Annotated in this window: 116 protein-coding genes (2 of these 116 cut by a window edge); 69 read left to right on the top strand and 47 right to left on the bottom strand. The window is 33.9% G+C overall.

Annotated features, from left to right (window positions below; genetic code table 11):
• A protein-coding gene (locus Q0893_RS13480; protein ID WP_299276486.1) for a hypothetical protein crosses the window boundary here: on the bottom strand, positions 1-516 show its 5' portion. 369 nt of this gene lie to the left of the window's left edge; only the first 516 of its 885 coding nucleotides appear in the window; it begins with the start codon at positions 514-516; the stop codon falls past the left edge of the window.
• Between the two features lie 132 nt (positions 517-648).
• Between Q0893_RS13480 and Q0893_RS13475 the strand changes: the two genes are divergently transcribed.
• Entirely contained in the window at positions 649-1,518 is an 870-nt protein-coding gene (locus Q0893_RS13475) for a DUF4349 domain-containing protein (protein ID WP_299276483.1), read from the top strand.
• Positions 1,519-1,529: 11 nt separating this feature from the next.
• On the opposite strand, the gene Q0893_RS13470 is transcribed toward Q0893_RS13475, so the two are convergent.
• Positions 1,530-1,928 (bottom strand): hypothetical protein, encoded by a 399-nt coding sequence (locus tag Q0893_RS13470; RefSeq protein WP_299276480.1) that lies wholly within the window; start codon positions 1,926-1,928, stop codon positions 1,530-1,532.
• Positions 1,929-2,102: 174 nt separating this feature from the next.
• On the opposite strand from Q0893_RS13470, the gene Q0893_RS13465 reads away from it, so the two are divergent.
• The 10 genes from Q0893_RS13465 (at position 2,103) to Q0893_RS13420 (ending at position 14,127) form a co-directional block, all read left to right on the top strand.
• Complete coding sequence (locus Q0893_RS13465) at positions 2,103-3,743, top strand: CTP synthase (protein ID WP_298903133.1); 1,641 nt, start codon at positions 2,103-2,105, stop codon at positions 3,741-3,743.
• A 69-nt stretch (positions 3,744-3,812) separates the two neighbouring features.
• A complete protein-coding gene (yidC, locus tag Q0893_RS13460) occupies positions 3,813-5,723 on the top strand; it encodes a membrane protein insertase YidC (protein ID WP_298903134.1) in 1,911 nt (636 codons plus the stop codon).
• 134 nt (positions 5,724-5,857) lie between these two features.
• The gene (locus Q0893_RS13455) at positions 5,858-6,556 is read left to right on the top strand and encodes a toxin-antitoxin system YwqK family antitoxin (RefSeq protein WP_298903135.1); all 699 of its coding nucleotides are present in this window, start codon (positions 5,858-5,860) and stop codon (positions 6,554-6,556) included.
• A 78-nt stretch (positions 6,557-6,634) separates the two neighbouring features.
• Entirely contained in the window at positions 6,635-7,822 is a 1,188-nt protein-coding gene (mnmA, locus tag Q0893_RS13450) for a tRNA 2-thiouridine(34) synthase MnmA (RefSeq protein ID WP_299276474.1), read from the top strand.
• A 71-nt stretch (positions 7,823-7,893) separates the two neighbouring features.
• The gene (locus Q0893_RS13445) at positions 7,894-9,510 is read left to right on the top strand and encodes a S8/S53 family peptidase (protein WP_298903139.1); all 1,617 of its coding nucleotides are present in this window, start codon (positions 7,894-7,896) and stop codon (positions 9,508-9,510) included.
• Positions 9,511-10,458 (top strand): nitronate monooxygenase, encoded by a 948-nt coding sequence (locus Q0893_RS13440; RefSeq protein WP_298903140.1) that lies wholly within the window; start codon positions 9,511-9,513, stop codon positions 10,456-10,458.
• 47 nt (positions 10,459-10,505) lie between these two features.
• A complete protein-coding gene (locus Q0893_RS13435) occupies positions 10,506-11,609 on the top strand; it encodes an ATP-grasp domain-containing protein (protein WP_299276469.1) in 1,104 nt (367 codons plus the stop codon).
• A gap of 324 nt (positions 11,610-11,933) precedes the next feature.
• The gene (locus Q0893_RS13430; protein WP_298903144.1) at positions 11,934-13,316 is read left to right on the top strand and encodes an MATE family efflux transporter; all 1,383 of its coding nucleotides are present in this window, start codon (positions 11,934-11,936) and stop codon (positions 13,314-13,316) included.
• A gap of 8 nt (positions 13,317-13,324) precedes the next feature.
• A complete protein-coding gene (locus tag Q0893_RS13425) occupies positions 13,325-13,552 on the top strand; it encodes a hypothetical protein (RefSeq protein ID WP_298903145.1) in 228 nt (75 codons plus the stop codon).
• Complete coding sequence (locus Q0893_RS13420) at positions 13,552-14,127, top strand: phosphatase PAP2 family protein (RefSeq protein ID WP_298903147.1); 576 nt, start codon at positions 13,552-13,554, stop codon at positions 14,125-14,127. Before Q0893_RS13425 ends, Q0893_RS13420 begins: the two co-directional genes overlap by 1 nt.
• Here the strand turns inward: Q0893_RS13420 and Q0893_RS13415 are convergent.
• Positions 14,124-14,840, bottom strand: a complete 717-nt coding sequence (locus Q0893_RS13415) for a glycosyltransferase (protein WP_299276463.1) — start codon at positions 14,838-14,840, stop codon at positions 14,124-14,126. The genes Q0893_RS13420 and Q0893_RS13415 overlap by 4 nt on opposite strands.
• Before the next feature lie 99 nt (positions 14,841-14,939).
• Between Q0893_RS13415 and Q0893_RS13410 the strand changes: the two genes are divergently transcribed.
• Positions 14,940-15,881 (top strand): NAD(P)-dependent oxidoreductase, encoded by a 942-nt coding sequence (locus Q0893_RS13410; RefSeq protein ID WP_299276460.1) that lies wholly within the window; start codon positions 14,940-14,942, stop codon positions 15,879-15,881.
• 176 nt (positions 15,882-16,057) lie between these two features.
• Positions 16,058-18,253 carry a S8 family serine peptidase gene (locus Q0893_RS13405; RefSeq protein WP_299276457.1) on the top strand — a complete coding sequence of 732 codons (2,196 nt, stop codon included), beginning with the start codon at positions 16,058-16,060 and terminating at the stop codon, positions 18,251-18,253.
• Between the two features lie 76 nt (positions 18,254-18,329).
• Here the strand turns inward: Q0893_RS13405 and meaB are convergent, their stop codons facing one another.
• Positions 18,330-19,412 (bottom strand): methylmalonyl Co-A mutase-associated GTPase MeaB, encoded by a 1,083-nt coding sequence (gene meaB / locus Q0893_RS13400; protein WP_299276453.1) that lies wholly within the window; start codon positions 19,410-19,412, stop codon positions 18,330-18,332.
• Between the two features lie 4 nt (positions 19,413-19,416).
• The gene (locus Q0893_RS13395; protein ID WP_298903153.1) at positions 19,417-19,989 is read right to left on the bottom strand and encodes a DUF2911 domain-containing protein; all 573 of its coding nucleotides are present in this window, start codon (positions 19,987-19,989) and stop codon (positions 19,417-19,419) included.
• A 175-nt stretch (positions 19,990-20,164) separates the two neighbouring features.
• Here Q0893_RS13395 and Q0893_RS13390 point away from each other — a divergent pair, with 175 nt between their 5' ends.
• The 4 genes from Q0893_RS13390 to Q0893_RS13375 all read left to right on the top strand — a co-directional run bounded on the left by Q0893_RS13390 (position 20,165) and on the right by Q0893_RS13375 (position 23,742).
• Positions 20,165-20,722, top strand: a complete 558-nt coding sequence (locus Q0893_RS13390) for an RNA polymerase sigma factor (protein ID WP_298903155.1) — start codon at positions 20,165-20,167, stop codon at positions 20,720-20,722.
• Positions 20,706-21,290, top strand: a complete 585-nt coding sequence (locus tag Q0893_RS13385) for a hypothetical protein (RefSeq protein ID WP_299276447.1) — start codon at positions 20,706-20,708, stop codon at positions 21,288-21,290. The genes Q0893_RS13390 and Q0893_RS13385 overlap by 17 nt, the downstream gene beginning before the upstream one ends.
• 68 nt (positions 21,291-21,358) lie before the next feature.
• Complete coding sequence (locus Q0893_RS13380; protein ID WP_298903157.1) at positions 21,359-22,960, top strand: hypothetical protein; 1,602 nt, start codon at positions 21,359-21,361, stop codon at positions 22,958-22,960.
• A gap of 92 nt (positions 22,961-23,052) precedes the next feature.
• On the top strand, positions 23,053-23,742 hold the full coding sequence (locus tag Q0893_RS13375) for a peptidoglycan DD-metalloendopeptidase family protein (protein ID WP_299276444.1): 690 nt from the start codon (positions 23,053-23,055) through the stop codon (positions 23,740-23,742).
• Positions 23,743-23,824: 82 nt separating this feature from the next.
• On the opposite strand, the gene Q0893_RS13370 is transcribed toward Q0893_RS13375, so the two are convergent.
• Positions 23,825-24,970: a phosphatidylserine decarboxylase gene (locus Q0893_RS13370; RefSeq protein WP_299276441.1), complete on the bottom strand. Its 1,146-nt coding sequence runs from the start codon at positions 24,968-24,970 to the stop codon at positions 23,825-23,827.
• A gap of 165 nt (positions 24,971-25,135) precedes the next feature.
• Here Q0893_RS13370 and Q0893_RS13365 point away from each other — a divergent pair, with 165 nt between their 5' ends.
• Complete coding sequence (locus Q0893_RS13365) at positions 25,136-25,693, top strand: TetR/AcrR family transcriptional regulator (RefSeq protein WP_298903162.1); 558 nt, start codon at positions 25,136-25,138, stop codon at positions 25,691-25,693.
• A 75-nt stretch (positions 25,694-25,768) separates the two neighbouring features.
• Positions 25,769-26,734 carry an alpha/beta hydrolase gene (locus Q0893_RS13360; protein ID WP_299276435.1) on the top strand — a complete coding sequence of 322 codons (966 nt, stop codon included), beginning with the start codon at positions 25,769-25,771 and terminating at the stop codon, positions 26,732-26,734.
• Positions 26,735-26,966: 232 nt separating this feature from the next.
• On the opposite strand, the gene Q0893_RS13355 is transcribed toward Q0893_RS13360, so the two are convergent.
• The 11 genes from Q0893_RS13355 to Q0893_RS13305 all read right to left on the bottom strand — a co-directional run bounded on the left by Q0893_RS13355 (position 26,967) and on the right by Q0893_RS13305 (position 34,282).
• A complete protein-coding gene (locus tag Q0893_RS13355) occupies positions 26,967-27,419 on the bottom strand; it encodes a DUF1761 domain-containing protein (RefSeq protein ID WP_299276431.1) in 453 nt (150 codons plus the stop codon).
• 217 nt (positions 27,420-27,636) lie between these two features.
• The gene (locus Q0893_RS13350; protein WP_299276426.1) at positions 27,637-28,077 is read right to left on the bottom strand and encodes an SRPBCC domain-containing protein; all 441 of its coding nucleotides are present in this window, start codon (positions 28,075-28,077) and stop codon (positions 27,637-27,639) included.
• A gap of 12 nt (positions 28,078-28,089) precedes the next feature.
• On the bottom strand, positions 28,090-28,419 hold the full coding sequence (locus tag Q0893_RS13345; RefSeq protein ID WP_298903168.1) for a helix-turn-helix transcriptional regulator: 330 nt from the start codon (positions 28,417-28,419) through the stop codon (positions 28,090-28,092).
• Positions 28,420-28,533: 114 nt separating this feature from the next.
• The gene (locus Q0893_RS13340; RefSeq protein WP_299276421.1) at positions 28,534-29,013 is read right to left on the bottom strand and encodes a hypothetical protein; all 480 of its coding nucleotides are present in this window, start codon (positions 29,011-29,013) and stop codon (positions 28,534-28,536) included.
• A 107-nt stretch (positions 29,014-29,120) separates the two neighbouring features.
• Positions 29,121-29,576, bottom strand: a complete 456-nt coding sequence (locus Q0893_RS13335; protein WP_298903170.1) for a DUF2750 domain-containing protein — start codon at positions 29,574-29,576, stop codon at positions 29,121-29,123.
• Positions 29,577-29,711: 135 nt separating this feature from the next.
• Positions 29,712-31,439, bottom strand: a complete 1,728-nt coding sequence (locus tag Q0893_RS13330; protein ID WP_299276416.1) for a serine hydrolase — start codon at positions 31,437-31,439, stop codon at positions 29,712-29,714.
• A 59-nt stretch (positions 31,440-31,498) separates the two neighbouring features.
• Positions 31,499-32,317: an AraC family transcriptional regulator gene (locus Q0893_RS13325; protein ID WP_298903174.1), complete on the bottom strand. Its 819-nt coding sequence runs from the start codon at positions 32,315-32,317 to the stop codon at positions 31,499-31,501.
• A gap of 72 nt (positions 32,318-32,389) precedes the next feature.
• Entirely contained in the window at positions 32,390-32,833 is a 444-nt protein-coding gene (locus tag Q0893_RS13320) for a hypothetical protein (RefSeq protein WP_298903175.1), read from the bottom strand.
• Positions 32,834-32,876: 43 nt separating this feature from the next.
• Entirely contained in the window at positions 32,877-33,374 is a 498-nt protein-coding gene (locus Q0893_RS13315; RefSeq protein ID WP_299276411.1) for a hypothetical protein, read from the bottom strand.
• Positions 33,375-33,537: 163 nt separating this feature from the next.
• Positions 33,538-34,053: a GNAT family N-acetyltransferase gene (locus tag Q0893_RS13310; protein ID WP_299276408.1), complete on the bottom strand. Its 516-nt coding sequence runs from the start codon at positions 34,051-34,053 to the stop codon at positions 33,538-33,540.
• Positions 34,046-34,282, bottom strand: a complete 237-nt coding sequence (locus Q0893_RS13305; RefSeq protein ID WP_299276405.1) for a hypothetical protein — start codon at positions 34,280-34,282, stop codon at positions 34,046-34,048. Before Q0893_RS13305 ends, Q0893_RS13310 begins: the two co-directional genes overlap by 8 nt.
• A 166-nt stretch (positions 34,283-34,448) precedes the next feature.
• Here Q0893_RS13305 and Q0893_RS13300 point away from each other — a divergent pair, with 166 nt between their 5' ends.
• Complete coding sequence (locus tag Q0893_RS13300; protein ID WP_298903179.1) at positions 34,449-34,859, top strand: Lrp/AsnC family transcriptional regulator; 411 nt, start codon at positions 34,449-34,451, stop codon at positions 34,857-34,859.
• Positions 34,860-34,877: 18 nt separating this feature from the next.
• Here the strand turns inward: Q0893_RS13300 and Q0893_RS13295 are convergent, their stop codons facing one another.
• Positions 34,878-35,120: a helix-turn-helix transcriptional regulator gene (locus tag Q0893_RS13295; protein ID WP_299276400.1), complete on the bottom strand. Its 243-nt coding sequence runs from the start codon at positions 35,118-35,120 to the stop codon at positions 34,878-34,880.
• Between the two features lie 151 nt (positions 35,121-35,271).
• Between Q0893_RS13295 and Q0893_RS13290 the strand changes: the two genes are divergently transcribed.
• Together Q0893_RS13290 and Q0893_RS13285 are read left to right on the top strand one after the other, a co-directional pair.
• A complete protein-coding gene (locus Q0893_RS13290) occupies positions 35,272-36,528 on the top strand; it encodes a hypothetical protein (protein ID WP_299276395.1) in 1,257 nt (418 codons plus the stop codon).
• A gap of 8 nt (positions 36,529-36,536) precedes the next feature.
• A complete protein-coding gene (locus Q0893_RS13285) occupies positions 36,537-37,055 on the top strand; it encodes a hypothetical protein (protein ID WP_299276388.1) in 519 nt (172 codons plus the stop codon).
• 71 nt (positions 37,056-37,126) lie between these two features.
• On the opposite strand, the gene Q0893_RS13280 is transcribed toward Q0893_RS13285, so the two are convergent.
• From Q0893_RS13280 to Q0893_RS13220, 13 genes are all read right to left on the bottom strand, one after another.
• The gene (locus Q0893_RS13280) at positions 37,127-37,636 is read right to left on the bottom strand and encodes a lecithin retinol acyltransferase family protein (protein ID WP_299276383.1); all 510 of its coding nucleotides are present in this window, start codon (positions 37,634-37,636) and stop codon (positions 37,127-37,129) included.
• Between the two features lie 85 nt (positions 37,637-37,721).
• A complete protein-coding gene (locus Q0893_RS13275) occupies positions 37,722-38,537 on the bottom strand; it encodes a hypothetical protein (RefSeq protein WP_299276380.1) in 816 nt (271 codons plus the stop codon).
• A gap of 180 nt (positions 38,538-38,717) precedes the next feature.
• Positions 38,718-40,937, bottom strand: a complete 2,220-nt coding sequence (locus tag Q0893_RS13270) for an AAA family ATPase (RefSeq protein ID WP_299276377.1) — start codon at positions 40,935-40,937, stop codon at positions 38,718-38,720.
• Positions 40,938-41,115: 178 nt separating this feature from the next.
• Positions 41,116-41,910: a hypothetical protein gene (locus Q0893_RS13265; protein ID WP_299276374.1), complete on the bottom strand. Its 795-nt coding sequence runs from the start codon at positions 41,908-41,910 to the stop codon at positions 41,116-41,118.
• 330 nt (positions 41,911-42,240) lie between these two features.
• A complete protein-coding gene (locus tag Q0893_RS13260; RefSeq protein WP_299276371.1) occupies positions 42,241-43,044 on the bottom strand; it encodes a M23 family metallopeptidase in 804 nt (267 codons plus the stop codon).
• A gap of 426 nt (positions 43,045-43,470) precedes the next feature.
• Positions 43,471-46,824, bottom strand: a complete 3,354-nt coding sequence (gene secA / locus Q0893_RS13255) for a preprotein translocase subunit SecA (RefSeq protein WP_299276368.1) — start codon at positions 46,822-46,824, stop codon at positions 43,471-43,473.
• A gap of 176 nt (positions 46,825-47,000) precedes the next feature.
• Positions 47,001-47,222 (bottom strand): DUF2795 domain-containing protein, encoded by a 222-nt coding sequence (locus Q0893_RS13250; RefSeq protein WP_010177336.1) that lies wholly within the window; start codon positions 47,220-47,222, stop codon positions 47,001-47,003.
• A gap of 150 nt (positions 47,223-47,372) precedes the next feature.
• On the bottom strand, positions 47,373-47,948 hold the full coding sequence (locus Q0893_RS13245) for a cob(I)yrinic acid a,c-diamide adenosyltransferase (protein ID WP_298903197.1): 576 nt from the start codon (positions 47,946-47,948) through the stop codon (positions 47,373-47,375).
• Between the two features lie 58 nt (positions 47,949-48,006).
• Positions 48,007-48,684: a type II CAAX endopeptidase family protein gene (locus Q0893_RS13240; RefSeq protein ID WP_299276365.1), complete on the bottom strand. Its 678-nt coding sequence runs from the start codon at positions 48,682-48,684 to the stop codon at positions 48,007-48,009.
• Positions 48,685-48,871: 187 nt separating this feature from the next.
• Complete coding sequence (locus Q0893_RS13235) at positions 48,872-49,297, bottom strand: hypothetical protein (protein WP_299276362.1); 426 nt, start codon at positions 49,295-49,297, stop codon at positions 48,872-48,874.
• A gap of 2 nt (positions 49,298-49,299) precedes the next feature.
• On the bottom strand, positions 49,300-49,983 hold the full coding sequence (locus Q0893_RS13230) for an ABC transporter ATP-binding protein (protein ID WP_298903200.1): 684 nt from the start codon (positions 49,981-49,983) through the stop codon (positions 49,300-49,302).
• 75 nt (positions 49,984-50,058) lie between these two features.
• Positions 50,059-50,829, bottom strand: coding sequence for an O-methyltransferase (locus tag Q0893_RS13225; protein WP_298903201.1), 771 nt, complete (start codon positions 50,827-50,829; stop codon positions 50,059-50,061).
• A gap of 3 nt (positions 50,830-50,832) precedes the next feature.
• Positions 50,833-52,701 carry an ABC-F family ATP-binding cassette domain-containing protein gene (locus Q0893_RS13220; RefSeq protein WP_299276357.1) on the bottom strand — a complete coding sequence of 623 codons (1,869 nt, stop codon included), beginning with the start codon at positions 52,699-52,701 and terminating at the stop codon, positions 50,833-50,835.
• Positions 52,702-52,804: 103 nt separating this feature from the next.
• On the opposite strand from Q0893_RS13220, the gene Q0893_RS13215 reads away from it, so the two are divergent.
• The 30 genes from Q0893_RS13215 (at position 52,805) to Q0893_RS13070 (ending at position 87,520) form a co-directional block, all read left to right on the top strand.
• Complete coding sequence (locus Q0893_RS13215) at positions 52,805-53,596, top strand: polysaccharide biosynthesis/export family protein (protein WP_298903205.1); 792 nt, start codon at positions 52,805-52,807, stop codon at positions 53,594-53,596.
• A gap of 4 nt (positions 53,597-53,600) precedes the next feature.
• Positions 53,601-56,075, top strand: a complete 2,475-nt coding sequence (locus Q0893_RS13210; protein WP_298903206.1) for a tyrosine-protein kinase family protein — start codon at positions 53,601-53,603, stop codon at positions 56,073-56,075.
• A gap of 1 nt (position 56,076) precedes the next feature.
• Positions 56,077-56,664 carry a sugar transferase gene (locus Q0893_RS13205; protein WP_298903207.1) on the top strand — a complete coding sequence of 196 codons (588 nt, stop codon included), beginning with the start codon at positions 56,077-56,079 and terminating at the stop codon, positions 56,662-56,664.
• 2 nt (positions 56,665-56,666) lie between these two features.
• Positions 56,667-57,959 (top strand): nucleotide sugar dehydrogenase, encoded by a 1,293-nt coding sequence (locus tag Q0893_RS13200; RefSeq protein WP_298903208.1) that lies wholly within the window; start codon positions 56,667-56,669, stop codon positions 57,957-57,959.
• Positions 57,959-58,939, top strand: a complete 981-nt coding sequence (locus Q0893_RS13195; protein WP_298903209.1) for an SDR family oxidoreductase — start codon at positions 57,959-57,961, stop codon at positions 58,937-58,939. Before Q0893_RS13200 ends, Q0893_RS13195 begins: the two co-directional genes overlap by 1 nt.
• A 34-nt stretch (positions 58,940-58,973) precedes the next feature.
• The gene (locus Q0893_RS13190; protein ID WP_298903210.1) at positions 58,974-59,819 is read left to right on the top strand and encodes an ABC transporter permease; all 846 of its coding nucleotides are present in this window, start codon (positions 58,974-58,976) and stop codon (positions 59,817-59,819) included.
• A gap of 7 nt (positions 59,820-59,826) precedes the next feature.
• Positions 59,827-61,035 carry an ABC transporter ATP-binding protein gene (locus tag Q0893_RS13185; protein WP_299276344.1) on the top strand — a complete coding sequence of 403 codons (1,209 nt, stop codon included), beginning with the start codon at positions 59,827-59,829 and terminating at the stop codon, positions 61,033-61,035.
• A 16-nt stretch (positions 61,036-61,051) separates the two neighbouring features.
• Positions 61,052-62,188, top strand: a complete 1,137-nt coding sequence (locus Q0893_RS13180; protein ID WP_299276341.1) for an FkbM family methyltransferase — start codon at positions 61,052-61,054, stop codon at positions 62,186-62,188.
• 3 nt (positions 62,189-62,191) lie between these two features.
• The gene (locus Q0893_RS13175) at positions 62,192-63,064 is read left to right on the top strand and encodes a glycosyltransferase (RefSeq protein WP_298903216.1); all 873 of its coding nucleotides are present in this window, start codon (positions 62,192-62,194) and stop codon (positions 63,062-63,064) included.
• A gap of 266 nt (positions 63,065-63,330) precedes the next feature.
• Positions 63,331-64,158, top strand: a complete 828-nt coding sequence (locus Q0893_RS13170; RefSeq protein WP_298903217.1) for a glycosyltransferase family A protein — start codon at positions 63,331-63,333, stop codon at positions 64,156-64,158.
• Between the two features lies 1 nt (position 64,159).
• Positions 64,160-64,849, top strand: coding sequence for an NAD-dependent epimerase (locus Q0893_RS13165; RefSeq protein ID WP_299276334.1), 690 nt, complete (start codon positions 64,160-64,162; stop codon positions 64,847-64,849).
• A complete protein-coding gene (locus Q0893_RS13160; protein WP_298903219.1) occupies positions 64,846-65,943 on the top strand; it encodes a glycosyltransferase in 1,098 nt (365 codons plus the stop codon). The genes Q0893_RS13165 and Q0893_RS13160 overlap by 4 nt, the downstream gene beginning before the upstream one ends.
• 53 nt (positions 65,944-65,996) lie before the next feature.
• Entirely contained in the window at positions 65,997-66,965 is a 969-nt protein-coding gene (locus tag Q0893_RS13155; RefSeq protein ID WP_298903220.1) for a glycosyltransferase family 2 protein, read from the top strand.
• Between the two features lie 6 nt (positions 66,966-66,971).
• Positions 66,972-67,793: a glycosyltransferase family 2 protein gene (locus Q0893_RS13150; protein ID WP_298903221.1), complete on the top strand. Its 822-nt coding sequence runs from the start codon at positions 66,972-66,974 to the stop codon at positions 67,791-67,793.
• Positions 67,786-68,661, top strand: a complete 876-nt coding sequence (locus Q0893_RS13145) for a glycosyltransferase family 2 protein (RefSeq protein ID WP_299276328.1) — start codon at positions 67,786-67,788, stop codon at positions 68,659-68,661. Before Q0893_RS13150 ends, Q0893_RS13145 begins: the two co-directional genes overlap by 8 nt.
• Complete coding sequence (locus Q0893_RS13140; RefSeq protein WP_299276325.1) at positions 68,651-69,565, top strand: glycosyltransferase; 915 nt, start codon at positions 68,651-68,653, stop codon at positions 69,563-69,565. Before Q0893_RS13145 ends, Q0893_RS13140 begins: the two co-directional genes overlap by 11 nt.
• On the top strand, positions 69,565-70,506 hold the full coding sequence (locus tag Q0893_RS13135) for a class I SAM-dependent methyltransferase (RefSeq protein ID WP_299276322.1): 942 nt from the start codon (positions 69,565-69,567) through the stop codon (positions 70,504-70,506). Before Q0893_RS13140 ends, Q0893_RS13135 begins: the two co-directional genes overlap by 1 nt.
• A 129-nt stretch (positions 70,507-70,635) precedes the next feature.
• On the top strand, positions 70,636-72,483 hold the full coding sequence (asnB, locus tag Q0893_RS13130) for an asparagine synthase (glutamine-hydrolyzing) (protein ID WP_299276319.1): 1,848 nt from the start codon (positions 70,636-70,638) through the stop codon (positions 72,481-72,483).
• Between the two features lie 4 nt (positions 72,484-72,487).
• Positions 72,488-73,675: a glycosyltransferase family 4 protein gene (locus tag Q0893_RS13125; protein WP_299276314.1), complete on the top strand. Its 1,188-nt coding sequence runs from the start codon at positions 72,488-72,490 to the stop codon at positions 73,673-73,675.
• Position 73,676: 1 nt separating this feature from the next.
• Entirely contained in the window at positions 73,677-75,077 is a 1,401-nt protein-coding gene (locus tag Q0893_RS13120) for an asparagine synthase-related protein (RefSeq protein ID WP_299276311.1), read from the top strand.
• Positions 75,061-76,164, top strand: coding sequence for a glycosyltransferase family 4 protein (locus Q0893_RS13115; RefSeq protein ID WP_299276308.1), 1,104 nt, complete (start codon positions 75,061-75,063; stop codon positions 76,162-76,164). The genes Q0893_RS13120 and Q0893_RS13115 overlap by 17 nt, the downstream gene beginning before the upstream one ends.
• Positions 76,165-76,166: 2 nt before the next feature.
• Complete coding sequence (locus tag Q0893_RS13110; protein ID WP_299276305.1) at positions 76,167-77,336, top strand: glycosyltransferase family 4 protein; 1,170 nt, start codon at positions 76,167-76,169, stop codon at positions 77,334-77,336.
• Positions 77,329-78,192 carry a sulfotransferase gene (locus Q0893_RS13105; RefSeq protein ID WP_299276302.1) on the top strand — a complete coding sequence of 288 codons (864 nt, stop codon included), beginning with the start codon at positions 77,329-77,331 and terminating at the stop codon, positions 78,190-78,192. The genes Q0893_RS13110 and Q0893_RS13105 overlap by 8 nt, the downstream gene beginning before the upstream one ends.
• 15 nt (positions 78,193-78,207) lie before the next feature.
• The gene (locus Q0893_RS13100) at positions 78,208-80,082 is read left to right on the top strand and encodes a hypothetical protein (RefSeq protein ID WP_299276298.1); all 1,875 of its coding nucleotides are present in this window, start codon (positions 78,208-78,210) and stop codon (positions 80,080-80,082) included.
• Between the two features lie 74 nt (positions 80,083-80,156).
• Positions 80,157-81,488, top strand: coding sequence for a glycosyltransferase family 2 protein (locus Q0893_RS13095; protein ID WP_299276291.1), 1,332 nt, complete (start codon positions 80,157-80,159; stop codon positions 81,486-81,488).
• The gene (locus Q0893_RS13090) at positions 81,485-82,594 is read left to right on the top strand and encodes a glycosyltransferase family 4 protein (RefSeq protein ID WP_298903240.1); all 1,110 of its coding nucleotides are present in this window, start codon (positions 81,485-81,487) and stop codon (positions 82,592-82,594) included. The genes Q0893_RS13095 and Q0893_RS13090 overlap by 4 nt, the downstream gene beginning before the upstream one ends.
• Positions 82,591-83,727 carry a glycosyltransferase gene (locus Q0893_RS13085; protein WP_299276286.1) on the top strand — a complete coding sequence of 379 codons (1,137 nt, stop codon included), beginning with the start codon at positions 82,591-82,593 and terminating at the stop codon, positions 83,725-83,727. The genes Q0893_RS13090 and Q0893_RS13085 overlap by 4 nt, the downstream gene beginning before the upstream one ends.
• The gene (locus Q0893_RS13080) at positions 83,727-85,106 is read left to right on the top strand and encodes an O-antigen ligase family protein (RefSeq protein WP_298903243.1); all 1,380 of its coding nucleotides are present in this window, start codon (positions 83,727-83,729) and stop codon (positions 85,104-85,106) included. Before Q0893_RS13085 ends, Q0893_RS13080 begins: the two co-directional genes overlap by 1 nt.
• The gene (locus tag Q0893_RS13075; protein ID WP_298903244.1) at positions 85,057-86,079 is read left to right on the top strand and encodes a glycosyltransferase family 4 protein; all 1,023 of its coding nucleotides are present in this window, start codon (positions 85,057-85,059) and stop codon (positions 86,077-86,079) included. The genes Q0893_RS13080 and Q0893_RS13075 overlap by 50 nt, the downstream gene beginning before the upstream one ends.
• A gap of 46 nt (positions 86,080-86,125) precedes the next feature.
• The gene (locus Q0893_RS13070; protein WP_299276281.1) at positions 86,126-87,520 is read left to right on the top strand and encodes a sugar transferase; all 1,395 of its coding nucleotides are present in this window, start codon (positions 86,126-86,128) and stop codon (positions 87,518-87,520) included.
• Between the two features lie 10 nt (positions 87,521-87,530).
• Here the strand turns inward: Q0893_RS13070 and lnt are convergent, their stop codons facing one another.
• The gene (gene lnt, locus Q0893_RS13065; protein ID WP_299276278.1) at positions 87,531-89,123 is read right to left on the bottom strand and encodes an apolipoprotein N-acyltransferase; all 1,593 of its coding nucleotides are present in this window, start codon (positions 89,121-89,123) and stop codon (positions 87,531-87,533) included.
• Positions 89,123-90,187: a PorV/PorQ family protein gene (locus Q0893_RS13060; RefSeq protein ID WP_298903248.1), complete on the bottom strand. Its 1,065-nt coding sequence runs from the start codon at positions 90,185-90,187 to the stop codon at positions 89,123-89,125. Before Q0893_RS13060 ends, lnt begins: the two co-directional genes overlap by 1 nt.
• 123 nt (positions 90,188-90,310) lie before the next feature.
• On the opposite strand from Q0893_RS13060, the gene Q0893_RS13055 reads away from it, so the two are divergent.
• From Q0893_RS13055 to Q0893_RS13045, 3 genes are read left to right on the top strand one after another with little or no spacing between them, the layout of a single operon-like run.
• Positions 90,311-91,057 carry a CDP-alcohol phosphatidyltransferase family protein gene (locus Q0893_RS13055; RefSeq protein WP_298903249.1) on the top strand — a complete coding sequence of 249 codons (747 nt, stop codon included), beginning with the start codon at positions 90,311-90,313 and terminating at the stop codon, positions 91,055-91,057.
• Between the two features lie 6 nt (positions 91,058-91,063).
• Complete coding sequence (locus Q0893_RS13050; protein ID WP_298903250.1) at positions 91,064-91,897, top strand: tellurium resistance protein TerC; 834 nt, start codon at positions 91,064-91,066, stop codon at positions 91,895-91,897.
• A gap of 9 nt (positions 91,898-91,906) precedes the next feature.
• On the top strand, positions 91,907-92,503 hold the full coding sequence (locus Q0893_RS13045; protein WP_299276270.1) for a hypothetical protein: 597 nt from the start codon (positions 91,907-91,909) through the stop codon (positions 92,501-92,503).
• Between the two features lie 155 nt (positions 92,504-92,658).
• Here Q0893_RS13045 and lptB read toward each other — a convergent pair whose 3' ends face one another.
• The 4 genes from lptB to Q0893_RS13025 are packed head-to-tail and all read right to left on the bottom strand — an operon-like array spanning position 92,659 to position 95,593.
• Positions 92,659-93,402 carry an LPS export ABC transporter ATP-binding protein gene (lptB, locus tag Q0893_RS13040; RefSeq protein ID WP_298903252.1) on the bottom strand — a complete coding sequence of 248 codons (744 nt, stop codon included), beginning with the start codon at positions 93,400-93,402 and terminating at the stop codon, positions 92,659-92,661.
• A 52-nt stretch (positions 93,403-93,454) separates the two neighbouring features.
• Positions 93,455-93,802: a carboxymuconolactone decarboxylase family protein gene (locus tag Q0893_RS13035; protein WP_298903253.1), complete on the bottom strand. Its 348-nt coding sequence runs from the start codon at positions 93,800-93,802 to the stop codon at positions 93,455-93,457.
• Positions 93,795-94,628, bottom strand: coding sequence for a twin-arginine translocase subunit TatC (gene tatC / locus Q0893_RS13030; protein WP_299276266.1), 834 nt, complete (start codon positions 94,626-94,628; stop codon positions 93,795-93,797). The genes Q0893_RS13035 and tatC overlap by 8 nt, the downstream gene beginning before the upstream one ends.
• Positions 94,628-95,593 (bottom strand): KpsF/GutQ family sugar-phosphate isomerase, encoded by a 966-nt coding sequence (locus Q0893_RS13025; RefSeq protein WP_298903255.1) that lies wholly within the window; start codon positions 95,591-95,593, stop codon positions 94,628-94,630. The genes tatC and Q0893_RS13025 overlap by 1 nt, the downstream gene beginning before the upstream one ends.
• Positions 95,594-95,679: 86 nt before the next feature.
• Here Q0893_RS13025 and Q0893_RS13020 point away from each other — a divergent pair, with 86 nt between their 5' ends.
• From Q0893_RS13020 to Q0893_RS13000, 5 genes are all read left to right on the top strand, one after another.
• The gene (locus Q0893_RS13020) at positions 95,680-97,881 is read left to right on the top strand and encodes an ATP-dependent DNA helicase RecQ (RefSeq protein WP_298903256.1); all 2,202 of its coding nucleotides are present in this window, start codon (positions 95,680-95,682) and stop codon (positions 97,879-97,881) included.
• 122 nt (positions 97,882-98,003) lie between these two features.
• Complete coding sequence (locus Q0893_RS13015) at positions 98,004-98,237, top strand: thioredoxin family protein (protein ID WP_299276261.1); 234 nt, start codon at positions 98,004-98,006, stop codon at positions 98,235-98,237.
• 68 nt (positions 98,238-98,305) lie between these two features.
• Entirely contained in the window at positions 98,306-99,028 is a 723-nt protein-coding gene (locus tag Q0893_RS13010; protein ID WP_299276258.1) for a hypothetical protein, read from the top strand.
• Complete coding sequence (locus Q0893_RS13005; RefSeq protein WP_299276255.1) at positions 99,028-99,291, top strand: DUF2024 family protein; 264 nt, start codon at positions 99,028-99,030, stop codon at positions 99,289-99,291. The genes Q0893_RS13010 and Q0893_RS13005 overlap by 1 nt, the downstream gene beginning before the upstream one ends.
• A gap of 50 nt (positions 99,292-99,341) precedes the next feature.
• Positions 99,342-99,947 (top strand): MarR family winged helix-turn-helix transcriptional regulator, encoded by a 606-nt coding sequence (locus Q0893_RS13000; RefSeq protein WP_298903260.1) that lies wholly within the window; start codon positions 99,342-99,344, stop codon positions 99,945-99,947.
• A 4-nt stretch (positions 99,948-99,951) separates the two neighbouring features.
• On the opposite strand, the gene Q0893_RS12995 is transcribed toward Q0893_RS13000, so the two are convergent.
• A complete protein-coding gene (locus tag Q0893_RS12995; RefSeq protein WP_299276252.1) occupies positions 99,952-100,404 on the bottom strand; it encodes a hypothetical protein in 453 nt (150 codons plus the stop codon).
• Between the two features lie 109 nt (positions 100,405-100,513).
• Between Q0893_RS12995 and Q0893_RS12990 the strand changes: the two genes are divergently transcribed.
• Complete coding sequence (locus Q0893_RS12990) at positions 100,514-101,446, top strand: peptidylprolyl isomerase (protein ID WP_299276249.1); 933 nt, start codon at positions 100,514-100,516, stop codon at positions 101,444-101,446.
• Between the two features lie 65 nt (positions 101,447-101,511).
• Here Q0893_RS12990 and Q0893_RS12985 read toward each other — a convergent pair whose 3' ends face one another.
• Complete coding sequence (locus Q0893_RS12985; protein WP_298903263.1) at positions 101,512-101,892, bottom strand: hypothetical protein; 381 nt, start codon at positions 101,890-101,892, stop codon at positions 101,512-101,514.
• 124 nt (positions 101,893-102,016) lie between these two features.
• Between Q0893_RS12985 and Q0893_RS12980 the strand changes: the two genes are divergently transcribed.
• Positions 102,017-102,445, top strand: a complete 429-nt coding sequence (locus Q0893_RS12980) for a hypothetical protein (RefSeq protein ID WP_298903264.1) — start codon at positions 102,017-102,019, stop codon at positions 102,443-102,445.
• Between the two features lie 55 nt (positions 102,446-102,500).
• Here Q0893_RS12980 and Q0893_RS12975 read toward each other — a convergent pair whose 3' ends face one another.
• Positions 102,501-104,297, bottom strand: coding sequence for a serine hydrolase (locus Q0893_RS12975; RefSeq protein ID WP_299276244.1), 1,797 nt, complete (start codon positions 104,295-104,297; stop codon positions 102,501-102,503).
• Positions 104,298-104,492: 195 nt separating this feature from the next.
• On the opposite strand from Q0893_RS12975, the gene Q0893_RS12970 reads away from it, so the two are divergent.
• Genes Q0893_RS12970 through Q0893_RS12950 form a run of 5 tightly spaced genes read left to right on the top strand, consistent with a single transcriptional unit; the run spans position 104,493 to position 107,957 of the window.
• Positions 104,493-105,119: a hypothetical protein gene (locus Q0893_RS12970; RefSeq protein WP_298903266.1), complete on the top strand. Its 627-nt coding sequence runs from the start codon at positions 104,493-104,495 to the stop codon at positions 105,117-105,119.
• A 5-nt stretch (positions 105,120-105,124) separates the two neighbouring features.
• On the top strand, positions 105,125-106,468 hold the full coding sequence (locus tag Q0893_RS12965; protein WP_298903268.1) for a 2TM domain-containing protein: 1,344 nt from the start codon (positions 105,125-105,127) through the stop codon (positions 106,466-106,468).
• 12 nt (positions 106,469-106,480) lie between these two features.
• The gene (locus Q0893_RS12960; RefSeq protein WP_298903269.1) at positions 106,481-106,813 is read left to right on the top strand and encodes a 2TM domain-containing protein; all 333 of its coding nucleotides are present in this window, start codon (positions 106,481-106,483) and stop codon (positions 106,811-106,813) included.
• A 4-nt stretch (positions 106,814-106,817) separates the two neighbouring features.
• Entirely contained in the window at positions 106,818-107,171 is a 354-nt protein-coding gene (locus Q0893_RS12955) for a 2TM domain-containing protein (RefSeq protein ID WP_298903271.1), read from the top strand.
• 27 nt (positions 107,172-107,198) lie between these two features.
• Positions 107,199-107,957, top strand: a complete 759-nt coding sequence (locus Q0893_RS12950) for a LytTR family DNA-binding domain-containing protein (RefSeq protein WP_298903272.1) — start codon at positions 107,199-107,201, stop codon at positions 107,955-107,957.
• On the opposite strand, the gene Q0893_RS12945 is transcribed toward Q0893_RS12950, so the two are convergent.
• Both Q0893_RS12945 and Q0893_RS12940 read right to left on the bottom strand, forming a co-directional pair.
• Entirely contained in the window at positions 107,954-108,394 is a 441-nt protein-coding gene (locus Q0893_RS12945) for a J domain-containing protein (protein WP_298903275.1), read from the bottom strand. The two genes, Q0893_RS12950 and Q0893_RS12945, sit on opposite strands and share 4 nt — an antisense overlap.
• Positions 108,395-108,401: 7 nt before the next feature.
• On the bottom strand, positions 108,402-109,421 hold the full coding sequence (locus tag Q0893_RS12940; RefSeq protein ID WP_298903276.1) for a hypothetical protein: 1,020 nt from the start codon (positions 109,419-109,421) through the stop codon (positions 108,402-108,404).
• 150 nt (positions 109,422-109,571) lie between these two features.
• Between Q0893_RS12940 and Q0893_RS12935 the strand changes: the two genes are divergently transcribed.
• Positions 109,572-111,176 carry a lipocalin-like domain-containing protein gene (locus tag Q0893_RS12935; RefSeq protein ID WP_298903277.1) on the top strand — a complete coding sequence of 535 codons (1,605 nt, stop codon included), beginning with the start codon at positions 109,572-109,574 and terminating at the stop codon, positions 111,174-111,176.
• On the opposite strand, the gene Q0893_RS12930 is transcribed toward Q0893_RS12935, so the two are convergent.
• From Q0893_RS12930 to Q0893_RS12910, 5 genes are all read right to left on the bottom strand, one after another.
• Entirely contained in the window at positions 111,177-112,364 is a 1,188-nt protein-coding gene (locus tag Q0893_RS12930) for an LETM1-related biofilm-associated protein (protein ID WP_298903279.1), read from the bottom strand. It lies immediately after the preceding gene.
• Positions 112,365-112,421: 57 nt separating this feature from the next.
• On the bottom strand, positions 112,422-112,862 hold the full coding sequence (locus Q0893_RS12925) for a nucleoside deaminase (protein WP_298903280.1): 441 nt from the start codon (positions 112,860-112,862) through the stop codon (positions 112,422-112,424).
• A gap of 273 nt (positions 112,863-113,135) precedes the next feature.
• Positions 113,136-113,483 carry a hypothetical protein gene (locus Q0893_RS12920; RefSeq protein WP_298903282.1) on the bottom strand — a complete coding sequence of 116 codons (348 nt, stop codon included), beginning with the start codon at positions 113,481-113,483 and terminating at the stop codon, positions 113,136-113,138.
• 10 nt (positions 113,484-113,493) lie between these two features.
• Entirely contained in the window at positions 113,494-114,345 is an 852-nt protein-coding gene (locus Q0893_RS12915) for a hypothetical protein (RefSeq protein WP_298903284.1), read from the bottom strand.
• Between the two features lie 197 nt (positions 114,346-114,542).
• Positions 114,543-115,166: a superoxide dismutase family protein gene (locus Q0893_RS12910; protein ID WP_298903286.1), complete on the bottom strand. Its 624-nt coding sequence runs from the start codon at positions 115,164-115,166 to the stop codon at positions 114,543-114,545.
• A 147-nt stretch (positions 115,167-115,313) separates the two neighbouring features.
• Here Q0893_RS12910 and hemN point away from each other — a divergent pair, with 147 nt between their 5' ends.
• On the top strand, positions 115,314-115,343 hold the 5' portion of the coding sequence (gene hemN / locus Q0893_RS12905) for an oxygen-independent coproporphyrinogen III oxidase (RefSeq protein ID WP_299276230.1). 1,335 nt of this gene lie beyond the right edge of the window; the window shows 30 of its 1,365 coding nt (coding positions 1-30); the start codon lies at positions 115,314-115,316; its stop codon lies beyond the right edge, outside the window.

The following is a 115,343-nucleotide window of genomic DNA, read 5'->3' as shown; positions in this document are numbered from 1 at the left end:
CGTTTTATATGTAAAACAGCCAAGACTATCCGTTTTAAAGTATAAAGGTGATTCGTTGTCTTGTAGTACTTTAATATCTATAGGTACGTCTTTAAGTATTTTACTTGTCATATTATCAAGAAAACAAAAAGTAAAGGTGTTCTTAGAGTTCATTGTTACCAAAAACACTATAGCTATTGGAATAAAAATTATAAGCCATAGGAATGATTTTTTTTTAATTGGTTCTTCTGAAATAGGAGCAGATTTAAAAGCATTCCAATGTTCAAAACCAATATAACCGCTTAATAGATTAAGCATGTCAATTCTTGGAAGCTTTTGCGCGTCGTGTTTGAAATAGGAGTAAAACCATTTTTCACTGACTTTCGCATTGACTTCAGAAAACAGATCCTCTTGAAACAATGCAATGTCATCACCATTCCAATCTTTAACATTAGACGAAGCACTATGGTTTTCTAAAAATTTAGAAATCACAGCCTTCTTTAGAGCATCAAAATGATATGTGTCATTAGAATTCAAATTATTGTAATTATCTGTTTTTAAGGTAATTGTAAATTAATTTTTAATTTACAATAGGTTTACAAGGGCTTTACAAAAGTTAGATATTTTGGTAACCTAGATTTGTTTCATAATCATTAAAAATATAAAATTATGAATGCAATCTTAGAGAAAACGACAATTAAATTTTTGGTTATTATGGTATTACTGATATCACTAATGGCCTGTTCTGAAAATAGGACTTATAAAGAAAGTTTAGCCATTCCATCAGCAGACATTGATGAGAGTTATGAAGGTGTAAGACAAACTGATGACTACGCTTTGAAATCTGAAGTAGGCATGAATCAGGTACCTGAAGATCTAAAAATTATTAAATCCGCAAGCGCACGATATAAAGTTAAAAGTGTCAAAACTACAACGCGAAAAATTAAGCGTATTGCTCAAAAATATGGTGCTTATATTTCCGATTTACGTTTTGAAAATAACCTATATCAAAAAGAAAATAGATTTACAATTAAAATCCCACAGCAACATTTCGATGTTATGATGGATTCTATTGGTCTTATGGTTGATTTTGTTGAATATGAAAATATTACCACAAAAGATGTTACTGAAGAGTACATAGACATTCAAACCCGACTCAAAACTAAAATGGAAGTTAAAACACGATATGAATCAATACTTCGCGAAAATGCCATAACAATTGAAGATATTCTTGCTACAGAGGATAAACTTCGTATTATCCAAGAAGAAATAGAATCGGCACAAGGACGCTTAAAGTACCTAACTAATAAAGTGTCTTATAGTACAATCCAAATTGATTTGTATGAAACTGTAGCATACAAAGAGGAACCTGAGAGTTATTCAAAAACGTTTTTGGCAAAAGGAAAAGAAGGTTTAAGTAGCGGTTGGAATATTATAGAGACCCTTATTTTAGGTTTAATCTATATATGGCCATTAACCCTTATTGGTATGGTGCTAGTTGTTGTGTTTAGAAAGAAATTTAGAAAAAGAGAGGTTTAATAATCTAAATATTAATCACAAATTTTAGTGTGTTCAATCCAAGGGTCGACAATGAGGTATTCTTTAGTATTCATTTTTGCCTTTTTCGGCTCTGGAAACACCAAGTAAAAGGAACCTTGCTTTTTGATATATCTAAATTTTATTTGTGTGCAGTACGTGCCTTTACCGTGGTTTAGAAGCATAGAAATGACATCATCTTTTACGGCGATGTCTTTTACAGATTCAACAAGAAATGCGTTTGTTTTAACATCTGAAGGAAAGTTCTTTAGACTGTACTTGTCTAGGTCGTTAAAGGCAATCATATCGTCGACAATGCTTTGAATCCAAGTATCGAGATTAGGATCTTGTTTAATTTGAAAACTTGAAGTAATAATCAAAAGGATAGTGATAAATGATTTCATTGGTTGCATAGACTCAAGTTTAGTTATGGCTTAAGATCGTTTAATTTTTTTAGAAATGCAACTTCCTAAATGACGCATATGTGATTCATAATCAGTGATTTTCGCTGTTAATAATTAAACCCAATAACTATGCGGCAATAACTATTTAAATTTCGTAAATTTGCCTGCGTTTAACAGCGCAACATGACAACTACTACAAAATACATCTTTGTAACGGGAGGCGTAACCTCTTCTTTAGGGAAAGGTATTATCGCCGCATCCTTGGCAAAGCTTCTACAAGCCCAAGGGTATAGAACCACGATACAAAAACTAGATCCTTACATTAACGTAGATCCAGGAACATTGAATCCTTACGAGCATGGTGAATGCTATGTTACTGATGATGGTGCCGAAACCGATTTGGATCTTGGGCACTATGAACGTTTTTTAAACGTACCAACGAGTCAGTCTAATAATGTCACCACAGGTCGTATTTATCAAAGTGTTATTGAAAAGGAACGTCGTGGTGAATTTTTAGGAAAAACAGTACAGGTTATTCCACATATTACAGATGAGATTAAACACCGTGTCCAAATTCTTGGAAAGTCAGGTGATTACGACATTGTGATTACAGAAATAGGAGGAACCGTTGGTGATATTGAGTCTTTGCCTTATGTTGAAGCTGTACGTCAGTTGAAATGGGAACTTGGAGAAAACAACGCAATTGTAATTCATTTAACTCTAATACCTTATTTATCTGCCGCAGGAGAATTAAAAACAAAGCCAACGCAACACAGTGTCAAAACGTTAATGGAAAGTGGTGTCATGGCAGATGTACTTGTATGTCGTACAGAGCATGAATTACCTGAAGATTTACGTCAGAAATTAGCAAAATTTTGTAATGTACGCCCTGAAGCTGTCATTCAATCTATTGATGCATCAACTATTTATGATGTGCCAAATTTGATGTTGGATGAAGGTTTGGATAAAGTTGTGCTTAAGAAATTAGCACTCGATAACTCGCACGCAGATTTGACGCAATGGAACCAATTTTTAACGCGTCACAAAAACCCCAAAGGAGAAGTTACCATTGGGCTCATAGGTAAGTATGTAGAGCTCCAAGATTCATATAAGTCTATATTAGAAGCCTTTATTCATGCTGGAGCCGAAAATGAAGTAAAAGTCAAGATCGAATCTATACATTCAGAATATTTAACTTCAGACAATGCTGCTCAACAACTCAAACATTTACACGGAGTTCTCGTTGCCCCAGGTTTTGGAGAACGAGGTATTGAGGGAAAGATAGATGCCGTACGCTATGTACGTGAAAATAATATTCCATTTTTGGGAATTTGTCTAGGAATGCAAATGGCAGTAATTGAATACTCAAGAAATGTACTTGGGTTAAAAGACGCCAATTCTACGGAGATGAATGCATCTACAGCAAATCCTGTAATTGATTTGATGGAATCACAAAAAACAATTACAGATAAAGGTGGGACAATGCGTTTAGGTGCTTGGGATTGTGAATTACTTGATGGAAGTATTTCAAAAGAAGTATATCAAACGAATGCCATTAAGGAGCGACATAGACATCGTTATGAATTTAACAATGATTATAAACAGCAAATTGAGACAGCAGGAATGAAAGCCACAGGTTTAAACCCAGAAACAGGTTTGGTGGAAATTATAGAAATCCCTGACCATAACTGGTTTGTTGGAGTACAATACCACCCAGAATATAAAAGTACAGTTGCCAATCCTCACCCACTGTTTGTGGCTTTTGTAAAAGCAGCTTTAAATTTCAAAACAAACAATAATAGTGTCAGTATGGCACAAAACTAATATTGGATAGCTTTTTGATATTGAAAAAGCGTCCTCTCCTTAACCAATCGGAGAAACTAAATTATACTCATGGAAGAAAAAAAATTTGATCTCAATTCAATTGTAGGATTTGTTCTTATCTTCGGAATATTACTCTACATGATGTGGCAACAAAAACCCACACCAGAAGAAATAGCAGAGCAAGAAAAGCAAGCACAAATTGAAGCTGATAAAAAGGCCGAAACGGAAAAAGTAGATGACACTACTAAGGTTACTAAAGCTGAAGATTTTTCGGCAATAACACCAGGTGATTCTACTAGATTGGCAGATTTAAAAAATAAGTTAGGCGCTTTCGCTTATGCATCAACCTTACCAACGGCAAAAGACTCTTACACTACTGTAAATACAGATGTACTCGATTTAAAGTTTAGTAATAAAGGAGGTTTCCTTTCTGAAGTCGTTCTAAAGAAATTTGTCGATTATGATTCTGTCCCAATTGCGTTGATTCAAGACGGAAATTCTGCATTTAATATCACATTCCCTACATCAGATAACAGAATTTTAAATACTAAAGAACAATATTTCGAACCTACTGTGACCAAAAATGGTGAAAACACGGTAGTCTCAATGAAATTTAAGGCATCTCCAACACAGTATTTAGAGTATCGTTATGAAATGAAACCAGATAACTATATGATTGATTTTTCAATTCTATCTGAAGGATTGAGTACAGTTATTAATAGTTCTGAAGAAATCGATTTAGACTGGTCGTTGAAAGCATTTCGCCATGACCAGAGTATCACTTATGAAAATCGTTACACGCGTCTTACATACATGTATGATGGTGACAAAATTGATAAGTTAGGACAAGTAGGTGATGACGAGGAGTTGGTAAACGATGTTAGATGGTTGTCGTACAGACAACACTTCTTTAGTTCAATTCTTGTTGCCGATAAGCCTTTCAAAAGCGCTACCCTCGAAACCAAAGATTTGGTACAAGAAGAAGAGGTAGACACTGTGTTTACAAAAGCGTTTTCTTCTAAATTACCGTTGACATTTACTAATGGTGATGCCGATAATAACTTTCAATTATACTTTGGACCAACAGATAGCAAGGTGCTTAAGCAATATGATTATGATCTAGATGAGAGTATCCCGTTTGGATGGGGGATTTTTGGATGGATTAATAAAGGGATTTTTATACCATTATTTGCATTCTTAAGTGGCTTCTTGCCTTATGGTATTGCTATCATTGTAATGACTGTATTAATTAAATTGATGATGTCATTTGTACAATACAAGCAGTTCTTATCTCAAGCAAAAATGAAGGTTTTAAAACCAGAGTTAGATGCTATTAGAGCGAAGTATAAGGATAATAAAATGAAAGCTCAGCAAGAAACAATGGCACTTCAAAATAAAGCAGGAGCGAGCCCATTAGCAGGATGTTTGCCTGGTTTAATACAGTTGCCTGTGTTCTATGCCTTGTTTATGTTTTTTCCTACAGCTTTTGATTTACGTCAGAAGAGTTTCCTTTGGGCAGATGATTTATCATCTTATGATGTCATTGCTAAATTACCTTTCAATATTCCATTTTATGGAGATCACGTGAGTTTGTTTCCTATTTTAGCGGCCATTGCTATTTTCTTTTATATGAAGATGACAACTGGTCAACAAATGGCATCTCAACCAACGCAAGAAGGTATGCCAGATATGAGTAAAATGATGAAGTATATGATATATTTCTCGCCAATATTAATGTTGGTATTCTTTAATCAGTATGCCTCTGGTTTAAGTTTGTATTATTTCATTTCTAATTTAATTAGTATCGGAATTATGTTAGTGATTAAAAACTACATCCTTGATGAAAATAAAATTCATGCTCAAATCCAGGTCAACAAGTCAAAACCTAAAAAACAAAATAAATTTCAGAAAAAAATGGCTGAAATGATGGAGCAGGCTGAGCAGCAAAAACAAGTTCAACAAAAAAGAAAAAAGAAATAATTTCTTTGGAGTTTTAATATAAAAAAGGCTGTCATCATATTTTGGCAGCTTTTTTGTAAGATAACATTTAGAAATTATAGACGTTATAATTTTGTTTAATAGCTGTTGAAGCATTATTTAAATTAAATATTCAAATGAAGACATATATTTCTGTACTTTTTTTAGTTTTTACGACCTCACTTTTTGCTCAAATTATAAATCAATACGATAATAACGGAAAGAGGCATGGGGTTTGGAAAAAGTACTTTGATAAGACCAAAGAGCTGCGTTATGAAGGACAGTTTAATCATGGCAAAGAGGTAGGCCTTTTTAAATTTTATACACTAAACAAAGGAAAAAGTGTGTTGAGTGCTACTAAAGAATTTAATGATGCCAATAATACATCTGTTGTTAAATTTATGTCCTCCAAGGGCAAACTCATTAGCGAAGGTCAAATGGATGGAAAACTTTATATCGGTCAATGGACTTTTTACCATAATAAATCCAATGGAGTTATGTCAACAGAACTTTACAATGATAAAGGTGAACTTCATGGTGAAAAACTTGTTTATTACCCTAACGGAAAGGTCGCCGAACGCTCTAACTATGCTGATGGTAAACTTAACGGGAAATCAACATGGTATACAGAAAAAGGAAATGTGCTCAAAGTATTTGAATACAAAAATGATGAACTTAATGGTTTGTCTAAATATTACGATAATGACGGTAATATCAAAGCAGAAGGTGTTTATAAAGATGGATTGAAACATGGAGTTTGGAAGTATTACGAAGCTGGAAAACTTGTAAAAAGTAAAGACCATACCAAACGCAGTAAGAACCCTAATAGACAATAGCTAAACCCAATACATAACATAGTTAATTATAATAGCAACAGATAACATGTTGCTATTTTTATTTCTTAATTTTGCAAAATGAAAAGAGTAATAGTAGGACTTTCTGGTGGTGTAGATTCTAGCGTTGCGGCGTATTTGTTAAAGGAGCAAGGTTATGAGGTTATTGGTCTGTTTATGAAAAATTGGCACGATGATTCCGTGACTATTTCAGATGAATGCCCTTGGTTAGATGATAGTAATGACGCTATGTTGGTGGCTGATAAACTTGGTATACCCTTTCAAACGATAGATTTGAGCGAGCAATATAAAGAACGCATCGTTGATTATATGTTTGATGAATATCAAAAAGGTAGAACCCCAAACCCTGATGTACTTTGTAATCGAGAGATTAAGTTTGACGTCTTCATGAAAATTGCACTAGAACTTGGAGCAGATTATGTAGCAACTGGCCACTATTGTCGTAAGGGAACTATAAAAAAGGATGGTGAAGACATCTATCAGTTATTAGCAGGTGTTGACAACAATAAAGACCAGTCTTATTTTTTGTGTCAGTTATCACAAGAACAACTGTCAAAAGCCTTATTTCCTATTGGTGAATTAACAAAACCTCAGGTTAGAGATATTGCTACAAAACTTGATTTAGTAACAGCAAATAAGAAGGATTCACAAGGGTTGTGTTTCATAGGAAAAGTGAGATTGCCAGAGTTTCTTCAGCAAAAATTAAAGCCTAAAGAAGGTGTTATTGTTGAAATTCCGAAGGAAAAAGAAATCTATACATCTGTAAACCCTGTTTTTGATTCGAAAGAAAAAGAACTTCTTTATCTGACAAAAAAGATAGATTATGCCATAACAGACGGAACAGTTGTTGGCAAGCATCAAGGCGCGCATTATTTTACAAAAGGTCAGCGTAAAGGCTTAGCTGTTGGTGGTACTGTAGAACCTTTGTTTGTTATAGAAACAGATGTTGAGGAAAATGTGATCTATACTGGTCAAGGGAAACATCATCCTGGGTTATATAAAAGAGCCTTGTTTGTAAGTAATGATGAACTGCATTGGGTTAGAGAGGATTTAGCCTTAGGTGTAGATCAAAGCATGGAAGTCAGGGCGCGAATTAGATATCGCCAAGCCTTAGAGAAAGCAACGCTACATAAAGTGGATAACGGACTTTTTGTAGAGTTTGAAAATGCACAATCTGCAATCACAGAAGGGCAATTCGTTGCATGGTATCTTGAGGACGAATTAGTAGGTTCGGGAGTAATTTCTTAAATTGCAATAAAGAAATCTTAATAATTACTGTTTAAAAACGACTATGTTTTTAAATCGAAATATCTAGTGCTATGAAAAGAATCCTACTTATTTGCATACTCCTATTTCAATATAACGCAATTGCACAAGATGATATTCAGGATGCATGGGTGTTTTTTAATGCTAAACAGAACGTTCAGGCGTCAATAGACAACCCTATCTCCATATTGTCTCAACAGGCCATAAATCGAAAAAGTGCACATGGTATTGCTATTGACGAACGCGACGTTCCTGTTAATGAATCTTATATTACCATGCTAAAGGCGCCAGAAACAGGTGTTACAGTTTTTGCAAAGTCAAAATGGTTTAATGCTGTCTATGTTCGCGGTACAGAAAATGATATTAATGCTTTAGTTGCTAATTTTGATTTTGTATCGTCTGTTGATTTTGCAGATGAAAGTTTAAATAGCTTGTCTAGAGTTGGTGCAACGTCGAATAAATTTTTAATTGAGAACGAAACAGTGGTTTTTAATTATGGAGATACTCAAAATCAGGTGGAAATGATTCATGCGAATGAACTTCATCTTGATGATTATACAGGAGAAGGTATAATTGTAGCGGTGTTAGATTCTGGTTTTCCTAATGTAAATACGATGAGCGCTTTTCAACGCATGAGAGATAATGGTGATTTACTGGGAGGTTATGATTTTGTAGATCGAAATGATGATGTTTTTGCATTTGCAGGTAATGACCATGGCGTAAGGGTTTTAAGCGTGATGACTGGTTTTGTTGAAGATCAGTTTGTTGGAACAGGACCAGATGCGTCATACTATTTATTTAGAACTGAAGATGTAGCAAGCGAAACTCCTGTTGAAGAAGCATACTGGATTGAGGCTGCAGAACGTTCTGATAGTTTAGGTGTTCATATTATAAATAGTTCTTTAGGTTATAAAACCTATCAAAATGCTAACTATTCGCATGCCAATGAAGATTTAGATGGCAATACAACTTATGTAACAAGAGGTGCTAATATTGCCAATGAAAAAGGAATATTAGTGGTAACATCTTCAGGGAATTCTGGTGCGAGCGGTGTTGGAGCTCCGGCAGATGCCATAGGAGCTTTAAGTATTGGAGCTGTCGATGCCGATGGAAACTATGCCGCTTTTAGCTCGCAAGGCAGTGCTATTCAACCAACACAAAAACCAGATGTTGCAGCTCAAGGAGCAGGAACTTTTGTGATTAATGATGCCAATACAATTATAAATAATAATGGTACTTCATTTAGTTCGCCATTAACAGCGGGAGGCATTGCATCATTATGGCAAGCTTTACCAGATGCTTCTCATGAAGATATTAAACAGTATGTACGAATGTCTGCATCTCAATTTGATATGCCAGATTATTTATTAGGTTTCGGAATCCCAGACCTTCAGTTAGCATTAGATATAGGCTTGTCGTTGCAAGAAGAAGATTTTTTTGAATTTAAGGTATTTCCAAATCCGGCGTCAGATGTTTTAACAATTCAAATTCCTTCTGGAAATGAAAATACAATACTTCGGATATATGATATCCTTGGAAAACAGGTACTAGAGAAACAAATGTCAGAATCATCAAGCCCATTGGATGTATCATCAATGTCCTCTGGCGTATATATGATGTTGTTCGAGTCTGGAAACGCATCGAAAACTGTAAAACTTATAAAATCTTAAATGGCAAATAAAATTACTGAACTCTTCAATATTAAATACCCAATTATTCAAGCAGGAATGATTTGGAATAGTGGTTGGAGATTGGCTTCTGCTGCAAGCAATGCTGGTGCTTTAGGTTTAATTGGAGCTGGCTCTATGTATCCAGATGTGTTACGTGAACATATTAAAAAGTGCCAAGATGCTACTAATAAACCTTTTGGCGTAAATGTTCCAATGTTATATCCTAACATTGAGGAAATTATGAATATTATAGTTGAAGAAGGCGTAAAGATTGTATTTACATCTGCTGGAAACCCCAAAACATGGACCAGTTGGCTTAAAGAAAAAGGCATCACTGTAGTTCATGTGGTGAGTAGTGTAAAATTTGCATTAAAGGCACAAGAGGCTGGTGTAGATGCTGTGGTAGCAGAAGGATTTGAAGCTGGTGGACATAATGGGCGAGAAGAAACGACGACCTTAACTTTAATTCCTATGGTGAAAGAACAATTAAAAATTCCTTTAATTGCTGCTGGCGGTATTGCTAATGGAGAAACTATGTTGGCCGTTATGATACTTGGGGCAGATGCTGTTCAAGTTGGAAGTCGATTTGTGGCTAGTACTGAATCATCTGCACACCAGGCGTTTAAGGATGTCGTTGTTAATGCCAAAGAAGGCGATACTCAATTAACTTTAAAAGAATTGGCTCCTGTTAGACTCATAAAAAATAAATTTTTCAATGAAGTACAGGAACTGTACAAAAAAGGCCCAAGCATTGAAGAATTAAAATCTCTTTTAGGTCGGGCACGAGCGAAACGTGGTATGTTTGAAGGTGATTTAGAAGATGGCGAATTGGAAATTGGCCAAATTGCTGGATTGATACATGATGTAAAGCCAACGGCTCAGATTGTTGCCGATATGGTGGCCGAATTTGAAAAGGCGAGAAGTGCCGTGTCTAACTTAGCACTATAAAAAAATAGTATCTTTGACATACTATTAATAATGACCCTTATTAATTAATGAGTTCCAGATTAAACGTTTTAATACCAGATGGAGACAGTACATGGGCTCTATCTGTATTGCAGTGCTTATCTCATATTGAGGACTATAAATTGTTCGTGTTGTCTAATGAAAAACGAACGGCTACAAAATACTCGAAATACACAGCTTATTATAAATTTTATGAGAGATCTAATGAAGCGTCGTGGTTAGATATTATTAATTCGGAGGTTGAAACCAATTCAATTTCCGTAATACTACCGATTGCTGAGGCAGAAGTTCTATTTTTTATATCTAATAGAAGTAAGATATCTAGGACGGCAAAGGTAATACCCTTGCCAAAACTCAGAGATTTTGAGACAGCTATTAATAAGTACAAATTAAGCGAATTTTGCAAAGCGCATAACATTTCGCATCCTAGGTCGTTTTTAATTGCTTCTGAAAAAGAAAAGCAAGATGTATTATCTAAGATCCATTTTCCAATTTTAATAAAGCCCTTGAGCCAGAAAGGAGGTGATGGTATCGAGAAAGTGCAAACGATTTCTGAAATTCCAGAACGATTAGAACACATTAAATCACCAGCTTTTGTGCAAGAGTACATTGAGGGATACGATATAGATTGCAGTGTGTTATGTCAAGATGGGGAGGTTTTAACCTATACTGTTCAAAAAGGAAATTTGCCAGGACATAATGAGTTTGCTCCTCAGTTGGGCTTTGATTTTTTACAAAATGAGGAAGTGATTAATATTGCTAAGGAGGTAATGTCATTACTTAATTGGTTTGGAGTTGCACATCTAGATATGAGATTCGATAAGGCGACCAATAGTTATTGTCTTATTGAAATTAACGCACGTTTTTGGGGAAGTATAGACGGCTCTCGACATGCAGGCGTAAACTTTCCTCATCTCGCAATTCAATGTGCCTTAAAGCAACCTGTGATGGTTCATGCCTTTAATAATTTGCCCTATATGCGCCTAAAAGGTGTACTGAAATATTTAAAGCGTAACCCTTTGTTTCTGTTTAAGAGAAAATTTCTTCTAGAACAAACAGAGACAAAATCATTTTTAAAAGATCCGTTACCTACAATGTACAAATTTAGAGAATGGTTGGGAAGACAATTCTAGATAAGTCTTTAAATAACAAAAAGAGGACGAATCCTCTTTTTGCATGAAACGTTTTTTAACAAATAAATTTTTAAATCCCTCTAAAATAATAGCTAAAAAAGTTTCTACCCCAAATACCTAACCTACTACAATAAGATATTTGTCAGGAATAAAAATAGGTGTTTATGCTAATTATCAATGCTATTTTCTAGTCAACTTATTAACAATTTAAGTTTATAACTTTTTAAAAATCAAACAATTGAATTTTTGTGGACCTAAAAACATTGTTGCTTAGAGTTTACACAATGCAAATACATTAACTTTGGCGTTTCAAAACATATTTACTTGGTTTTATCTCAATACACAAAAGAATTTAATTACAACTTCAAGTTAGCTGCACCTGTTATTTTAGGGATGTTGGGACATACATTTGTTAGTTTTATTGACAACATAATGGTCGGGCAACTGGGAACCGCTGAATTAGCGGCTGTTTCGCTTGGAAACAGTTTTATGTTCATTGCAATGTCTATTGGAATTGGTTTTTCAACAGCTATAACGCCATTAGTGGCAGAAGCCGATGCTGCCAATAACTTTTCAGAAGGAAAATCTTCATTTAAGCATGGTCTGTTTCTGTGTACTGTTCTTGGTATAGCCCTTTTTTTATCAGTATTTGTTGCCAAACCATTGTTGTATTTTATGAAACAACCCGTTGAGGTTGTAGAATTGGCACTTCCTTATTTGAATTTAGTGGCGTTTTCGTTAATTCCTTTAATCATTTTTCAAGCGTTTAAGCAATTTAGCGATGGATTGTCAATGACTAGATATCCCATGTATGCCACTATCATAGCTAACATTGTAAACGTTATTCTAAATTACCTACTCATTTTTGGAAAATTTGGTTTCCCAGAATTAGGAATAGTTGGAGCGGCATACGGTACTTTGGCGTCTAGATTTATTATGGTGGTTTATCTTTGGTGGCTACTAACTAAAAAAGAAAAATCTAAAGCCTTTGTCACTCAAATTAAGTTTTTTGTTCTCGATAAATTAATGCTTCGGAAATTAATAAATTTAGGGTTGCCAAGTGCCATGCAGATGTTTTTTGAAGTGGCAATTTTTACCGCTGCAATTTGGTTAAGCGGACTTTTAGGTAAAAACCCGCAAGCGGCTAATCAAATTGCACTTAACTTATCTTCTATGACCTTTATGGTTGCAATGGGATTGAGTGTAGCTTCAATGATTAGAGTTGGAAATCAGAAAGGACTACATAAGTATTTTGAATTACGACGAATAGCCTTCTCTATTTTCTTACTCGCTATCTTATTAGCAGTGTGTTTTGGGGCAATATTCTTTTTATTCCATGACCAACTACCAAAATTATATGTTGATTTTGATGATGGTAAGAATTTAGTGGATAATACAGAGGTGGTATCAATTGCAGCCAAATTAATGATTGCGGCAGCAATATTTCAGATAAGCGATAGTATTCAAGTGGTTGTTTTAGGAGCTTTAAGAGGATTACAAGATGTGAAAATACCAACAATTATTACGTTCATTTCATATTGGATGGTAGGTTTCCCAATTAGCTATTTTCTAGGGAAAGAAGAAGCCTATGGCAGCTTTGGAATTTGGTTAGGTTTACTGGCTGGTTTAACAACGGCTGCAATATTATTATTTATTAGATTTAATTATCTTACGAAAACCTTAATTTTGTCAAATACAAACGATTAAAGTACAGCATGGAATTACCAAAATTCATATTAGGCGATAATACAGACTACCCAAATGCCATATACGTGATTCATACAGAGTTTCCTCGATTTATTATCAATCTAGAAGATGATGATGTGGAATGGTTTGAAGAGTTTGATGAACAAGACCAACGAGAAATTGAAAGTGAAGCTGAAAATTTAATCCAAGCTGCAACAGATTTTTATGATAGGGAAGTAGCACGATACGACGAGTAATGATTGAAGAGTTATTAGAATTAGATAGAGAACTCTTAATATACCTAAACAACCTTGGGTCTCAAACTTGGGATGGGCTATGGTTGGTGATTACTAATAAACTTACATTTATTCCTTTATATGCCTTACTATTATTTTTAATTTATAAGAAATTTGGCTTAAAGTACGTATTGCCGATGCTATTTATTATAGCAGCTATGATTACGTTTACAGATCAAATAACAAATGTTTTTAAAGATGGTTTTATGAGAGCCCGACCATGTAGAGCTGAAGGTGTTATGGAATATATTCGTTTTATAGCAGAACGTTGCGGGAAATATGGATTCTTTTCAGGTCATTCATCTAATTCAATGGCTGCGGCAGTATTTGGAGGTCTAGTATTAAGACCTTACTATAAAAACCTTATTTTTATTCTTGTTTTTTGGAGTTTTATTGTAGCCTATAGCCGCATTTACGTTGGTGTACACTATCCTTTAGATATAGTTTGCGGAATGCTATTTGGCGCTATTTCAGGATTCTTGTTTTATAAACTAAATCATTTTATTCAAGCACGATTTAATTCTAAACCATCTTAAAAGTTTTTCTTTTCAATAGTGTAATGTATTGCTCTTCTTTTCATCCATAGATAGGCAAAACAATCTATTAAAGGAGATACTAGTCGTTGTCGTAAGCCAAACTTTGAGTATCCAGCTGTCCTTGGGAAATGATTAACGGGGACTTGTTTTATAGTGCCATTTTGAAGTAAAATAAGGGCAGGAAGAAAACGATGTAATCCTTTAAACATAGGAATATTCTTAGCGTAGGAAGTTTTAATAATTTTTAGGGGACAACCTGTGTCTAGCATGCCGTCATTGGTAAACAATCGTCTAATTCTATTAGCTATTTTGGACGACCATCTTTTAATGATACCATCTTTTCTATTTACTCTAATACCCGTAACCAATTCATGATTTTTAACATGCTCTAGAAGCAAATTAAAGTCCTTAGGCGAGGTTTGAAGATCGGCATCAATATATCCAACCAGAGAACTGTTTACGTTATCAAATCCTGCTTTTAAAGCAGCACTTAAACCTTTGTTCTCCGAGAAAAGTATATAATTAAATGCCGTATGTTTTTGACATATGCTTTCAATCAGTTCTTGACTAGTATCTGTAGAGCAATCGTTTATAAAAAGAACCTTTGCGTCTACAATGCTCTGTTTTAAAAACTCTAAGAGTTCAATTTCTAGACGGACAATATTGTCTTCTTCATTATAAACAGGGACTAATATGGTAAGAGTATCTTCCATGCGTGAAAAGTTAGTCCTACAAAAATATTCTTTTTAATCTGCTTATGGTTGATTTGGTTTGATTTAAAAATTGTTATTTTGTGACTTCAAAGCGTATACATGAAAATACTCGTTACAGGAGCTGTTGGTTTTATTGGTTCGCATGCGGCGGAACGTTTACAAAGTCTTGGACATGATGTCATTGGCCTAGATAATTTTAGTGATTACTATAGTTTGGAGTTAAAGCATTTAAATGCTAAAGCCCTAACTGCAAAAGGTGTTACTATTTTAAAAAAGGATTTACGTGATGATAATTTACAAGATGTTTTGCCAAAAGATATCGACTACATTTTTCATTTTGCTGCACAACCAGGGATTTCACAATCATCGAGCTTTCAAGATTATTTTAGTAATAATATTTTGGCAACAAAACAATTGATTGATTTTGCCGAAACCTGCTCTAATTTAAAGTTATTTGTAAATATTGGTACTTCATCCATTTATGGTTTAGAAGCGATATGTAGCGAAGATCATGCTCCTAAACCAGCTTCGCATTACGGTGTTACAAAGCTTGCGTCCGAACAATTAGTACTTCAAAAAAGTAGAGAACAAAAACTACCAGCGTGTTCATTACGTTTATATTCTGTTATTGGACCTCGTGAACGCCCAGAAAAGATGTATGCCAAATTGATAGCCTCAGGATTACAGAACGAAGCATTTCCATTATTTGAAGGAAGTGATAAGCACTTAAGAAGTTTTACCTACGTCGATGATATTGTCGATGGCGTTATAAGTGTTATAGGCAACGAGGCTAAAGTAGAAGGGGAAGTTATTAATCTTGGAACCGAGATTGAACATACAACCCAAGAAGGTATAGAAGCAGTAGAGTCTGTTCTGGGAAAACCTATAAAGCTCGATATAAAACCTAAACGACCGGGTGACCAATCGAGAACAAAAGCTAATATAGACAAGGCTAAACGTCTTTTAAATTATAATCCTCAAACAACTTTATTAGAGTCTGTACAACAACAAGTGCAGTGGTATAAAGAAAATTTTTACTAATTCATTAGAACTGAATAAGTGGTTTTTCTATTCGTAACAGGAAAAACCCCTTTGAATTTCAGATTAATACTTTTTAAATTTTAGTGTAGTAACTGTATGTAAATCAGTATTTTGCATTGATGATAACTCGTGCTCTTATATGATATTTGTGACGTAATTTTAAACATCCAAATATTATGAAAAAACGAGTAAAAAATGAGTCAGAGTTTGAGTTTTACGATAAACTGACTAAGAAAAAAAGAAGTTTTAAGGCCAACAGAGACCAAATGGTCGTTAGTCTTAATGCAAGTGAAATGGATAGCCTTGATGTTCTGGACGACAAAACAGAAAACTTATTAAGGTCTAGTAAATCAGTTAATATGGAAATGGGTTTCGCTATCGTTGAAGCCGGAGATTCTGATGCTGATAGTGATGCAATGGACAGAGATAGTTTGTTAGAAAGTGATTATGCTGCGAACTCTCTACCTTCAATGATTGATGAAGAAGGTAATCTGCACTATTTTATGCCAGATGAATTTACAGTTCAGTTTGATGAAGACGTTTCTGAAATTAAAGCAAAAAGTATCATTAAAAGCTTTAAATGCGAGATTATTAAGAAACAAAGAACTAAAGGGTATTATACCTTAAGTGTTCCAAAGGATAAGGGCTTATTTGAAACCATTTCGGCCTTTAACAAACATAAAGATGTTTTGTTTTCTGAAGCCTCTGAAATAGGACTCAATGATGAGCTGTATGTTCCAAATGACACCGATTTCTCAAAACTATGGGGACTTAGAAATATTGGTCAGACCGTTGACGGGGTTACAGGAACAAATGATGCAGATATTGACGCAACATTGGCATGGAATTACGAACGAGGAAGACGAAATGTTATTGTAGCAGTTATTGATACAGGTGTAGACTACAATCACCCAGATTTAAAGAATAATATATTAGCTCAAGGCTCAGAAGATTGGAATTTTGCCTCATCTACATCTAAAGACCCTTTTGATGGAGGAACACATGGAACACATGTTGCAGGAACTGCTGCAGGAGTAGACAATCAAATTGGTATTATTGGTGTAGCTCCAAAATGTTCTATAATGCCACTAAGGGTTAATCTTACATCTGGTATGAACAGTAATAGAGCCGATGCTATCAATTATGTTACAGATCAAGCCAGAGCAAATAGCAAGAATAGATACGTTATTAATTGTAGTTGGAGAATGAGTGGACACCACTCTGGTGTATATATGGCGATTAGAAGGGCCGTAAGAAATAATGTTGTTGTTGTATTTGCTGCTGGAAACGCAGGAAATGATATCAATGTAACACCACAATATCCTGCAGTATATACAGAAGTTATTGCTGTAGCAGCAACAGATCAAAAAGACAGAAAAGCTAGTTTTTCAAACTATGGGAAGAAAGTAGATGTTAGTGCACCAGGTGTAAATATTTATTCAACAGTTCCTGGAAGCAACTATTCATTTAAAAATGGAACATCTATGGCTGCGCCTCATGTAGCGGGATTAGCAGCGCTTATCTGGTCTAAAAATATGACTCTTACAGATAATCAGGTGCGTAAAATTATTGAAAAAACAACCGATAATATCGATGCTAAAAACCCTGGATTTGTTGGGAAATTAGGTACAGGTAGAATAAACGCATTCAAAGCCTTAAGAGCAACACCGTATAATGTAACGAGAAAGCTAATAAAGACATTTAGTTTTCCTCAAAACAATAGAGGTTCAAGCACAGGATTAACTTATGCAAGAAGAATCCAAACACATCCAATTCCTTGGTTTCCAAAGCGATCGGCATTATTGTTCGTAACACAAAAAGCGGGTAGTGAAAAAATTTACTATTTAAACCCAATAACTGGAAGTGTTATGAAAGCTGTTGATCCTCCTGCTAATGACACCTTAGGATCATTAACTTGGGATGGGTCATTTATTTATGGAGCCAATGTAACAACGGGTGCAGGAAAAATAAATAAGTTCACATCATTTAGTGGTAGCGCTGCTGGAAGTATAAATGTACCAGCAGGTAGAGGAGAAGGTCTTGTTGCCGTTGGATCATATTTTTACTATTCTACGATTAGCAGAATATATAAAATTAGAAAGTCTAATGGGCAAGTTGTACATTCATTTCCTGCTCCTGGAGGCGCATGTCACTCTATAGCTTATGGTGATGGGTTTTTATTCTTCGGAAATACAAACAACGGAAAAGTAACTATACTTAAATTAAGTAATCTATCATTTGTAGATTCCTTTATTGTACCAGGAACAGCTCCAAGACGTGTAGATGGGTTAGCCTATAATCCGTATGCGAACTTATTATATGTTGCTAATCAGAAAAAGAATAAAATTAGCGTATTAAAGATTAGTTTTTAATATCTGGAATAGTTTTAAATGCTATTAATCGGGAAAACGGCGAGAGAAATCTTGCTGTTTTCTTTGTTATAAACTCTTAGTCTTTTTTTAGTTGTAATAAAAAATCGGCAGCTACAAATGGTGTTGTTTTTCCATCTTCGATAAGTTGCAACTGAGACTGAAGGGCTTCTTTAATTTTTGGCTGGTTGAAAAAATCAGATTTAAGCCGTTCTTCTATGGTTTGCAATAACCAAAACTTATTCTGCTCTGTTCTATTATTTTCAAAAAAGTGATTCGATTTTGTATGTGCAATATAGCGCGATATTAAGGACCATAAGTCTGCAATCCCTTCACGTTTTAAAGCGCTACAAAGTGTCACTTTGGGTTGCCATTCTGAAGATTTTTGTGGGTACAAATGTAGAGCTCTTGCAAACTCTACCTTGGCTAATTTGGCTGCTTTTAAATTTTCTCCATCTGCTTTGTTTATCGCAATCGCATCTGCCATTTCTATGATACCACGTTTAATACCTTGCAACTCATCTCCAGCTCCAGCAATTTTCAATAATAAAAAAAAGTCTACCATACTATGAACGGCAGTTTCACTTTGACCAACTCCAACCGTTTCAATAATGACACTATCAAATCCAGCAGCTTCACATAATATTATAGTTTCACGTGTTTTACGGGCTACACCTCCCAATGATGTTCCAGAAGGTGAAGGTCTAATAAAAGCATTATCATTCTTTACCAAATCTTCCATACGAGTTTTGTCCCCTAAAATGCTCCCTTTACTTAAACTGCTACTTGGATCTACGGCAAGAACTGCTACTTTTTTTCCAACAGAGGTAAGGTGCATACCTAGGGCTTCAATAAAGGTGCTTTTTCCAACACCTGGAACTCCTGTAATTCCAACACGAACAGAGTTATTTGCATGAGGTAAGCATAGTTTTATAATGGCATTTGCCTTTTCTAAATGTTTAGGATTAGAACTTTCTATTAAGGTAATAGCTCTGCTTAAGGCTGTAATATTTCCGTTTAATATTTCAGAAACTAAGTCTTTAGCACTGGGTTGGGAACGTCTTTTCTTTTGAATGGTTTTAATAGAAGATGTATTAGTGATGTCAGATTGAGAAACACCTTCTTTTTCATGTAACGCAGACGATTTAGATTTTTTTGACAACGCTTTATTTTTTGTCGTTTAATACTCTTAAAGGTACTGCTATTTTTGTATTATCCCAAGCCATTGTGAGTTTGAGGTTGTCTGTTGAATTGTCAAATGCAATCGTAAATTGCTCAACAGTTGTATTTATTTTTTCAACAGGAACGTCAATTTCGAGGCGATCGTAATTAGGATCCCACATAGGTTGCATTTCTTCGTCAACACCCCAAGGATATTGTTTGGTATTAAAAATCACATTCCATGCAGAATCTTTTGGAACCGTCCAAAGTGTATATTTTCCTTTTGGTAAATAAATACCTTTTATCATTAGATCCTTATTTGTTTCAAAGGTAGTGGCTTCGTTAGCCCCTGTTCGCCATACGCGATTATAAGGAACTAGAGCTCCAAAAACATCTCGACCTTTTTTAGAAGGTCTATTGTAGAACACTTCTAGTTTTAAGTCATTTAGTCTAAATTCGACTGTATCCTTTGGGCTCAAACGCTTTGAAAAAATATCTCCTACAAAATAAGAGTATAAAAAAAGAGCAACTGCAATAATAGACAGTATAACAAGGAGGCGTTTTAAAAACGTATTCATAGCAAAACTGGATTGAAACTTTTCGGTTTTAAAGATAATTGAAATTGAAGTGTTATATAACTAGTTAACGTAAAATTGTATAAATTTCTTATTAATTTTAAAAAAAGCTATAAATTTTGCAACACTCACTTTTTTGTATCGTCTTTAAAGTGAACTCAACCAAACCAAAAGAGATTTGAATACATTTCAAGTTGACATCATTGAGCAATGCAAGCAGAACAATAGAGCTGCGCAATTAAAACTATACAATCAGTATTGTGATGGCATGTATACTGTTGCCATGCGATTTGTAAAGGATTCTATGGAAGCTGAAGATATCGTACAAGAAGCCTTTATTAAAGCATTTGCAAAATTGAATCAGTATAAAGCTGAAGTGACTTTTGGAGCTTGGTTAAAACGTATCGTTGTTAACAAGAGTATTGACTGTTTGAAATCCAAGAAGCAACATTTGCAAGAATTGGATGAGGTGCACCTAAAAGTAGTAGACTCGAGTTATGAAAACGAATGGTTAGTAGATGATACAATGACTTTAGATGAGATCAAAGGAGCCATCCAAAAGTTACCAGATAAATATCGCTATGTTGTGATGTTGTATTTGGTGGAAGGCTATGATCATCAGGAGATTTCTGAAATATTAAACATCTCAGAAATAGCCTCAAGAACACAACTATCTAGGGGAAAATCGAAATTAAAAGAACTTTTAACACCTATTAAAAATGGCACAAGATCTTAGAAACTTATTTGAAGAAGAGCAAAAACAATCGCAATTAAAAATGAGCGAAGGTCACGAAGCACGTTTTCTTAAAAAATTAGATGAAGCATTACCAGTAGAAGCATCGATCAAAAAACGTTTCAGTATGCTGCAAATTGCAGCGAGTATTGTAGTTCTAATTGGATTAGCCTTTGCTGCTTATAAGTTTGTCGAACAGCCAAAATCGGTAAATAATGAAGTCGTACAAAACAATGACGATTCATCCGATGAACAACTTAAATCTTTAGGTGATATTTCACCAGATTTAAAAAAGGTTGAAGATTATTATTTGGCTAACATTAGTTTAGAATTATCTAAAGTAAAGCAAACGCCAGAAAACAAGGAACTGTTTGATGGTTATGTAGTGAGACTTGCCGAGTTAAATCAGGAATATAAACGTTTGTCGGTAGAGCTTACCGAAAACGGTCCAAACGAATTAACGGTAAGTGCTTTAATAGATAATTTAAAGTTACGTCTTAATTTATTGTATCGATTAAAAGAACAATTAAATGATTTAAATACTTCAGAAGAAGTGGTAAATCACGGATAAATCAAATACGCTGAAATACCAATCACAGATGTACATGGACGTCGTATTTCAGAATAAAAAACAAAACGATGAAAACAAAATTTAAAATACTAGGACTCCTGCTTTTCTGTTTCACAATAAGTGTTTCAGCGCAGCAAAAGTTATCAAAAGTGTCAAAGAAAATTGATGTTGCTAAGGACGTAACAATCGATTTAAACACTAGCTATGTACAAATAGAAATTGATACATGGAATAAAAACACCTTAGAAGTAGAAGCCTATATTGAAGGTGAAAAACTGTCTAAAGAAGAATTACAAGAAGCATTAAAAGATTGGAATCTTAAAGTAGAAGGCTCTGGAGACCGAGTAAAAATTTCATCAGATGGGTCTCATGGTTCATGGGAAGGGCTTGGCGATTTAGAAATTGGGCTAGAGTCTTTAAAAGCACTTGAGGTTCTGGAAGTTTTGGGAGATTTAAACTTAGGTGATTTACCAGAAATGCCAGTTATGCCAGATTTACCAGAGATGCCAGAGATTGCGCGTGTAGAAATCCTTGAAATGCCAGAGATGCCAGAATTACCAGAGTTACCAGAAGGCATCAGTAATATAAGTTTTGATTCTGAGGCTTATAAAAAAGATGGTGAAGCGTATTTAGAAAAATGGAGCAAAGATTATCCTGCAAAAGATCGTGAGAAAATGAAGGCTTGGGGAAGAGAAATGGCTAAAGTTGACTTTTCTAAGTTTGAAATGCGTATGGAAGAATGGGGAGAGAAATTTGGAAAAAAGTTTGGAGAGGATTACGCTAAAAAGATGGAAAAATGGGGAGAAGAATTTGAAAAGAAATTTGACGAAAAATGGGCTAAAGAAATGGAAGTTTGGGGAGAGAAGTATGGCAAGGAAATGGAGAAGCGCGGTAAAGAATTAGAAAAGCGTATGGCGAAGAGAGAAAAGGAAATGGATAAGCGCAGAGAGCAACTTGAAGAACGTTTAGAAAAGCGTATGGAAGTGCGTGAAGAAGCTCGAGAAAAACGTGAAGAGGCTCATGAAAAGCGAAGAGAAGCTCATGAAAAACGTCGCGAAAATTTAGAAAGACGTTTGGAGTTAAGAAGCCATAAGGTAAAAAGAACGATTAAAATTAAAATGCCTAAAGGTGCTAAGTTGAATATGAATGTAAGACATGGTGAATTAAAAATGTCTTCAGTAATTTACAACCTAAAAGCAGATATATCACACGCTACATTAGTAGCAAATCACATTGATGGAAGCGAGACTTCCATCAGTGTGTCTTATTCTCCTGTACAAGTGTCGACTTGGAGCAATGGTGAACTTAACTTAAATTATGTTGAAGATGCACACTTAAATACCGTTGGGATTTTAAGACTTAATAGTAATTCGTCTGATATGTATATTAATGACTTAACTGGAAATGCTATTATTGATGGAAGTTTTGGAGATTTGTCTATATCAAATATTACCGATACATTTACGAATCTTAATGTTGTTTTAGAAAATAGTGATGCTACTATCAAATTACCAAAATCAGACTATAGCGTCTATTTTAAAGGTAATCGCTCGCGATTAAATAATGAAATGACGACTCAAAAAACCATAGAGAATTATCCAAGTGGGAATCGTGGCGGAAAGCAGATTGTGTTAAATGCAAAATTTAGCGATATTGTTTTGAAGCAGTAATTATAACAAATGGTTCCGGGACAGTGGGAACAGTAAAAATTAACTGTCGGAAATCGTCTTCATTTATGTATTTTTGAGAAAAAATCATGCGCATGTCTTCCAAAGCGTTTTCTCAAATTCTAGCACATTTAAATCAGCAATCTCTTTACGTTTTAGACCCATCGCTATCGAAATCGGACTACGTAAAATTAGACTTGTCAATTCATAACAAGGCTTTAGAACAGGTTGATGTATCCACTTCGGAAACCCTAGAGACTTATGTAAATAATCATATTAAAACTCATAATGCCAAAGTGGCTTATGGTGGCTATCTAGAAACTCGAAACATTTATAAACGCAGTACTTATTTTAATGACACAAACCCTGAAGCCGAACGCAATATTCATTTAGGGCTTGATCTTTGGATAGCTGCCGAGACACCAATTTATGCGCCTTTAGATGGTGAAGTACATAGCTTTAAGAATAACACCAATTTTGGAGATTATGGCCCTACAATACTTTTAAAGCATTATGTAGATGATATAGTGTTTTATACACTGTATGGGCATTTAAGCATAGCATCTATTCAAAATTTGAGGGTAGGACAAAGCATTGAACAAGGCCAACAAATTGCTACTTTAGGAGACGCTAGTGTTAATGGTGATTATCCGCCGCATTTACATTTTCAAATCATTAATGACCTTCAAGATTATAAAGGCGATTATCCTGGTGTATGCGCTATGTTGGATTTGGAATTTTATAGTGAGAATTGTTGGGATCCTAATTTGTTGTTGGGGCTATAGTAATCCATATAATTAGTTCAAGACAAAAACCCAATAGCAATGCCATTGGGTTCCATTCTCAGTCACTAGTTAGTCATTAAAATTAGAACGAGAATTGTGCTTTAGGCGCTTCTTTAGCGTCTAGTGTTCCAATGATTTGCCCTTGCGGAATCCTAACCGCAGGGAAGCAGCCTTTTTCAAATAATAAGATATTTAGTGAACCTCCATATTGAAAATAACCCACTTCTTCACCTTTAGTTATTGGTACTGGGTTTTCTGCAGTTATTGATCTGAATTTCTCTTTAAAAATTACAGAAGCAATGGTGTTTAATCCTACCGGAATCATGGCCACTTTGCCATATTTTTCGGTTTGAATGATGAGGTAACCACGTCTGAAATCTTCAAAAACACTGTAATCGTAACCATAACCTACATTACCACCATTAATGAGTTTAGGGAAATCTTTGATTCCAAAATAGTAACCAGAAACATCCGGATTAGATTCTATAACTTCACCTGCAACAGGTGCATGATACCTATGATATACGGTTGGCATTAAGATGCAAGAGACAGCTGTTCCTCCTTCAAATGCACTGGCAAATTGCGAGTTGTCTAAGAGTTGCTTTACGTTTAGTTTTTGTGTTTTTACCTGTAATGGTGTATCTAATGAGAGATTGTCATCAATCATATTGACAATGGCGTCGGCAGGAGAGACAACAACCGAATCATCTTGCGGACTGCTAATTGGTCGCATGCCTGGTTTGAGTTCTCTAAAAAAGAATTCATTAAAGTTTTTATAGCCGCCTTCTGGAATGATGTAATCATCCATTTTTGATCCTAATTCTTCCATCCAATGTTTCACCAAAGGAAGCGAATCTGGGCTGTCCATTTTTTGTCCGTTTAAATCAACAAAAGAATAGGTCATTTGATAGCCTGCAACAGACTGTACAAAGGCAAGGCCAGCTTCGTTTTCATAATATAACCAACTAAATTTTTGGATGTATTGTAAACCTGTAGACATATCAGGATTCCATATATACCAAGCTTTAAAGAAATTGCAAAGGTCATCAATGCTGGCATCTTTCCAGTGCTGTATAACACTTGGGTCTGTACCTTCTGGGATAGGTGTTATATTAGCTACGGCTGTATCGTATAATGTAGCAAAATCCTTAGTATTATCGGCATACCATTTTTGGATCATTTCGATAAATTCATCAATGGTGCTTACGGTAAGTTCTTCTTTGGTCATGATTTGTGTATTAAAGGTTATCACACAAAGTTCTATAAATCTGAAGATTGTTTTATGAGTGGATTTACCTGTTTACGAAACCAAAAACACATTAAAACCTGTTAACACTATGTTAAATAATAACCGAACGTTTGGTAAAATACTAAATTGTTTTACATTTGTACCATGAGACCACAGAAAGTACAAGATGAACAAATGTTAAACGGTTTAATGGCCGTTATGAGAGCCAAGGGCTATGATGGAGCTAGTCTTAAAGAGCTTTCCGAGGCTACGGGATTAAAAAAAGCGAGTCTTTATCATAGGTTTTCAGGAGGGAAGAAAGATATGGCGTCGGCTGTATTGGCACACCTAGAAGGGATAGTGAATACACATATTTATAAAGTACTTACCGATGAAAGCAGACCACATACTGAACGACTTGGAAAAGTTATTTCTGGTATTAATGATATGTATAAAGGCGGTTTAGAAACGTGCATGTATAGGTCACTTTCTCTCGATTCAGGAATTTCTTTATTTGGAGATCAAATAAAACAAGGCATAGATCTTTGGATTAATAGCTTTATAAGTTTTGGTATGGATAGAGGGATGAGCAGAAAAGAAGCGACTCAAAAAGCAAATCAAACGTTTATTGAAATACAGGGCAGTCTTGTGCTTTCAAAATCGATTGGTTCAACCCAGCCCTTTGCTGATGTTCTTAAAGCGATTAGAAAACGATATGAATAAAAAAATTTATCATAATATTTTACCGAATGTTCGGTAATTAATTCTTTTATAATTATTATTTAAACAATGAAAACAATGAAAACAATGAAAACAATGAAAACTTTTGTTATGATTTTTATCCTAAGCACATTTATGCTCAATGGACAATCAAAAAAAGGAATGGATACAAAAGAGAATTATCCTACCACGTATAATACGATTGATGTTGATGGTCTAGACATTTTTTATCGTGAGGCTGGACCAAAAAATGCGCCTACTTTAATTTTATTACATGGTTATCCTACATCATCACACATGTTCAGAAATTTAATAAAGGATTTATCATCAGAGTATCACTTAATTGCACCTGATTATCCTGGATATGGAAGAAGCGAACAACCTGCTATGAAAGACTTCGACTATACTTTTGAAAATATGTCAATCGTTATTGAAAAACTATTAGTGAAGCTCAACATTGAACGTTACAGTTTGTACTTAATGGATTATGGAGCGCCCATTGGGTATCGTATTTTTGAAAAGCATCCTGAACGTGTTCAATCTTTTATTGTACAAAATGGAAATGCTTATGAGGAAGGTTTAAAAGCGTTTTGGAATCCTTTACGAACTTATTGGAATGATTATACAGTAGCTAATGGAAAACCATTAGAGGGGTTTCATGCTTTGGAAGGATTGAAATGGCAGTATACACATGGTGTAAAGGACATATCTAAAATAAGTCCAGACAATTGGCATATCGATTTACAGCACTTAAGTAGACCAGAGAATAACGAGATTCAGTTGGCGATGTTTTATGATTATCGGACCAACGTAAGTTTATATCCAAAGTGGCAAAAATTATTTAGAAAGTATCAACCACCAACCTTAATTGTTTGGGGGAAGAATGATATTATTTTTCCTGCCGATGGCGCTTATCCGTATAAAAGAGATTTAAAGAATGTAGAATTTCACCTATTGGATACAGGACATTTTGCTCTTGAAGAGAAAGGGGAAGATATTGCTAATTATATATCTAAGTTTTTGAAGAAACATGTAAAAAAGTAATGTCTCAACATCAATAGAATACAACGTCCTGAGCAATCGCCTTGGGATGTTTTGTTTTATAGTGAAGAGGTGCTATATATTATACCATCTAACAAGTAAGTGTAGGGCAGGTCTAAAGGAAGTAAGGATAGAGCCCAAAATTATTTAAGGTACGCTCAAACGAATTGCCTTAGAGCATAAGTACTTTTCCGATGCCTCGTTCGGGAAAGGTCTTAGCAAGTATTGTGTTAAATTAAAAGCCTTCAGGCAATGGAACATTGTTCCAATGATTCATAGCGTCTAAGATTCCGCCCATTAAAGCAAGTGTAATAATCCAGTATAGTATGTTGATGCCCATATGTTTCCAGTTTCTTTGTCCGAATAATCCATTGACGACAATCACAGGAGTTACAGTTGTAATGGCAATGAACGTTCCATGCCAAGCGCCATGAGCAAAGGTGTCAAAATCACCTTCCTGATTGAAGCCAGAATTATTGAAATTCAGCAAGAAAGATGATAGTATAAAAGAGAGCACAATAGCTACGATAACGGTTACAATCCTATTGGTTTTTTTTACTGTTTTATCTGAAATGTCTATGGTACTCGTCCAAACTTTGCCAAACAGATTTTTATGATAATAAAGAAAACCAATACATAATGGCGTAATGCTAGCCAATGCCATTGAAAACCAGTTAATGTCATCCATAATACAAATCGTTTTAATCCTCTTTTTTGAAGAATTTATACACTAAATATATGAAATATATAATAGGAATTCCTACAATTGAAGAGTCAATCCTTATTTATTTTATGACTTTTTTTCCAAATACGGGAACTTCTTAAAGACCATTCAAAATGGATCTGTTTTTCTTACAAAGGACATGGTGCTCATCACAGAAATGCGATTGACATTGTTACTAAACCTACCAATACCTTAGCGCCTTGCCCTCTTCTAAATAGCCCTTTAAAGATTCGTGAATAAGGTATTTCCATCCACCTTCAAATTTCTCTTGCTTAAAGTCTGGGTTTGTAAAGGACTCTATCCCTTCATGAGTGAGTTTTACTTTGGTACTTTCACCATGTTCAGACAATTCGAAGGTTACAAAAGATATGCCTGGATACCCTTCATAGCGCCATGAGTATTTGAGTTTTTTTAAGGGAACTACCTCTAAAACTTCACACAAGTGCATATAACGTTTGTTTTCTTCACCACCTTCAAATTGGAATTTGCAACCCACTTCAGCTTTAAATTCTGGGATATCGAAATACCATTTTTTCATTAGTTCTACTTCAGATATGGCACGCCAAACGCGTTCTAAAGGCGCTTTAAATTCTTGTTCTAAAATGAGTGGTGAATGTTCCATGTTCGTTATGATTTATAATTCGTTTTTAGGTTTAGATTCTAATTCATCCAATAACTGACCAAGCTGATTGAGTTTTCCAACCCACATACTTCTAAAATGTTGTAGCCAATCGGTAATTTCTGTGAGTTTTTCGGCTTGGAGATTACAATAGCGTTCGCGACCTTCTTTTTTTATCGTAATCACGCCACATTCCTGTAAATACTTGATATGTAGCGATACGGCCTGTCTGGTCATATCAAACTTATCTGCCAAGGCATTGACGTTTTGTGATTGATTGGTTAAAGACATGAGTATACCACGTCTAGTCGGATCTGCAATAGCATTAAATATATCTCTTTTCATAATCGTTTTAAATACGCAAGCGTTTACTTGCAAATATAAATGCAAGTTTTTACTTGCGCAAATTTTTTGAAAATTATTTTTTTATAAGGAGAGAAGATGACGTGGGAGTGATTCTTAAGGGTTAACCGTATTTTGAAGTAATTCTGTTAGAAACCGAAGTAGGATGTCTGGTTCTGAAAAGAGCTTTTTAGAATACAGCCAATTTCGTCGTATACCTATATTAAAAGTTCCTGTACTGGCTTTATAACCTGGGTTTACAGAATAATTTTTAGACTCTAAGATACGTGCAGCTTGAGCTTTGCTAATGACCCATTGTATACCGCCTTTATTGGGTCTTGTATCTTTTAAGCTGCAAATAAGTCCTTCAGTTCCAATTTTAAGTGTGGTTTCTTGCTTTGATGTAAGGAACACGGTAAGCTCTGTGATTTTGGCATTTTCGGTATCATCAGATGTGGTACCAACACTGACTTCCTCTTGGTCTGGTGTTTTAAGAAATGTGCGATAAGCAATAACTGCTGTAATCACAGCTGTAGCCGCCATAATAACCTGCGAAGAAGTGTTGATCCAATCTAAGTATGTGTATAATGGTGTCATTGTTCTTAAAAACGTCGTTTGTAACTAGAACTAAGTTAGTAAAAGAAAATGAGTTGCGTGTTTTTATGGTAATCGAATGTGTACATGCATCATTAACTGCTGGTGTTTTATTCAGTTACTTCTTTTATTTGGTTTTCTAAGTCGTTGATTCCATTAAACTTTCTAAAATTCAAATCTTTTCCTATTGATCTTAATTCAGTTATTAATTCAAGAATTACATCCAATGGTTCAGCTTCAAATCCGAACAGATTTTGGTCAAATTCTGTTCCTATTAGCAGTCCGTCATTTGCCATTCCAACGCACCAATTTTCCATAAATTCAGATAATGCGATTTCAGTTACTTTATAATTTTTCCATTCGTCTTTTGCGCAAGATTTAGCACGAACTTTTTCTGCCCAAAAACATATGAGTTCAATCGGATTTCCATTGTCATCCTCATATTGAGTCGAACTCGATGTAGCGAATCCGTTTTTACTTTTCAATCCGTAAACTATTTCGTTTTCAGAAACTGTTTTTATGAATTTTAGATGTCGATTTTTAAGTGTTATAGAATCTTGGAACATAGTTTTTTGCTAGTAGATAAAGTGTTTGAGTATGCTTTTAGGCTAGAACTAAGTTAGTAAAAGGAAATGAAATTGAGGGAAATCTGAAAGGATTTACAACGATATATGCAGTAAGTAATTGAATAAGTTTATCGTTTATTCCAGGATAGCTGGAAGAATGTATTGCACTAGTATTTTTTCAGGTTGCTGAAATTTCCCATTTCCAAAATTTCCCGAGGTTATGACAACTACCGAATCTAGCTCGGGAATCACAAATATATACTGTCCTCCAGCTCCTCTAGCTTCAATAGATTCAATCTCTTGATTAGCTACGACATAGGTTTTATGCCACCACAAGTAGCCATATTCGTTGTTATCACTTGTATTCTCTAAACGTAGATATTTTTGAAAAGAGTTATTGACCCAATCTTCTGAAATAATCTTTTGTCCATTCCAGTGCCCTTTATTAAGATAGAGTTGTCCAAATTTCAACATATCTCGAGGTGTTAAGTACATCCCACCTCCAAAATAAGGTGTTGTTGAGGTGTTTTCGGTTTGGATAATATAATTTGAAATACCTAAAGGAGCCAAAAGTTTTTGATCCATATATGATTCCAGAGGATAATCTAATTGTTCATTCAAGCATACGCCAAGTAAAAACGGGTTTGCAGAACCATAAAAGGCGTGAGTTCCTGGTGTATTGATCATGGAAGCATCCATTACTGTTTTTAACCAATCATTTGAATTTTGATAGCTGCCTTCAGAAGCGGTCGAATTTCTATCTATACCAAAATCGATGGCATCTATTCCAGAGCTCATCGTTAATAGGTCTTTAATTCTAATTTTAGATCTTAAGGGATCTTTAGTGTTCTGATAGTCTTGAGGTAAGAGCTCATTTATAAGTTGCTCGGTATTTTTTATAATATGGTCGTTAACAGCAATGCCTATCATAGACGAAGCAATGCTCTTTGAGGCCGAACGCTGATCGTGAGGAATAGCAGAATTGTAGCCATCAAAGTAGGCTTCAAACACTAATTTGTCCTGCCTTGCAATAAGAACACTATGTGTATTGACCAAAGACTTTTTATTGATACTGTCAATCATTCTAATTAAAGGTGATGCTTTGATATCTAACTCTTGAATGCTAGCTGTGACCCAACCATCATTGGTTTGTATTGGTTTTTTAGTGCTTTGATTTAGGGGGCCATTAGAACTAATCTTGTTTAAATCCACATCAGAGCGTATCAAATTAGTAATGGCCATCGTTTTTTCAGATAGCATAATTTCTAATTGGATTTTATCGGTAAGCAATGTGGCCTTAAATTTCAATCCTGTTTTATAATCACGAAAAGATATAATGTTATTGTTCCTAACAAACTGGCTGGCCCAAGTTCCCGTAAATCGCTGATCTCCAAAAACGGGATACGTAGCAAAACTACCGTCGTCATAATTTTCAAAACTTATAAAAACAGATTGGGATTGCAGGCTATCAACCATAAACGGATTCCAAGTACCTGTAAATTCATTATTTTGAGTTTTTCTTAAATTGACATGATACATTAAAATTCCAGAGGTTATGAATCCAGCTATTTCTGTGGTATCGTTGTTATAAGAAAGGTTAAAATGTGTATGCTCATCGAGACTAAGTTGAATACGATCATTATGCGTTGATATCAATTTTTTATTGATAGTTCCTACACCATTGGTAATGGTAAGATTGTAGGTATTAGAATCTAGATGTTCTATGGTTATATCGAAATTGAACGTATGGATGTTTTCTAGCGTGCCTTCCCAATTTCCTTCATAATTTTTTAAATCATTTTGTGCACAACTTAGAAAAGTAAATGCTAATAGAAATGGAACAGCTAATAGGTGTTTAGTCATAATTTAATGTTTATTAAAGCCAAAAGTAGTTGATTAAAAACACTAAAACTTGTATCAGATTAACATGACTTGTTTTTATTGAAATGCTTTCTATAAGCACTTGGATTCATGTTGAAATAGGATTTAAACACACGATTAAAATGACTTTGATCTGAAAAACCTGCTTGGTAAGCAATTTGAGTCAATGAGTTATTCGAATCAAATATAAGTGGAATGGCTTTTTTTATTTTCTCTTGTCTTATGTATTCTCCAAGACTAGTATTAAGGTATTTTGATGCAGATCGAGAAATATGTACAGGATGAACGTTTAATTGCTCTGAGAGGTATTGAAGGCTTAATTGAGATGTGTCATAATGCAATAGTTCTTTTAATTCAAAAATCCAGTTCGGAACCGTTTTACCGTCACTTTCTTTAGAATCACTTAAGGCATCGCAAATTTGTAATACTAACAGTTCAACCGATACATTGCTGAATTCATCAGAACGCATAAATTCATAGTATAGCTTTGCAAAAAGAAAATGTATATGCGGATTTTGAACTAGCAAACTACCTTCAAACAGATTTAAGTCTATGCCATTTGTTTTGAACCAATCTTTTTGAAATTCTAAATGAAAACCGCTAGCCGCATGTGAGTGTTTAATACCATAATGTACCTCTTGCCAATTATTAAACATTAAACTTCCCGAAGGGCATCGTGTTTTTACTTTCGCATTACAGTCAATCATATTGCCATGCAAAACGAACATGAAGTATGGGTTTTCATGGTAATGCCAATCTGTTTTATCTATTGTATAGTTATATTGAGATAATAAGATACCGTTAAAAGATACCTCCGAATTTTGATTTCCGTAATACTCACCTTTAGTTAATATTTTCATTTTTATTGGGCTTGTACTAAGGTAGCAAAAGAAAATGAACTTTGGGACGTACAACTTTTGTTATAAATCAGTCTATATATGGACTATTTCAACAATAGTTAGCTCTTTCATGATTATCGAATAAATAGGCCTTCCATAAAAACGGAAATAGTTTCTTTTCTTTGAAGCTACGATTTCGGTATCTATATCATGGCTATTGTTGTCTTTATCGGGAATTAATAGGCCAATAATTATACAATTGGCTATATCTATTTTAGAGTTCGGTGTGTTTGAAGCCTCTTCTAATATCCTATTAAAATTTTCTTCGAGTCGCTTAAAATAGGATTTCTGGTAATCAGTAACATTTCCATTGGTTGTTGGTAGATCAATTTTAATGGGATAGCCTAAACTTTTAGAATAGACATTTCCGCGATATGCATATTCGCCATAGTTCTGACTATATTTTAATTCACCAATACCATCAATATAGTCGAGTTGCTCTTTTGGTTTAGGTTTTGAAAAGTCAAATAATCCCATGGGTTTTCTGAAATGGTTTGGTCGGTTGTTAAGGTTATGGCTTTTACGCTTCGGTTTTAAAATGTTGTCCGGTTTTAAATCCGAAATAGGGAAGAAAAACCAACAATACAATTTTACTTATAAAAATAATAGTCAATAATGAACCATGCTTTCCTGCGGTGTTTCCTGGACTCTGTTCAAGGTTTGTGGCGCTTAGTGGAGGATATATGGCCCATCCAGAATCTTGTTGAATAAAGGAATCTACCATGGAGCCAATTCCGTTTAAAACGACAATTAAAAGTATCGTAGAGAGTATTAAAATGAGGTTAGCGCTTAAATTTTTGAAGTGTTCTCTTAAAGATCGAATACTGTAAACGAGGAAGCATATAAAGACGGCAGTTAGTACTGTAAAATGTAAATTGGAAATGACATAATAGGTGTCGTGAATATTGATGTCGATTACAGCTTCAGATTTAAATCCGTTAATACCATAAACGACTAGATTCAAAACTAGAATTAATGCAATTGTTCCAATGAACCAATACACTTCCTTTTTTTTCATAATTGTTTGACTATTTGTTTATGCGTACCACAATTTATCCGTTTTATGGTTAGTGCCTAAGGTAGCAAAAGAAAATGAGCTTGAGGAAGTCTGCGAGGATTTTGGTAATTATGCGAGTACTAGCAATGAGCGATATATGGCGTTGGCCGTAGTTTTTATAGTCCTATACTTTTTTTGAGAACACTATATTTTCATATGCTTTTCCATTGACGAAAAAATTTAAATCTCCAACATTTTTAAATTCATTTTTTTCATAGAATCTAATGGCTCTCTTGTTTTTTATGTACACTGTGAGCCACATCGTTTCTAGTTGTAATGTTTTGGCTTGATTTTCAGCAAAGGTTAGAAGTTGTTGTCCAATTTTTAACGGGATAAAATCATTTAGGATGAAAATGCGTTCCAATTGACAACTGTTTTCTGATGTCATGTATTTGTTTGACGCTTTTAGTACTAATTTGGCATAGCCAACAGGTAAATCATCTACATAGATAATATAAAAGCGTTGATTGGGATTGTTTATATGCTGTTTGGTTTTAGACACTGAAAAATTCTCATTAAGGTATGTTGAAACATCATTTTTATCTTCGATATAATGCCCATGAGATTCGGCCCATGTTAGTCGACCTAAAAGTGCTAAAATGGCTGTATCTGCTTCTGTAGCTATTTTTATATTAATCATTGCTATTCTTATTTAGTCGTAGTCTTCTTAAGTGATATCCATGAAGCAATACTGCAATGATACATCCAACAATTATTGGCGTTGCAGCAATTAGTGCGCCATATAAAATGTAAATGATATTAGCGATTAGTGAGATTAGCCTGAGTTTATATTCGCCTTTGGTAGACATTGAATATAAGTTGATCACTAAACCTGCGTAACCAATACAATCAATTAAAAATGGACTCATGTTTTATCGTTTTCTGTTAGACTATGTAAGGTTGGTAACTATTTTTCTTAAAATCAGTGTAACAAATATAGAAAGCAATATTTTGTTTTTAGTTTATAATCGAATTAATAATTGTATATTTGATTTCGATTATATCGAATAAATGATAATAAAATTTTGATTACAAATGGATGCACTGGATAAAAAGATACTTGAAATGCTAACAATTAATGCTAGAGAGAGCTTTGCTAATATTGGAAAAGACGTTGGTTTGTCGGCTCCTGCTATAGGCAAGCGCGTGAGGCAAATGGAAGAGGATGGTATCATAGAAGGCTATGCTTTAAAAGTTAATCATGAAAAATTAGGCATAGAGACCAAAGCCTATATAACATTAGTTGTACACCGAGAACAAAGAGGATCATTAGATGCTCAAAAACAAATACAGGCCATGGAAGAAGTGCAAAGCTGCCATAGAATTACTGGTGATGATTGCTTATGTGTTTTGGGCTATTTTAGAAACAATAGGCATCTTATTTCCTTTCTTGAAAAAATCTCAGCGTATGGTGCGTCTAAAACGAGTATTATTTTAGAGGCGTGATTTGTGTTTTGGGAGGATTCAATCCTTCTTTTCATTTAAGACATCAAGTAACAATACTAGAGATGTGTCAAGACCATGACTAACCTTTAATAAGGTTTTTAGTGTGGCAGATGTATGTCCATTTTCGAGGCGTTGGATAGAGCGCACATCAATATCAGATTTCACAGCAAGCTCTTCTTGCGTGATGTTTTGTTCAGCACGTAACGCCTTAATGCGTTTTCCAATTCTGGTGATAATGTCCTCTAATTCTAACTTTTTCATTACAAGCGGAGTGAATGATAAATGAAAAATAGAGGTTAATTGATAATATAAACACGACAAATTTGTCGTGTTGTCAAAATAATTTATATATTTGGTCATAATCATTGATAATCAGGGTCTTTACTTCTGACTACCTTAAAAAAAATACTTTATGAAAACACTTTGCTCTAAAATTTGTATTGCTCTTTTGTTACTTACTAGTATAGGATGTAGCGAAAAAGAAATACAGCACGATGAAACACAATTTGAACAAATAAGACTTCCAATAGTTTCTGAAAAGGTCAATTTCGAAAGGATACCACACTACAATAGAATTGTAGAACGACTTAATAAACTACACGAAAAGTTCAACAACAAGAGCGCATTAGCTAGAGATGGCGACGATGAAATGCTAAGCATTATTACCGAAGATGTCTTATATACCCAATATGATAGTACACATACTTATACCTTTAAAATTTTAAGGGAACAGCCACAGGCTTATGTGGAAAATCTGGTATTTCATTATAATCTTGATGCAGATGATTATGACGAATATTTAGTGCAATATCATGTTAATGCACAAGCGTTTTTAGAATTGAGTACTAACGGACTCCTTCAAAGCTCAAAACAAGTTACAATGACGACCTTAGACCAAGGTTTTTTTGATGGCAACTTAGTCAATAGAGATTGTGAGAGAGTTTGCGAAACCATTTATGTGACTTGTGAGTGGGATTTTCACGACGAAAGTAATATTGGTGATTGGACTAATTGTAATTCCTACGGAACAAGTGGAGGGCCATCTACTTACCAATCGTGTAGTACAACTTGTGATGATAGTGGTGGAGAAGACGAAACCATTGACGATGGTGACTCTGGTGGTGGCGGGAAAGGTGATGTGATTACCAATCCGAATACTAACGAGCCTTGTGATACTGTAAATGGAGGTATTGGGATCTCTGGTGATACAGGAGAATGTTTCGATGTATTTATTCATGTTTTAGACGAGAATAATCCAAGTTGTGATAGTTTTAATTTCTCTCAAGTTGGAACAACAAGTTGGCAGTGTGCAGCCGTATCTGGTGTACAAGAAACCTTTTCAGTTTTTAGCTGGACAGAGCTCGCCTATTATGAAGTTACAGGTATTTTTGTACAGCCACTATATTTTCAAATGCCAGGAACAATGACTTCAACTTGGGCAGCCGAGAGAAGCGCAGATGCATTAAGAGAAGCATTTATTAGATTTGATGTATATTACGATAGACATTACAATGATGGTTATGCGGCTCTTGAGATTGTATTGAGAGAGTTTATTGTAGAAGAAATGCAGGAGTATGGCGGAACTATGACATTAACACCACCATTAGGTTTTGATGGTGAGGTTTCAGCATATGAAACAACCATTTGGGGTAATGGTAACTGTGATTAAATTATAATATGAAAAGTTACATACCACTCATAACAATTATTTTACTATTTATGACTCATAAAATCGATATCAATTTTTTAGATACGGCGTTTAATCAAAGCCATTTCGTAAAAACAGATAAGCACTTAGTATCTTCTGAAACTATTAAATACGATTATATGTTGGATGATGCTATCACATATCGGTTGTGGGGCTTTAAGTTAGATCAGCTCTATCTCAATGAAACGAATGGAAAAGTGACCTCTTTTAGAGCGAAACTAAAAAGCATAGATGATGGCTTTTATGACGTTATGGCCAATACGTTAGGAAAACCCAGAAGTATTACTTTTCTGGATAAAGAAACCGATAGCTTGTTTAAAGCTAAATTTTTAAAAGGACTCATAAAAAAAGACTCCGATATCCCTTACAAAAAAATAAAGTCTTGCCATTGGTATCAAAATGATACGATCGTTATTAACTTTTATAATGCCAAAAAGAGTAACCTGTCTAGATATGATGGGATTGAGGTTTCGGTTTCGACTAGGTGAGAGCCTAGAGGGTTTTTTGGGTATGCACAGAATAAGCAATTGACTATACATGTTGTTGTGCTTTCGTGCTTTTATTTTTTTTCAGCAACGTCTTTCAAAAATGCACCTAATAGTAATAAGCCTACAGCTATTGCACCAGATTTGGCCTTTTTATTTACAATAGCATCTATGGCTGCACCCGTAGCAACAGTTAATGCAATGTTTCCTGCTTTATTAACTTGATCGCTTCTATGTTCTCCAGTATGTACCCAGTTTTTAAAATGTTCGCAATTATTGCTAACATAATTATAAGCTCTTTCTCCTACTCTTGATAATGCTCTTCGAGTTGCTTTTTGTCTTTGAAATTCATTTCCATAGAACTTTTGAATGGCCGTTGGTTGAAGAGTTTTTAATACTTCTTTCATTTCTGAATGGGATACTTCTTTCACTCCATCTTTATAATTTGCCACAAAGATTGGATTGTTACCTCTATACCCAACGAATATTGCAAAATGGTCAACCATTCCCAATACTTTTTTTCTTAAGACAACGGCATCAGCTTCTCTTAAGTTATTACTCATAATAATTGTTTGTAAATTCATTTTTTATTTTTTTTAGATTATTCCACAAACCTATGATATAATTGTATTGACTTTAAGCGGACAATGACCATTGTCTTTTCAGAGTCTATTTTATTATCAAATTCTTTTCAATGATTAAGGTTAGTTTATTCCTTATTTCATTATATCTAACAGGATTTTTTTTAATTCTTTCATGTTCTTTGTTTATCGCTTTTTTAATTAAAAAAACATCTTCATTATCCACAGAATACTGTGTTAAAGGTGCAAAATGGCCACTTGTACCTTTTGGTTTTATCAATTTTTTATTTTTTAGAAGCTGAAAGAACACAATTATTTCGTCTTTAAATTCTTTGTTGAATTTAACATAGAAACTACTAGTTATTGGCTTAAATAGTTTTTTAAATTCTTTGATTGAATATATGATTTTTTTATCGGCTAAATCTCTAGTTATTTCATCAAGTTCCGATTCTTTTCCAAGCCATTCATAATAAGTTTTTTTTGCTACAAATCTGGGCTTCAAAACTTTAGTCTTTTCTAGACCAAGAATTTGTGTTAGTGTATTATAATCATAACCTCTGTATTCACAGGCGATTTTTAAGTTTTCTATTATCTCATCTATTATAATATCTGAATTATCTTGAATAGAAATTGTTTTTATATAGTCTTGAAAAATATCACTTAACAAATATTCAATTTGTTTTTTTTCATTACGATTTTTAATGTTTGATATTACTCCATTTATATCGTTTAATATTATTCCAGATATTTTTGGTAATTCCTTGAATTCATTTTCATTTAACCTCTCATTTATACTATGAATAGCGTTAGTAATAATACTATCAAGATTATGTTTAATAAGAAGAAAGTGTAAATCATCCGAATTTTGATAATTTTCTAAAATATTAAAAAGAGTCTTATTCATTTATTTGTTCACTTGTTTTTGAAGATTTCTGGTATTACATACAAAGGTCTAGTATAAGAATAGCAGCAGATTTTCACACACTAACTTTTCGGTTTATTACCGCCCCGTATTTTATAAACTATCTTTGGTTTAAGCACCAAAACCGCTATTTTTATATACGTTGTTGTGCGTTCATGCTTTTTATTTTATCATTTTATTATAATGTTCTTCATAACCTGCTGCCTTAAATAATTCTGAAAATCCATCTTTAAAATCATTATAGTCAAATTCCTTAAAGTCAAATATATTTTGTCCTAAAGAATGGGATTCTCTGTTTATATATCTATAAAAAGCTTGAAATTTATTCGTGTTAAGTGGCTTTTGTCTGAAGAAGTTGTTTAAATCTTTTTTCTCTACAAAATTGAAGAAATACTCAATTATGTTTCTCATACAATTTGCAATCAATGCTGGTGGCTGATTTTCATCTTTAATAATAAACCAATATGCCTGATAGTCATTTTGAATTTCTTCATATTTCATTCTTTGAAAGCGACTACCATCATTGTTTTTTATAAGTCTAAATAGTTTTTGAGTTTCTTTTCGTTCATCATGCTTTGTCTCGGTAATCTCGTAAAAGAAGTAAAGACTATGAGTTAAAATAAAAACTTGCTCATACTTATAATTCCAAACATTTACTTTTTCTCCAGTTGCTTCATCTTTTTTTGTTTCTTTTTTTCCAAAAAACTCGTTTTTAATTAGTCTTCCAATATTGAAAACATAAATATGGGAAAGACTAGAAATAGGGTCGTCAATAACAATTATTTTCTTTTTTCCTGTTTCAGTAGCATCTTGTTTTCCTCTACACATTTCTAAAAAGTACAAGAAGCTTATTATCATTTTTTCTCCTTCACTAAGTGAACGAAATACTCTTTCTCTATTTTCTCCTCTAACTATTTTGTAAAGGTTTTCTTCGTGGTTTTCAATTTTAAAATCATTAATTCCCAAGTCAATTAATCCGTCATTAATATTTGCAATTGCTTTTTCAATATTAACTGTTTTTTTTTGTTGTTCGGATATAATTGACCTTTGTCCAAGAATTGTGTTTTTAAAGCCTTTAATAGCTGTACTAAGCGAATCTGTTTTGATTTTTGATGTGCCTTTATCTGAAAGATATGAACTAATTGTTTGGTCGTAATCCGAACGCATAATTTGCCAAAAAGTCTTTTTTATTGCTGTTTTTACAGTCGCTTTTTCATCAATTTTATCATTATGTTCTTTAATCGAGGCGTTAATTTTACTTATAATTTCATTAACTTCTTCTAATGATTTTGTTGAGCCTTCAAGAGTTTGAGATACACTTGGATTTTTTACTTTTTCATCAATCTTTTTTCTATTTGATTCAACTAACTGATAAAATATATTAAATTTAATTTCAAAATCTTTCTTAAATGTTTCAAATTTAGGATTGGCTTCAAAAGTTGTTATATTAGGTATTTGTAGAATAGCTTGTTTGTATTCTTCGAGTAATTTTTTTATAGAATTTATATCTGCTTCATACGAAGCATCAAAGTATTCCTTGATATTTTTTATTAAATCGTTTGAAATGGTTTTTTCTTGACAAAAAGGGCAATCCTTTTTTTCTTCAATAGGTTCTTCGGGAAGAAACTTTAATCCCGATTTCACCCAATCAGAATTGCCTAATTTTGTGATTAGTTCAGAAATACTACTATTTTCGTTACCCACAATTTGTTTATCAAAAACCTTTTCAGTTTCAATACTTGAAGATGAGAATGTAATTTTAGGAATGTAGGAATATTTTTGGGCATTTTGTCCCATAATTGCCTGAACCTCATTTTTTAAATCCTCAATGTTTTTATTGGGTTTGTCAGCAGGCTTTGTTAAACCTTGGATATGATTAAATAAATTATCTTTTGAGCCTTTATGACCTTCCAAACAAAATTCAAGAACACGGTCTCCACCACTATAATCTGTTTTAATTTTCCAAACAGCTTGTTTGGCGTTTTCAAACTTCTTATTTATGGAAGTTTTTTCAGTTTCTAGCTCTTTGTTTTTTTTATCTTTTTCTCGGTCAAGTGTCTCAATTTCTTTTTGAGCACTAGCAATTTTTATAACTGCTTCTTTATTTTCCTTTGAAAGAGTGAAAATTCCTTTTAAGCTTTCAGATTCGAAAAAGTTTTCTCGGATAAAAGTTTGATTATATACAAGAATTTCGTGATTCTCATCTAATCCTACAACAGAGCAATCTTTATATTTTTGATCTTCTCTTTTTAAAAGATAATTAGACAAAGTACTTTTTCCTGTACCATTTAAACCATAAATAAGATTTAAAGCTTTATCTGTTTCTAAAGTCGCTTGACTTTTGTAGCTCGCTACTTTATTTAGATCTATTTTGGTTATCATTTATTAGTCAATTTTTTCTTTGACGAGAGATTGATCGTATGACGCACAACGGTCTCGGCTATGAGTAGTTACGTGGTTTAGCACTTAACTTTGCAAGCACACACCAAGCTGAAAATCCGTGATGATTTTCAGAAGTAGGCGAGAACAAGCAATTACTTATAGCCATTGTTAGCAGACGTTATTGTTTATCTCCTTTAGCAGACTCATCAGTTGTAATTGTATTGAAACTGATATTAATTCCTAATCCCAACCATAAATTTCCGTTATGTACCCAATCAACGTCCCTATCATTTACTCCTAAATTGTCCCAACCAAGAAACAAACCAATATTTGCAAATTTAGATGGTTTAACAACGACTCCGCTAGAAACTGTAAATGCTGATGCCGTTCTTTGGTCAGTTACGTTACTATTATTTGAGTTCAAATTAACACCTGTTAAACCAATCCCTAAAGATAAATCAATCCAAGAATTTTCACTTGCTCTCTTTCCAAATCCAGCAACTAAATTAGCTTGTAAAGAAAGACTAGATTCAAAATCAAAATCATCTCCACTTCCCCTTAATCTAAATGGGATAGTATATACACCAACACTAGTACCTTTATATCTTTTGTAAAGTGATTGAGTTATTCTTTTGAATGATTCAGAAGATAGTTCAAAAATTTTATTATTATAATCAGTAGCTTTTTGGTTTGCAGATACGGTCTTCTTTCCTAAAAATCCATTTCTAGTCGTGATGTTGTCAGGATAATTCCAATATTTAATATAAACAGTTTTTAAATCGTTTGACATTCCTACAACGGTTACTTTACTACCTTTAAATATTTCAACTTCTTGAGTATCTCCTTTTTCTTTCATAGGCGAAAAATCTTCAATTATGTTAGTTGTAAATTGGTAACTTCCTTTTTCTATGTCTGTTTGTGCATTCAACGTAAGTCCAAAAAGGACAAGCATCAGTAGTGTAAAATTTTTCATTTTAGTCAGTTTTTATAATTACAAGGTCATATTATTTTTCGATTTGTAAAATACCCACTAGTAGGTACTTAATGTTTGCTAACTCCTCATATAAGGAACTTAATTCCCGTTTCAGGTAACATAACACCCAAACAGAAATAATTCTCTTTTCTACAACCCATAAAGCTACTACATTACCAAATACAATGTATAGGTATATATACCTGTATTTTAAGTAAAAATGCCTGTTTGTGCTTGTAGCGCTAAAGTATAGACTTAGATATAAAACACATTACGGAAACCCTTACTTTTAGTAAGGTTTTTAATAAAATTGTCGTTGATATGGTGGTTTTAAGATTGCGGTTTCTTAGCCCAAACCCCAGAGCGTTTGCCAAGATCTTTTTTCTCTTTAAACTGGATGGGAATCGCACTTCTAAAATTGCGAATGACGAAATGCAAATGTGGCGTTGTAGAATACCCTGTATGTCCCGAAATACCAATAGGTTGTCCGGCTTCTACAATATCGCCTAAATTCACCAAAACACCATTGGTATTTAGATGCACATAAAAGGCTATAGTGCCATCATCATGATAAATAAGAATCTGATTGGCCTTATCTCTATACGATGCTCCACCATGCTCTGTAAAATGATCTACGGTTCTAATAACGCGTCCGCGACGTGCTGCAACAACGGTGTCACCAATAGGCATTTTAAAATCAATAGCGTAGTACGATTGGTCACTTCGGTGTGATAATCGCCCACCATAAGCCTGAATGACCTTATAGCGCTTACCTTTTAGGAAAGGAAGCTCATAGTCTACATGTTTTATAGAGTCTTTATGGAGTTTCTTTCCGTAGGCCATAGACAGTTTAAGATGCGTACTTACTTTAAAACTGGAATCTGTAGCTATCGCTTTTGGGAATTTAAAGATTTCGACTAGCGAATCTTTAGGACTACAAATAAAGTCTCCTGTGTCGATACCAGCATCGAGTTCAGATAGTTTTTTTACCGATAAGGTAATAGGAGCGTAGGTATGATTCACAAGTGTATACGTCAATAAAGAATCGGTTTCGCTTTTGGTAAAACTCACCTCTTGAGCATGTAATCCGCAATGGAAAAGAAAGATTATTATACTTAAGCCTAATTGTTTCATAACTATGATTTTAAAAGAGACACTTCGACTACGCTCAGTGTGACATACGCCTGAGTGAATTGCCAAATGTCGCTTAGCGACCACTTCGACTGCGCTCAGTGTGACAATGCTACTTTACGAAAGAGTAAACAGTGTCAAACATCGTTTTTCCGTCGGAGTGAGTTGTCAAATGTCGCTTAGCGACCGCTTAGTGACAGTTTAGCGACCAGTCTAATATAGTGATTTTATGTTTTTTTACGCCATAGGAGATTTTAGCAATTCCTAAGTGCTTATAAAAAAATCCCGAGCCAACAGCTCAGGATTTTATTATATTTATAAGACACTTCGACTGCGCTCAGTGTGACATGCTAACTGAATTTTACATCTGAGTAAGCTGCCAAACGTCACTTAGTGACCGCTTAGCGACTGCCAAATGTCGTTTAACGACTAGTCTTCTACGAGAACCCATTCGCCTTTAGCGATTAAAGGTTCGGCTTGCTTGTACTTTACGACTTTATTTTCACCGCTCATCACATGCTTGATAGTCACACGATCATTACGTCCAATTTTCGGTCTGTCGCGAACAATCGTTTCTACAACCTCAGGCTGACGTTGCGTATTTCCTGCCGCACGACTTTGTGCTGCACGCTCGTCCATATTAGGAATCTCTTCCTTCTGCGTTTCTAGTTTCTCTTGCTTACGTGCTTTAGCCTCTTGGATGTTATTTTGTGTTTCCGAAGGTAATTCACCCTTAAATAAGAATGAAATCACATCTTTATTCACCTGATCAATCATATCTTTGAAAAGCTCAAAAGCCTCAAACTTATAGATTAATAAAGGATCTTTTTGCTCGTGAACCGCTAATTGTACAGACTGCTTTAACTCATCCATTTTACGTAAATGCGTTTTCCAAGCATCATCAACAATAGCTAAAGTAATGTTCTTTTCAAAATCGTTAATTAACTGCGTTCCTTTAGTTTCATAAGCCTTTTCAAGATCTGTAACAACCTGTAAATTCTTTACACCATCCGTAAACGGAACCACGATACGCTTGTATTTATCACGTTGGTTGAGATAGACATTTTCTATCACAGGAAACGCCAGTTCTGCATTACGTTGCATTTTCTGTCTGTAATGCTCAAAAGCAGCTTTATAGACTTTTCCAGCGATATCTTGGAATGACAGTTTTTCGAATTCAGCTTCGGAAATTGGCGAGCTCATAGAGAAGTATCTGATGAGTTCGAATTCGAAATTCTTGAAATCGTTAGACTCCTTATTAGACTCTGCAATCCCTTCCGAAGTATCATAAATCATATTAGCTAAGTCTACACGAAGACGCTCACCTTGTAAGGCATGACGACGACGTTTGTAAACCACTTCACGTTGGGCATTCATCACATCATCATACTCCAATAAACGCTTACGAACACCAAACTGGTTTTCTTCCACTTTTTTCTGTGCACGCTCTATCGATTTTGAGATCATAGAATGCTGAATCACTTCACCTTCTTTTAATCCCATTTTATCCATCATTTTGGCAATACGCTCACTACCAAATAAACGCATAAGATTATCTTCTAACGATACATAAAACTGCGAACTTCCTGGATCTCCTTGACGACCAGCACGACCACGTAACTGACGGTCAACACGACGCGAATCGTGACGTTCTGTACCAACAATGGCCAAACCTCCAGCTTCTTTTACAGCATCACTTAATTTAATATCGGTACCACGACCTGCCATATTGGTTGCAATCGTTACCTGTCCTGGTTGTCCAGCTTCGGCAACAATATCGGCTTCCTTTTTATGAAGTTTCGCATTAAGAACGTTATGAGGTACTTTTCTAATGGATAACATTTTTCCAAGCAACTCAGAAATCTCTACGTTAGTTGTACCAATTAATACAGGACGACCAGCTTGAGATAATAGTGTTACTTCATCAATAACGGCATTGTACTTTTCACGTTTCGTTTTGTACACTAAATCTTGTCTGTCATCACGTGCAATAGGTCTGTTGGTAGGAATTTCTACCACATCCAATTTATAAATTTCCCAGAATTCACCAGCTTCGGTAACCGCTGTACCTGTCATACCAGACAGTTTGCGATACATTCTGAAATAGTTCTGTAGTGTTACTGTAGCAAAGGTTTGCGTAGCATCTTCAATCTTTACATTTTCTTTGGCTTCAATGGCTTGGTGTAATCCGTCACTATAACGACGACCATCCATAATACGACCTGTTTGCTCATCAACAATCATAACTTTATTATCCATAACAACATACTGGATGTCTTTTTCAAATAAAGCATATGCTTTTAGTAATTGGTTGAGTGTATGGATACGTTCCGATTTAATTCCGAAATCTCTAAACAACTCTTCCTTTTCGGCTGCTTCCTCTTCTTTTGATAAGCCTTTGGCTTCAATCTTAGAAATCTCCATACCAATTTCTGGCATGACGAAGAAATCTGGATTCTCTTTTCCAGAGAGGAATTCGACACCTTTATCTGTTAATTCTACCTGATTATTTTTTTCCTCGATAACGTAGTAGAGCTCTGCGTCAATTTTTGGCATCTCTCTGTTGTTATCTTGCATGTAGAAGTTTTCTGTTTTTTGAAGTAGTGCCTTGATACCTTCCTCACTCAAAAATTTGATTAAGGCTTTATTTTTAGGAATACCTCTGTAGGCTCTTAATAATAAGAAACCACCTTCTTTAGTATCACCTTCGGCAATCAATTTTTTGGCTTCGGCTAAAACGCCAACCAATTCTTTACGTTGTACATTAACAATCGTATCAACCTTAGGTTTTAATTCTGTGAACTCATGACGATCCCCTTGCGGAATAGGTCCAGAAATAATTAATGGCGTACGCGCGTCATCAACTAATACAGAATCGACCTCATCAACAATAGCATAGTGATGCGGACGCTGTACAAGATCGTCTGGCGAATGTGCCATATTATCTCTTAAGTAATCAAAACCAAATTCGTTATTTGTTCCGTAGGTAATATCGGCACGATAGGCTTTACGACGCGCTTCAGAGTTTGGCGTATGATAATCGATACAATCAACACTCAAGCCATGAAACTCAAAAATAGGAGCCATCCACGCGCTATCACGTTTTGCTAAGTAATCGTTAACCGTTACTAAGTGCACACCATTTCCAGCTAAAGCATTTAAGTATACAGGAAGTGTTGCCACTAAGGTTTTACCTTCACCAGTTTGCATCTCTGCAATTTTTCCTTGGTGCATTGCGGCTCCACCAATAAGCTGAACATCATAATGAATCATGTCCCAAGTAATAGGCTTACCTGCAGCATCCCAAGAATTTGCCCAAACGGCCTGATCGTTTTGTAAAGTAACATACTCTTTATCACCAGAAATTAAGCGATCAAACTCATTAGCCTGAACAGCAATTTCTGTATTATGAACAAAACGCTTTGCAGTTTCTTTAACCACACCAAATGCTTCTGGCATAATAGTATTAAGAACCGTTTCAGTTACTTCGTAAATGTCATCTTTGATTTTATCTATTTCAAGGTAGATGTCTTCACGTTTGTCAATATCATCAGTAGCCTCGGCATCTTTTAATAATTGATCTATTTGGTCTTGAAGCGGTTTACGTGCTTCTGCAATTTTGTCCTTGAACTCGGCCGTTTTGGCTCTTAATTGATCGTGTGATAATTGCTCAAGTGCACTTTCAAAAGATTTCACTTGTTCTACAATAGGAGTAAGCGCCTTGACATCTTGCTTGGCTTTATCTCCTACAAATACTTTAAGTACTGAATTTAAAAAACTCATTTGTGTTTATTTATGTTATTAGAAACGTTGCGGACAACGTTTAATCTTTAAAATTCTGGAATTCAAAGATATGATTTGTGTTAGTTATACTGAAAATTTCAGGCACAAAAAAAGCCTCATTTAGAGACTTTTTAACTTTTCTTTTATGTAAAATGTAATTTTTGTTTCAATTACCTTTAATACTCATCTTCATTCCATAGATAATCTTCGTCTGTGGGATAATCTGACCAGATTTCTTCAATGGAATCGTAAGAGTCGCCTTCGTCTTCTATCGCTTGTAGATTTTCAACAACTTCCAGAGGAGCTCCTGTTCTAATAGCGTAGTCTATTAATTCGTCTTTTGTTGCTGGCCAAGGTGCATCACTTAAATAAGATGCTAATTCTAATGTCCAATACATTTCTTAGTGTGTTTATTTTTTTGCAAAAATAAAATTATAGTTCAAAAAGTCAAGAAAAAATCGAATTAATTAAATAATAATTTAAAAGAACTTACATTTTCAATCGTTTAAGCCTAGTAGAACTGTTAATTTATTCTGCAAAGTGGTACTCTAGGATTCTTTCTTAGGAATCCATTTTACTTCTTCGGCTTGCAAATCATGTGACAACTTTCGTGCCAATACAAATAGGTAGTCAGAAAGTCGGTTGAGATAGGTTAAACTTTCAGGCTGAAAAGGTTCTAAATCGTTAAGCGCACTAGCAAGACGTTCGGCTCTACGGCACACACAGCGTGCAATGTGACAGAATGACACAGTTTGGTGTCCACCAGGCAATACAAAGTGTGTCATTGGAGGAAGCGCTTCGTTCATCGTATCCATTTCTTGTTCGAGTTGCGTAATATCGGCTTCGGAAATTTTAGGGATATTTAATCGGTCTTTTCCATTTTTGAGTGTCGCTTTTTCAGGATCTGTTGCTAAAATAGCCCCAACTGTGAATAATTTGTCCTGAATATCAATAAGCACATCTTTATAATGATTATTAATATTTTGGTCTCTAATAAGTCCGAGATGCGAGTTAAGCTCATCTACGGTTCCGTAGCTGTCAATCCGAATATGGTGTTTAGGAACACGTGTGCCACCAAAAAGTGCTGTAGTTCCTTTGTCACCTGTTTTTGTGTAAATTTTCATAGATGCAAGTTAAAAAGTAATAAGAGAACAGGCAAAGGTTTTGGATAGCTTCTTGAAACTAAGCTAGCGTTACCCAAAAATTCCAACTCATATGAAACAAGATCGAAGGCACAAATGACTTTGATTTATAATAGAGAAGCGCTGAGATAAGGCCTCCAAAAAATGTGATGTAAGTTAAATGAAAATCGAGATGTAATAACTCTGATTCAGGGAAAAATAAGGCCACAAGTTGCAAGTGAATAAGACTAAACAATAACGAAGATATCAAGATGGCAAGTTTTGGTTTAATATGTCTATTTAGACCTTCTTGGATATAACCTCTAAAGAATAACTCTTCTGCCAACGGGATGAATATTACGGTAGAAATCAACATATAAAAATCGATGTTGGCTACATCAAAATCGTAGACAATATTGATGTTTGTATTAAAAAGAGCATTGTATATGTCGTTTAAAGGAGTTTGAATGAAAACGAAAGAAGCACCAAGAGCGATGGCAATAAATGCATATCGTTTGGGAACCTTAAAAAAAATGAGAAGTTTCTTTTTGTAGATTAAGAGCAATAAAATAAAAATAGCAATGAGCTCCAATGCTGTTGCAATAGGGAAAATGAATTTATAGTATTTAATTGCTAAGTCTTCAAATGCTTTGAAGAATAGTTGGCTAAAGCCATAAGAAATTAACTCAAGAAAAACTATAAAAAGTAATGTTGCTAAAACATATTTTAGTGATTTCATAACTATTTTGGTTCTCTATTACCGAAAAAAACCGAGAACATATTTTGTAATGTAGTCTTTAACGTTTAAAGCGTCGTTTGTTCTTTTTCTTTTCGTAAGAATCTTTATACTTAGTACGCTTTTGCCGAAAGGGATTCCCAACAAAAACAATAATGAGTACGATAATTATAATGTATACGATCAAAATCTAATGTGTGTTTTGGTAATAATTTGCAAATGCGCTAAAAATATAAAGAAATCGCTGATTGATTTGATCGAATTCTTTTTGCCAGCCATTATTCTTCGATAACATGTGAAACCTGCCTGGAATCTTATTGGTTCCGGAAAATTCTTCCGATAGCTTATCTAATTCACTCCCATTTTTTTCAATTATGGCCATTTTGTAGTTTGCAATTTGGTCATCGAATAGTTCAAAATTGCTAAAATCTTTAGACGTGAATTTAGAATTGTTATGGTGTTTTTCTAAAATCTCATCTAATACTGAAATGAGTTCATCTTCGAGTTGGTTAAGGTTAAGACCTTTATAGAATTCTAAATTAAACTTATTCTTATCGTCCAAAAACGTCAGTAAAAAACCAACGACGCAAATGGCAATACATCCAAGTATAGACATTGTTAGTTACGAGTATCGCTCTCTACTATGCCATCACGAAGCCTAATCACACGTTTAGCATGAGCAGCAATATCCTCTTCATGTGTTACCATAATTACGGTGTTGCCTGCTTGGTGAATTTCGTCAAACAAGGCCATGATTTCAAAACCTGTTTTAGAATCTAGGTTTCCTGTAGGCTCATCGGCCAAAATAATAGAAGGTTTGTTTACCAAAGCTCGGCCAACAGCTACACGCTGTCGTTGACCACCAGAAAGTTGATTTGGTTTGTGGTCCATACGATCGGCAAGACCTACATCTGTAAGCACTTCTTCTGCACGTTTGGTACGCTCAGATTTAGATTTCCCTGCATATACCATTGGCAATGCTACATTGTCTAAAGCCGTAGTTCTGGGTAATAAGTTAAAGGTTTGAAAAACGAAGCCAATTTCAGTATTTCTAATTTCGGCTAATTCGTCATCAGACATCTGACTTACATCATTTCCATTAAGTACATAAGAACCTGCCGTTGGTGTGTCTAAACAACCTAATAAGTTCATTAGTGTTGATTTTCCTGAACCTGAAGGTCCCATAATCGCTACATAATCACCTAGTTCGATATCGAGATTAATGCCTTTTAAAACATGAACGGTTTCTTGACCGAGTTGAAAATCACGAATAATGTCTCTAATTTCAATGACGTTTCCCATACTGGAATTTACTTTTAATTGATGTTTCTGCAAGATACAGATTTCAGTACATATGACGCAACAGATTAAATGTTGTTACAATCTAATGATGAAATTTTCTTTGGCTTGCTCTTTTCTGAAACTTACAAAACCCCAGAAAAAGGTGTCGATAGTTACTGTGACTTTTGGGTGATTCTGGATGCTTTTCCATGCATCTACCATGTCTTTAGACCAATGAATGTCATCAAAAATAAATATAGAATCGTTATTGGCTGTTTCGATTAATTCATGAAAATACCGCAATGTTGCTTCTTTATTATGATTACCATCGAAAAAAATGAGGTCGTAATTGTTGGTTTTAAGTTGCGGTAGTACAGTTTCAAACTCTCCTGTTTTAAGTGTTACATTAGTTATATTGGAGTTAGATAGTTGTTGCCTTGTAACTTCGGAAAGCGAAGGGCATCCTTCTATAGATACGACAGCATTTTTAGTATGTCCTAAGGCCATAGCATGTGTCGCTATACCCAGAGATGTTCCTAGTTCTAGTGTGTGTTGTGGTTTAATGTACTGCACCAATCTATATAGTAACTTAGCTCGTTTTAATGAAGTTCCAGAATTTTTAGCTATAGCCTTGATGGTTCTAGAATTTGATTTGAATACTCGCGAGCCAGACCCAAAATCTGTAATGGTAACTAGTTGCTTATTGTTTAGTAAAGATGTTTTGTAATTTGAAAGTTTCGAATAGGTTTTATACTTAGTCTTATCATAAAAACATTTGGTGACGAGATCATATACAAAAGGTGAATGCACACCATGCTGATTAGTAGATTTAAATAGGAATTTTATGTATTCAATAATTTGAAACATAGCTTAAGATTCAAATTTCTCAGATAACTCAAACCAACGCATTTCCTTTGTTTCGATATCGTCTATAATGACTTGAAGTTTTTGCGAAAGTTCATTGATTTTTTCTTGAGTTAAAGAAGTGTCATTAAATTGCTCTTCAAGCGCTTTTTTATCCAATTCTAAAGCCCTTATTTTACTTTCTAGATTTTTGTATTCTTTTTGCTCGTTGTAAGATAATTTTTGCGCTTTATTAGTATCTGCCTTTTTTTCTGAAGGAGCCGTTACTGTTTTTTCGGTAGGTGTTTGAGACGGTTGTGAAAGATCATACTCGCGATAATCTGAATAATTACCAGGGAAGTCCTGCACTTTTCCATCACCTTTAAACACAAAAAGATGATCTACAATTTTATCCATAAAATAGCGATCATGAGATACCACCAGAAGACATCCTGGGAAATCTAGCAAGAATTCTTCGAGAATATTTAAAGTAACGATGTCGAGATCATTAGTGGGTTCATCAAGAATTAGAAAATTAGGGTTTTGAATCAAAACAGTACATAAATACAAACGTTTTTGTTCACCACCACTTAGTTTTTCAACATAATCGTGTTGTTTCTTTCCGTCAAATAAAAATCGTTCTAAAAGCTGCTTGGCACTAATTTGTCGGCCTTTAGCCAGAGGGATAAACTCGCCAAATTCTTTAATAACATCAATGACTTTCTGTTGGGGTTTAATATTAATTCCACCTTGAGTATAGTAACCAAACTTCACAGTATCTCCAATAATGATTTTTCCTGTGTCTGGTTTGATGCTATGTGTTAGCATATTTAAAAATGTAGACTTTCCTGTTCCATTTTTTCCTATAATACCAATGCGCTCGCCACGTTTGAAAACGTATTCAAAGCCATCTAAAATAACCTTGTCTTCAAAAGATTTTGAGACATTATGAAACTCTACAATTTTACTTCCCAAGCGTTCCATATTAATTTCAAGTTGAATTTTATGGTCTTTTCTGCGTTGGTGTGCTCTTTTCTTGATGTCTGAAAAATCGTCAATACGAGATTTCGATTTTGTTGTTCGGGCTTTAGGCTGACGCCGCATCCATTCAAGCTCTTTTTTAAAGAGTTGTTTGGCTTTGCCTGTTTCAACCTGTTCTTGAGTAATACGCGCTTCTTTGTTTTCAAGGTAATACGAGTAGTTACCTTTGTAGGTGTATAATTTGCCGTGATCTAGTTCTATGATTTCGTTACAAACGCGCTCTAAGAAATAACGATCGTGAGTGACCATAAAAAGTGTAAACTGCGACTTAGCAAAGTAGTGTTCTAACCATTCGATCATTTCTAAATCCAAATGGTTAGTGGGTTCGTCTAAAACGAGTAAATCTGGATTGCTAATTAAGGCTTGAGCAAGTGCCAAACGTTTTATTTGCCCTCCCGACATGGTACTTATTTTCTGATTTAAATTATCGAGTTTAAGTTGTGATAAAATTTGTTTGAATTGAAGCTCAAATTCCCAAGCATTATGAATATCCATTTGTTCAAATGCTTTTTGGTAGGCCTCTATGCTCTCTGGATTTTGAAGCGCTTTTTCATAATTTTCAATGATTTTCAGCTGCGGAGAATCTGAATTGAAAATAGTATCATTTATGGTAAGATTGCTATTAAATTGAGGAGATTGGGATAAGAATGAAATACGCAATCCATTTCTCATAACAACTTGGCCAGAATCTGGCACATCTGCTCCTGATAAAATATTAAGAATTGAAGTTTTGCCGCTTCCATTTTTCGCAACGAAAGCAATTTTATCATCTTTATGAATGCTAAATGAGAGCTCTGAGAAGAGTTCTAATTCGCCATAAGATTTTGATATGTTTTCTACAGTAAGATAGTTCAAACTATTTTTTTTACAAAGAAAGCGATATTACTCAAAAAAACGATGAATTGTTTTGTTATTAATGGTGATAAGCTATATTTGTGAAGCAACAAGCAACTTTACAATGAATAGATTATTATTGCTTACAGGATTGTTACTGTGTATTGTATCAACATCCTGCGTTCCTTATAAGGATATTGTTTATCTTCAAGACAAAAACACACCCGCAGATTCTACTCAGGTAATGATTGAACAGCAAAAACCTTATCGTGTTCAAATTAATGACATTTTAAATATTAGAATTAAGGTATTAGACCAAGAGAATGTCACTATTTTTAACCCAGTAGGCGAAGGTAATTTAAATGCTTCTGGTGAAGAACGCGCATATTTTGACGGTTTCACAGTTGATGTTCACGGAAATATTAGAATTCCGGATTTAGGTAAATTTAATGTATTAGGTTATACTTATGAGGAAATTGAGAAGCTCATAAAAGACCGCTTGTTAGAAGAACAGTTTAAAGAAACAGCTAATATATTTATTACGGTTAAACTTTCAGGATTACGTTATACCGCTAGTGGTGAAATAGGAAACCCTGGTTCTCAGGTTGTTTATCAAGAACGTGTTAATATTTTTGAAGCCATTGCCAATGCGGGAGAAATACCCTTAACAGGTGATAAAAAAGATGTTCAGATTATTAGACAATATCCTCAAGGTCAAAAAATACATCATTTAGACCTTACCGATAGAAATGTGATGAAATCGCCTTACTATTATGTTCAACCCAATGATATTATCTATATAAAACCATTAAAGCAGAAAATTTTGGGTACTGGAACAACTGGTGTACAAACCATCACAACGGTGATTTCTGTGGTGTCTTTTTTAACAACATTTATTTTACTATTAAATAGATAGATTTATGTCATACGAAGATCAAAATATAGACGCTTCAGAACAAAACAGAACGAATTTTGATTTTAGAGGGTTTTTGTTCAAAGCCATCAATTTGTGGAAATTGGTGTTTTTGTGCATTGGAATAGCCTTAGTAACCGCATATTTTATAAATGTAAGAAAAGAGAATGTTTACAAGTTAAATTCTCTTATTTCTGTTGAGAGTGATCAAAATCCTTTTTTTACGGCTAATACAAGCATTTCCTTTAATTGGGGAGGTGTTTCAGGAAAAGTTGGTAAAATTATGACAGCCATAAATACTAGGCGTCATAATGAAAAGGTAGTAGATTCTCTTGAGTTTTATATGAATTATATGGTTCAAGGGAAATATAGAAAGATTGATATCTATAAAAAAGCGCCTTTTACTTTTGACATTGATCCCTCTAGAGGGCAGGTTTTAGGTCAACCTGTTGGAATTAGAATACTAAGTGATACAGATATTGAAGTATTCATGACGTTTGAAGGGTCTAGAAAACAAGTGCAGCGTTATGACGACAAACGGAAGTATAGCGTAAATGTTCCAACGGGAGAGTTTACAAAGAAATTTAAATTTGGTGACAGCATTGTACTGCCTTTTTTTAATGGTATAATTCAAAAGAAAAGAGGATTGAAAATTCCACCGGGATCAGAATATTATCTTCAGTTTTCAAATTTCGACAACATTGTATATAAATATCAAAAGGCGGTAAAAATAAATCCCTCCACTAGAGCGTCTTCTGTATTACAATTGGCTTTAACAGGGAATAATAAAGCCAAAATTGCCGATTATTTAAATGCTACGGCAGATATTTTAAGTAGAACCGAGTTAGAGCGAAAAAACCTTTATGCCACAAATACCATTAAATTTATTGATAGTAGTTTACGCGTAGTAGATGGTGATTTGAAAGATGTTACAGATCAAATGAATAATTTCAGAAAGGAAAACAAGGTGTTTAATATTAATGAGGAACTTACTAAAATTTCTGAAAAACTAAAAACGTTTGATGTCAAGAAAGAAGAAGAAAACTCTAAGTTAGATTATCTTAATTTTCTTGAAAACTATTTACAGACTAAAACCGATTATACTAAGATAGCTGCGCCGACTTCTGTTGGAATAGATGAAAGTAATATTCTTACAAGTGTATCAAAAATTGTGAGTCTTGCCAGTGACAGGCAAAAACTTGAGTATACAACGAAGGAAGGTTCAACTTTATTTAAAGATATCGACCGTCAAATTGATGGAGAACGCAAGGTATTGTTAGAAACGATAGATGCGACAAAAAGTTCTATAAATGTTCAACTTAATGGCATCAATAGAAACATAGCTAATTTAGAAGCCCAACTGTCTAATTTACCTGAAGATCAACAAGAGTATTTAAAGATTCAGAGACAATTAAATATAAGTCAGGAAGCCTACGATATTTATCAAGCAAAACGAGGTGAAGCAGCTATTGTAAAAGCGGCAAACGTGTCTGATATTGTGGTAATAGATGAAGCAAAAGATATTGGTAACACTCCAATTGGACCAAACAAGACCTTAAATTACATGATGGCTCTAATGGTTGGTTTTTTTTCACCAATGTTTTTAATCTTTATCATGTTTTTACTTGATAATACCATTCATGGATCTGATGAAATTGAACAGCTATCAAATATTCCAATTTTAGGTTTAATTGGAAAATATAACTATAAGAATAACTTAATTGTTTTTGAAAAGCCTAAATCAGCTGTAGCTGAGTCTTTTAGAGCTATTCGATCTAGTTTGCAGTTTATATATAAAAAACAAGGTAGTGATAAAGGCAAAACCTTAATGATTACCTCTTCAGTTAGTGGTGAAGGAAAAACGTTTTGTTCTATCAATATAGCAACAGTTTATGCACTATCTGGAAAGAAAACAATTTTATTAGGTTTAGATTTGCGTAAGCCAAAAATCTTTGGAGATTTCAATATCAATAATGATAAGGGAGTTGTTAATTATCTCATTGAAGAGAGTACTTTTGATGATGTGAAGTATACCACACACATCGATAATTTAGATATCGTTCCTTCCGGTCCCGTGCCTCCAAATCCTTCAGAATTACTTATGAGTGATAAAATGAAGGTTTTAATTGAGCGCCTTAGAGAAGATTATGATATGATTGTGTTGGATACACCTCCACTTGGTCTTGTTACAGATGCATTAGAGTTAACCCAATATGCCGATGCTTCAATATTTATGGTAAGACTTGATTATACAAAAAAAGGAATGCTGGCTCTTATTAATGCTAAACATCGTGCTGGTGAGGTTAAAAACATAAGTTTTGTGTTGAACTTTTATAAGCATAAAACCAATCATAATTATGGCTATGGTTACGGTTATGGTTACGGTTATGGCTATGGTTATGGTGTTTACGGAAATGCTTACCATCAAGATGATAAGCAAACATTATTTGGACGAGTGAAAAGATTTTTTAAGCGTTTTTAATGTGATAACAAAGTATCAACTAATACAGAAACGTATTTTCGATTTATTATTGTCACTACTACTTGCCCCAATTTTAGCCATACCTATCTTTATTTTGGTGATGATTTCAACTTTTGATACAAGACAGTTTGGTCTTTTCTTACAAACACGTGTAGGTCAAAATGGAAGGTTGTTTAAAATTTTTAAAATAAGAACATTAAAGCGCGAAGCACATGTGTTAGGACATTTAGATTTAAGTGCAACAACCTTTGGAAAGTTTTTAAGAGCTTATAAACTTGATGAACTACCTCAAATTTTTAACGTTTTAGCTGGGCATATGAGTTTTGTTGGGCCAAGACCAGATGTTGTTGGGTTTGCAGATGAATTGGAAGGCGATGACCGAATTATATTAAAAGTAAAACCTGGAATAACAGGACCTGCAACTATAAAATATAGAAACGAAGAAGATATCTTGTCACAACAATCAGACCCAGAAAATTACAATAGAACGATTATTTGGGCAGATAAGGTTGAAATCAATAAAAAATACGTGCAAAATTGGAGTTTTTATTTAGATTTGAACTTTATTATAAAATCGATAATTAATTGAGAATGAATAACAATAAGAAAATTACTATTCTGGGGTTAGGATATGTAGGATTACCATTAGCTGTTGAGTTTGCAAAAAAATATATGGTAGTTGGATTTGACATAAATGAAAAACGAATTTCAGAACTTAGAGAGGGAGTCGATAAAACATTAGAAGTAGAAAATGATCATTTAAAGACGGTATTATCAGATAGCTCCAATGCTGAAAAAGGATTGTTTATTTCAAATGATTCAAAGGATATAGAAGATTCTAATGTGTATATAGTTACAGTTCCTACGCCTACCGACGCATTAAATAAACCAATCTTTACACCGTTAGTAAAAGCAAGTGAAAGTGTAGGTAGCGTATTAAAAAAAGAAGATATTGTTATTTATGAATCTACGGTTTACCCAGGGGTTACTGAAGATATATGTGTACCAATTTTAGAAAAGCAGTCGGGATTAAAGTTTAACGAAGACTTTTATGCTGGATATTCTCCAGAACGAATTAATCCAGGAGATAAAAAACACACCGTTACTAAAATTCTTAAAGTGACTTCAGGTTCAACTCCTGAAATTGCTAAAGTTGTAGATGACCTATATAAGTCTATAATAATAGCTGGCACGCACTCTGCGCCATCAATTAAAGTAGCTGAAGCTGCAAAAGTTATTGAAAACTCTCAACGCGATATAAATATTGCCTTTATTAATGAGTTGGCAAAGATATTCAGGTTATTAGATATTGATACTAAGGCTGTGCTTGAGGCGGCAGGAACGAAATGGAACTTTATAAATTTCACACCTGGCTTGGTTGGAGGGCATTGTATTGGAGTAGACCCTTATTACCTGGCTCAAAAAGCTATTGAATCAGGATATAACCCTGAAATTATATTGGCAGGAAGGAAAATGAACGACAGTATGGGAGGATACGTTGCGCAAGAGACCGTGAAAATGATGATTAAGAAAGGAGCTCGAATTAAAGAGGCTAATGTACTCGTATTAGGAATTACCTTTAAGGAAAATTGTCCAGATATTAGAAACTCTAGAGTTGTTGATATCATTGATGAATTTGAAACGTATAATGTCAATGTTGATGTTTATGATCCATGGGCTTCTAAAGAAGAAGTGAGGCACGAATACGATTTCGAGTTGTTAGATGACGAGTCTCAATTAAAAACAGATTATGATGCCATCGTACTAGCGGTTTCACATAATGAGTTTTTAGAACTAGATTTAAGTAAACTTAAATCGGATATAGGCGTTATCTTTGACGTAAAATCACTATTACCTAAACATATTGTAGACGCTAGATTATAATGTACGATAACAAATACCATGTTGAAGACTTGAGTCAACTTTCATTTCTCATAACTGGAGGTGGCGGATTTATAGGATCTAATATTGTAGAATACCTTTTAAAATATAATGCGAAAAAAGTTCGTGTTTTAGACGATTTTTCAAATGGGCACAGAGAGAATCTTTTAGAATTTCATAGCAATCCAGCTTTTGAACTTATTGAAGGTGATATAAGGGATTTACAAATATGTAAAGATGCAATGAAAGGCATAGATTATGTGTCGCATCAAGCCGCATTAGGTTCTGTTCCTAGGTCTATAAATGATCCTGGAACAACCAACGCTGTAAATATATCAGGATTTCTAAATATGATGGTCGCATTAAAAGAATCATCTTCCGTAAAACGAATGGTTTATGCAGCGTCGAGTTCAACATATGGTGATAGTAAAGCCTTACCAAAAGTTGAAGATCAAATAGGTAATCCATTATCGCCTTACGCTGTTACAAAATATGTGAATGAGTTGTATGCAGATGTCTTTGGGAAAACCTATGATACCGATGTTGTAGGTTTGAGATATTTTAATGTCTTTGGGCCTAAACAAAGTCCTGATGGAGCTTATGCAGCAGTGATTCCATTGTTTATGCAGGCCTTAAAAGATGATAATTCTCCTAAAATTAATGGCAACGGTGAACAAACAAGAGATTTTACATTTGTAGATAACGCTGTCCAAGCCAACATACGTGGCTTTTTTGCTTCTGAAAAAGCCAAAAATGAAGTGTTTAATATTGCTTGTGGTGAGCGTATCTCAATCAATTATCTTTGGAATTCTTTAAAAGAAGCAGCAAACTCTAACGTAGAAGCTACCTATGGACCTCCACGCCAAGGTGATGTTAGAGATTCTTTAGCAGATATATCTAAGGCCAAAAGGTTGTTAGGATATGAGCCTCAATATACTGTTCGAGAAGGGTTGAAATTAACTTGGGATTATTTTAAACAATAATAATAATTAACGTAGTTTTACCAAACTGCTCAATATGGCGTTGGAAACTAAAATATATCAAAAGGAAAATAATAAAAGCATTTTTAAACTTTTGGGTGAAAGCCTAAAGGATACTTACCAATCACTTTTTTTAGCAAGACAGCTAGCTGTTAGAGATATAAAAGCGCAATATAGACAGTCTTATCTTGGTATTCTATGGGCGTTTATTACACCTTTAACCACAGCATTAGTTTGGATATTTTTAAATAGTTCAGGAACTATAAAACTAACAGATACTGGTATTTCATATGCATTCTATGCTTTTTCAGGCGCACTCATTTGGTCCATTCTTACAGAGGCTTTAAAATCGCCAATTACAAGTACGGTTGCTGCTAAATCGATAATGTCTAAAATTAATTTTCCAAAGGAAGCACTAATCGTTTCAGGCATTTTTAAAATGTTGTTTAATACGGCTATCAAAGTGATTATATTGGTCGTCTTTCTATTTGTTTTTAAAATAGAGCTTAGTTGGTCGTTGGCGTTTTTTCCATTAGTAATATTGGGGTTAGCTATTTTTGCAACTACAATTGGGTTGTTTATTACACCTTTGGGCTTATTGTATAAAGATGTGTCTAAGGCAATTCCTATTATATTACAGTTATTGATGTACATGACACCTGTGGTGTATGCAATTCCAAAAACAGGGATTATGAAAACAATTATGGAGGCTAATCCATTAACGCCTTTGGTACTAAATGCTAGAAATGTATTTGTAGGGCTGGAATTACAGTTTGTCGAGTACTCGCTATGGGTTATTGGTATTTCAGTTCCACTATTTTTTATTTCCTTAGTGTTTTATAGAGTGTCGATTCCAATTATTGTAGAACGAATGAGTGCTTAGTCAAATTATGGAAAAAGACCTTTTAATTCGAGTTGAAAATGTATCAAAAAAGTTCTGCAAAGACTTAAAACTAAGCCTTTGGTATGGAGTTAAAGATTTAGCTTCTAATTTATCTGGAAACAAGACTCAACGTAAATTGAGACCTAAGGAATTTTGGGCTGTAAAATCTATTAATTTTGAACTTCGTCGTGGAGAATGTTTAGGTTTAATTGGTCATAATGGAGCAGGTAAATCAACACTGTTAAAACTGTTAAATGGACTTATTCAACCCGATGAAGGTAAAATAACAATTAGAGGGCGCGTTGGAGCATTAATTGAACTCGGAGCTGGATTTAATCCGATCTTAACGGGACGAGAAAATATTTATAACAATGGCGCTGTTTTAGGATTTACAAAGGAAGAAATAGATTCTAAGATTGAAAAAATAATAGAATTTTCAGAAATCAGAGATTTTATAGACTCACCAGTTCAGAATTATAGTTCTGGTATGAAAGTGCGTTTAGGATTTGCAGTAGCAGCGCAAATGGAGCCTGATGTTTTAATTATTGATGAAGTTCTTGCTGTTGGGGATTTAGGATTTGTTTTAAAATGCTTTAAAACCATAGATGTCATGCTACCTAATACTGCAGTGGTATTTGTATCCCATAATATGCCTATGGTATCACGTATTTGCAACACTATTATCTTAATGGAAAGAGGCGAGGCGGTTTTTCAAGGAGAAGACGTTTCAAAAGGGATTGACTCTTACTACAATAAGTTCATGACAAGCGATGACTCAAACTTAGTTTATTCTGATGATACTGTAAGTTTAGTAAGTGCTTCTGTTGAAGGTGTTACTCCTGTTGATAGTGTATACAATGTGAAATGGGGTGCTTCCATAAGATTAAGTTTTAAATTAAAAAATATTGGGTTAAATAAAATGCCATATATTTCTTTGGCTGTTTATGATAAAGAACAGCGTGCTGTTGCCGAAATATATCCCGAAGGGCAAGATTTAAAATCTATTGAAAAAGATAGAGTAATTGGTTTTTCATTTTCACTCAAAAACCTATATTTATCCAAGGGTATTTATTATCTTACTTTTAATGCTTCTGAAGAGCCTTCTTTTAATATGTATTATAAAATACATAAGGCTATTACCATAAAGATTGAACATGATAAACAAATGTGGACACCATTTTTATTAGATTCAAAACTAATAAGTACAACTATTTAAACTATAGAACAACACTATGACATTTAAAGCGTCATTACAAAATAAAATCATTCAATCACTTCCTAATAATTATGGAATAGAAAATTATGATGAGTATAGGTTTGGAACCTATGATGCTACACTTAGAACTAAAGAGGAAAGGGTTTCGGAAAAAATAAAAAAGACTTTAAAGAAAAATGTAAAAAAACTAATCAAACATCGTTCTGGTTTTGAGCATTATGTTAAAAAAGCCGAAGAGATGACAGCTCCATACTTAAGAGAGTTTGAAAGCATGTGGTTGCATCTTAATCCAACGGATAAAGATGTTTTAATAAGCCTTTTGGCTTACAGAGTTATGGGTTGGCGTAAAGTAAAGCTTCCTAGAAATAATAAATCGTATTGGCAAGCCATTGAAACAGCTAAAACATTAGTAAATTATAACGATGTTTACGACCCTAATTTTATGCACTTCATGCTACATAAGTTTAATCTAAGAACTATTGATTATAATATTGATCTATATTTTTCCGAATCAAGAGTAGCTGTAGATTTTATCATAGAACAATACGCTTATAAACTAAAAGGGGAAACATTAATAGAAGCTCAAGAAGGAGATGTTGTACTTGATATAGGAGGCTGTTGGGGAGATACTGCCTTGTATTTTTCTGATAAGGTAGGTGCTAAAGGGAAAGTATTTTCTTTCGAGTTTATACCTGGAAATATAGAACTATTTAATATCAATATCAATTTTAATCCAGAACTTAAGTCTACCATAGAACTTATTGAGCAACCAGTGTCAAATTTGTCTGGAGATATGGTGTATTTTAAAGATCATGGACCAGGAAGTAAAGTTCAGTTTCAGCCATTTGAAGATCAAACAGGAACAACTAAAACGATCTCAATAGATGATTTTGTTAACTCAAAAAGTCTAGATACAGTAGACTTTATAAAAATGGATATTGAAGGTGCCGAGCCTGTAGCTTTAGAAGGAGCGATTGAAACTATTAAAAGATTTAGGCCTAAATTAGCTATTGCTATTTATCATAGCATGAATGATTTTGCAAAAATTCCTAATTGGATATTAGATTTAGATCTTGATTACGAGATACATATTGGACACTATACCATTCATGCGGAAGAAACGATTTGTTTTGCAAAACCTAAAGCCAGATAAAAGATGTTGCTTAGCGTAAGATTACAGTGTTATAACCACGCGATGTATCTAGAACAAGCGTTGCAAAGCATTTGTTCTCAAAACACTAATTTCCCTTTTGAAGTTGTTATTGGAGACGATTTTTCTACAGATGACTCTATAGCTATTATAAAAAAAACGATTGCCAAAAACACCAATAGTAATATTTCATTTTGCTTATTAGAGAGAACCCCTGGTGATGATTATTATACCCAAAGAAAAGCCAAAGGACGACTCTATAATTTTCTAGATATTGTACATCAATGTCAAGGCAAATATATTGCGCTATTAGATGGTGACGATTTTTGGACAGACCCACTAAAACTTCAGAAACAGGTCGATTTTTTAGAAGCGAATCATGATGTAAGTATCTCTTTTCATAAAGCTGAAATGTTAATCAATGGTAAAATTCAACCTCATAAAATCGATAAGGAATTTCTAAATACTCCTTTCGGTTATATCGAATTGTTGAAACATCATAACTTTATAATTTCGGCAAGTGTTGTCTTTAGAAAGCCAGATAACTTTATGTTGCCCGATTGGTTTTGTGATGTGCCTTTTGGTGATTTGGCGTTGTACAAATTGATTTCACAATCTGGTAAAATTATGGGGCTTAATACCTCAATGTGTGTGTATCGTGTTCATGATAAGGGCTTGTATTCTGGGATTAGTAAGATACAAACCAGACGAAGTTTTGTGGCTTTTTATAACACTATTTTTCCTTTTCTAAATACTCAAGAAAAAACGGTTGTAACTTCAAAAATTAAGGCAACTTTGTTAGAGATAGCTAAGCTAAAATACCCTAAAAATAGAGTGTTAAGAGTTTTATATTATTTGTATATCCGTTTAAAATTGTAATTAAAGTCCCATTTTAAAATATAAAACTAAATTTAATTAAGTTTATATATCTATGAAATTTTGATGTCAGAGCATTTAAAAGTTACTGTTTTAATGCCTGTTTATAATTGCGAAGACCATATCAAAGATGCAATAGGAAGTGTTGCCTTTAAAAGCCCCCTAAAATTAAAATGGTATGTTACAAAATGGGTCGATTAAAGTTTCCGAAGAATCAATTGTTACAAAAACTCTATTATATGTATCTTCGCTTAAATCTGTAATACAAAATGAATTCAAAGCTAAGTATTGTTATTCCCTGTTATAATATGGGAGACTTTGTTAAAGAAGCCTTAGCTTCTGTCTTGGACTATCCTAATCAAGATGATCTAGAGATCATTGTAGTTAACGACGGGTCTAATGACGATGGTCATACTAAAGCCATATTGGATTCATATTCAAATACAAACATCACAGTTATTCACCAAGAAAATCAAGGCTTAGGTGCCGCCAGAAATAATGGTATTAGAGCAGCCAACTCTTCTTATATTATTCCTTTAGATGCCGACAATAAATTACGTCATGGTTACATTTCTAAAGGGATTTCTATATTAGATAAGCATCAAGATATTGGCGTTGTTTATAGCGACAATAGACAATTTGGATTATCTAATCAAGATGTTAAAGTAGGCGAGTTTGATGTGGCTAAATTACTGAAAAAAAACTATATAGATGCCTGCCTGGTTTTGCGTAAAAGCGCTTGGGAATCTGTAAATGGGTATGATGAGCAGATGCCAGTAATGGGTTATGAAGATTGGGATTTAAACATGAGATTGTTTTTTAAAGGTTGGCAGTTTAAATATATTAACGAGATTTTATATGATTACAGAGTACGCGAAAACTCTATGCTAGTAACCTCTAATGAAAACAAATCGTTATTATTAGACTACATGTTTTCTAAACCAGAATTAGAGCAAGCAAAGTTATTAAGAGATAAAATAATGGGCTATTATAACTATAAAACCGAATTAACTAATCTTAAAAAACGAAAAGTAATCAATGCTGCGTTAAAAATAGAAAAGCCTTTAAAATCAATTTCTAAACGTTTCAAAAAATAAGATGGTTGTTGGTAATGGTTTAATGGCAAAGGCGTTTAATGATTTTAGTGACAGAGAAGACATTATTGTTTTTGCATCTGGCGTATCTAATTCTACTGAAACGAAATCTTCAGAATTTGAGCGCGAGTTTAATTTGTTGAAAAAGATAATAACATCATTTCCTGATGCCAAGCTCATCTATTTCAGTACGTGTAGCATCGAGGACAATGCTGTTAACCAAAGACCTTATGTTCAGCATAAATTAAGGCTTGAGCAGTTTATCGCAGAACACGTAAAAAACTACCTAATTTTTAGAGTATCAAATGTTGTAGGGCATCAAGGTAATATACATACCATAATGAATTACTTGGTTCAATCGGTTAAAAATTCTAATACAATTGAGGTTTGGCAACATGCCGAACGGAATTTAATCGATGCAGATGATGTTAAATTAATTGTTGAAGATATCAATAGAAGTCAATTGCATAATAGTATCGTTAATGTAGCTTCACGCCACAGTATTTTGGTTGTAGATATTATTAAGGAAATAGAAGATTATTTAGGAAAAAAAGCACAATTAAGTTTTATTGATAAAGGGAATTCACTTCAAATTGATACAACGCAAATATCAACGACTCTTGATAAAATTGAGAAAGTAAACGGTTCTGGATTAGAATATATTTATAACTTGCTTAAAAAATATTATCAATGAAGATAGCCATTCTTTCTCCTCAAGATTCTGATCAGGCAGAGACCTTCATTAAAAATCACATCACACATTTACCTTTTGAAAACATTGTTATTTACGGTGGAAATTTTCCGTATTTAACGACGTCCGATCAACCTTCTGTTTGGCAACGTCGCTATTTTAAAGTGGTAAGCACAATCAAACGTATATTTGGTAGAGGAACTGAAACGTTCAAAGCATATCATTTAAGAAAAGTATTGAAAAAGCATCACATAGATCTTGTATTTGCTGAATATCTCATAACAGGAGCCGAAGTACTTCCAGTTTGTAAAAGTCTTAATATACCTATTGTAGCGATTGGTTTAGGTTATGAAATTTCGCAATACAATATTATTAAGCAGTATTCTAAAAAATATAAGGCTCTATTTCAATATGCAAAACACATCTTAGTTGTATCTAATCACATGAAAACTAATTTATTGGCACTAGACTGCCCAGATGATAAGATTGTCTATTCACCTGCAAGTCCGAGTGAAGACTTTTTTGAATTGGAGCCACATTTTTCAAATCGGTATGGTCTTGCCGTTGGTCGTTTTGTAGATAAAAAAGCACCGCAATTAACTATTAAAGCCTTTAGTGAGGTTTTAAAACTTATACCAGATGTTAAACTTATAATGGCTGGAGACGGACCATTATTGGAGGAATGTAAGCGGTTAGTTTCAGATTTAAATATTGCAGATTCTATTATTTTTAAAGGAAGAATAACAAGAGAGCAACATAAAGAGTTATTGGAGGATTCATTTATGTTTGTTCAACATTCTAGGATTGCTGAAAACGGCGATAGTGAAGGAACACCTGTAGCGATTTTAGAAGCTTCGGCAGCAGGATTACCAGTTGTTTCAACGCATCATGCAGGTATCCCGAATGTGGTTAAAAATGATGAAACTGGTTTTTTGGTTGCAGAAAATGACGTGAAAGCTATGGCAGAAAAGATGATTGCGTTATTTCAAAATAAAGAATTAGCGATGCAGTTTGGAGCCGAAGGCAAAGCATATGTTAAGGAAAATTTTACACTTAAAAATCATATTGAAACCATATCTAACTGTATATTGAGCTAATTATATTAAGAAAACGTATAACGATTACATTAGCTGTTAAAGAAAAACTTATTTTGAGCACATTAGTTTCTATAATCATTCCAACATACAATCGTGCACATCTCATAGAAGATACTTTAAATTCTATTGGCAGTCAATCTTATGTGAATTGGGAATGCATTGTGGTTGACGATGGTTCAACAGACCACACAGAACAACTATTAAATACATATATTGAAAAGGACCGTCGTTTTAAATTTTATAAGCGTCCAGAAACAAAGCCCAAAGGAGCTAATGCCTGTAGAAATTTCGGATTTGAGATGAGTAAGGGAGATTATATCAATTGGTTTGATAGCGATGATATCATGGAACCCAATAAGCTAGAGGTTCAAGTTGATTTACTTCAACATGACGCAGAGATTCCATACTGTATTTGTCAAACCAAATGGATTGATAAAACTTCAGGAGAGTTTTTGGGTTTAAGAGCTAAGCAGATTAGTTCTAATCGACGTTTTGAAGATTACACCTTGTACAATATATTTTGGTCTATATTGGCGCCTCTTTGGAGACGCAGTTTTATAGAAGAAAACCAATTGTCTTTTGATGAAACATTACACCAATCTCAGGAATTTGATTTTCATATTAAAGCCTTGGCAATTAATAGTAATTATAAAGCCATAGACGATGCGCTCGTTTCTATGTTTCGTCATGAAAATAACATGTCAAATAATATTTATGCCAGTGATTCAAAAATTGAATCCAACTTAAAAGTCAAAGATAAAATCATAAATAATTATATGCATAAACTCTCATCAAAAGGGAGATTGAAATTTTTAGAAATGCAAACCTTGATGTTTAAAGACCTTCTAAAAGAACAAAAATTTAAGTTTGCAAAACAGATAATGTCTAAACTGTTTAAAACTATAAAATATGTTGATGTTTCAGTTATGAAAAAAATGGTATTTTGTAGTCAGATGTTATTAGCCTATGCATCGTATAGAATTTCAGGTAGAGGATACAATCTTATAAAACCCTTAACGTAGTTTATTATGCTAACCAAAGCACGTTTTATAAAATTAAACAAACTTATCACACACAAACTAAATGTGTGGTACAACCATAACTTTAATACGACAGTGAGATCGCAACTTAAAGATCCTAAATGCATACCCATTATAATCATTAGTTTTAATCAATTGCGTGACTTGAAACAGCTCGTTGATTTTTTATTAAAACATAACTATTCTAATGTTGTTATTGTAGATAATAACTCAACCTATAAGCCTTTGTTGGATTATTTTGAAATCATAAATGATAAAGTAACTGTTTGCCAGCTTGAACATAATATAGGTCATCTGTCATTTTGGAAAAGTGAGACGATTTTTAAAAAGTATAGTAGCGGTTACTATGTGGTGACAGATGCTGATATAGTGCCAGTTAATGGATGTCCAGATACGTTTATGAGTACTTTGAGAGTGCTTTTAGATGAGGCTTTTGATAGAACGAAAGTTGGTTTTTCATTAAAGCTAGATGACATTCCTGATACTAATCCTAATAAGGAAAAGATTAAACAATGGGAAGCGCAATTCTGGGACTATAAAATAAAACCAAAAGTTTTTAAGGCTGAAATTGATACTACTTTTGCCATGTATAGACCAAATTATAGCTATCAACTCAAAGATTTTACTAAGGCTTGGCGTACAGATTTTCCTTTACAGGCAAGGCATGGAGGTTGGTATTTGGATATAAACAATCTCTCAGATGAACAAGAGTACTATATGAAAACAGCGAACGCCTCGGCATCTTGGAAAACAAATAAAGATGGTGAACTCATTAATTCGACACATAAGCCCTTATACACCAATGAGTAATAAGTATCCATTAGTTTCTATTTGTATACCAACTTATAATGGTGAAGCCTATATTGAGGAAGCCTTAACGTCTGCAATAGAACAAGACTATCCAAATCTTGAAATCATTGTGTCAGATGATGACTCAAAAGACAACACAGTTGCAATTGTAAAATCTTATGAGGAAAAAACCAACATTCCAATTCATATTTATAGGCACCAGCCAAAAGGTATTGGAGCTAACTGGAATCACGCGGTTAGACAGTCTAACGGCGAATTTATTAAGTTTTTATTTCAGGATGATGCATTGAACCCACAATGTATTTCGAAAATGATGACCTTAATGAACAACCCAAAAGTTGGATTGGTATATTGTAAACGCGATTTTATATATAAAGAATTAACGCCTAAACTCGAGGATTTTATTAGTTATTATGGAGAGTTACATCAGTATTGGGAAGATTTTAAAGTTACCCAAGGCGTATTGGATGGGAAGCAATATCTAAAAGATAGACAGTTTTTAAATTCACCCAAAAACAAAATTGGAGAACCTACCAATGTTCTATTAAGAACATCCTGTTTTGAAAGGGTTGGGTATTTTGATGAAGTCCTACAGCAAGTTTTGGATAGTGACTATTGGTATAGGGTAATGCCTTATTATCATATTGGTTTTGTAAATGAATCATTGGCTCATTTTAGATTGCACGATCAACAAGCAAGCAGTGTGAATAAACAGCGTGAAATACCCGATAAAGATTTAGTTTATAGACGTTATTATAAACACTTACTTAGATATTTACACCCAAAGAATAAATTAAAATTACTAAAATTGTATCATCCATTTTTTAAATTCTTAGTTAAGATAAAAAGAGGTTTTTATGCCAAATAATAAACCATTGGTAACCATTATTCTTCCAGTATATAATGGCGAGAAAACAATTAGAGCAACCTTAGATAGTTTGCTCAATCAAACATATTCTCATTTTAAATTGTTAATCTGTATTGATGGTACCAATGACGCTTCAAAATCTATTGCAGAGTCCTTCAAAGATGATAGAATTTCAATATTTGAAAACACAACTAACTTAGGGTTAGGTGATAATCTAAATAAATTACTAACCTTAATTCCAAAAGAAAGTGATCTCATTGCTATGGCAGAACAAGATGATTTCTATGTGCCACAGCGTTTAGAATGGCAAGTAAACGTCATGACTGAACATCCCAAAGTTGGATTGGTTTCTGGGATCGTCGAATATAAGAACAATACCAGAAGCGTTATGTTTCCTGGAATTTTGGTGAAAGGGAATCAATTTCCTCAAGGTGTAGATTTGTTTAAGTATTTATACGTCCATCAACTAAAGGTTGTAAACTCATGTATGATGTTTAGGAAGTCAGTTCATGTAAATCACGAGTTGCATTTTAGAAACACATATGGCAACTTTAACATTGACTGGGATTATATATTGAGATTTGCGTTGGTATCAAAAATCCATGGTATTCCAAAAAAATTAGTCGTAATGGATAGAGGACGTGCTAATGATTCTGTCACAAGAGATAAGGATGCTCAACATAAGGCTACAAGGCAATTGTTAGTAGATTTTAAAAAGGCGTTTCCAGATATTATTTCGAACCAACTGTATAAAGAAGCCCTTAAAGAACACAGGAAAATAGAACTAGGACATAACTCAAAACTAAAACTTTTGTTTAAAAGTGTATCTTATTCCATATTGTATCTGGATGCTTATTTTTTGAAATATGCTTTTAGAAAAACTAAAAGATACTTGATTAAATAATGGTACCTACAAAAATAAATAACCACTTTGTTAAACGATCTCATTGTCCTGTTTGCACTTCGGAAAATTTAAAAATGTTGTATAGTGAAGCCTATGAAAGTGAAAATATAACAGATTATTTAGATGATTTTTACAATGCACAAGGCGGCGTAGAGCATGAATACCTTAAAGGAACAGACTATAGTTTGTTGCAGTGTTTAAATTGTGACTTGGTGTTTCAAGAAAACATTCCAAACGATGACCTCATGTTTAGATTGTATGAACAATGGATTGATGCAAATATTGTTTGTAAAGCACAAGAACAATACCCGCTTTGGTATCATGAAACTTATGCCAATCAGATTATAGATCTCATTACTTTTTTTAAGAGGAAACCTATAGATTTAAAGGTTTTAGACTTTGGTATGGGCTGGGGGAAATGGTGTCTCATGGCAAAGGCATTTGGTTGTCAAGTCTATGGTTTAGAACTTTCTAAAGCAAGAATCGATTATGCTCAAAAGAATGGAATTACGGTTTTAAACGAAGCAGAGTTGGCAAATCATAAATTTGATTTTATTAATACAGATCAGGTCTTTGAGCATATACCTAACCCTAAGGCTACACTTGAAACACTTTTAGAAAAGTTAGCCATCAACGGAGTTATAAAAATTAGTGTTCCAAATGGCAACGGAGTTGATGAGGTACTAAAACACATGAATTGGACTGCAAAAAAAGGGAGCGCTAATTCATTAAACATGGTAGCGCCACTAGAGCATATCAATTGTTTTAAAACTCAAACAATTTTAGCCTTAGCAGAGCAGTTTAATTTATGCGAGGTACAAATACCACGTTCTAAAACGTATTATAAATCTAAAAAGGATTTTATTAAAAAATCGCTTAAAATATTCACGACAAAAAAGAAGCCTTCTACTGTGTTATTTTTTAAAAAGAGTTCAAGCTGAAATAGAAAAAACCCTGTAATCATTTGTCTTATTAATGGTTAACATAAAAACCGGTCGAAAATGTTAAATAGGTTTTTATGTAAATGTTAAAATTTTTGAATATCTTATCCACAATTAATTCGTCTCTCTATGTGTGGTTTTTTGGTGGAATTTACGTTTGCAGATCATTCGTTAACACTATTAGAAGATTTCAAAAACCTGCTTGCCCTTTCAAAACACAGAGGACCAGATTCTTCTTTAGTCACTAGAGAAAAACAGTATCAGCTTGGCTTTAATAGACTTTCAATCTTAGACTTAAGTTCGAATGGTAATCAGCCAAAACAAAGCCCTTCGTCTAGATACCATATAACCTTTAATGGCGAAATTTATAATTTCAAAGCACTTTCAGCAACCTATCAGCTAAACAATTTAGAGTCCACATCCGATACCGAAGTTATTCTTCATTTATTAGATAAAATAGGTTTTAAAGACACCATCAATGAATTGAGTGGCATGTTTGCATTGGCTGTAGTAGATACGCAATTAGATTTGCTATATCTCGCAAGAGATTATATAGGCGTGAAGCCGTTATTTTATGGTGTGTCACAGGAAGGTGTTGTAGCCTCATCCCAGTTTAACCAGATATTTAAGCATAAGTGGTTCAATGCTACTTTAACACTTAGACCTGAGATTATGAAGGAGTATTTCGGGTTTGGTTTTATGCAACCACCTAATACTGTTTTTGAGAAGATATTTCAGGTAAACCCAGGAGATTGCATTACTATAGATAGAAAAGGGATAGTTTCGATAGAGAATTATAAGCCTTTTGATTTTTCTGTAAAGACCAAAATTCAGGATGAAGATTTGTTTAATACGGAAATTCAAGATCGCATTAAATTTGCCATCAAACAACAACTCGTGAGTGATGTGCCTTTAGGGACGTTTTTAAGTGGAGGAATTGATAGCCCACTCGTCACAGCAATGGCATTTCAAGAGCATAGCAATATTGAAGCATTTACGATGTCTGTCAATGATAGTGCTATTGATGAAAGTAAGGCTGCCAAAACTTATGCAGAGGCATTGGGTGTTAAGCATACAGTTGAACGTATAGAAACTAAAGAATTGTTAACTGTAATTGATGCCCACTTTAAATTATTACCAGAACCGTTTGGTAGCTATTCTAGCATACCAACTTACCTTATTTCTAAAAAAGCTGCGCAAAATCATAAAGTGATGCTATCGGGAGATGGAGGTGATGAGCTTTTTTTTGGCTATCCAAGAATGTTAGATGTTTTAGGTAAAAGATTCTGGTTTGTAATGCCACACCTTATAAGAAGATATCTGGTAAAGATTGGATACAAACTCAATATAGTAAACACTTGGGCGCCACATGATCACGCAACGTTTGCCTCTTTTATAATGGGTAAGCACCTCAATATTTATAAAAAGAAACTGGATGAAATGTTTCCAGAGACCAATTTTTCTAAAGAGATGCAAACGGTCTATAATTTTCCGTCTAGATATACGAAGTCAGAGCTGTTAAATTGGATGCGTGAAAATGAGATGAAGAGTCATTTACAGCGTACCTTGATTAAAATCGATAGGATGAGTATGGCAAATGGTTTAGAGGTTAGAGTGCCATTATTAGACCAAAAAGTTGTTGAACACTGTTTGAAATATTCCCCTAGCCAATTTAATAATCGAAATGATTTAAAAAAATGTCTTAAGCAAATCATTTTGAACTTCTATTCTAAAAGCCATATTCAAACGGAAAAGAAAGGCTTCGAGGTTCCAATGCAAAAATGGCTGAAAAATGATTTGAAAGATGAGGTAAAAAACACGATATTTAACCATAAATTCTATGGTGCTGAACAACTAGATGTTTCAGTCTTAAAATCTCATGTTAATGACTTTTATGAAGAAAAACATACAAAATTCTGGGGAATCTGGCATATTTATGCATGGCAGAAATGGGCTATTGCTAATGATTTGATCTAGCTATATGAAAGTCGCTATTTTTTCAGGAACCATACCAAGTACAACCTTTGTAGAACATCTTATTGAAGGTGTGTCAAAGCATCATACAATTTACTTGTTTGGCACTCAAAAAAGACCAAAACACTATACTAATGCTTCGGTTAAGGTATATGGTAATTCTCAGTCTATACTTTTAAATTTGATGGTGTCTTTTTTTAGATGTCTTCACCTTGTATTAAGATATCCAAAGCGTTTATCTGTGTTAATGTCTGAAGTGAAAACGTATAAAGGATCATACAATAAAAGGCACGCTTTTTTACGACTTTTACCTGTTGTATTGCATAAGCCAGATATATTTCATGTACAATGGGCTAAAGACTTGAGCAAATGGATATTTCTAAAGGAAAAACTCGATGTAAAACTTATTTTAAGTTTACGAGGAGCTCATATTAATTACTCACCTGTAGTGAACAAAACATTAGCTCAAAGTTACCAACAAAACTTTCCAAACGTAGATGCTTTTCATGCCGTGTCTAATGCTATGAAGGCGACTTCTCAAAAATATAATGCTCAAGGTTCAAAAATAAAAGTAATCCATTCGCCAATCTTAAAATCGACTTTTAATCATTATTCAGTTTGGAATAAAAATATTTCGGAACCTATAAAGATTATAGCAGTCGGAAGATTTCATTGGGTTAAAGGTTATGATTACGTGTTGCGAGCTTGCAATATTTTAAAAGAAAATAACGTAAAATTTCAACTCACATTTGTGTCTTCAAATCCCGTTTCAGAGGCAATGTTGTTTCAAATACGAAAGTTTGATTTGACCAATGAGATTCGTTTTATTAATGGGTTAGCGCAGAACGAACTGTTTCAACTTATGAAGACATTTGATATGAGTTTACTGTCGAGTTTGGATGAAGGTATAGCTAATGTGGTTCTAGAATCTATGGCTATAGGTTTACCTGTAATATCTACTAATTGTGGTGGTATGCCAGAAGTGGTAAAGCATAGAGAAACAGGATGGCTTATACCTATAAGGGATGCTCAAGCCATGGCAGATGCAATTGTAGAGCTGTCTCAAACGCCTAAAGAAGACCTCAAACGAATCACAGAAAACGCACATCATTTGGTTAGACATACATTTAACTCTGAAGAGAGTATAGCACAGTTTATTGAACTATATGAATCTGTAATTACTCAAAATCATTAGAATGAGTCAGCACATTAAAACACCCATAATACCAACTCGGCAAACATTTGCTAAACAATTAGGCGCACATGAATTGAATTTAGAAGGTATTTGTGTGTTTGCGGCTATTGGTTTTTTCTTGGATACAGATGGGTATTTTAAAGACGATTATGTGTTAGCTCCTGGACAGCAATATAGTCTTGATGAAAAAGCTATCGTTACTGAATCTAAACCTTGGTTTGATTGGCACTATTCGCCAAGATCGATTAGCTTCAAGCAAGCATTAAATGAGTTTTCTCAGCTATTTGAAACCATAATTAGGGAGCAAACTTTTGGCAAGAAAGTGATTTTGCCTATTTCTGGTGGATTAGATAGTCGAACACAAGCTGCAGCTTTGCAGCAAATAGGTGCAGATGTGTCTGCTTATAGTTATGAGTTTGATAATGGTTATAACGAGACAACTATTGCCAAGAAAATTGCTCAGACCTGTGATTTTCAATTTCAGAGTTTTAAAATTCCAAAAGGATACCTCTGGGATAGGTTAGACTCTTTGTATAGTTGTAATGGAGGTTACTCAGATTTTACAGCACCAAGACAAATGGCATTTGTTAAAAATTATGAGTCGATGGGAGATGTATTCTCCTTAGGGCATTGGGGTGATGTGTTATTTGACTCAATGAATTTGTCGCAATTGTCAAAACAAGAAGAACTCGATGTTCTCGAAAAGAAATTAATTAAAAAAGGAGGCTTAGAGTTTGCAATGGCGTTATGGAATGGTTGGCAGCTTCAGGGCGATTTTAAAACCTATTTTAGATCAAGATTGGAGGCATTATTAGAAACCATTAAAATAGATGATACGAATGCAAAATTGAGAGCATTTAAATCTAAATACTGGGCGCCTAGATGGACTTCTGTGAATTTATCTGTGTTTGAATCTGTAAAGCCTATCGGTGTACCTTATTATGATGATCGTATGTGTGAGTTGATATGCACAATTCCAGAAGAGTATTTAAAAAACAGGCAGTTGCAAATAGCTTATATTCAGCAAAGAGCACCAGATTTAGCACGCATTACTTGGCAAGACCAACGACCTTTTAATCTAAATAATTTTCATAAAAACAAAAGTCCATATAATCTTCCTTATCGGATATCTAATAAGCTCAAACGAGTAAGCATGTCACTAATAGGGAAGCCTTATGTTCAACGTAATTGGGAATTACAATTTCTTGGTGAAACTAGCCAACGTCACATGAAAAAGATGTTGTTAGAAAGTTCTTTAAAAAATTGGATTCCGGAGACACTGATTTCTAAATATTATGACCATTTTTACAATCATAATGCTTTACCAAATGCACATGCTATGAACATGTTATTGGTGTTATCTAAATTTAATGAAGCACAACTACATGGCGAAAAGAATTAAAATACTATTTACAATTTCAAATTTCGATACTTCAGGAAGTGGTAAGTGCGTATATGATTTAGTGAAAGGTATTAATAGAGACGTTTTTGAACCCGAAATTTGCTGTCAACATAGTAAAGGAAGTTATTTTAAAGAGATAGAGAAACTTGATGTGAAAATTCACCTGTTTCCTTTTAAAACCAATTATAGGCCTCTGGTGACATTTCCATTTAGAGTGTTGAAGATCAGAAAATTCTTCAGAGATCATCAATTTGACATAATTTATTCGTGGCATTGGAGTTCTGATTTTTCAGAACCTCTTGCCGCAAAACTTGCAGGTGTAAAGTATATATTTTGTAAAAAAGCAATGGGTTGGGGAAATAAGGCTTGGATTTGGCGCTCTAAGTTGAGCACTAAAATTGTTGCTATAAACGAAGATATGATTTCAGAGTTCTATAAAGGAACATCTATGATGGATAAGGTCGTTAAAATTTCACTAGGAGTGGATACAAATCATTTTCATCCTTTGAAAAAAACATGTCCAGAGGGTGTTCAAATCGATGACACTGATTTTGTTATTGTTTCTGTTGCTAATTTAGTACCAGTAAAAGGAATAGAAGTTCTATTTGAAGCAGTGAAGCAGATTAATAACAAAAACATTAAGGTGTTTGTTGTTGGTAATTACGACAACGATTATGGCCTAAACCTAAAGGCTAAATACGCCAATGATACAACGTTCAGTTTTTTAGGAAAGCATTTAGATGTAAGACCGTTTTTAGCAATGGCAGATTTGTTTGTGATTCCTACAAAGAATGAAGGGAGACGAGAAGGGTTGCCTATAGCGCCTATTGAGGCCATGGCTTCGGCTAGAATTGTGATAGGATCTAATATTGCCGGAGTAAAAGATGTTTTAAAAGCATTTCCACAATGTATTTTTGAACCTAATCATGTTTCTGATTTAGCTGAAAAAATAAAAGATGTTATAAAAATGTCTCCAATAGAGAGAGAACAATTGGCTCAGGCGATGCGAACATATGTTGAGCAAGAGCTATCTATGGAACCTTTTATACAAAAACACGAAGATTTATATTTAAAACTAATAGGCTAATTTTGAAAATCGGACTTGTACTTTCTAAACCTCCTTCGTATTCTGAGACCTTTTTTATATCAAAAATAAAAGGACTTCAAGATTCAGGGCATCAAGTCACACTTTTTGTTCAAGATAACCCTAAAGGATTTAATTTATGCAAGGTAGTTTTGGCGCCAAAAACGTATAAAAGGAAACTTAGAATGTTGTTTTCCGGATGTTGGGAAACTCTAAAATTGGTGGCATATCCAAATAGAATACGAACGTTCATGAGACTAGAAAAACAGGCATTGAAAAGCTTCCCACAACGTCTAAAGAACCTCTATAACAATGCGCATGTATTAAAAGCCAATTTAGATTGGTTGCATTTTGGTTTCGCCACATTAACGATTCAAAGTGAAAGTGTCGCAGAAACTATAGGAGCAAAAATGGCAACAAGTTTAAGAGGTTTTGACATAGCTATTTATCCCGTTAGACATCCAGGATGTTACGATTTACTATGGAGAAAAATAGACAAAGTACATGCGATTTCTAACGATCTTCTTATGTTGGCAAGAAATAACGGTTTAAATACTAATACAGAGTTTCAAATTATTACACCAGCAATTAATAGTGATTTGTTTAGTAAAACCAACAGCCAAAAGACGAAACCTAGAGACGTGATCAGATTTCTAACTGTTGCCCGTTTGCATTGGAAAAAAGGAATTACAGATATGTTAGATGCCTTAGCAATTTTGAAAAAAAACGGATTGTTATTTACTTACACAGTGGTTGGCACAGGCGATGATTATGAAAACCTAATGTTTGCTGTCCATCAATTAGGTCTCAATGATGAGGTTGAATTTGTAGGACAAAAATCTCACGATGCCATTGTAACGTATCTCTCAGAATCTGATGTGTATTTACAATATAGTATTTCAGAAGGGTTTTGTAATGCTGTACTCGAAGCCCAAGCTATGGGATTACTTTGCGTAGTGTCTGATGCAGAAGGTTTACAAGAAAATGTAATACATCAAGAAACTGGAGTTGTGGTGCCTAAAAGGCAGCCGCAATTATTAGCAAAGGCAATTGAAAATCTATTACTTTTACCAGAAGATAGACAACAGAGAATGATGAAGGATGCTCAGGAACGTGTAAGACTTCATTTTAACCTCGAAAAACAGCGTAAGGAGTTTTTAGAATTTTATGAATAACCTAATAATTTTACTCGGTCAACGTGTGCGCAGTGGAACTAATTTTGTAGGTTCAACCATTTCGCAGCATCCACATGTGGTAACACTTCCGCAAAATGGATCTCAGGGCGAGTTTAACCTATTTTATTCTGAAGATATTATAAAAAATGTCTATCAATATGTAGCTAAGGCTAGTTTTGGAATGGAATTCAACCAAAGTGATCAAGATGCATTTTTAAAAGAATATGGAACACTATGGCTTAACCTCTTAATCGATAAATACCAGGTGAAACCAGAGGAGACTATTTTTGTAAAATCACCAAGTGTAGCGCATTTAGATTTATGGAAACGGGCTTTTCCTGAGGCTCAAATTGCAGTGATTTGTAGAGATGGAAGGGATAATGTGATTTCATCTGTACGTGCGTCAAACGATAAAAGAACCTGGCACGATTTTAAGATAAAACTAAAGAAAAAGTTTAATTACTTTTCTGGACGTTCTTTTATTAATCATTCAAAGCAATGGGCTAAAACAGCAAATTATATTTCGGCAATACAGTCTAATGACCAAGTGGAGCTGTTTCGGTATGAAGATTTGAATGATTCAAAGGTTAATATTTCCAAATTGTTAGAACATTATAAATTAGAAGTTGATGATGGTATTCTAGATAGGTGTCTAAATGCACCAGTTGTTGGGAGTTCGTTTGGAATTGCTTCGAATGCTATGGTAAAGCCTAATTGGAAACCGGATACAGATAAGTCGAAATTTAAGTTTTCAAATAAATGGAACCATTGGAAATTTATTAAAAAAACAGTTTTTAAATCCATTGCAGGGCAACAACTCATCAACTTAGGATATGAGGAAAACAAGTCTTGGTAGTATAGGTAATCTCGAATGAATTTTATTATTTCTAACACACCATTTGATAAAAGAAAGCTAAATAAATTAGCTCAGTCTTTGGTGTTTGGATCCTATAATGGGCTGCATTGGTGTGCCGATTCGCAAATAGTTACGTGTGAGAAGCCTCAAAGTTTTTTTGGTTTTATCCAAGGGTATTTAAATGATTTTAGTTTAGACAAATTAGCTGTAGACCACCAAAATGAAAGCGCTATTTCAAAAGTTTTGAATACGTGGCCTGCTCAAAAGGATGTGTCGGGTAGCTTTGCACTTACTGTACTTAATTTACAGGATAATTCCATACAGATGTGTAATGATGTCATTGGATTTTACCCTTTATATTATTCAATTACAAAAGAGGTCGTAGTCATTACATCTAGTTTGATATGGGCGTCTTCAATTCGACCTGTAGCTTTTGATGCTATTGGTGTTGCCCAAAGGACGCTTGGTAAAGAATATGCAAACATTGGATCTCGAACTATTTTAAAAGATTATAAGCGTTTATTACCTGGTGAATCAATGACAATAGATTTGTCAAATTTAGAAGTGACAGCATGTTATGACAATAGTTTGTATGCCAATTTAGGACATGCTAAGACACCAGCAGTATCCGATTATAAACAATTTTGGGAACTCTATAAGAGAGAAATCAATTATGCCGCCGCAAAGAAGGAAAAAACCAGCGTGGCATTAAGTGGAGGAATGGACAGCAGAATCTTGTTGGGAGCTATTTCCGAAGAAGTGAATCCAATATGTTTAACTTATGGTAATTTAGAAAGCTATGAGGTTAAAGTGGCCAGGAAGATTTCAAAAATCAAGAATTTAGAATTTTATAGCTATGAGGATTTAGATCTTTATTTTCCAACAAGAACTACAATGGAAAGCTATGTCAAAGAAACGGAGGCAGTATATGTGTCTAGCTGGTTGGAAATTTTGGAGAATAGACCTAAAGATGATGGTATGCAATTACTTCTGGGAGATATGTGCGAAGTATTGCCTGGTAGAAATATCAAGGTCTATTCTGGACGACATACAAGAATTAGTAATTTTATTAAGACTAACATTTTAAAAAAAGATTTTGAATTCACGAAGTCTTCAGATATAAGATTTGAACAATGGAAGGAAAGGAAAACTACAGAAGCGCTTAAACGCTATTCGGAGCGACGTTTTAGCACACTTGAAATGCATATGTCTTACAAAGACCTCGTTGCTGGTGTTACCTATAATCTTGAAGAATTATTTAAAAGGATTGAATCTCATAAACTTCCATATATTGAATTATATGATGAGTTATACGCGTGGTATACGCACAGTAGAATTCCAATGGGGAAACAAATTCTAATTTGTAATAGTAAATTCAATGCAGTTTGCCCGCCAATGGCATTAAGTGTTTTACGAGCTGCTAGTAATATTCATCCTAATAATAGATTGAATTATAGATTTATGCATGGATTGTTTAAACATAATAAAGACCTAAGGCCGTTGCGCAAAGTGCCTACAAATCAATCTCCTTTAGTGCCTCAGTATACTTATGCGCCACTCATTTTTTTGGTTTGGGGAATACGGTCAAAAATGGATCAGTATTACATTAAAAGAATCCTCAAAAAGAAGAACCCTAACTTAAGATATCGCTTATTCAAAGGTTTGAATTGGGTGAAAGTCTATCAGAATGAAAACCTTGAATCAAGAATACCTACGTATTTTTCTCCAAATCATTTAGGAGATAAAGTTTCTGAAAATATATATAACAGAATCGTATCACGAAAAAAACTAGAAAAATGGCCACTAACTAATACAGATTTGATGTCTTTGGCATCTCTCAATATTGAAATGACAATTATTAGTCGTCATAATTCTGAAACTAAGATTTAATTCGCTAAAAAACCTACCAATTTTATAGTAGGATACTGAGCTTTTTATATTTTTGATACTTAGTAATACAATCTATGCTGTTTAAGTTTCTTAAGTATTTACAACCCACCAATTATTTTTCTTTAAACAGAAATAATGGGAGCAGCATTTTCCCATCTTACGAGCATATTCCAAGTGAGATTAAAGAACAACTAACTCGAGATTCTAATTTTAGAAGTACGATAGCTGCAGATTATGACTTGTCATGGCAAGCACTACAGAAAGGATATATATCTGTAACAAAAACGATTAACCCTATTGAAGAGGTTTCCGTTTATGATAACTACGTATTTATTAGAAATTATTTTCATAAAGTATGGGTGTTGTATGTGTTCTTCATTAGAATTTTGAGTCTTCATAATCCTCTTGTTGAGTTAAAGGGTTTTATAGGTACGAAGCATGTTAAACGAAGTCGTTATTTAGACGAGCCAATAACTCATGATAGTTTTGATGATTTTTCATCAAATATGATAAAGGATAACCCAAAAGTAAGTGTGATTATCCCAACGCTTAACAGGTATACATATTTAAAGGATGTTTTAAAAGATTTGGAGCGTCAAGATTATAAAAATTTTGATGTCTATGTTGTAGATCAGTCGCAACCTTTTCAGGAAGAATTTTATAATGATTTTGATCTAGATCTTCATTTAGAATTTCAAGAAGAAAAGGCTTTATGGCTTGCTAGGAATAACGCGATTAAAAAATCAAAAGGAGATTATCTTTTACTCTATGACGATGATAGTCGTGTGTCTGAGGATTGGATAACACAACATCTCAAGGTTTTAGACTATTTTAATGCCGATATTTCCTCTGGTGTGTCTATTTCCAAGGTAGGCGCAAAAATCCCTAAAAACTATTCATTTTTTAGAATTAGTGATCAATTAGATACCGGAAATGTTCTTGTGAAAAGAGAAGTTTTTAAAACTATTGGGTTATTTGATAGACAATTTGAAAAACAGCGCATGGGAGATGGAGAATACGGTTTAAGAGCGTATTTAAATGAATTTTTGAATATTTCTAATCCATATGCAAAACGTTTACATTTAAAGGTGAACTCAGGAGGTTTACGAACTATGGGAAGTTGGGATGCATTTAGAACAAAGAAGTGGACTTCCCCAAGACCAATACCAAGTGTCTTATATTTGTTTAGAAAATACTACGGAACCAAGAGTGCAAAACTTGCATTATTAAGAACAGTGCCACTCTCAATAATGCCTTATAGATTTAAGAAAAATAAACTATTATTAGTTGTTGGTGTATTTGTGTCAATATTGCTGTTACCTTTGGTTTGTTTTCAGGTGTTTAAATCATGGCGTTTATCAGGTGAAAAATTAAAAGAAGGAGCCTTAATAGAAACATTATCTTGAGTGTAAATCGCCAACATATCATAATTTGTACCTCAGAATTTCCACCCCAACCTGGAGGAATTGGAAATCACGCGTATAATTTAGCAAAACAACTACAGCATCATGAGTTTCATGTTAAGGTCATTACGGACCAACGTTCTATGTTGGGAGATGAAGAATTAGATTTTGATAAATCAAATGCATTTGAAACCTTAAGGATTAAGCGAACAACATTTCGGTTTTTGATGTATATAAAACGTTTGTTGTTACTTCTAAAGCATGTGAAAAAGGCAGATATAGTCTTTGCTTCAGGAAAGTTCTCATTATGGATTGTTGCTTTTGTAAGCCTGTTTTATCAGAAACGATATATTGCTGTTGTCCATGGAACAGAAGTTAACTTTACCAATACCTTTTTGAAATATTCAATAGATAAAGCACTTCACAGATTTGAGACTATTGTAGCTGTATCTAACTTTACAAAATCGCTGATAGATTATATAAAGATAAAAGATATTGTAGTGATACCAAATGGTTTTAATCACGAAGTTTTTAGTGATAAGCCAGTAACAAAAACTCCAATTGAAGGGTATCCCAAATTAGTTACTGTTGGAAATGTTACAGAACGTAAAGGGCAACTTAATGTAATTAAGCACTTGCCTGTACTTACAAAAATTCACCCAAAATTGAAGTACCATTGCGTGGGATTACCTACTGAAAAAGAAGCGTTTTTAAGTGTAGCTAAAGCGTTAAATGTTGAACAACATGTGAGGTTTCATGGGCGCTTGTCGAATGAAAAGTTACAAGATGTGCTACAGCAAAGCGATATTTTTGTCATGCTTAGTGGAACAACCAAATCTGGAGATGTGGAAGGTTTTGGTATTGCCGTTATTGAGGCAAACGCCATGGGTTTACCTGCAATAGGTTCTAAAGGATGCGGCATTGAGGATGCCATATTGGATAAAAAATCAGGACTTTTGGTAAGACATGATAATACTGCAGAATTCAAAGATGCAGTACTAAATATTTTAGATCATTATGAGCGTTATGTAAATGAAGCGCAAGTATGGGCAAAAACACACCAATGGGATGCCATTGTGAAACAATATATTAAAATATTAGTTAGATGAAATTAGCGATTATATCACATACTGAGCATTATAAGGATGCTAATGGTGGCATTGTTGGTTGGAGTCCAACCGTCAATGAAATTAATCATCTTACTCGCATTTTTGACGAAATTTATCATGTGGCAATGTTTATTGAAGGCGAAGCACCTCCAAGTGTTATGTCTTATAATTCAGATAAGATTAAATTTGTTCCAATACCCAAGGTAGGAGGCAAGACACTTTTTTCGAAATTAAATGTTATTGTTAATGCTCCGAAGATTATAAATACGGTTTCTAAAACCCTAAAAAAAGTTGATTATTTTCAGTTAAGAACACCAACAGGAATAGGCGTCTTTTTAATTCCTTATTTAACGTATGTCTCAAAAAAACCAGGTTGGTTTAAATATGCAGGAAATTGGAATCAATCAAATCCGCCGTTAGGCTATAAATTGCAGCGATCTCAATTAAAAAAACAGTCAAGGCCAGTTACAATTAATGGGCAATGGGATGCCCAGCCACCACATTGCTTAACGTTCGAAAACCCTTGTCTTAACGAAGAAAATATTGAAGAAGGAAATCGAATTTCAGAAACTAAAAGAATAGCGGAAAAAGTGTCTTTTTGTTATGTTGGACGATTAGAACGTGAAAAAGGCGTAGAGCGTATAATTAATGCATTTCGAAGCCTAAATGAAACCGCAAAGACAAGAGTTGATAAGGTGCATTTAGTAGGGGATGGTTTTGAACTCGACTACTTTAAAACCATTGCGAAAGATAGTGGAGTTAATATTGTTTTTCATGGCTATTTGGCGCAGCAACAAGTATTTGATATTTATAGAAAATCTCATGTGTTTTTAATGCCAACAACGGCTTCAGAAGGGTTCCCTAAAGTAATTGCCGAAGCGATGAATTTTAGATGTATCCCAGTGGTCTCAAGCGTATCTTCGATAAGTCAATATGTATTGCATAAAAAAAATGGTTATATTTTACCTAATGTTTCTAATGCATCTATAGTTAGCGCGTTAGAGTACATTTTAACCTTATCGGATTCTGAATATGTAGAACTAATCTCATCTATTAAGAGTGTGGTAACAAAATTCACGTTTAAACATTATAATCACAGAATTATTAATGACATAATTAATAACATCAGTTAGTGGGACGTCTAGGAAGTTTTAATAAAGACAATTATTTAGGATTAGTAGTCCTTCATATTATTTTTGGTGTTGCCATTTATTTCTTTACTCCTCTATCTCGCTTATATTTCATTATTGCTTTTGTTTATTTTCTTTGGAAAATTTTATTCTCACGACAAGAAAGAAAGACAGTAGAGGTCTTACTAGCGTGTTCCTATTTTACGGGTATTGAAGTGTTTTTTAGAATGACAGATGGAGGAATAGCTTATGAGGCTTCCAAATATTTAGTGATTTTGTTTATGCTTTTGGGGATGTTTTTTAAAGGTATGTCTGGTAGAGGATATCCTTATTTTATTTACCTTATACTATTGGTGCCAAGCATTTTAGTTGCTTCGATGACCTTGGGTTTTAGTGCTAATTTTAGAACGGCAGTGGCTTTTGTATTAAGCGGGCCAGTTTGTTTGGGTATTGCGGCATTATTTTGCTATGACAGGAGAATTTCAAGGAAACATTTGCTACAATGTGTTAACTATATAGCCTTACCATCTATTACAATGACTGTGTATTTATTTTTATATAACCCTAGTATAAAAGATACGCTATCAGGTACAGCCTCGAATGCAGCAACTTCGGGAGGGTTTGGACCTAACCAAGTATCGACTGCTTTAGGATTGGGGATGTTTGCCATAGTAGTTAGGCTATTTATGAAATCGCCATCAATCTTTTTAAAGGTATTGAACCTTGTCATTTTAGGAGGTATGACATTTAGAGCAATTGTTACCTTTAGTAGAGGAGGGGTTTTTGCTGCAATTATAGTTGTTGCAGCATTTTTAACTATCTATTTTATTAAGTCCTCACCTAAGAGAAAACAACAAATTGCCGCTTCGTTTATGTTGTTTTTAGTAGCGATTGCTATCACATGGTTTATTAGCTCTATTCAAACGTTTGGTTTAATAGATAAAAGGTACTCGAATCAAGATTCGTTGGGTCGAGATAAAGGAGATATTACAACAGGACGACTGGATCTTTTTGAAGAAGAAATTGAAGGGTTTTTAGATAGTCCGTTTTTAGGAATAGGAATTAGTAAAACACAATACATTAGAGTTGAAAGAGACGGAAAACGTTTACCTTCTCACAACGAAGTAGGAAGACTGCTCTCAGAGCATGGTATTTTAGGTATTACAATCCTACTCATTCTAATTATTAAACCTTTTGCATATCGAGCTGCAAATAAAAGGAATGTTTACTTTTATGCGTTTTTTTGCTTTTGGTTTGCAACAATTAACCACTCAGGCATGCGTATCGCAGCGCCTGCTTTATTATATGGAATGTCACTGCTAAATGTAGTTTATGAAAAAAATCCTGTACATAGGAAACAAGTTAGAAAACAAATCAAGTAATCTCTCATCAATTCATACATTAGGTCGATTGTTTGAGGGAGAAGGGTTTACGCTATATTATGCTTCCAGCAAGCCTAATAAGATCATACGTCTTTTAGATATGATTTTTGCGTTTTTTAGGCGAGCCTATAGCGTAAATGTTGTTATTATTGATACGTATAGTACTCATAATTTTTATTTTGCTTTAATTATTAGTCAACTCTGTAGGTTGTTTAGAGTGCCGTATATACCAAGTTTAAATGGAGGGAATTTGCCTGCAAGACTAAAAGCGCATCCAGTGATGTGCGGCATGATTTTTAAAAACTCTAAGTGTAATGTGTCTCCATCGAGATACTTAAAAAGTACATTCGAGGATTACGGATTTAATAACGTAATACATATTCCTAACACCCTACAAATCGAAAATTATAACCTTCATCATAAAACGTTCGATGAACCAAGACTACTATGGGTACGTTCTTTTTCTAAGATTTATAATCCGCAACTGGCAATTAAAGTTTTTGATTTGATAAAAAGAACGTTTCCTGAAGCTAAGTTGTGTATGGTTGGACCAGATAGTGATGGTACATTAAAAGATGTGAAGCAGTTGGCTAAAGCACTAAACTTAGATGTGAAATTTACTGGTAAGCTCACGAAAAAGGAATGGATTGACCTTTCAAAAGATTATAATATCTTCATCAATACTACAAATTTTGATAATACACCTGTAAGTGTTATCGAAGCCATGGCCTTAGGTTTACCAATTGTTTCAACTAATGTTGGTGGAATGCCATTTTTAATTGATAATGGTACTTCAGGAATTTTGGTGCAACCAGAACATGTTAGAGATATGACAACAGCTATTTTGAGCCTTATTGATAATAAGGTCAAGCGAGATCATATTATTGCAGAAGCTAGATTGGTTGCCGAGCAATTTGATTGGAAAAACATCAAAAAACTGTGGATAACTACCTTAAGCCAAGATAATTGTTAAAATCCAAGATAACTTGTTATATTTACCATAGACCTTCTTTAAACTAATGAGCCGCAAAAAAGACATACATTTCGAAATCTCTGAACGGAAGATACTTTTACGTATTTTAGATATCTGTCTTGTCATTTTAGGCTTATATATTTTAGAGCAAAGTGTAAACTATGATTACTTAACATTATCTCAAGAAAATATTGTTCCCCTAATTGTTTTAGCAGTCTATATCACTATTTTTGGGACGATTTTCGAAATTTATGATCTTCAGAAATCGAGTAAATTAGATGTTACCTTTCGAAATATCGTGTTAACGGCATCAACGACAGTGCTATTTTATTTACTGACGCCAGTTTTAACACCTTTTCTTCCAGAACAAAGATTACAGATTGTCTATTTTTATTTGATTCTCATCATTATGATTTTTGTTTGGCGATGGGCTTATATTGTGTTCATTTCCTCTCCCAGATTTTATAAGAAAGTGTTGTTGGTGGGAGAAATATCTAATATTGAAAATATTATAAAACCTCTTAATCAGTCTGACCCTAATTATAAGATCGTTGGTTTTATTAATTCTGAAACTGAAACAGACTCGCCAATTAAGTTTAAGGGTTTAAAAGAATTCGAATCTAGCATGTTAATGGAGGTGATAAAAAAGGAGAAGATTTCTGAAATTTTAATAGCCAGTTATAACTCTGAAACTATAACTCCCGAAATATACCACGATCTCATTACCCTTTTAGATCAGGGATTTACTATAAGGGAATATACCCAAGTGTTTGAAGAAATTACGTATCGTGTACCCATTCAGTTTGTTGGAAAAGATTTTTATAAATACTTTCCTTTTAGCAGGAGTAATCAAAATACGCTATACCTTTTTTTTCATAGAACTTTTGATATTGCATTTTCTGTTATTGGTTTGATTTTTGGCCTCTGTATTTTACCTCTTATTTTCTTGGGAAATATAATTGCCAACAAAGGACCTCTTTTTTATTTTCAGGAACGGGTTGGTCAGAATGGAAAACTGTTTCAAATTGTCAAACTAAGGAGTATGGTGGTTAATGCTGAAACAGGAGGAGCAAAATGGGCTCAAAAAAATGATTCTAGAATTACCAAGTTTGGAATGTTTTTAAGACGATCACGTTTAGATGAAATACCGCAATTTATTAATGTCCTTAGAGGCGATATGAGTATAATTGGACCTCGACCAGAGCGCCCATTTTTTGTCAATGAACTCTCAAGGATTATTCCATTTTATGAAACTCGACATATTGTTAAACCTGGACTTACAGGATGGGCTCAAGTGAATACACGTTATGGTTCGTCTGTAGATGATAGCCTAACAAAACTTCAGTATGATTTGTATTATATCAAACACCGAAGTTTGTTTTTAGATATCAATATTATTGTAAAAACGTTGAGTACTATACTTTACTATAGAGGGCAATAACAGAGACCTATTATAGACGCTCCTTTTTTCTTCGGAAAAAGCCAATCAAGAACATAAATATTAAAATAAACACGCTAATTCTGGCTATATAGTCGCCAGCCATAACATAAAAAGTTATTTTATTATTTGTGGTTATTTGCCCAGATAAGGCTCCTTTTGTATCGTAGTCTAGATGGCTTGTAATATCTCCTTTTGCATCTATAATTGCCGAAATTCCAGTATTAGCACTTCTAGCAATATCACGACGTGTTTCAACCGCTCTCAATCTGGCATAACTTAAGTGCTGTTTATGCCCTTGGGTTTCGTTCCACCAAGCATCATTTGTGATGATAGCTAGAAAATTAGCATCGTTTCTCACATAACCAGTGACAAATTCACCATAAACAGATTCATAACAAATTATTGGAGCTACCTTAAATTTAGAGTTGGATGATGTAAAAACGCCCCTGTGATCTTGAGTCGTTTTCATAGCAACGGTACCACCAAGATCTATCATTGCATCTCCTATAATTGGCTTTAAAAAACTTTGATATGGGAAGTTCTCTATACCAACAACTAACTTAGATTTATTGTACTGTTGAACAGAGTCTGATGTATTTATTAATAATGCCGAATTATAATCATCGTACCAAGTTGTAGCATTGTATTGATTGGTTTCTGATCGCACTTTATTCTCGTCTTTAAATATATCGATGAATGAAACTCCTAATAATAGGTTTGTATTTGGATGTTCTCCCACATAACTCTGGAGCTTGTGTTTTAAGAGCGAGTTTTCAAACTTTCTAAGACGTATACTTTCAGCAAAAAAAGTTTCGGGAGCAATGACAAAATCTGTAGAATCGGTCAATTTAGAATCGGCCAAAGATTTAAAGAGTTCTAAAAATTTAAGATTTGACATATCGTATTTTTCCGAATATGGATCAATATTTGGCTGCAACGCTATAATATTAACTGTTTCTCCTTCGTGGGAATACGTATTGTAAATAACTAATGAAATACCTATTGGAATGATAATGAGCGCGGCACATTTCAGCAAAACAGATTTTAAAATGGCTTTAGACTTTTCTTTTTGATATGATAATACGCCCTTGAAAAAGAATACATTTAGGAGCCAAACCCATAAAGTGCCTCCAAAAGTTCCTGTGTATTCATACCATTGTATCCATGTAATATATTCTGAAAATCCGTTTCCTAAATTTAACCAAGGCCATGAAAATTCCCAACCAAGATGCAGTTTTTCAAAACTTATCCATAGGGTTACTAAAAACAATAAGGCTCTATTTTGAGATTGTCGTTTTGCATATTTATGATACACTAAAAATAAAGTGGCCATGAGTGCAGTATTCACAAAAACAGCAAAACTTGCGCCAAATAAACTGGCATGTCTTAACCAGCTCGTGGTTGTGATGTTCCAAATGAAAAAGGCGAGATAGGCTAGTCCAAAAATTTTGAGACCTTGACGTTTAGCATCAGATAGACGCAATTGACGCTCTGCAAGAAGCAATGGGACAAAGCCTATAAAAAGCAATAAAGGAAAGCCGTATGTGGGCCAGCCTAAAGCTAATATTGTTCCTGAAATTATTGAGAGTAAAATTCGGTTCACTATCTAAAGATACTAAAATCGAGTTTTAATGAAAATACATTGGAGTATAACGCAGCACTTTGATCTCCAATGTCTGTAAAGGCATAATCTAATTGTATGCCTCTATATTTAAAACCTAAGCCCAAACTTGGTTGAAAAGTTAGGTTTTCAGAATTATCGATTTGTAATTCATTTTGAAAGTTTCCAACCCCAGCTCTTAAAAAAACAAGGTCGGTATAACCAAATTCTAATCCGATTGCCGGGTTTACACTTGCAAATGAAGTGGACACAACATCATTGTTTTCTTCGAATCTCACATTAAGATCGAACGAGGTAAGTAATGAATAATCGTAGTGAAATATAAACTTCTTAGAGACCCCAATCTGTAATTTAGGTATAGTAAGTTCTGTTTTTTCTGGAACGGTCTGGTTTTGCCCTTCAATAGCAGATTGGATATCGGCTAATTTCGCATCGTCAAATGACCATGCGTTAAAGGTTGTGGTAATATCTCTGGCCATAATTCCAAACTTCCAGTCATTACGTGTTTCAAATTGAATACCAGCATCAAGGCCAAAACCCCAAGAATTGGCAAAATCTCCAATAATACGGCGAACCAATTTGGCATTTACGCCGTAGCTTAATCCATCAAGAGGTAGCTTTCGTGCATAAGAAAATGTCAAAGCATAGTCGGCAGTAGAGAACAAACTAACCCGATCATAGTTAATATTTCCTTGGTCATCAATTAATTGTGTTGTATCTAAAATATCGTCTACACCAAACCTAATTAGTGATAACGCGATGGCACTTCTGTCGTCTAAAGGTTTGGCAAAAGCGATGTAATTATAGTTTGCAATGTTAGCAAAATAGCTTGAATGTAAGAGTGCTAATTCATTATCTTCAATATGAACTAATCCTGCGGGATTCCAATATCCAGAATTTACATCTGCAGTATGTGAAACCACACTATTGCTCATACCAAGAGCAGCTGCATCCACACCAATATTTAAAAATTCATTTGAATATTTAGTCTGAGCAGTGCAAAAAAAAGTAATCAAAGTCGAGGCAATGAATATATATTTTTTCAACAGCAAAAATTTTTTACAAAGATGCACAATATTTTTCACCTATTAAACTTGAAAAAGCAGTAGATATTGTCTTTGTTTTGTGTTTGTCGTAAATAGTTTGCTATTTTTACATAAATCTAATCTATGACTATAAAAAAATACATTCCTAATTTTGTAACCTTACTTAATTTACTGTGTGGAAGTATTGCCGTTATTTTTGCTGTTCATAACAATTTTATTGCAACATCGGCTTTTGTATTTTTGGGTATTTTCTTTGATTTTTTTGATGGTTTATTGGCCAGAAAACTCAATGTTCAGAGCGCGTTGGGCGTCCAACTCGATTCCTTAGCCGATATGGTAACTAGCGGATTGGTTCCAGGGATTGTAATGTACAAACTTATTGCAATGAGTATTGATGCTCCTGAGGTTGTAACACAAAAAGAATGGAATGCTCATTTCAGTTTTAGTGATTTAAATATAGCGCCTATTGCACTTATAGGGTTATGTATTACTTTGGCTTCATCTTATCGTTTAGCAAAATTTAATATAGATGAAGATCAGCAAACTTATTTTAAAGGCTTGCCTACACCAGCGAATACGTTACTTATTTTATCATTGCCTTTGATTATAGAATTTCAGAATAATAGTTTTGCAACATCGCTTATTTTAAATCAATGGTTTTTAATTGGGATGACCTTATTAAGCTGCTATTTACTTAATTCTAAAATAAAATTATTTGCTTTAAAGTTTAAAGATTTTAGCATAACTAATAACAAATTTAGATATCTTCTTATTGTTTTAACTATTGGGCTTCTGGTGTTTTTTCATTTTCTTGCCATTCCAATAATTATATTATTATATATCATTTTATCTCTAATTAAAAATAACTAATTACTCATGTTAGAAATTATTTTCACGCTATTAATGCTTGTGATGTTGCAAGCTGTTTTAGGATTTGATAATCTACTTTATATTTCTTTAGAATCGAAAAAGGCGCCAGCGTCTGATCAGAAAAGAGTACGAAAGGTTGGTATCCTAATTGCTATTGTTCTAAGAATTGTGTTATTATTTGTTCTTGTATCTATTATCGATTTCTTTCAAGAACCGTTTTCTTTTATGACTGGTAAAATAGAAAATGTGCTCGATTTTGCTTTTAACGGTCACAGTTTAATTGTATTAGCTGGAGGTGGATTTATTATTTACACGGCAATTAAAGAAATATGGCATATGATAGGACATACAGATTTGAACGATGAGGTGGGTGAAGATTCTAAACGTAGAAAGTCGGCCAATGCGGCAATTACTAGTATTGTAATTATGAATTTGGTGTTTTCTTTTGATTCTATCTTGGCCGCTATTGGACTAACGAGCGAAATAGAAAATTCAACAACAGCATTTATTGTTATGGCAATTGCCATTGTAGCTAGTGGATTATTAATGTTATTACTGGCAGATAAAATTTCGGTATTTTTAGCTAAGAATAGAATGTATGAGGTGTTAGGTCTATTTATTCTATTTATAGTTGGAATTATGCTAGTTACCGAAGGTGGTCACTTAGCTCATTTAAAAATCTTTGGAAATGAAATAGTTCCAATGAGTAAAACAACATTTTATTTTGTAATTGTGGTGTTGGTTATTACAGATATCGTGCAAGGACGTTACCAAAAAAAGCTAATCGCAGAGCAGGAAAGCTTGAAATCACACGCTCAAACCAAAAATGACGACGCCTAATTTATACCTATGAAAGACTTAAAATTCCCTATCAATTTCACTTTTAATGTGACAACCATATCTAACGATTTTTCCGCAACTGATGCCACTGGTAAAACGGTTGCTTATGTGCGTCAAAAAATGTTTAAACTGAAAGAGGATATCAATATTTATAGCAATGAATCCAAGAACCATTTAGCTTATAATATAAGAGCGGATAAATGGATAGACTTCTCTGCAGCTTACAGCATGAAGGATGCTCAAGGAAGGGAGATTGGTAAAATAGCAAGAAAAGGTTGGGCTTCTATTTGGAAAGCTCATTACGAACTTATAGATCAGCATCAGAAATTACAGTATCATATTAGAGAGGATAATGCCTGGGTGAAAGTTCTGGATGGCGTCTTGGGAAATATTCCAATTATTGGTGGGTTTACGGGCTACTTGTTTAACCCGAGTTATACTGTAACTGATTTAAAAGGGCAAGCTGTATGTCAATTAAAAAAGGAACCATCATTTTTTGGTAGGAAATTTAAACTCTCTAAATTAAAACCTATAGATAATGATGACGATGAACGCATCATTCTAGGCTTTATGATGATGGTATTGTTAGAGAGAAGAAGAGGGTAACCTTTAATTATCCGCTTCAATAAAATTGTGAAAACATGTGCTATTCTTGTAATTTCAACGAGTCTGTAGTGCAGCATATTAAACAAACCAATTTCAATTTTTTCAAAACAAAAAAGAGACGTTGATTAATTGAGAAGGATGTGCTTAAATAGTATTTAGAACTCAAGTTTCTTTTTACGAAGCTCAAAGTTTTGACCTAGATAGACTTTTCGTACCATCTCATCATTGGCTAATTCTTCTGGCTTTCCAGCTTTTAATATGCTACCTTCAAACATTAAATATGTTCTATCTGTAATGGCCAAGGTTTCTTGAACGTTATGATCTGTGATTAAGATACCAATGTTTTTCTTTTTCAGTTGCGCTACAATACGTTGAATGTCTTCAACGGCAACTGGGTCAACACCCGCAAATGGTTCATCGAGTAAAATAAAATCAGGGTCAGTAGCAAGTGCACGAGCTATTTCGGTACGTCGACGCTCACCACCAGATAATAAATCACCTCTGTTTTTTCGGATATGCTCTAAACTAAATTCATCAATTAGAGACTCCATTTTATCTTGTTGCTGTTTTTTACTCAACTTGGTCATTTGAAGAACACTTAAGATATTATCTTCAATACTTAGTTTTCTAAAAACAGAAGCTTCTTGAGCTAGATAACCTATACCATTTTGTGCACGCTTATACATTGGGTAATTGGTAATATCTGTGCCTTCAAGATAGATATTTCCGCCATTAGGTTTTATTAAACCGACAATCATATAAAATGACGTGGTTTTACCAGCCCCATTCGGGCCAAGTAATCCAACAATCTCGCCTTGATTTACTTCAAGAGAAACGTCTTTTACCACCTTTCGCCCACTATAGGACTTCATTAGATTTTTGGCTTTTAATGTCTTCATAAGTGCTAAAATAGCAAATTCAAAACGACTCGCTTTTTAATTTATTAAAAGTTTAACTGTGAGATTCTAAGGCATCCCAGTATTCATAGGCTTTTCTTAAGTGAGGAATAACAATTGTGCCACCAACTAAAGTAGCTATACTTAAAGCCTCTACAACTTCTTTTTTACTAAGACCAATTTTATAACTGGATTCTAGATGGTATTTAATACAGTCATCACAACGCAATACAGTTGAGGCCACGAGACCTAATAACTCTTTAGTTTTTTTGTCTAGAGCACCTTCTGTAAACGCATTGGTATCTAGATTGAATATACGTTTGATAATTTTATTATTATCTGCAAGAATGGCATCATTCATTTTAGAACGATAGGCATTAAATTCGGAAACAGGATTAGACATTGATGTTTTGTTTTTTGTTTTGGTTTCTAACAACCACTTTAGAAATATAAATACTTACTTGATATAAAATTAAAATTGGAATTGCCACAATAACCTGACTAGCAATATCTGGAGGGGTAATAATTGCTGCTAATATTAAAACAAGTACTAAGGCAAATTTGCGATATTTCCTCATGATTTTAGGTGTTACCAAACCTATTTTAGTTAAGAAATATACGACTATAGGTAATTCAAAAATAAAGCCAGCAGCAATCGACGAGGATCTAACCGTTGAAATATATGAACTAAGATCAAATTCGTTAGACACTTCTGCACTTACAATATAATTTCCTAAGAAATTTATAGTTAAGGGTGTCACAATATAGTATCCAAAAAGAACACCTAAGAAAAACAAAAATGAAGAAGCAAAAATAAAGCCTCTTGAATGGCGACGCTCACTGGCATGTAAACCAGGACTAATAAAACGCCAGAATTGATAAATGATATATGGGAACGCTAAGATGAAACCAGCGTATATAGAGGTCCAAATGTCTGCTGAAAATTGTCCAGCAACTGTTCTGTTTTGAATTCTAAAAGGAAACTCAGCGGCACAGAATGTTGAGTCATCTACACCAACCATTGTAGATACATCACATAGCCATTGATAAGTTGGAAAAGTCATTCGCTTAGGAGCAAAAATGATATTTTCAAAAATGAAGCCACTAAAAATAAATGCTACAGTAGCGCAAATTAGTATCGAAACTGTAATACGAATTAAATGCCATCTTAAGTCTTCGAGATGGTCAAGAAATGACATTTCTTTCTCATTGGTATTCTGTTTTGCCATTATATAATACCTTCTTTTATTAAATCATGTAAATGTATGACACCTGAGTATTCACCGTTGTTTTCTACTAATAATTGTGAGATACCATTTGTTTCCATAAGTTCCATGGCATCCACAGCCATAGCATCTTCATTAATCCTTTTAGGATTACTACTCATAATATCTTTGGCCGTTAGATGCAGAAACTCATTACTTTTAGTGAGCATTCGTCTCAGGTCACCATCAGTAATAATTCCAATTATTTTATTGTTTTCAACAACAGCTGTAACACCTAACATTTTTTCAGAAATCTCAACAATCACGTCTCTCGCTGAAGTATCTGGTGCGACCTTTGGTTTTTGATTAATTGACGATAAATCACTTACCCTTAGGTATAATCGCTTCCCCAAAGCTCCTCCGGGATGATATTTTGCAAAATCTTTACTAGAAAACCCTCTTAACTCTAATAGGCAAACTGCTAAGGCATCACCAATTACAAGTTGAGCAGTTGTGCTTGTTGTAGGAGCCAAATTATTAGGACAAGCCTCTTGTTCAACATAAGCATTAAGAATAAAATCAGCCTGTTGAGCTAAAAACGATTTGTCATTCCCTGTAATAGCAATCATTTTGTTCTTAGCATTTTTAATTAAAGGAACAAGAACCTTGATTTCGGGTGTGTTTCCACTTTTAGAGATGCAGATCACTACATCATCTTCTAAAATTAAGCCTAAATCACCATGAATGGCATCTGCAGCATGCATAAAAATAGAAGGTGTACCTGTAGAATTTAGTGTTGCTACAATTTTATTTGCAATGATGGCACTTTTACCAATTCCAGTAATAATGACACGCCCTTTAGAATTGTACATTAGAGCTACTGCATTGGCGAAATCATCGGTTAATAAATGACTTAAATTTGCAATCGCATCACGCTCTAAATCTATAGTTTTTCTGGCCGTTTCAAGGATAGATTGTGTACTGTTCAAAATTAATTTTTTTTGAGTTTGATGGGTTTAAAGAAATTGTTATCTTTAGGTTTATGCAAATGTATCAAAAATACTAATAGGGATTAATGAGTATAAAAGAAATTGATATACATTCTGCACTTAAACAGTACTTCGGTTTTACAAAATTTAAAGGACTTCAAGAAAGTGTAATAAAAAGCGTTGTTGCTGGTGAGGATGTATTCGTTATAATGCCTACAGGAGGAGGAAAATCATTGTGTTATCAACTTCCTGCGTTAATAAAAGATGGGACAGCAATTATTGTATCACCACTAATTGCGCTAATGAAAAACCAGGTGGATGCCATTAGAGGTGTTTCAAATGAAGAAGGTGTTGCCCATGTTTTAAATTCTTCACTTAATAAAACGGAAGTTAAACGCGTTAAAGAAGATATTACCAACGGCGTAACAAAACTACTATATGTAGCTCCAGAATCATTAACCAAAGAGGAACATGTTGAGTTTTTAAGAACTGTGACTATCTCTTTTATGGCTGTAGATGAAGCGCATTGTATTAGTGAATGGGGTCATGATTTTAGACCAGAGTACCGAAACCTGAGACACATTATTAAACGAATTGGTGATAATATCCCAATTATTGGATTAACCGCTACTGCGACACCTAAGGTTCAAGAAGATATTTTAAAGAGTTTGGATATTCAAGGTGCTACGACATTCAAAGCGTCTTTTAATAGACCTAATTTATACTATGAGATCCGACCTAAAACGAAAAATGTCGATGCAGATATTATTCGATTTGTAAAAAAGAACGAAGGAAAATCAGGTATTGTATATTGTTTAAGTAGGAAACGTGTTGAAGAGTTAGCACAGGTTCTACAAGTAAACGGAATAAAAGCTGTTCCTTACCATGCAGGACTAGATCCCAAAACTCGTGTAAAGCATCAAGACATGTTTTTAATGGAAGATTGTGATGTCGTTGTTGCTACCATTGCATTTGGAATGGGAATTGATAAACCCGATGTACGTTTTGTTATTCATCATGATATTCCTAAAAGTATTGAAAGTTATTATCAAGAAACAGGACGCGCTGGACGAGATGGAGGAGAAGGTCATTGCTTGGCATATTATGCATATAAGGATATAGAAAAACTTGAAAAATTCATGTCTGGAAAACCAGTAGCTGAACAAGAAATTGGTCATGCATTGTTGCAAGAAGTGGTGGCTTTTGCAGAGAGTTCAGTGTCTAGACGAAAGTTTATTCTACACTATTTTGGCGAAGAATTTGATAATGCGACAGGTGAAGGAGGAGATATGGATGATAATGTTCGTAATCCTAAAAAACAGAATGAAGCCAAAGATGAGGTGGTGACTTTGTTACAAACTGTAGAGAAAACAAATGAAAAATATAAGTCTAAAGATTTAGTACAAGTGTTGGTTGGTCAAACGAATGCATTAATTTCTTCTCACAAAACCGATGGACAACCCTTTTTTGGTGTTGGAAAAGCTAAAGATAAACGCTATTGGATGGCTTTGATTCGTCAAGTACTTGTAGCAGGATTGCTCAAAAAAGATATTGAAACATATGGAGTTTTACGTCTTCCTGAACTTGGAAAAGTCTTTTTAAAGTCTCCTCAATCCTTTATGATGGCTGAGGATCATGTTTTTGATGAAGGAACCGATGATGGCATCGTAACAGCTGCTAAAGGTGGTGGAGGTGTTGCAGATGAGGCACTTATGAAAATGCTTAAAGATTTACGTAAACAAAATGCTAAAAGACTAGGAGTTCCTCCTTTTGTTATTTTTCAAGACCCATCGCTGGAGGATATGGCATTGAAATATCCAATCACGTTAGATGAATTGAGTAATGTTCATGGTGTTGGAGATGGTAAGGCTAAAAAATACGGAAAAGATTTTGTGGCATTAATTGCCCAATATGTGGATGATAATGGTATTGATAGACCTGACGATTTTGTGGTTAAAAGTACAGGCTCTAATTCGGCAATCAAACTTTATATTATTCAAAATGTTGATAGAAAACTGCCATTAACAGACATCGCATCTTCTAAGGGTATGTCTATGCCAGATTTTGTTAAAGAAATGGAAGCTATTGTATTCTCTGGAACAAAGCTCAATATTAATTATTGGTTAGATGATATTTTAGATGAAGATCAACAAGAAGAAATCCATGAATATTTTATGGAGTCTGAAACCGACAAAATTGATGTTGCAATAGAAGAATTTGATGGTGATTATGACGATGAAGAACTGCGATTGTATCGTATCAAATTTATTAGCGAAGTGGCTAATTAAAATTCAAAACTAATAGAACGAGTGAGGCTAATTTCTAAAATTAAATGTTAAATATTTTTATTAGTTAGGAATCCTAACTATATTTACAAAGCAATAATGCAAAATCAAAAACAAAGAATCTTATGAGTAAATCAATTTTTTATCACGCTGGCTGTTCTGTTTGTGTAAGCGCAGAGCATGACATCGTAAATTTAGTAGGACAAGACAACGTAGAAATTGTCAATATTGGGGAAGATAGATCACGAATCCCAGAAGCCGAGGCAGCAGGTGTCAAATCAGTTCCGGCCTTAGTAACGCCAAACGGTCACGCTCTCCATATTAATTTTGGAGCCTCAATGGCAGACGTAAAAGGCTAATTTTTAATCAATATAGTTAGGACTCCTAATATAAAAGGAGTCTTGGCTATTCTAAATCAAAAGGAATAATGAAAACAATAAGTTTATCAATAGCAATAGTATTTATTTTAAGTACAACATGGTCTTGTGCGCAGGATAATCCATACAACAATGCAGATTTCAAGATTGAAGATGTTCGTGTGACTCATAACGCAGATTTAAGTTTAACTGTTTGGGAAATTGACGTAAATGGTAAGGCAGCACATACAACTCCAATAAAAGCTGGACAACTAGATGGTGCTCCAGTTTTAGGTTATGTATTTCCTACCTCCTTAAAACCTACAGATGTTGGTTTTAACCAAACCAATGGGATAGTAGCATTGGCTTTAACTTCGCATCCCGATTTTGATGACACCCCATTATGGGATGAAAATAATGACAAAATATATGATAACGACGGTATTGTGTGGCATCCGCATTGGGTTGTCTTGCACGAAGATAAAAGAGTGGCTGGTGGGCTCTCGGTTAAGCAGTTTAAGAAAGCAGATAAAACAGTTGTTTTGCCTCCAACAAATCCAGGAATGCCTATGTACATGGATTCTCCAGGTTATGCCGTAGCAGCAAATGCCAATACAATTAAAGTCATTGTACCAGATTATAGAATTAACAATCAAATCAATTTTAACTACGATGGTGTTACGGCTTTCATGAAAGTGAATACGAGCAATGATAATCTACCAATGTTAGGTGTATATGACGTGTTTAGTGTGGCTAGCGGAGATTTGTCATTACCTTATAAAGTGAAGAAATAATGAGAGTTTCAGTTTGGGATACTTATGTGAAACGCGATGATGGAAATGTAATGCATTTTGACATTCTCGTATCGAGCACGACAACTGATGAAGCTACAATTTTTGGCTTCGGAAATGATTATTTAAAAAGCAAATCCATTTATAATAAGATGTTATCGACAAAAGAATGTCGTTTGTGTCATATGGAACAAGCAACGGAAGACGTCGAAAAAGAAATTTTAAAAAAGGGCTATTTTATTATCGAAATGGAAAATTGTAATTAATTTAATTAGGATGACTAACTTTGTCCCGCAATTAAATGCGGGACTTTTTTATGAAAGACAACAGTATTTTTAATCCAGATCAGCAACAAAAAGACTTATCAAGTAAAATTGTTACAGGGCTTGAGCGCATTTCTGAAGTGTTTAAAATACTACTTTGGGAGAAATCAAAAGTAGTAGGTTTGAGTCCAATTCAAATTCAAATTCTAGTTTTTATATCCTTTCATAAGAGTGATTTGTGTAATGTAAGTCATTTAGCCAAAGAATTTAATGTGACTAAACCAACCATTAGTGATGCCATTAAAATTCTAAATAAAAAAGGCTTAGTTATTAAAGACTATTCTACAATAGATAGTCGCAGGTATAATATTCAATTATCACCTTCAGGAAAAGACATCATTGCTCAAGTTCATGATTTTGCAAATCCACTTAAAACGCAATTAGATCATTTTGAGCAATCTGATTTAGAAGGTTTATTTAGTACATTAAGTGAGCTTATTTATAAGTTGAATAGAATAGGACTATTAAGTGTTCAGCGTACCTGTTTTGGCTGTAAGTTTTATCAAAAACATACAACGTCAGATTATTGTAGTTTGCTTGAAAAAGAACTACTGAGTGAAGCGATTAGACTTGATTGTCCTGAGTTTGAAGAGAAGTAGCTAATTATGTTTTCTTATCGTTGTTAATTGCTGAAAATCTAATCTCATACTTTTTGCATTTCAACACTAAATCGTCCAGTTTCGAGTTAGTGATTTTTGCCGCATCATCTTCTTCAATTTGAAAATCAATTTTCGTAATACTTCGACCTTTTACGTCTGTTGGGTCAGATTCGAATTCAACCGAGTCTGATGCCAATGTTAATTCAAAATTTTCACCTCTTATTATTAATTGACCACCTTTTTTCGTTTTAACTTGAAAGTTCCCAACAATAACAGTTTGAAAAAAATAATAACCACCAAGTTCATTTAGTCCAGAATACATAACATTGTGTTCGGCAATAGCAAAAGGTTCATGCTCAATATCACTAGTAATAGCTTCAATAGTGTCTGAGGAAGATGCTGTATCTATTGGTTTTGAATTTCCGAGGGCAGATTTTAACTTAGTAAAAAAACTCATGGTATTGTTATTTTTGGCAAAGCTAATCTTATGATGTTCAAATTCCAAATCTAGGGTCTCACTTCTAACAGAGTTTGTTATCTTTGCACCTCAATTAAAATTAAATACCATGCAAGACGGTTTATACGCAAAATTTAATACAACAAAAGGCGAAATTTTAGTCGCTTTAGAATATCAAAAAACACCAGGAACTGTAGGTAACTTTGTTGCTCTAGCTGAAGGAAATTTAGAAAATACAGTGAAGCCTCAAGGAACACCATATTATGATGGATTGAAATTTCACAGGGTTATACCAGATTTTATGATTCAAGGTGGTTGCCCTCAAGGTACTGGAACTGGAAATCCAGGTTATAAATTTGATGATGAATTTCATCCAGATTTAAAGCATGACAGACCAGGTATATTGTCTATGGCTAATTCTGGTCCTGGAACAAACGGAAGCCAATTTTTCATTACACATGTAGAAACACCTTGGTTGGATAATAATCACACGGTTTTTGGAAAAGTAATTGAAGGTCAAGATATTGTTGATGCTATTGCACAGGGCGACCAAATAAACACATTGGAAATTGTAAAAGTGGGAGCAGAAGCTGAAGGTTTTAATGCTGTAGAGGCGTTTAGAGTGTTTGAAGGCGCTAGAGAAAAACGAGTAGCCGCAGAACGAGAAGCAGCGAGAGCAGAGTTAGATAAGTTAGCTGCTGGCTTCGAGGAAACGAAAAGTGGCTTACGTTACCAAATTATCCAAAAAGGAGAAGGTAAAGCAGCTCAAGCGGGTAACATGGTTTCTGTACATTATAAAGGTCAGTTAGCAGATGGAACTGTATTTGATTCTTCTTACAAAAGAAACTCACCTTTAGATTTTCAAGTTGGAGTTGGTCAAGTTATTCCAGGATGGGATGAAGGTATTTGTTTACTTAATGTAGGAGATAAAGCACGTTTAGTTATTCCTAGTGATTTAGGTTATGGCGCGGCGGGAGCTGGTGGTGTAATTCCTCCAAATGCAACCCTAGTTTTTGATGTAGAATTAATGGATGTGAAATAGTATATTCACTCGATATAAAAAAAGCACCACAATTTGTGGTGCTTTTTTATTTTTCAAATTAGAATTTAATTGTTCTTATAAATTAAATCGACTAAAATCTCTGCCTTAGCTTTATTAAAGATAACTTTATAGGTAGAATTCTTAGTGTCGTTTTCTTTGATATAAAGATTGTCAACTTGCGTGAAATCGTTTTTTGAAATATAATCATCTAGGTCAACTTTGTCTGTGTCAATTTTAAATTTTGAAATTTTTCTATTGTTTTCACAAGTACAATCTGTTGATGTGATTTTTGGAATGTTAACACCTGTCCGCAATTCGATACTATCAATATTGTAGAGTTGGCAAGATTGCGTGTTATAAATATGTCTTCCAAAGAGATGTAAACCTCCATAGAGCATTGCTACGGCAATACCTAGAAGTACACTACCAAAAAGTAACTTTTTCATGGTTGGTTGATGTTGTTTAAAATAAAACGAAATGTCTTAATTATTATTATCAATTTTTGATTCTCACCATTGATTTTATAATTAATAGTTGGCTTTTCTGAACTTAAAATGTTAAATTCAATATATGATTAGTATAAAGGAAACAGTCTTTTATGATAAAATACTTAAAGAACTCAATTATGAATTTGGAGATGTTTTCATTTTTGACGGTTTCATTATATCTGAAATGAAAGAAGGTTTCACCATAAATTGGGATGAACATATGACTAACGTATCTGATGATGTTGCTCAGTTTTCTGGAAATAATGGTTCAGATTTGATTTATATCTCACATCGCATTCATTCTTATTCTATTATGCCGAGTGATTGGCTTAAATTCTATAAGCAGAGTTATACACTAAAAGGATACGGAATTGTAGGCTATACCAGAAGTAGTTTTTTACATGTCGTTATCGAAAATTTGTTTTTTCACAAAAAAATAAAACGATTTGCTAATTTAGAAACAGCTATACAGTGGGCAACAGATAAAGTATTATCAGAAGTTGATGACTAAAAAAAGCACTCTGTTTTTAAAAGAGTGCTTATGGCAATACCATATATGTTCGTCATCATTTTCGTTTGGCAACGAAGGTGCCATTAGGTTGAATGGCTTTTAATTCATTAATTGTTCCATCATCAGATTCAATAAATTCAATTTTAAAGCCTTCTAAGGTTTTGAACGAGAATTTATGTTTTGAAGTTGGAATTAATTCATATTCTGGTTGACCTTTGATAAATAAATAAAGGGCATCACCTTTGGTATAAACTTTAAAGCCTGTTCCAGAAATGTCATATTCACCAGTATAGATTTCTAGTGTTTTTGAATCTACATCAATCGTATTAGGCGTTCTCTTAAACACAACAGGATCAACCGTAGGTTCTATTTTTGCTTTGGCACCAGAAATATCGCCTGTATCGTTAATTTCAAACGTTAGTTTGAGTGATTGGCCATAATCTGTAGTATCTACTTTTCCATCTACAACATCAACAAGTTCAAAAGTGTCGTAATGATAGTGGTGCACATATAGCTTGTCCGTGTTTATTTGTGTGAAAAGTGAATCGTTTTTAAGAACAATTTCAAATTCTCCATAACCCTTGTTTGAGTAAGTCCCAGTATACTCTTGGTTAACATGAGAAGGTTTAGTGTTTTTAACGTTAGACGTTTCTGAATTTTCTTCCGCATCAGACTGCGCCTTTTTGTTTTTCTCTAGACCTTCCTCATAACGTCCTATCCAATCTGAACGTTCTTCGTTTAACATACGATCAGATATCGTATTTCTCACTAAAGATGGTACTGCCGAACCGTTTTGATTGGTTAACACAACGATACCTATTTTGTCACTAGGGAAGAAAGCTACATTGGCAGAAAACCCATTAATATTTCCACCATGTTCTACGCGATAATGTCCTTTGTATGATTGTAAAAACCAACCATAGCCATAGTTTGCAAAATGAATATCTGGAAATTTGTCATCAGGAGTATTGGCACCAACTACCATTTGAGAACTGAGAGCTTCGTTAATATAACTTTCTGGGATAATGTCGTCACCTTTATATTTTCCATCATTAATCCATGTAATTAACCATTTAGACATATCATTAACACTACTATTAATGCTTCCTGCAGGAGACATGCCAGCAATATCGTAATAATCCATTTTGCTTATCACGTTTCCTTTTTTAAGTTCATAACCTAATGCCGCATTAGAACTCGACTTCATTTCGGCAATTGTAGCATTAGATCTGTTCATGTCTAATGGCACAAAAAAGTAATCCTTAATATTGTCCTCCCAACTTTTACCAGTAATTCTTTCGGCAATAACGCCTTGCGCTAAAAACCCAAAGTTATTGTAATACCATTGTTGTCTAATTCCCGTAAATGGCTCTTGATGTTTAATTCGTGCTAAAAGACTGTCTTTGTCGTGCGTAGGGAAATAGTACCATGAACCGTCATGTCTAGGCAAACCAGTACTATGCCTCATAAGGTCTTTAATGATAATGTTGTTGTTCATATCATTATTATAAAATTCTAATTCAGGAATATGCGTTCTAGGGTTATCATCAAATGAGAGCTTTTCGTCTGCCCTTAATAGGCCTAAGATTGATGATGTAAATGCCTTTGTAGATGAACCAATCGCAAAAAGCGTATTGGCATCAACAGGGATTTTATTTTCATAATCTCTATACCCAAATCCTTTGGCATATACGATTTTATCCCCTTCAACGACGGCAACAGCAAATCCTGGTGCATTGGTAGCTTCTAAAATTTTGTTTAACTCCTTTTCAACACCCTTCAAACGTTTATCCTGTGCTGAAATTGAAGAAACAAAAAACAGACTTAAAATGAGTAAAGCTAATTTTTTCATAATTATGATTTATTGTTAGAATAGATATAGTGTTAGTAGCTAAGTTGCAAGATAAGTTACTTTTATTTTAAGATTTTTACAATTCGTCCATTAAATGTTACAATTCGGTTATTTCATTTTTCAAAAGGGTAGTTCGTATAGGATATTTGCTCTATCAAACAACACTGAAAGATTTTTCAGATAAAACAAACCATTATGAACACAGCAGTTAAAATATTAATATTTCTTTTATTTAGCCAGGTGCTTTCGGCTCAGACCAATTTTGAAAAAGGAATGCAAAAAGCGTTTGCACTTTGGCAAGACAATAAGACCGACGAAGCAGAAAATATGTTTGAGCGTATTTCAAAAGCAGAGTCAGATCAATGGTTACCGCATTATTATATTGCACAAATAAATAGTTTAAAAAGTTGGTCAGAAAAAGACGAGAACATTTTAAAAGCACAATTAGATAAAGCGCAAGAACATATTAATAGCGCTATAGCAATTAGTAAGGATAATCCAGAAATTTTAGTGATGCAAGCACAAGTACTAACTAATTGGGTGGCTTTTGATGGAATGACGTATGGAATGAAATACGGCGGAAAAATAGCCGAACTTTACAATCAGGCCTATAAGTTAAATCCTAAAAACCCGAGAGTCGTTTTTGGTAAGGCCGAATGGGGTATGGGAAGTGCTAAATACTTTGGCCAAGATACAAAACCCTATTGCGCAGAAATGGAAAAATCCATTGAACTTTTCACTAACTTTAAACCAGAAAGTGATTTACACCCAAATTGGGGAAAAGAACGTGCAGAACAAGTAATTAAATCTTGTAAAGAGTAAGCATTATGAGAAAATCAATTAAAAATATCATTCTAACCTTTGTCATTGGATGCGTTGTATTTGTTATCGGACAAGCATTATCTGACGGTTTTAATTACAAAACAGTTAATGCGTTTTTAATTGATTTCGGATTTTACCAATTGTACGCTTTTGTATTAGGATATTCTAACATGGCTTTCTTTGATTATATGGAAGGTCGTTCTTGGAAAAAGGGAGATACCATAAAGCGCATATTAGTTGGAGTTATTGGGTCGACGGTAATTACGTTAATAGCATTGTTTCTTCTAAGAACATTTATAAGTGTCGTCATATACGGTGTATCATTTAGTGCATTTATTGAACGAGAAACGTGGGAAGGATATGCTTTCGGGCTTTGGATTACGTTAAGTATTGTTTCTATATTTCATGTGATATTTTTCTATAATAGATACCAGAAAAATAAAATCAAAGAACAGAAAGTAATCGCAGGAGCAGCAAGCGCAAAATTCGATGCTTTAAAAAATCAATTGGATCCACATTTTCTCTTCAACAGTTTAAATGTATTAACGAGTTTAATAGAAGAGAACCCCAAAAATGCTCAAAAGTTTACAACGTCATTATCTAAAGTATATCGTTATGTCTTAGAGCAGAAAAACAAGGACCTAATAACAGTAGATGAAGAATTAGATTTTGCTAGAACCTATATGTCGCTTTTAAAAATGCGCTTTGAAGATAGTATTGTCTTTGAAATACCAAATAAAGCAACAAACCCAGAAAGTAAAGTTGTACCGTTATCACTTCAGTTATTATTAGAAAATGCTGTAAAGCATAATATGGTAACTAGCAGTAGACCTTTACATATTAAAATATTTGAAGATCAAGGGATGCTTGTCGTGCAAAATAATCTTCAACCCAAACAAATTGTAAAAAAGAGCAGTGGTGTTGGCTTAGAAAATATCAAACAACGCTATAAATTATTATCAAATAAAAAAGTATCAATCAATCAAGAAGCAAAACGTTTTGCAGTCGCAATACCAATGCTCACAAAACAAGTAACAATCATGAAAGCAATAGAACCAAAGTCAAAATTTGACGACAGATATGTAAGAGCGCGAAAACGCGTCGAAGAACTTAAAGAATTTTATTACAGCTTGCTGTCTTACTGCATCGTAATTCCATTTTTAGCCTTTGTTAATTATTATACATCATGGCATTACCAATGGTTTTGGTGGCCAATGTTGGGGTGGGGAATAGGACTAACATTTCATGCCTTTAAAGTATTCGTTAATGATGGTGTTTTTGGAAGAAATTGGGAACGTAAGAAAATAGAGGAGTTTATGAAAGATGAAGAAGATAACCATTGGAGTTAAAAAGAAAAGATCATGAAAAATTACAATCAACCTAAGGAAGGTAAATATTTAAGAGCTAAGAGTAAAGTAGACAGAATACGTGGTTTTTATGGACATTTACTAGCTTACTTAATCGTAAACACTTTTATAACAATAATGAAGGTTACCAGAAATTTAAATAATGGCGAATCTTTTAGTGAATCATTTTTTGAGTTTCCCACGTTTGCGCTTTGGTTTATTTGGGGTGTAGGCTTAGGCATTCATGCTTTTGCAACTTTTGGAATCGACTATATTTTAGGTAAAAACTGGGAAGATAAGCGTATACAGAAGTATATGGACGAGGAAGAAGAGAAATTTAATTTTTAAGACTATGGAAAATTACAATATAGAGCCTTATGATGAGTTGGAAGCACAAAATAGATTTGTGAAAGAAGAAGCATATTTAAGAGCCAAAAAGAGATTAGATAAGGTTATAGGTTTTTACTGGCATTTGGCCATATACATCATAGTAAATATTTTTTTAATCATACTCATAGGTACCAATACCGATGAAGGCTTTTGGTTCTTTGGAACTTTTGCCACGCCATTATTTTGGGGTATAGGTTTGTTATTCCATTTCTTAGGAGTCTTTGGTCCAAATTTTATATTTGGTAAAAACTGGGAGAAAAGGAAAATACAAGAGTATATGGAAAAAGATAGAGAGAAGTTTAATCGCTACGAATAACATTTAATAAACTACCACAAAATAAGTATGAGAGTTATCATTATTGAAGACGAAAAACCATCAGCAAGACGTTTAAAACGTATGCTTGCAGAAGTACAAATTGAAACCGATATTATGTTACATTCTGTAGAGGAATCTATTGATTGGTTTCAAAATAATGAGCATCCTGATTTGATATTTTTAGATATTCAACTTAGTGATGGCTTATCGTTCGAAATCTTTGAAACGGTTGAAATTAAATCTGCTGTAATATTCACGACAGCTTATGATGAATACGCTTTGCAGGCTTTTAAACTCAATAGTATTGATTATCTGTTAAAGCCTATTGATGAAGATGATTTGGAGAAAGCTGTATCAAAATTTAAGGATCGTGCGCCCAAAAAGCAGCAAGCAGTTACTCTAGATTTTAATGATATCAAAAAACTATTAGTTAATCCAATAGAGCGCGAATATAAGAAGCGTTTTTCGGTTAAGGTTGGTCAACATCTAAAATTGATTAATATTGATGATATTGAATGTTTTTATAGCGAAAACAAAGGAACTTATGCGTTTACATCGGAAGGCAGGAATTACCTCTTAGATACCACTTTAGAACAGTTGGAGGATGAATTAGAACCACATAAATTTTTTAGAATTAGTCGGAAATTTTATGTCAATGTTAATGCCATAGCTGATATGGTAAGTTATACCAATTCTAGACTTCAAATAAAACTAAATACATTTAAGGAGCAGGATGTTATTGTTGCAAGAGAGCGTGTTAAGGATTTTAAAGAATGGCTCTCTTAAAAGATATCGAAAATATCACCCAAAGAATCGCCAAGATCTTCTAATATATCACCAGCACCAGAAAACAAACCACCACCTGTTTCTAAAAAGATGTCTAGAAGTAATAGTTCGGTAAGTGATGTACGCCAATAGTCGTCAGATTTTTTCTTAGATTCCTTTTTCCAATCTTTATATTGTTTTTCCTCTTCTTTTGGAGCAATTATAACTGGTTTGTTTGTTTCTGAAGCATTCAATAATCTATCGTAGGCTTCTCGTTTTTTGGGATTAGATAAAATATCGAAACCTTCAACAAGCTGATCAAAACGTGCACGTGCACCTGGAGCAGAATTTTTGTCGGGATGATACATAGCAATTTCTTGTCGGAATGCTTTTTTAATCGTTTCTAAATCGGCCAATTTGTCAATATGTAAGAGTTGATAGTAATTATGTAATTCCATGATTTGATTATTTTGAAAGATGACACTCCAACTGTGATTTGAACTGTTGACGATTATCCACAAACAAGAGTAACTTCGTATAAGGTTTTGGTTTTCCGTAGATAAATTGAAGGGTATGAGGTGTTTTGGTATAAATAACCATATTACTATGCTCTAGCTCACCAAATAGCGACAGTGTTTTTGTGCCCTTATTTTTATCAAAACTCGAGGCATCAGCAAATTCAATACGCTCAATAGCACTAAAAGGAATAATGGTTTCACTTAACATTCCAAATCGTAATACCAAATGATCATTACCAACAACAATTGGTCGTTTTGGCACAGATCTAATGATGCCAATTAATTGTAACGCAGAATAAAAACTTAAGATGGTCAATACCCAAGCAACCGTAGGGCTCCATGTTGTCATAAGCAAATGAACAGTTATCATTTCAATGCCTACTACAAAGATAATGGCAGTTAACGTAGACAAAATACCCGATCCTTTATAATTTGAAAACTCATTTGAAGCGAGTTTGATTTTTTTGAAATTAAAAAAGCCATAGTACAACAAAGCGATTTCGTTAGCAACAAGTTTTGCAACTGTCCTAGGAAATAAAGTTTTACAAGTATCTAAAAGTGCACTGTAAAAATCTTCTTCTTGGTTTACAGTGTTTTTATAAATTTTAATGGCCTTTCTAAGTTTAAAAATTACAACACTTAATACGCTTATTTCTATAATAGGAATCAACCAAATTTTTACAGTATTCAAAAGATCTTGGTTTTCTAGAGGAATAGTATATGAGGCTATAATAACACATGCAATTAAAAATGGAGCAATAGTGAAATTAGAAATGTTTTGTTTTCGTATTAATAAGAAATATATCACAGGAATTGTGATGATAAAATCAATAGTAATAAAGGCAGATAGCTGGTTTTGATTAGCCAAAAATGCACTAGAATTTAAAAGAATAACTAAGCCAAGTAGCAGTATTAAAGGAATTAAAAAGGCTATAGCATTTGGCTTTAAGAGTGTAGTTTTAGTCATATCTATCCACTTTTAATTATCATCTATAGGACGCAGTATAACGTAAATTGTTACGTTTTTTTGCACTTAAAACTTTAAAAATGGCGAATCAACTGAAATATTTGCCCTAAGATTCTTAAAGTTATAGATTTCATCAACAAAAATTTAGCTATGAAACTTAAATTCAGTCTATTACTCATTTTATGTAGCATCTGTTTATCAGGCTTTGCTCAAGATTGGAAAGTGTATCCCTATTCGCCAAGTGGTCAAATAGCGTTCCCATTAGATGAAGGACGTCATGCAACCGAACCTATAGAATGGTGGTATACGGCAGGGCATGTTGTAGGGGAAACAACAGGAAAGAGTTACAGTTTTATGTATACTTTTTTTCATTATCCGCAGTCGGGATTTGATGGGTTTAGAATTTTAAACATTACAGACGACCAAACTGGGACTTTCCTACAGGATGTTAAACCTCTTAATTATACCACACTGTCTACTACTGATTTTGATATTGAGGCCTCGGTGTTTTTGGCAGGTACAGAATCTTGGCGAAATAAAAAAGACATCAATAACCTTCCAATTCCATTTGAATATGAGCTATTTGCATTGACTTCAAACGCTGGTTTAGATATTGAATTTGAAACTTTAAAGCGACCATTAATTCTGGGTGATGATGGTTATTTAAATCAAGGAGAGAGCAATTATACATACTATTACTCCCAAACCATGAATGCTATAACAGGTTCAATTACGTTTAATGGTTTAACAGAAATGGTTACTGGAACAGGTTGGATAGATCGTCAATATGGAAATTTTAATCCTTTAACTGGAGAGAAATATGAATGGTTTAGTATGCAACTTTCTAATGGCATGGATTTAAATCTATGGAATATTTTTACACCAGATCGATTAATTCCAAACAATGATAAGTACAAAATTTTATCGGCTTATGTTGATGAGAATACACAGTATACTTCAGACGATTTTCAAATTGAACGTTTAGCGTTTAACTGTATGCCTGATGATGAGCGCTGTTATTCTAAACAATGGCGATTAACGTCATCTATGAATAATTTAGATTTGATTATTACAACCTTACACGATAATACCGAAGTACAATTACCGTTTCGTTTTTTTGAAGGTGCAACCTCTGTGTCTGGAACAGTAAATGGTGTCGCCGTTACTGGTATTGGCTTTGCAGAGTTGTTGCATAGTTATGAAGATCCAGAAGTTACAATTACGGCACCTGTAGGAGGAATTTATGATAGTGCTTTACCGATTACTTGGAGTCTAAATAATCCTGATGACGGCCGACCAATTTTTTATGATTTGGAATATAGTATCGATGACCAAAATAATTTTAATCCAATAGCATCCGGACTTACAAGTCCAATGTATTTATGGGAGAGTCCATCCATTTCCGATGGTGATGACCTTTGGTTTAAGATTACTGCATATTCTATTGATGGTGTGCTAAATAATAGTGTTGTTAGTTCATCTTCATCTTCGGCAACACTTTCTGTAAACCAAGTTTTTTCAAACAAAATTAAGGCCTATCCAAATCCTACTAAGAATGTTTTTAATGTAGAATTTGATACGCCTCAACAAGGTCATTATGCGATTGTAGATGTTAACGGACGTACAATTTTATCTTCTGACATAATAAGCACAAATCATATTGTTGTGTCAACAAAACTTTTGAAATCGGGAGTGTATTTCATGATTTTGGAAACAGAAGAAGGACAAGCAAACTTAAGAGTTGTGAAACAATAATTAATCTTCAATACGGTTGTCATCAAATGCTGATGGCAATAAATTTGGAATTAATTTCGCAAAAAGTGGCAATAAAATAGCGCCTCCAGGAAGTAAAAAAATAGCCAAACTAGGTACAGTTTTTAAAATATCTAAAAGCTGAGTCTGCATTTGCTTTTGTTCCTCTTTACTTAAATCGGAATGGGTTGATTTTGAAATGAGAAGCATCAACTCTTTACTTTGCTTCATCTCTTTTACCAAGCGTTTACTATTTCGTCTAATCAATTTATTTACCAATTGTGAAGAGTTTTCGTAGAAATTACCCATAGGATTGGTTTGCAAAAATAACATCACCTCCTTTTTATGTTTGTCATGAAATTTAGATACACACAGTATAGAATCTTGTACTTCTGAAATTTCTATTGACAATAGTTTGGCTAATTGCTTCAAAAATTGGTATTCAGATTTTTCTAGTATTTCATCGTCCCAAACAGACAAACACATGAGATCAATGAGATATTTCTTTTCATTAAAATTAATGTTGTAGTTGATATCATAGATGAGGTCTTCAATTTCAGTGCTGTCGTCTTCAAGAAAAGAGGTAGAGGATTCGAAAATATCAATAATCTCCTTATCATAATCTGTAATTTTACTTTTAGAATTTAGTGATTGATATAACGTTCCTACGATAATACTCTCTAAATTGGCCGCATAGGCTTTTGGATCAACTTGCTGAGATAAATATTGGTCAAATGAAAGCACATCTACAAATAACAAGGAATTAGTAATAGACTTATTAAAGTTTCTCATTAATATATTGTCATCTATCTGAATGCGATCATGAATAAGACGTTCTAACATAGAACTTTGACTTTTGCCAATAACTAGTTTGTCCCAAAGTGATAAATCTGAAACTTCAAGAGATTTATAAAATGATAATAAATCTTTTATAAAGGTTTTTGTAGAAAATGTAGCGTTATGAAAATGATAAATATGATAAAGGCCTGTGATGAGGTTGACTTTGGCTAGCTCGTCTTCCGAGTAGTTGTGAATTCGATCTATTTTATCTGTAATATCAACATTAACCCCATAGATAAATCCATAGTTTTTTAAACTACTATAGAGTTTTTTATAATTCTCAAATGGGATTCCCTTTTTAGATATTTGAGAACAAAATTTTTCAATCCAACCACTAGCAGATGGGTTCATTTCTTTGATTTTAAAGACAGCGTAAAGTTAGTTTTTTATTTGAACTCAATTTTAAAATTATACACCAATATCTTCATTCCACAATTCTGGTTTGTTATTTATGAATTTTGTCATCATTTCGATACAATCTTTATCGTTCATAACAATAACTTCAACACCTTTAGATCTTAATAAATCTTCTTCACCCATAAATGTTTGATGTTCTCCAATGACTACTTTTGGTATACCATATAGTAAAATTGTTCCTGTGCACATTGGGCAAGGTGATAATGTCGTATATAATGTGCTTTCTCTATAAATAGCAGCTTTTTGCCTTCCTGCATTTTCTAAAGCATCCATCTCACCATGTAAAATTACACTGCCTTCTTGAACCCGTCTATTATGTCCTTTACCTAAAATTTTATTGTTATGCACAATTACAGATCCTATTGGGATTCCACCTTCCTGTAGCCCTAATTTAGCTTCCTTAATAGCTTCTTCTAAAAATATATCTTTCATATCAAAATAGGTTCATTATGAAGGTTAATGTTTTACTTGGGCTCAAATAGTTTACTTATTTAGTAGTGTTAAAAAAATATTTATAAACTATAAACACTGTACCCTGAAGAATAGCATCTAAGATTCCTAGAACAATAGTTCTTTCTGTTGAGGTTTCATGATACAACAAATAATATAGTACCCAAAAAAAAGCAACTTGTGAGCAGGCCACTAGCAATCCTTGGACAATTAAGTTAAAGAAAAATCGATATATTTTTATTTTGTCATCCATAATTAAATTGAGGCTTTTTCGGTTCTATATGTACTCGATAATTTATAAAAGGTATTAGGACTTAAGTCTTCTTTTTTAAACTCATATTTGTCTGCTTCATTCAACTGGCAATTTTGACAAACAATAGTGTCTGGAATGTCTTCAAAACGCTCTGCAGAAACTATGGTCGAATTATCATTTGGACATCTCAACTCAATGTATTTATCAAAAAAACCGCGCTTTACAGCTGCGTCACAAAGTTTGCGAGCGATTCTAGAATTAACATTAAAAAAACTCCTGATATTCTCAGTATAAACTCTGTCTGGGTCAGTGTCTTCAATAATTCGTTTTTTTGCCGATAAAAAGCTCATATAATACGGTTTACTTATTGTACTTTAAGATGTCTAATATAACATTTATATTGCTATCGTTGGTTTTAGGATAAAGTGGAAATGCAATTGTGCCGTCTTTAGGTTCTATTCTAAATCGTTTAGAAAAATCACCATCGTTTAGAAAACAAAAATTGGTTTTAGTAATCTCTGATTTCATAATTTGCTCATATAATTTGGGGTACGCTTTTTTTAAGGTGTATGATTCATCCATGGTTACCTTAGAAGAAGACTTAGGTTTCTTCCAATCTGCCTGAAGCGCATCAATAATATCCTTATCCCACATATGTTTTATACCTTTATGTAAATCTACTGGAGAAAAATGTAATTTATTTTTGGTTTTGCAAATGTCAAGAAATTCTAGTTCGTCTAAAGTCCTTTGCGATTGAAGCAATTCTAATCCTTCAGGTAAATAAGGTGCAACATTACGTTCTAAAATAGTGAACTCAAAAATAGTTTCATCCTTCAGTTGGGTTATTTTTATAGGCCAAGGAAAACTGAAATCTAACTCTTGATAGGGTTGAATAACTTTAATATTATGATTCGATTTAATAATATAAAAATTTTCAGTACCAAGGCTAGTCGATTCAACTTTTGAGTAAAGAACATCAAATGATGTGCTTAAATCAATCTTGCTAGAAATCTTTTCGAAAATATGAACATGTTTTCGTGTAAATCCAAAGTTCGAATAACAATAATCATAAATATCTTCCTCAGGTGTCTGAGACAATATATCATCAATGAGTTCAGCTCTATTTTTGGCCTTTTCACCAAAATGAGACTTAACATTATTATATGGATATAATCTCAATACTCTATTGAGTAGCTCTTTTTTACTGTTCAAATTGTAAAAAATTAATAATTAATTATACAAAATACTATAGGGAAATTCAACGTACAAGTTAATAAAAAAAGCGCTAAACATTTGTTTAACGCTCTTTAAAAAGTCATTTCTTTTTCATTAAGATTGTGTTACCGTACTTAGTATATACCTAATACTAGAGTTGGTGCAAGATACTACAACTTGATTTCAAAGTAATTTTATTCTATAATGCCACCACAACTTACGCGGCTTCCAGCTGCACCCGACGGTTGCGATGTGAAATCGTCAACACCTTGATGTACAATAATGGCTTTTCCTATAATGTCTTTGGTTTCATCACCACAGCCAATGCACCACTCATCAGTAACCTTTGTAATGGTTGCATGACCTTTTTCGTTCGCCGTGAAATTTCCAATGTCTCCTTTATGATATCCTGAGTCGTTTCCCCATTTTCCATGTGGCTGTCCCGTAGGATTCCAATGACCTCCAGACGATTTTCCATCATCGGATGTACAGTCTGCTTTTTCATGAATATGAATAGCATGCTCACCTTCGGTCAATCCATCTAATACAGCAATCATAGTAACTACACCTTGATCTTGAGTAAATACTACATTTCCAGTAACATCACTATTACTTTTAGCTTCAAGCGAAAGTGTTACCTTCTTCTTATCCTTATAATAAGCTGGTTCGTCCTTTGCTGTTGGGCGTTTTGTTGTTTCTTCCTCTGGTGATGCCTCTACTTCAGTAGTTTCATTAGAGACGTCTTCTTTTTTATCTTTTTTACAAGAGAAGTTTAAGCATAAAGCCAAAATTGATATGTATAAAATAGAACGTTTCATTAAAAATTTGTTTTTAAGTGTTATTGAAGTTGAAAGATAGTCATTATTTGAAATGATATGAAATTTTTCAAATTATTTTCAGGATATGATATAAGTCATATTTTTTACAAACTAATGGACGTAATTTTGATTTATAATTGTTTAGGTATGTGCAATTCTTTAGTCAATAAGTATAAT

The organism is uncultured Psychroserpens sp. (genome assembly GCF_947494225.1).
In the GTDB taxonomy this organism is placed as follows: domain Bacteria; phylum Bacteroidota; class Bacteroidia; order Flavobacteriales; family Flavobacteriaceae; genus Psychroserpens.
Note: the sequence above shows the minus strand (reverse complement) of the source record. Positions and strands in the feature narration are given on the sequence as shown.

What these genes read in the sequence shown, in the direction of transcription:
- Q0893_RS13350 (WP_299276426.1), bottom strand. Translation starts at nt 28,077, where the DNA reads ATGGAACATTCACCACTCATTTTAGAACAAGAATTTAAAGCGCCTTTA.
- Q0893_RS13470 (WP_299276480.1), bottom strand. Translation starts at nt 1,928, where the DNA reads ATGCAACCAATGAAATCATTTATCACTATCCTTTTGATTATTACTTCA.
- Q0893_RS12975 (WP_299276244.1), bottom strand. Translation starts at nt 104,297, where the DNA reads ATGAAAAAATTAGCTTTACTCATTTTAAGTCTGTTTTTTGTTTCTTCA.
- Q0893_RS13375 (WP_299276444.1), top strand. Translation starts at nt 23,053, where the DNA reads ATGTCTTCCAAAGCGTTTTCTCAAATTCTAGCACATTTAAATCAGCAA.
- Q0893_RS12960 (WP_298903269.1), top strand. Translation starts at nt 106,481, where the DNA reads ATGAAAAATTACAATCAACCTAAGGAAGGTAAATATTTAAGAGCTAAG.
- Q0893_RS13465 (WP_298903133.1), top strand. Translation starts at nt 2,103, where the DNA reads ATGACAACTACTACAAAATACATCTTTGTAACGGGAGGCGTAACCTCT.
- Q0893_RS13295 (WP_299276400.1), bottom strand. Translation starts at nt 35,120, where the DNA reads ATGAAAAAGTTAGAATTAGAGGACATTATCACCAGAATTGGAAAACGC.
- Q0893_RS13245 (WP_298903197.1), bottom strand. Translation starts at nt 47,948, where the DNA reads ATGAAAATTTACACAAAAACAGGTGACAAAGGAACTACAGCACTTTTT.
- asnB (WP_299276319.1), top strand. Translation starts at nt 70,636, where the DNA reads ATGTGTGGTTTTTTGGTGGAATTTACGTTTGCAGATCATTCGTTAACA.
- Q0893_RS13100 (WP_299276298.1), top strand. Translation starts at nt 78,208, where the DNA reads ATGAATTTTATTATTTCTAACACACCATTTGATAAAAGAAAGCTAAAT.
- Q0893_RS13095 (WP_299276291.1), top strand. Translation starts at nt 80,157, where the DNA reads ATGCTGTTTAAGTTTCTTAAGTATTTACAACCCACCAATTATTTTTCT.
- Q0893_RS13170 (WP_298903217.1), top strand. Translation starts at nt 63,331, where the DNA reads ATGAATTCAAAGCTAAGTATTGTTATTCCCTGTTATAATATGGGAGAC.
- Q0893_RS12995 (WP_299276252.1), bottom strand. Translation starts at nt 100,404, where the DNA reads ATGAGTTTTTTTACTAAGTTAAAATCTGCCCTCGGAAATTCAAAACCA.
- Q0893_RS13395 (WP_298903153.1), bottom strand. Translation starts at nt 19,989, where the DNA reads ATGAATACGTTTTTAAAACGCCTCCTTGTTATACTGTCTATTATTGCA.
- Q0893_RS13380 (WP_298903157.1), top strand. Translation starts at nt 21,359, where the DNA reads ATGAAAACAAAATTTAAAATACTAGGACTCCTGCTTTTCTGTTTCACA.
- Q0893_RS13185 (WP_299276344.1), top strand. Translation starts at nt 59,827, where the DNA reads ATGGAAAAAGACCTTTTAATTCGAGTTGAAAATGTATCAAAAAAGTTC.
- Q0893_RS13345 (WP_298903168.1), bottom strand. Translation starts at nt 28,419, where the DNA reads ATGAAAAGAGATATATTTAATGCTATTGCAGATCCGACTAGACGTGGT.
- Q0893_RS13085 (WP_299276286.1), top strand. Translation starts at nt 82,591, where the DNA reads ATGAAATTAGCGATTATATCACATACTGAGCATTATAAGGATGCTAAT.
- Q0893_RS13035 (WP_298903253.1), bottom strand. Translation starts at nt 93,802, where the DNA reads ATGTCTAATCCTGTTTCCGAATTTAATGCCTATCGTTCTAAAATGAAT.
- Q0893_RS13000 (WP_298903260.1), top strand. Translation starts at nt 99,342, where the DNA reads ATGAAAGACAACAGTATTTTTAATCCAGATCAGCAACAAAAAGACTTA.
- Q0893_RS13115 (WP_299276308.1), top strand. Translation starts at nt 75,061, where the DNA reads ATGGCGAAAAGAATTAAAATACTATTTACAATTTCAAATTTCGATACT.
- Q0893_RS13330 (WP_299276416.1), bottom strand. Translation starts at nt 31,439, where the DNA reads ATGACTAAACACCTATTAGCTGTTCCATTTCTATTAGCATTTACTTTT.
- Q0893_RS13305 (WP_299276405.1), bottom strand. Translation starts at nt 34,282, where the DNA reads ATGAGTCCATTTTTAATTGATTGTATTGGTTACGCAGGTTTAGTGATC.
- Q0893_RS13120 (WP_299276311.1), top strand. Translation starts at nt 73,677, where the DNA reads ATGAGTCAGCACATTAAAACACCCATAATACCAACTCGGCAAACATTT.
- Q0893_RS13015 (WP_299276261.1), top strand. Translation starts at nt 98,004, where the DNA reads ATGAGTAAATCAATTTTTTATCACGCTGGCTGTTCTGTTTGTGTAAGC.
- Q0893_RS12940 (WP_298903276.1), bottom strand. Translation starts at nt 109,421, where the DNA reads ATGACTAAAACTACACTCTTAAAGCCAAATGCTATAGCCTTTTTAATT.
- Q0893_RS13285 (WP_299276388.1), top strand. Translation starts at nt 36,537, where the DNA reads ATGAAAAGTTACATACCACTCATAACAATTATTTTACTATTTATGACT.
- Q0893_RS13045 (WP_299276270.1), top strand. Translation starts at nt 91,907, where the DNA reads ATGAAAGACTTAAAATTCCCTATCAATTTCACTTTTAATGTGACAACC.
- mnmA (WP_299276474.1), top strand. Translation starts at nt 6,635, where the DNA reads ATGAAAAGAGTAATAGTAGGACTTTCTGGTGGTGTAGATTCTAGCGTT.
- Q0893_RS13180 (WP_299276341.1), top strand. Translation starts at nt 61,052, where the DNA reads ATGACATTTAAAGCGTCATTACAAAATAAAATCATTCAATCACTTCCT.
- Q0893_RS13135 (WP_299276322.1), top strand. Translation starts at nt 69,565, where the DNA reads ATGGTACCTACAAAAATAAATAACCACTTTGTTAAACGATCTCATTGT.
- Q0893_RS13425 (WP_298903145.1), top strand. Translation starts at nt 13,325, where the DNA reads ATGGAATTACCAAAATTCATATTAGGCGATAATACAGACTACCCAAAT.
- Q0893_RS13240 (WP_299276365.1), bottom strand. Translation starts at nt 48,684, where the DNA reads ATGAAATCACTAAAATATGTTTTAGCAACATTACTTTTTATAGTTTTT.
- Q0893_RS13365 (WP_298903162.1), top strand. Translation starts at nt 25,136, where the DNA reads ATGAGACCACAGAAAGTACAAGATGAACAAATGTTAAACGGTTTAATG.
- Q0893_RS13210 (WP_298903206.1), top strand. Translation starts at nt 53,601, where the DNA reads ATGTCATACGAAGATCAAAATATAGACGCTTCAGAACAAAACAGAACG.
- tatC (WP_299276266.1), bottom strand. Translation starts at nt 94,628, where the DNA reads ATGGCAAAACAGAATACCAATGAGAAAGAAATGTCATTTCTTGACCAT.
- lptB (WP_298903252.1), bottom strand. Translation starts at nt 93,402, where the DNA reads ATGAAGACATTAAAAGCCAAAAATCTAATGAAGTCCTATAGTGGGCGA.
- Q0893_RS13320 (WP_298903175.1), bottom strand. Translation starts at nt 32,833, where the DNA reads ATGGGATTATTTGACTTTTCAAAACCTAAACCAAAAGAGCAACTCGAC.
- Q0893_RS13225 (WP_298903201.1), bottom strand. Translation starts at nt 50,829, where the DNA reads ATGTTTCAAATTATTGAATACATAAAATTCCTATTTAAATCTACTAAT.
- Q0893_RS13145 (WP_299276328.1), top strand. Translation starts at nt 67,786, where the DNA reads ATGAGTAATAAGTATCCATTAGTTTCTATTTGTATACCAACTTATAAT.
- Q0893_RS13055 (WP_298903249.1), top strand. Translation starts at nt 90,311, where the DNA reads ATGACTATAAAAAAATACATTCCTAATTTTGTAACCTTACTTAATTTA.
- Q0893_RS13050 (WP_298903250.1), top strand. Translation starts at nt 91,064, where the DNA reads ATGTTAGAAATTATTTTCACGCTATTAATGCTTGTGATGTTGCAAGCT.
- Q0893_RS13140 (WP_299276325.1), top strand. Translation starts at nt 68,651, where the DNA reads ATGCCAAATAATAAACCATTGGTAACCATTATTCTTCCAGTATATAAT.
- Q0893_RS13165 (WP_299276334.1), top strand. Translation starts at nt 64,160, where the DNA reads ATGGTTGTTGGTAATGGTTTAATGGCAAAGGCGTTTAATGATTTTAGT.
- Q0893_RS13010 (WP_299276258.1), top strand. Translation starts at nt 98,306, where the DNA reads ATGAAAACAATAAGTTTATCAATAGCAATAGTATTTATTTTAAGTACA.
- Q0893_RS12985 (WP_298903263.1), bottom strand. Translation starts at nt 101,892, where the DNA reads ATGAAAAAGTTACTTTTTGGTAGTGTACTTCTAGGTATTGCCGTAGCA.
- Q0893_RS13190 (WP_298903210.1), top strand. Translation starts at nt 58,974, where the DNA reads ATGGCGTTGGAAACTAAAATATATCAAAAGGAAAATAATAAAAGCATT.
- Q0893_RS13160 (WP_298903219.1), top strand. Translation starts at nt 64,846, where the DNA reads ATGAAGATAGCCATTCTTTCTCCTCAAGATTCTGATCAGGCAGAGACC.
- Q0893_RS13280 (WP_299276383.1), bottom strand. Translation starts at nt 37,636, where the DNA reads ATGAATTTACAAACAATTATTATGAGTAATAACTTAAGAGAAGCTGAT.
- Q0893_RS13325 (WP_298903174.1), bottom strand. Translation starts at nt 32,317, where the DNA reads ATGAAAATATTAACTAAAGGTGAGTATTACGGAAATCAAAATTCGGAG.
- Q0893_RS13020 (WP_298903256.1), top strand. Translation starts at nt 95,680, where the DNA reads ATGAGTATAAAAGAAATTGATATACATTCTGCACTTAAACAGTACTTC.
- Q0893_RS13405 (WP_299276457.1), top strand. Translation starts at nt 16,058, where the DNA reads ATGAAAAAACGAGTAAAAAATGAGTCAGAGTTTGAGTTTTACGATAAA.
- Q0893_RS13300 (WP_298903179.1), top strand. Translation starts at nt 34,449, where the DNA reads ATGGATGCACTGGATAAAAAGATACTTGAAATGCTAACAATTAATGCT.
- Q0893_RS13435 (WP_299276469.1), top strand. Translation starts at nt 10,506, where the DNA reads ATGAGTTCCAGATTAAACGTTTTAATACCAGATGGAGACAGTACATGG.
- Q0893_RS12910 (WP_298903286.1), bottom strand. Translation starts at nt 115,166, where the DNA reads ATGAAACGTTCTATTTTATACATATCAATTTTGGCTTTATGCTTAAAC.
- Q0893_RS13445 (WP_298903139.1), top strand. Translation starts at nt 7,894, where the DNA reads ATGAAAAGAATCCTACTTATTTGCATACTCCTATTTCAATATAACGCA.
- Q0893_RS13335 (WP_298903170.1), bottom strand. Translation starts at nt 29,576, where the DNA reads ATGTTCCAAGATTCTATAACACTTAAAAATCGACATCTAAAATTCATA.
- Q0893_RS12965 (WP_298903268.1), top strand. Translation starts at nt 105,125, where the DNA reads ATGAGAAAATCAATTAAAAATATCATTCTAACCTTTGTCATTGGATGC.
- Q0893_RS13215 (WP_298903205.1), top strand. Translation starts at nt 52,805, where the DNA reads ATGAATAGATTATTATTGCTTACAGGATTGTTACTGTGTATTGTATCA.
- Q0893_RS12925 (WP_298903280.1), bottom strand. Translation starts at nt 112,862, where the DNA reads ATGAAAGATATATTTTTAGAAGAAGCTATTAAGGAAGCTAAATTAGGG.
- yidC (WP_298903134.1), top strand. Translation starts at nt 3,813, where the DNA reads ATGGAAGAAAAAAAATTTGATCTCAATTCAATTGTAGGATTTGTTCTT.
- Q0893_RS13265 (WP_299276374.1), bottom strand. Translation starts at nt 41,910, where the DNA reads ATGAAAAATTTTACACTACTGATGCTTGTCCTTTTTGGACTTACGTTG.
- Q0893_RS13370 (WP_299276441.1), bottom strand. Translation starts at nt 24,970, where the DNA reads ATGACCAAAGAAGAACTTACCGTAAGCACCATTGATGAATTTATCGAA.
- Q0893_RS13005 (WP_299276255.1), top strand. Translation starts at nt 99,028, where the DNA reads ATGAGAGTTTCAGTTTGGGATACTTATGTGAAACGCGATGATGGAAAT.
- Q0893_RS13360 (WP_299276435.1), top strand. Translation starts at nt 25,769, where the DNA reads ATGAAAACAATGAAAACAATGAAAACTTTTGTTATGATTTTTATCCTA.
- Q0893_RS12980 (WP_298903264.1), top strand. Translation starts at nt 102,017, where the DNA reads ATGATTAGTATAAAGGAAACAGTCTTTTATGATAAAATACTTAAAGAA.
- Q0893_RS13260 (WP_299276371.1), bottom strand. Translation starts at nt 43,044, where the DNA reads ATGAAACAATTAGGCTTAAGTATAATAATCTTTCTTTTCCATTGCGGA.
- Q0893_RS13340 (WP_299276421.1), bottom strand. Translation starts at nt 29,013, where the DNA reads ATGACACCATTATACACATACTTAGATTGGATCAACACTTCTTCGCAG.
- Q0893_RS13105 (WP_299276302.1), top strand. Translation starts at nt 77,329, where the DNA reads ATGAATAACCTAATAATTTTACTCGGTCAACGTGTGCGCAGTGGAACT.
- Q0893_RS12920 (WP_298903282.1), bottom strand. Translation starts at nt 113,483, where the DNA reads ATGAGCTTTTTATCGGCAAAAAAACGAATTATTGAAGACACTGACCCA.
- Q0893_RS13175 (WP_298903216.1), top strand. Translation starts at nt 62,192, where the DNA reads ATGTTGCTTAGCGTAAGATTACAGTGTTATAACCACGCGATGTATCTA.
- Q0893_RS13475 (WP_299276483.1), top strand. Translation starts at nt 649, where the DNA reads ATGAATGCAATCTTAGAGAAAACGACAATTAAATTTTTGGTTATTATG.
- Q0893_RS13230 (WP_298903200.1), bottom strand. Translation starts at nt 49,983, where the DNA reads ATGGGAAACGTCATTGAAATTAGAGACATTATTCGTGATTTTCAACTC.
- secA (WP_299276368.1), bottom strand. Translation starts at nt 46,824, where the DNA reads ATGAGTTTTTTAAATTCAGTACTTAAAGTATTTGTAGGAGATAAAGCC.
- Q0893_RS12970 (WP_298903266.1), top strand. Translation starts at nt 104,493, where the DNA reads ATGAACACAGCAGTTAAAATATTAATATTTCTTTTATTTAGCCAGGTG.
- Q0893_RS13290 (WP_299276395.1), top strand. Translation starts at nt 35,272, where the DNA reads ATGAAAACACTTTGCTCTAAAATTTGTATTGCTCTTTTGTTACTTACT.
- Q0893_RS13270 (WP_299276377.1), bottom strand. Translation starts at nt 40,937, where the DNA reads ATGATAACCAAAATAGATCTAAATAAAGTAGCGAGCTACAAAAGTCAA.
- Q0893_RS13250 (WP_010177336.1), bottom strand. Translation starts at nt 47,222, where the DNA reads ATGTATTGGACATTAGAATTAGCATCTTATTTAAGTGATGCACCTTGG.
- Q0893_RS13420 (WP_298903147.1), top strand. Translation starts at nt 13,552, where the DNA reads ATGATTGAAGAGTTATTAGAATTAGATAGAGAACTCTTAATATACCTA.
- Q0893_RS13075 (WP_298903244.1), top strand. Translation starts at nt 85,057, where the DNA reads ATGAAAAAAATCCTGTACATAGGAAACAAGTTAGAAAACAAATCAAGT.
- Q0893_RS12950 (WP_298903272.1), top strand. Translation starts at nt 107,199, where the DNA reads ATGAGAGTTATCATTATTGAAGACGAAAAACCATCAGCAAGACGTTTA.
- Q0893_RS13440 (WP_298903140.1), top strand. Translation starts at nt 9,511, where the DNA reads ATGGCAAATAAAATTACTGAACTCTTCAATATTAAATACCCAATTATT.
- Q0893_RS13355 (WP_299276431.1), bottom strand. Translation starts at nt 27,419, where the DNA reads ATGGATGACATTAACTGGTTTTCAATGGCATTGGCTAGCATTACGCCA.
- Q0893_RS13235 (WP_299276362.1), bottom strand. Translation starts at nt 49,297, where the DNA reads ATGTCTATACTTGGATGTATTGCCATTTGCGTCGTTGGTTTTTTACTG.
- Q0893_RS13070 (WP_299276281.1), top strand. Translation starts at nt 86,126, where the DNA reads ATGAGCCGCAAAAAAGACATACATTTCGAAATCTCTGAACGGAAGATA.
- Q0893_RS13410 (WP_299276460.1), top strand. Translation starts at nt 14,940, where the DNA reads ATGAAAATACTCGTTACAGGAGCTGTTGGTTTTATTGGTTCGCATGCG.
- Q0893_RS12945 (WP_298903275.1), bottom strand. Translation starts at nt 108,394, where the DNA reads ATGGAATTACATAATTACTATCAACTCTTACATATTGACAAATTGGCC.
- Q0893_RS13310 (WP_299276408.1), bottom strand. Translation starts at nt 34,053, where the DNA reads ATGATTAATATAAAAATAGCTACAGAAGCAGATACAGCCATTTTAGCA.
- Q0893_RS13315 (WP_299276411.1), bottom strand. Translation starts at nt 33,374, where the DNA reads ATGAAAAAAAAGGAAGTGTATTGGTTCATTGGAACAATTGCATTAATT.
- Q0893_RS13195 (WP_298903209.1), top strand. Translation starts at nt 57,959, where the DNA reads ATGTACGATAACAAATACCATGTTGAAGACTTGAGTCAACTTTCATTT.
- Q0893_RS13150 (WP_298903221.1), top strand. Translation starts at nt 66,972, where the DNA reads ATGCTAACCAAAGCACGTTTTATAAAATTAAACAAACTTATCACACAC.
- Q0893_RS13200 (WP_298903208.1), top strand. Translation starts at nt 56,667, where the DNA reads ATGAATAACAATAAGAAAATTACTATTCTGGGGTTAGGATATGTAGGA.
- Q0893_RS12990 (WP_299276249.1), top strand. Translation starts at nt 100,514, where the DNA reads ATGCAAGACGGTTTATACGCAAAATTTAATACAACAAAAGGCGAAATT.
- Q0893_RS13125 (WP_299276314.1), top strand. Translation starts at nt 72,488, where the DNA reads ATGAAAGTCGCTATTTTTTCAGGAACCATACCAAGTACAACCTTTGTA.
- Q0893_RS12955 (WP_298903271.1), top strand. Translation starts at nt 106,818, where the DNA reads ATGGAAAATTACAATATAGAGCCTTATGATGAGTTGGAAGCACAAAAT.
- Q0893_RS13415 (WP_299276463.1), bottom strand. Translation starts at nt 14,840, where the DNA reads ATGGAAGATACTCTTACCATATTAGTCCCTGTTTATAATGAAGAAGAC.
- Q0893_RS13275 (WP_299276380.1), bottom strand. Translation starts at nt 38,537, where the DNA reads ATGAATAAGACTCTTTTTAATATTTTAGAAAATTATCAAAATTCGGAT.
- Q0893_RS12930 (WP_298903279.1), bottom strand. Translation starts at nt 112,364, where the DNA reads ATGAACCCATCTGCTAGTGGTTGGATTGAAAAATTTTGTTCTCAAATA.
- Q0893_RS12935 (WP_298903277.1), top strand. Translation starts at nt 109,572, where the DNA reads ATGAAACTTAAATTCAGTCTATTACTCATTTTATGTAGCATCTGTTTA.
- Q0893_RS13455 (WP_298903135.1), top strand. Translation starts at nt 5,858, where the DNA reads ATGAAGACATATATTTCTGTACTTTTTTTAGTTTTTACGACCTCACTT.
- Q0893_RS13385 (WP_299276447.1), top strand. Translation starts at nt 20,706, where the DNA reads ATGGCACAAGATCTTAGAAACTTATTTGAAGAAGAGCAAAAACAATCG.